The organism is Ochrobactrum sp. A-1, assembly GCF_022488005.1.
Lineage (GTDB): Bacteria > Pseudomonadota > Alphaproteobacteria > Rhizobiales > Rhizobiaceae > Brucella.
Genome location: NZ_JAKVQC010000004.1, coordinates 330,001 through 442,168 on the forward strand (window position 1 = coordinate 330,001; position 112,168 = coordinate 442,168).

Here is a 112,168-nt window from a genome sequence, read left to right on the forward strand (position 1 = left end):
TATGTGGATAGCCATCCCATGCGGTCCGCCACATCATTCGCAAGCGCACGCACCCGCGTGCCCATGTCCTCTATAATATCGGCGCGCGCCTCTGCAGCCATCATGGACAGGGCGATACCGGCAGCAGGATGGAACGGGCGATCGCAGATCGCAGCGCCGATACAGAACATGCCTTCTCGCAACTGGCCGTTATCCAGTGAATAGCCTCTTGCTTTCGCCTCAGTCATCTCCGCCTCCAGCACCTCGAGCGAAGGCGCACTCGCCGGTGTAATCAGGTCTGGCCATTCCGCTGGCAGGTGACGCGCCAATTCCTGTGGCGACATCGCCGCCAGCATGGCCTTACCGGTGGCCGTAAAGACGGCGGGAACCCGCATACCAATACGGAATGTGATTCCCAGCGGCGCTGTCGAGTTGCGGCAAGATAGATAGATGACATCCGGTCCTTCGAGATGCGAGAGCGTCAATGTATGGGCTCCAAGCCCATCCGCCTCCGCAACCGCCTCATGAAACGCATCGACAATGTCGCTGCCTGCCATGAATACATTGGCCCAGCGCACCGATTGCGACCCCATTGTGAAGCTTCCGTCGCTGTTGAGCTTTAAGAGCTTGAGATGCACCAGCGTCTGGCAAAGTCCGTGCACACTGCTTTTCGGCAAGCCGGTCCGGCGCGCAAGATCGGAAAGCTTGAGCCCGTCCACTGATCCCTTGCCGCTTTCCTGTGCGGATTTAGCAATCTGATCCAGAATTTGTGCCGCGCGCATAACCGCTGGCACCAGTTTCTGGGAACTCTCCTCGTCGCTCACCGTTTTCGTCATAGCTTTGCCATTCACCCGATAGACCGCCTGATTAACTGTTTGACTTTGGTTATCACGGACTGTTTAATTCAAAATACCGTAAGCTGTTCGATATACTGAACAAGCTTTCTCTGCAAGACTGGGATGGAACACCAATATGCTCGCTTTGAAAGACCCCTCGCTGCTCAAATCGCAATGCCTTGTTGACGGGCGCTGGATAGACGCTACGGATGGCACCAAGATCGACGTGACCAATCCGGCTGACGGTTCGGTCATCGGCACGGTTCCCTCCCTTTCTGTCGCGACCATCAAGGAAGCCATCGACGCCTCCGCAAAGGCTTTCCCGGCATGGGCCGCCAAGACTGCCAAGGAGCGCACGGCTACCTTACGCAAATGGTTCGATCTCATCGTTGCCAATGCTGATGATATTGCTCTTATCATGACGTCGGAACAGGGCAAACCGCTTGCCGAGGCACGCGGCGAAGTTCTCTATGCGGCATCGTTTATCGAATGGTTCGCTGAAGAAGCAAAGCGTGTTTATGGCGACACCATCCCTGCCCCGCAAGCCGGGCAGCGCCTGACTGTCATCCGCCAGCCTGTCGGCGTGACGGCAGCGATTACCCCATGGAACTTCCCAGCGGCGATGATTACTCGCAAAGCAGCACCTGCACTTGCCGCCGGCTGCACCATGATCGTGCGCCCTGCCGACCTCACGCCACTGACAGCCCTTGCGCTTGGTGTTCTCGCTGAAAAGGCTGGCATTCCGGCAGGCGTTCTGCAGATCGTCACCGGCAAGGCGCGTGAAATCGGCGCCGAGCTGACAAGCAATGAAACGGTGCGCAAACTCTCCTTCACCGGATCGACCGAAGTTGGCCGCCTGCTGATGGCGCAGTGCGCTCCGACCATCAAGCGCATTTCGCTGGAACTTGGCGGCAATGCGCCGTTCATCGTATTCGACGATGCCGATCTCGATGCCGCTGTCGACGGCGCCATGATTTCCAAATACCGCAATGCGGGGCAAACCTGTGTCTGCGCCAATCGCATCTATGTACAGCGTGGGATTTACGACAAGTTCGCCGAAAAACTCGCGGCCAAGGTCAAGGAACTGAAGGTCGGCAACGGTACGGAACCAGGTGTCGTCATCGGCCCGATGATCGAGCCGAAGGCCATCACCAAAGTCAAGGCACATATTGACGATGCCGTATCCAAGGGCGCGAAGCTCATCACCGGCGGCAAGGAACTGGGCGGCCTGTTCTTCGAACCCGGCGTGCTGACGGGCGTAACCCCCGACATGATCGTCGCCAGGGAAGAAACCTTCGGCCCATTGGCGCCGCTTTTTGCCTTTGATACGGAAGAAGAAGTCATCGCCATGGCCAATGACACGATCTTCGGTCTGGCTGCTTATTTCTATACGGAGAATTTCAGCCGTGCGATCCGTGTCAGCGAAGGACTGGAATACGGCATGGTCGGCCACAATACCGGGCTTATTTCCAACGAAGTCGCACCGTTTGGCGGCGTGAAGCAGTCGGGCCTCGGTCGTGAAGGCTCCAAATACGGCATCGAGGAATATCTCGAGACCAAATATATCTGCAGCGCCTACAAGCGTTAAAAACTGCTGTTTTTCATACCGTTCCCAAGCTGTCCGGTGCAAAGCAGTCTCAAAGAAGATGGCGCGCATTGTTCGCGCCATCTTTTTTATTTATAGACGGTGCAACCGGCTAGAGCGGTTCCGGTTAATACGGAATCATCGGAACCGCTCTAACTATTTGTTTTACCGCATTATCCTACGCAAAACCGCTTCGCACTTTTGCTGGAAATGCTCTAATATGGCTCTCGCCTAAGATAATCCGGAAAATATATGCTGCGCCGCCTTTACGACTGGACGATTTCGCTTGCCGCAAGAAAATCCGCCGAATGGTGGCTTGCCATCATCGCCTTTGTGGAAAGCTCGGTCTTTCTTGTCCCGGCCGATGTCCTGTTTCTGCCCATGGCGCTTGCACGCCCCGAACGCGCCTGGCGCTATGCCTTCATCGCGACGGTTTCGTCTGTCCTCGGCGGCATTGCGGGCTGGTATCTCGGCTATCACGCCTATGAACAGATCGCCAAACCGGTGCTCGAAATGTATGGCAAGCTGGACACGTTCGAGCAATTGCGCGGCACGACCAGCGCCGATGCAATACTATTGATGCTGATCACCTCCGGCCTCGCGCATCTGCCACCAATCAAGGTGGTGACAATCCTGTCAGGTGCGGCTGGCATCAATATCTGGCTCTTTATCGCGTCGGCTATCGTGGCGCGCGGTGCGCGCTTCTATTTTCTGGCCTGGCTGCTGCGCCGATATGGCGAACCGATCCGCGATTTCATCGAAAAGCGCCTGGGCCTGATCGCAAGTCTCGTGGCTGTGATCTTGATCGGGCTCTTCTTTGCTGTGAAATATCTTCATGCCTGAGCGGTTCGCCCAAACTCGGTCAAAATAAATTGCTTGGAGACAAGCCAATTTTTTCGCTTAGGTTTATCCATAGAGCCGTTTCAGGGAATCCCATATGTCGTTTGCACTCAATAATCCGGTCGGCAAAACACAGGCATGGACCGCAGGCATCATGACCATCGGCCTTGCCGCAACTGTCGGCACGGCACTGGGCTTCGAACATCTGGCTGGCTTCATGCCTTGCAAGCTCTGCCTCGAACAACGCACGCCTTATTATATAGGCGTTCCGGTTCTGGCTGCGGCATGGGTCTCCTACGGCCTGAAATGGCCTCCGATCCTGACACGCGGTCTTATCTTGATCGGTGCGCTCTTGATGACCTTCGGGCTGGCGCTTGCCATCTATCATACCGGCGTTGAACTGAAGTACTGGCCGGGGCCGATCGACTGCAGCGCCGCGACGATGAAGGTCACGCTGGATGCGGGCAATCTCCTGAGCGACCTCAATTCCACGCGTCCGCCCGCATGCGACAGCGCACCGGGCCACTTCCTCGGCTTGTCCTTTGCCGGATGGAACGTCGTCGCAAGCTTGCTCTTTGCAGCTATCGGCTACTACGGCGCTTTTGCGAAAAGTGGGAAATAAGAACGGAAAACTGTAGGGCTGATTCTTCTTTTATCGCATGTTGTTATCGCAAAACCGCTGCGCACTTTTGCGCAACATGCTTATGGCTCCAGTTCGACATCCCAATAGAGAAAATCGAGCCAGCTATCATGCAGATGGTTGGGTGGGAAAAGGCGACCGTTATTGTGCAGGTCCTGCACGGTCGGCATGGCCGGTTTCTGGCGCGGCCACATATGCGCGACGGCGGGCATCATGCCGCCCTTGCGAAGATTGCATGGTGAACAGGCGGCGACCACATTTTCCCACGTCGTCTCGCCGCCATGGCAACGCGGGGTAACGTGATCGAAGGTCAGGTCATGCGGCGAGCCGCAATACTGGCACTCAAAACGATCACGCAAAAAGACGTTGAAGCGCGTGAATGCGGGATAGCGCGGCGGCTTCACATAGTCCTTCAGGCAAATCACGCTCGGAACGCGCATGGAAAACGACGGCGATGAAACGATGTGATCGTATTCCGCCACGATGTTTACGCGTTCGAGAAACACCGCCTTGATCGCATCCTGCCAGGACCAGAGCGACAGGGGATAATAGCTGAGCGGGCGGTAATCAGCGTTCAGAACCAGCGCGGGCAAGCCACTGGTCGAGACGGTTCTGGGTGAGACGGCAACAGTCAAGGGCGCACCTCCTTCAGAGCAACTCCGAAAAAGGGCGAAATGGCTCTCCATGCGGAATTGCGCTTTCATCGAAGCGCCGCGCGTCCATTTGGGCGCAACAACGACGCTCCAACCTCATGAGGACGGGACTGCAATCAGCAGAAAATCAAGCGTCTGCGAATCGAAATTCCGTCATCAGCCGATGCAGATAATGTAAGCCCGACGTGACAGGATTGTGAAGCAGAAACGCATTTATGCGTCGGGAAACACGCAAGTTTTACAGCAGCATCTATAAAAGTGGGGCCGCTTCGCGTCCCTTGATCGCTGCATAATAAGCCCAGAACAATCGCGCCGCCACGCCGCGCCACGGCGCCCAGTCTTCCGCCAGCTTGCGAAGGGCAACTGCGTCGGGCCGGATCTCATGGGCGAAGGCGTGGCCAACAGCCGTCTGCAAGGCCACATCGCCAGCCGGAAACACATCTGGATGACCGGCGGCAAACAGAAGATAGACCTCCGCCGTCCACGGGCCGATGCCCTTGATCGCCGTCAGGGCTGCGATTGCTTCCTCGGCAGGCAGCTCGCAAAGCCCGTGCAGGTCGAGGCCACCTTCGGCAAGTGCTTGCGCAACTGCCAGAAGCGTTCTCTGCTTGGGACGCGAGAGACCGGCAAAACGCCAAGCCTCCTCTCCGCCCGCAATATAGGCTTCGGGCGTCAGTGGATCGATTGCCTGTTTCAGCCGCGCCCAGATTGCAGCGGCACTGGCGGTCGAAACCTGCTGCGCGACAATGATGGAAGCCAGACTTTCAAATCCGGGTTCGGACCTACGCAGCGGCACCGCATGGGAGCGGCTGCGAATATCGGCCAGCCGCATATCGGCGAGAACCAGAGCCTCCAGCCCCATCTCAATATCGCTCAATGTATCGATCCGCCGCATCGCACAGCCTTTCATTCTCTCGGTACACAACGTACCAATGGAATCAGATGACATTCAACTGACAACAAGCTACCATGACCGCACCCGTGTTCCGCTTTGCTCCCAGCCCCAATGGCCAGCTCCATCTCGGCCATGCCTATTCCGCGCTTTTGAACGCGGATATGGCCAAACAAAGCGGCGGCCGCTTCCTGCTGCGCATGGAAGATATCGACATGGCGCGCTGCACACCTGCACTGGAACAAGGCATCTACGACGATCTCCACTGGCTTGGCCTGACATGGGAAACCCCTGTGCGCCGCCAGTCGGAACATTTTGGCGAATATCGCAATGCCCTTACCAAACTTGCCGATAAGGGCCTCGTTTATCCGGCCTTCCTCAGCCGGGGTGAAGTTCGCGAGCGGATCGGCGAAGCTTTCGCCAAGGGCAAGGACTGGCCTTCCGACCCGGATGGAACACCGCTTTATCCGCAGGGCGAGCGCGATCTGACCGAAAAGGAACAAATGGAGCGTATCGCCTCGGGCATGTCCTATGCCTGGCGGCTCAATATGGACAAAGCACTGGAAGCCGCAGGCGAGCCGCTTTTCTGGAACGAAAGCGGCCAAGGCCCGGATGGCGAGGCCGGGCGCATCGCCGCCGACCCCGCCCGCTGGGGCGACGTGGTGATTGCACGCAAGGACACGCCGACCAGCTATCATCTTTCCGTGGTGGTGGACGATGCGTTGCAGGGCATTACCCATGTCGTGCGCGGGCATGATCTGTTTCACGCGACCTCCGTACACCGGCTGCTGCAGAGGCTTCTCGGCCTGCCCGAGCCGCTTTATCATCACCATGATCTGGTACTCGGCGATGACGGTCTGAAACTGTCGAAGAGCCGACAGGATACGGCACTTGCATCATTGCGTGAGCAGGGCTTTACGCTCCATGATATTCGAGCCAAACTGTCATTATAAAAGCTATTTTCGCCGCAGCGTCACAGATGATGTGCCCTCGCCCCGATTGACGAAAGCGCACCAAAGCGGTTCAAAGGCAGCATGACAGCTGGCACTGAAGAGTGCCGGCGGTGGATTTGTTTATTTTGAAGGAGGCATAGCCATGGTTTTTCAGAAAGCCGGTAATTACGTTGAGATTGAAGGCTTGCGCGTTGCCCCTGAACTGGTGGAGTTCCTGGCCACGGAGGCCGCGCCCGGCACCGGTGTGGAACCGGAAAAGTTCTGGAAGGGCTTTGCCGCCATCATCCGCGATCTCGCACCAAAGAATCGCGCCCTCCTCGCCAAGCGCGACGACCTTCAGGCCAAGATCGACGCCTGGTACAAGCAAAATCGCGATAAGGGCTATACGCAGGCCGATTACCAGCAGTTCCTGAAGGACATTGGCTATCTCCTGCCGGAAGGTGGAGAATTTTCGGTTTCGACCACCAATGTCGATCCGGAAATCACCCACATCGCAGGCCCACAGCTTGTCGTTCCGGTCATGAACGCGCGCTATGCGCTGAACGCTGCCAATGCGCGCTGGGGTTCGCTCTATGATGCGCTCTACGGCACCGATGCTATTTCTGATGCCGACGGCGCGGAAAAGGGCAAGGGCTACAATCCAAAGCGCGGCGAAAAGGTCATCGCCTGGGCGAAAAACTTCCTCGATGAAAGCGCGCCGCTTGCCACCGGCAACTGGGCCAATGTCGCCGGTCTCGCCGTCAAGAACGGCAAGCTTGAAATCAAGCTCACCGACGGTTCGGCAACGACGCTGAAGGATGAAAGCCAGTTCAAGGGCTACAATGGCGATGCCGCCGCCCCGACCAATGTGCTGCTGGCCAAGAACAACATGCATGTCGACATCGTCGTCAATGCGGACCATCCGATCGGCAAGACCGATCCGGCCCATATTGCCGATGTTGTTCTGGAATCCGCCGTCAGCACGATCCAGGATTGCGAAGATTCGATTGCTGCCGTCGATGCGGAAGACAAGGTTGCTGTCTATCGCAACTGGCTTGGCTTGATGAACGGCAAGCTGGAAGACACGTTCGAGAAGAACGGCAAGCAGACGACCCGCCGCCTCAACGGCGACCGCGCCTACAAGGCTGCCGACGGTTCCGATCTGACGCTCAAGGGCCGTTCCCTGATGCTGGTTCGCAACGTCGGCCACCTGATGACCAACCCGGCGATCATCGATGCCGAAGGCCATGAAGTGCCGGAAGGCATCATGGATGCAGCCTTCACCAGCCTGATTGCGCTGCACGATATCGGCCCGAATGGCCGTCACATGAATTCGCGCGAAGGCTCGGTCTATATCGTCAAGCCGAAGATGCACGGGCCGGAAGAAGTGGCATTTGCCAATGAAATCTTCACCCGCACCGAAGAACTGCTTGGCATGAAGCCGAACACGCTCAAAATCGGCATCATGGACGAGGAGCGCCGCACCACGGTTAACCTCAAGGAAGCGATCCGCGCGGCCAAGGAACGCGTCGTCTTCATCAATACCGGCTTCCTCGACCGCACCGGCGACGAAATCCATACCTCGATGGAAGCTGGCCCGATGATCCGCAAGGGTGACATGAAGCAGGCCGCATGGATCGGTGCTTATGAACAGTGGAATGTCGATATCGGTCTTGAATGCGGCCTTTCCGGCCATGCGCAGATCGGCAAGGGCATGTGGGCAATGCCGGACCTGATGGCAGCGATGCTGGAACAGAAGATCGCCCATCCGAAGGCCGGTGCGAACACCGCATGGGTGCCGTCGCCGACTGCTGCCACCCTGCACGCGACCCACTATCATCAGGTGGACGTTGCAGCCGTTCAGGAAAAGCTGAAGAGCCGTCCGCGCGCCAAGCTCGACGACATCCTGTCAGTGCCGGTCGCAACCCGTCCGAACTGGACGCCGGAAGACATCCAGCACGAAATCGACAACAACGCGCAAGGCATTCTCGGCTATGTCGTGCGCTGGGTCGATCAGGGCGTTGGCTGCTCGAAGGTTCCGGACATCAACAATGTCGGCCTGATGGAAGACCGCGCAACGCTGCGCATCTCCGCACAGCACATCGCCAACTGGCTCTATCACGGCGTCGTTTCGCAAGCACAGGTCATGGAAACCATGAAGCGCATGGCAGCCGTCGTCGACAAGCAGAACGAAGGCGATGCCCTCTATCGCCCGATGGCCGCTGACTTCGACAAGTCGATTGCCTTCCAGGCCGCCTGCGATCTGGTCTTCAAGGGCCGCGAACAGCCGAACGGCTACACCGAGCCGGTCCTGCATCGCCGTCGCCTCGAGTTGAAGGCCCAGGGTTGATTCTTTTCACTTGCAAGTAATAGAAAACGGCGGGAGAAATCCCGCCGTTTTCTTGTTCAATAAGGCTCTGAAATGACCCTTCTAATCCGCCACGCGACGGAAGCCGACCTCCCTGCCCTGCTCACCATCTATAATGATGCGGTAGAGAACACGCTCGCCATCTGGAATGAAACGCTTGTCGATCTGGAAAACCGTCGCGACTGGCTTAAGGCCCGCAATCGTGACGGCTTTCCGGTGCTGGTTGCCGAACGTGAAGGTCAGGTCGTTGGCTATGCGAGCTATGGCCCGTTCCGTCCGTTCGAGGGTTTCCGCCATTCATCCGAACTTTCGATCTATGTGGCAAGCGACGCACGCGGCGGCGGTATCGGACGTGCCCTCCTGACCGAGCTTGTGGACGAAGCGCGCGAGCGCAAGGTGCATGTGCTGATTGCCGGTATCGAAGCGGGCAATGCCGCATCCATCGCGCTGCATAAATCGCAGGGCTTTGAGGATTGCGGCACGCTGAAACAGGTTGGCCAGAAGTTCGGGCGCTGGCTCGATCTGACCTTCATGCAGAAGATACTCTGATTGAAAAAGAGCCGCTTTCGCGGCCCTTTTTATCAGTTCGGCTGTGGAACCGCATTCCCGGTCGAAAGCTCAGTCAGGCCGATCTCGCCTTCGACCTGATCGCTGCGGGCCATCAGGTAAAGACCAAGGCCACAGGTCAGAACGGCGATGAACACCAGATACCAGGCATGGGCCATCGGGTTGACGGCCAGAAACGACGTCACGATCACTGGCGTCAGACCACCAAAGACCGCATAGGAAACATTGTAGGAAAACGACAGGCCCGAGAAGCGTACCGGAGCCGGGAATGCGCGCACCATCACATAAGGCACCGCGCCAACCATACCGACCGAGAGCCCCATCACAGCATAAAGCGCGAACAGAACCGGCAGCGAAACCGCCGCATAGGTGTAGAAGACAAAGGTTGCGACGCCGAAGAAAATGCCCGCAACGGCGAAGAAGCGCCCGCTGCCGATGCGGTCCACGATAGCACCCGCCGTCACCGTTCCGAACATCAGGAACAGCGTGCCGAAGCTTGTGGCAGCAAGCGACTGCAAAGGCGTATAGCCATAGAGCTTCTGCAGGAAGGTTGCCGTCATCAGCGTGGTGACAACAATGCCTGCCGACAAGATCCAGGTCAGCAGCACGGAAATGACAACCCCATGCATGTGGTTGCGCAGAACGGTGCCAAGCGGCAGCTTGTCCTTCAACAGATGGCTGCTCTTCATCTCGGTGAAGATCGGCGTTTCCGCCAGCCAGCGGCGCAGATAAACAGCAAGCAGGCCGAAGATACCGCCGATGAAGAACGGAATACGCCATGCATAGGCGGACAGTTCTTCCGGCGTGAAAATCCAGTTGATGGCAGTGGCGATCAGCGAACCGATCATGATGCCAAGCGTCAGGCCCGAGCAGAGAAAACCACATGCCATGCCAACACGATTGGCAGGGACATGCTCGGCCACAAAGGTCCATGCGCCCGGCACTTCACCACCAATGGCGGCACCCTGCAACATGCGGAACACAATCAGCAGGATCGGCGCGCCGACGCCCAGCGTCGCATAGGTCGGCAGGCAGGCCATGGCCAGCGTTGAAATCGACATCAGAAACACCGAGAAGGCGAAGACGCGCTTGCGGCCGAATTTGTCGCCGAAATGCGCCAGCACGATGCCGCCCACAGGTCGCACCAGATAGCCGGCTGCGAAAATGCCGAAGGTCTGGATCAGCACCAGCCAGTCCGGCATGTCGGGTGGAAAGAACAAATGGCCGATCACACTGGCAAAAAACACGAAGATGATGAAATCATAGAACTCCAGCGCGCCGCCAAGGGCCGAAAGGCCGAGCGTGCGGAAATCCTGCCGGTTAAGCGGGCGCGGACTATTGCTTGCGTGGAGAATCGTCGATGCCATCGATTCGCTCTCTTCTGATCGGGTCGCTGATATGATGCCCTTATTTCAGGGCCGCGTTTTAATGCGCCAATTGTGCCTGCACTGCAAGACTTGACTTCCGGATGTCAAATCTTATTTTAGAATTATTCTAAACTTTGGATTCCCCAGATGCTAAGCCGATTCTTTCGCAACGACCGACGCCCTTTCGATTCGCTTTCCGAACAGGAAATTCTGGCGCTTGCCATATCCTCCGAAGAGGACGATGCCCGTATCTATCTCGCTTATGCCGATGGGCTGCGTGACGAGTTTCCGCAATCGGCGAAAATCTTCGAACAGATGGCAGCGGAAGAACATGGTCACCGCGATGCGCTAATCGAACGCCACAAAGCCCGCTTTGGCGACCGGATTCCGCTGATCCGCCGCGAACATGTCAGCGGCTATTACGATCGCAAGCCGGACTGGCTGGTGCGTCCGCTTGGCATCGACAAGGTGCGCGAAGCCGCATCGGAAATGGAGGAACAGGCCTATCGATTCTATATCGAGGCCGCCAAGCGCGTCAGCGATGCGGACACCCGCAAGCTGCTGGGCGACCTTGCCCAGCAGGAAAAGCAGCATGAAGCCAAGGCGGAGTCGCTGGAACTGGCGCTGACACCGGATGATGTACAGGATGAGGAGCGCGCCGCAGAGCGCAAGCAGTTCATCCTCACCTATGTCCAGCCGGGGCTTGCTGGCCTGATGGACGGCTCTGTCTCAACGCTCGCCCCGATCTTCGCCGCGGCCTTCGCGACACAGGACACGTGGCAGACTTTTCTGGTCGGCCTGTCCGCCTCCGTCGGCGCCGGCATCTCGATGGGCTTCACCGAAGCAATCCACGACGACGGCAAGCTGTCGGGTCGCGGCTCGCCGATCAAGCGCGGCCTGTCCTGCGGTATCATGACGACGCTGGGCGGCCTCGGCCATACCCTGCCCTACCTGATCAAGGATTTCTGGACCGCCACAAGCATCGCAGCAATTCTGGTCTTCTTCGAACTCTGGGCCATCGCCTTCATCCAGAACCGCTACATGGAAACGCCGTTCCTCCGCTCTGTGCTTCAAGTGGTCCTGGGCGGCAGCCTCGTGCTGGCGGCAGGCATATTGATCGGGAACGCCTAAACCGTCACGGCATCCTGCGGTCGGGAAATCGGTTCCTCGAAAGTCTCGATCGCAATGCGGCCTTGCCGGGAGACAGTGACAAAACTGTTTGCCGGCACCGCCATCCAGTTGGCGGCCTCGCCGTCCAGCGGCTCTGACACCACGCATATGCCGGACGATCCGCCCAGTGTCGCCGTATAAAGCGTCGGCGCGAAAGCGTCGGTCGCATAGCGGATGGCGTAAAGCTGGTTTCCATCGGAGAAGGCTGCAGTCAGCCGCAGAAATGGCGGCACGCCGCCGCGCACCGATTCCTCGACAACCGTTGCCACCATACGCTTCATGGCAAGCACAGGGTCACTGTCGAGACCGAATTCCAGCATCAGAAGAAAGATCAGTTCCGAATCGGTTGCGCCATGTTTCTGGCCATAGACATCATCGCTCAAATGGCTTTCCAGCCTGCGACGCAGCCGGTCGAAGTGACCGATCTGGCCGTTATGCATGAAGCTCCAGCGTCCAGAAACGAAGGGATGGCAGTTGGACCGGCTGGTCAGCCCTCCGGTCGAAGCCCGCACATGCGCAAGGAAAAGACGCGATTGAATTTGTCGCGCCAGACTACGGAGGTTCTGGTCGGACCATGCGGGCAGAATATCCCGATAAAGCCCCGGCTCATCACGATGGCCGTACCAGGCAACGCCGAATCCGTCGCCATTGGTACGCGTTTTGGCTTCATGCGCATCGTGGCTTTGCGCCACGAGCGAATGGCAGGGAGACGATATAATGTCTTCCAGATAGGTTTCAGGTCCGAGATAGGCGGCCCAACGACACATTTGCGATCCGGTGTTTACCGGCCCCGGTTATGCGTCCGCTCATAAAGCTGGCGAACGATTGTGCTCGCCGTCTTCTCGAACAAAAATGGCAAAATTGCATGGATCAGTGCTGCAAACGCCGCACAAAAAAGCTTGAACGAAAAACGTCCGGCAAAGGCCATATGTTCAAAATAGGTCTCGTCAACCGATTGAGGGTGCTCGGTGAAGAGGCGCGTGATGCGAGTGGTCATTGGAAATACTCCCGTCAATGAGTAAGTTGTTCCCGTTATACAGCGCATATCGCGCCTTTCTGGAAAATCATTCTAGCAAATGCATCTGAGATGAAATCTCAAAATATCCTTGATAATCACTATTTATTGGGACAATCATCCCATCATGAAACCGGTTCTCGACGAAATCGATCGAAAAATCTTGGATGAGCTGCAAATCGACGGAACCCTGTCCGTTGATTCTCTCTCCGAGCGGGTACACTTATCGCGCAATGCCTGCTGGCGGCGGGTCAAGCGCATGGAGGATGAGGGGATCATCAAGGCGCGCGTGGCCCTGGTCGATGCCGAGATGGCCGGTTGCGGCCTGTCCGTCTTCATTCTCGTTCGCACATCGAGCCACGACCCCGATTGGCTGGGCAAGTTTCGCGGTGCCATGGGGCGTTTTCCGGAAATCGTCGGGGTTTATCGCATGACCGGCGATCTGGACTATGTGCTGAAGGCGCGCGTTTCCGACGTCAAAGCCTATGACCGGCTTTATCAGCGGCTGATCGCCAGCGTTCCGCTGTCAGATGTTTCGGCTTCATTCGTCATGGAAGAGATCAAGGAAACGACTGCGGTTCCGCTGAAGGAATGACCGTGCAATCCTCCGCCAGACGTCTTAGTGCCGGGCCATTTCGCGACAGAGCGTGGCGCAACGCTCGCAAACCTCAACGCATTTTTCCATGCCACCAACCTCCCGACAGGATTGCGCACAAGCTTCACAAATCTTCGCGCAGGCACCGCAAGTTTCACGATGAAGGGGCGTGTCCAGTAACATGATGTGAGCCGCCGTCCGGCAAGTTTCCACGCAAGTCAGCATGATGCGAAAATGTTTCGGCTCGACATGCGCGCCACCTTCTTCCAGGCAGTGGCTGGAGGCCGTGTCGAGACAAACCCGATAGCAATCCAGGCAGGCATCGATACATTTATTCATTTCAGGGCTTGGCATTTTCAAATCCTCATTCTTGAAACACGAAAGTCCAACAGGTGAATGATTGATTTGTTCCATAAGGGCACTGGACCGGTTTTCATGCCAGACAGACTAATTGCCGGTGCAAATTGCATGACCCTGTGCCGTACTATCATTGCAAAACAGCAAATAGGCGGTACACCTTTCATTGGTTTTCACGTATGAGCGTCGCCAATTTAAAGCGCATCCTGAAAAGTGTGAAACGGCTTTCAGACAAGATGCGCGATGAACCAGTGTCTCGCAGGCCAACTGAATTCTTGCAGGAAAGGCTCCCTCATGACCGCAGTATCCTCTTCCGCGCCAACGCTCGGCATCATCCGCCTCGAACATGCGAAAGGCCTTGAACTCCCGGCCTATGAGACATCAGGTTCGGCTGGCATGGACCTGCGTGCGGCCGTTGCCGAAGACCGCCAGATCGTTCTCCTGCCGGGACGCCGCACGCTGGTGCCGACAGGACTGATCTTCGAAATTCCGGAAGGTTTCGAGGTACAGATTCGTCCGCGCTCGGGCCTTGCCTTCAAGAACGGCATCACCTGCCTCAACACGCCCGGCACCATCGATTCCGATTATCGCGGCGAGGTGAAGGTTCTTCTCATCAATCTCGGCGATGACGATTTCCGTATCGAGCGCGGCATGCGCATCGCGCAGGCTGTTTTCGCGCCGGTCGTCCAGCCGAAGATTGAAGAACGCGCCGAGGTGACCGATACGGCACGTGGCGCCGGTGGCTTCGGTTCGACCGGCACGGCATAAACGGACAAATCGCACGCAAAAGCCCGGCTGAGCCGGGCTTTTTTATTGCCTGTTTTTACTGCGTCAGCGCCGCGCGCTGACAAAGAACGCCGGTGACCTGAACATCAGCCTCACCCAGTTTGACACCGAGCAGGTCGAGAAGACCAAATAGTAAGCTGTCCAAAGGAGCCGAGAGCGGACCTAGCAAGCCGCCAAGTGCTTTAACGACGCCGGTAATGTTGAGGTTCAAACCCAGCAGGTCGACACTGGCGGTAATCTCAATGTTGTTGAGCAGTGCACTGGTCAACGATGTCAACAGTTTCGAGGAATGGACCGTCTGGATTTTCTTACTCGTTATATCGCTGGCACTGAAATTGACAATTCTCTGTTGATTGTCACCCAACGGAATTTCGGCTCTCGCATAGATGCTTGCCAGTTTAATCTTGATTAGCCCCAAAACGTCAAGGCCAAGTATATTAGCGATCTCCTTTCTGCTGACTGATGGTTTTTTACTGAAATCACCGAATCCCGTGTCCAGATTACCCAGATAAATTCCCACTATGCCGGTTCTCACTCCGATACCTACATTCGCGCTCTGCGGACCGGATGGGCAACTGATATTCACCAACTCACCTTCCGCGGAGGCTACATCAATGAAAATCGGAAGGTTCACGCTTGCCAGTGAATTCAGACCCAAGGCATTGTCACCCAATACACTGATGTTGAGCCGCAACCTTATTTGTGCCGTCCGCACGAGCGCCCCCGCCGCACCGACCCTGAAGAAGGGCGTTTTTTGTGCCGGTTCACCAATAGCGACGTCAACTGCAACATTGGCTACCACTAAATTGATCGGAACTTTGAGCGAAATCTGATGATCGCCACCCAGCACTATTGCAGCAGATATGACCTGTAGTGCATTGGCTGTGATGTTGTATCCAGCCCCCGATTGCAGCGAAACATCGGCGAGCGAACCGAGCCCAAGCAGCTTACCCAAGGGGAGCTTGGTCGACAAAGCGGCTGCATTCTTCCCCAACAGTTCCAGAGCAGCTTTTGCAGTCGGATTGTTCGTTATTACCTGAGCCATCACGTTCGCGACGTCTCCGACAGACACAGCGGTATCCAGTAACTGCTGATAAGTTCCTGCCTTCAGGTTCACCTTGGGCGATAAGGCAAGTTTGTCAAGAAAACCAAGCAAGTTAATATCAGTTGCCGCGATCGCATTGTAATCAACAAGCTTCAGATTGATATCTGTATTCAGAAGCCCGCCCAAAAGTCCGTTGAGCGCACTTTCCTTCGTGTTCAGGCTCAGCAATCGCGAACCGATCCAAAACGCGGCTTCCGCCTTCGTGGCCGCCATGCCGGTCGCGCCAAGTGCGGGGCGATTGATGAATGCCTGACCAAAATAGAGATTGCCCGGACGTGCCAGCCGGACGCGAACCGCATCGGGGCTGGCCCCGCCAGCCACGAAACGGTTCTCAACCGCACGATTCTTGTCGGGAAAGTAATTGCCCTTCTCCACCCATACGCGGGTCTTGTTATCGCTTGTTCCGTTCACGACGGACGGATCGTAAGCGCCTGTCATCAATACCGGATCAAGACCGTTTGCCCGCAATTGTCGCAACACCGCATCATTCGCCTGCGAAAGGGAAGCTGCACCCGCAACGGCGGCAAAATCAGCCATGCTTTGTAGCTGGCGCCGCTCCAAAAACAACGAACTCGTGTCCACGCAGAATGCCGCTACCGCCAGAAACAGTGGAGAAACCAGCGCCGCCATCGTCGCCAGATTGCCGCTCCGCGCACGCAGGAAACGCGATACCAAACCCCGCATATCGAATGCCCCCAACCCTTAGTCAGATTCCGCCAAGCCTTATTGTCGATGCCCTTGTAATGGTCGTGTCCGGCAGCGGCAGGCCCGTCATCAGGTTCCAGATCGGCAGGTTTTGCGCGTTGTAGCGGATCGTCACTGTGAACTGGTTCGGGTCCGACTGGGCATTGTCGACATTCACCTGCATCTTCGCCGGATCGATCAGCGAATATTTTGCCGCGTTCTTCTGAATGTAGGTTGTCGCCAACGTCAGCCGCTCCGGGGGATCGATACCCGCCAGCGCCGTCCGTGTGGCGTCAGCCGCAAGCTGCTGCACGGCATTCGCCACGCCCAGATAGAGACCGAAGGCGATCATGCCCATCAGGATCAGAAGAAAAACCGGCGCCAATATTGCAAATTCGACCGCTGCCGTGCCGCTTTTATTTCGTTTGAAAAATAACAATAAAGGTATTCTTCGAGGCAGGCCGCAAGACTTGCTCTTTGAAGATAAAAACCTCTTCCGCCCTATAATAAGGTAAGCCATTTGCCCTCCCGTCCAAGAGCATTGAAACCTTATTTCCATGCCAGTTCAAAACAACATGCATCATGCATGCGCCGACCATCCGCCTCTACGGATAGATCACGTCTAAATTTTCTTCTCTACTTTCAGATTGTAGATTCCCGATCTTATTTAATCAGGAGATAATTTAAGAACACTTAATTACCTCGATCAGTTTGTTTTCATTGGAAAATTCCGAAAGAATAACTGCAAGTTGTATATTGATACCAACTTGGTTCGCTTCATCGCATGTTTTCGGGCAATCACCGAGAGGAGCCCGGAAGCGTCCAGCCTTTGTGTCGCCGACAATTATTGCATGACAAATAATTAAGATGAAATCCTGAGCGGAGAAGCATAGATATCCGGTTAGCTATCCTTAGTGGGCAAGTATTGTCTCGCTTTGGTTGTATGCGACAGAGAATTTGCGGGACATATTGATAAATCTCCGGAGATCGGAGGTTCTGAAAGCTAGAGGGTTTAACGGTGCTTACAACTTCCGATTCTTCCAAAACCGGGCAGCGGACGGCACCTTCGCAGAAGCGCACGCGCAGCAAGGCGCGCCGCTGGTGGCTCTGGCTTGTCATTGCAGCGATCGTGGCCGGTGCGGGCTGGTATTTTTACGGATCAGGCCAGGCAGACGGCCAGAAGACGAGCTATCTCGCCGAGACAGTCACACGCGGCGATATCGAAAACGCCATTACCGCTGTCGGTACGCTTAGCGCTCTGCGCAGCATCAATGTCGGCGCGCAGGTTTCCGGCCAGCTTAAAAGCGTGAAGGTTGAAGTGGGCGATCAGGTGAAGCAGGGCCAGCTCATCGCCGAAATCGACCCGTCTCCCTTCGAGAAGAAGGTGGAAATCGCAAGCGCGCAGCTCGACAATCTCAAGGCACAGCTTTTGAGCAAGGAAGCCCAGCTGACGCTCAAAAAGGCCAATGCGGCACGCCAGCGCTCGCTTCTGGCCACGCGCGGCGTATCCCAATCCACCGTGGATCAGGCCGATGCCGATCTTGCCATGGCCGATGCGGATGTGAAGGCGCTCGGCGCGCAGATCCGCCAGCAGGAAGCTCAGCTTGCCAGCGACAAGGTCGATCTCGGCTACACCAAGATTTACAGCCCCATGGAAGGCACGGTCGTCGATCAGGCCGCCAAGGAAGGCGAAACGCTGAATGCCGTGCAAAGCGCACCGACCATCGTGACTGTGGCCGATCTCAAGGTCATGACTGTGGAAGCGCAGGTTTCGGAAGCCGACATCGGCAGGCTGAAACCTGGAATGCCGGTCTATTTCACCCTGCTCGGCCAGCCGGAGAAGCGCTTTACCGGCACGCTGCGCCAGATCAAGCCGACGCCTGCAACCGAGAACAATGTTGTGCTCTATTATGCGCTGTTCGACGTCCCGAACCCGACCGGCGAACTGATGATCAATATGAGCACGCAGGTTTATTTCATTCTCGATGAGGCGAAAGACGTATTGATCGTCCCCTCGTCGGCGCTGAATTACAAGCGCGAGGGTCCCCAGAACCAGAAAGGCAAGCCGCAGATTTCGGTCAAGGTCGTGAGCGACAATGGCTCGATCACCGAGCGCCAGGTTCAGATCGGCGTACGCAATCGCGTGCAAACCGAGATCAAGAGCGGCCTTGAGGAAGGCGACAAGGTTATCGTCACCAGCGCTTCCAGTGGAGCCGAAGCCGCTGCAGGCCAGCGTGGCCGCAGGCCCGGCATGCGCCTGTTCTGATGAGCTGCCTCATGACCGACACACCGCTCATCAGACTGGATGATATCCGCAAGACCTATCACAACGGCGACCTTGCCGTTGAGGTGCTGCACGGCATCACGCTCGATATTCAGGCCGGAGAGTTCGTCGCGATCATGGGCGCGTCCGGCTCCGGCAAATCGACGCTGATGAACATTCTGGGCTGCCTCGACAGTCCGAGCGGCGGACAATATCTGCTCGACGGCGAGGACGTATCGACACTGGATGCCGATGCGCTTGCAGCATTGCGCCGCCGAACCTTCGGCTTCGTTTTCCAGAGCTACAACCTCATCTCGACCTCGACCGCACAGGAAAACGTCGAGGTTCCCGCGATCTATGCAGGACTGCCCGCATCGGAGCGCCACGCACGCGCCGCCGAGCTGCTCAATTCGCTGAAGCTCGGCGACCGCCTCGACCATCGCCCGAACCAGCTTTCCGGCGGCCAGCAGCAGCGCGTTTCCATCGCCCGCGCGCTCATGAATGGCGGGCGCATCATCCTTGCCGACGAGCCGACCGGCGCACTCGACAGCCAGAGCGGCGAGGATGTGATGGACCTTTTGCGCTCCATGCACGCGCAGGGTCATACCGTCATCGTCATCACGCATGCCCGTGAAGTGGCCGAACGCGCTGATCGGCTGATCGAAATTCGCGACGGCCAGATACTCTCCGATACTGTGAAGCGCGCCATTCCCGATACACAGGCGCCTTTCCGGCTGCAGGAGAGCCTTGAAGGCAATTCCGCCCGCATTGCCGATGTTTCGGAGGCGGTGAAGATGGCGATGCGTGCCTTGCGGGCCAATATCTTCCGGACAATTCTTACGCTGCTCGGCATCATCATCGGCGTCAGTTCCGTGGTGACAATGCTCGCCATCGGCACCGGCGCGCAGAACTCGATTCTCGACCGCATAAATGCGATGGGCACCGATCTCATTCTGGTGCGCCCGTCCATGGCTGGTTTCCGGGGAACAGGCCAGATCGCAACGCTGATTCCCGAAGACGCCACCGCAATTCTGGAATTGCCGAACATCAAAACCGCTGTCCCCGAAGTCACCGGCACCGTGACGCTGCGCCGTGGCAATGTCGACTACCAGTCGCAGGCAAACGGGACCGTACCCGCCTTTTCCGAAGCCAAATCGTGGAAGGTTGCCACCGGCGACTTCATCAGCCAGAGCGATCTGGACAATTATGCGCCCGTCGCAGTGCTGGGCAAAACGGTCGTCAACACGCTGTTCCCCGATGGCAGCAATCCTATCGGGCAGTATATCCTGATCCAGAAGATTCCGTTTCAGGTGATCGGAACTCTTGAGCCGAAGGGCGCAGGTTTTGGCGGTTCGGATCAGGACGATGTGGTGGTCGTGCCGCTTTCGACCGGCAATCTGCGGCTGTTCGGCCAGAAATATGTGCGTACTATCACCGTGCAGGTGAAGGATTCCGACCTCATCAACACGACACAGGAACAGATTCAGGACCTGCTCGACCAGCGCCACAAGAAGCAGGACACGATGATAACCAACATGTCGTCCATCCGCGAGGACGCGACGGCGATGGGCAATACGATGACGCTGTTTCTGGGGTCCGTCGCTGCAATCTCGCTTCTGGTCGGCGGCATCGGCGTCATGAACATCATGCTGGTAAGCGTGACGGAGCGCACCCGCGAGATCGGCGTGCGCATGGCGACCGGCGCAAGGCGGCGCGATATCCTGCTGCAATTCATCACCGAAGCGCTGACCGTCTCGGCAATTGGCGGTGCATTTGGCGTCGTGATCGGACTGGGCGCTGCAGCCATCGCGGGCTGGGCCGGTCTTTCGGTCGGCTACAGCGTCGGGCCGGTCTTGCTGGCCTTCGCCTGCGCTTTCGCCACCGGCCTGATCTTCGGTTTCCTGCCTGCGCGCAAGGCTTCCCGCCTGTTGCCCGCCGTGGCACTGTCATCCGAATAGCAAACGCTGACGGGAGGCAGCACAGCGATGATTCCGTTCAAGAGAAGCCTGTTCGCTGCCGCGATTGTGCTTGCTGCGATGACGCAGCCGGGCCGCACCGAAACCTGCAACCGCGAAACCATTGAAGGTACAGACTATATCATCTGCGATGCAAAGGCGGATGGCACGGGCTTGCATCTGTTCTGGAAAAATGGCGGCGATGAGCCCTATCGCAATTTTTCAAAAGTAGCTGACGCTGCCGCAAGTCGCGGCAAGACACTGGTTTTCGCGCTCAATGCAGGCATGTATCAGCCTGATTTTTCGCCAATGGGCCTCTACGTCGAAGATGGCCGTGAGCTTCGCCCGGCAAGCAAGACGACGCCTGCTCATGGCTCCGGCCCCGTGCCGAACTTCTACAAAAAGCCGAACGGTATCTTCTATCTCGGCGACAAGGGCGCGGAAATCCTGCCAACCGACCGTTTTCTGAAACAAAAGATCAAGCCGCAACTGGCCACCCAGTCGGGGCCGATGCTGGTTATCCGCAACAGGATCAACCCGATTTTCATTGTCGCCTCAACCGACAAGACCCGGCGCAGCGGCGTCGGCATTTGCGATGGCGGCGCGATCCGATTCGCGATCAGCGAAGACGCGGTCAATTTCCACGATTTCGCAAAACTGTTTCGAGACCATCTCCAATGCCCCAATGCCCTGTTTCTCGACGGCGGCGGCGGCGCTGGCATTTACGTTCCAGCGCTGGAGCGGAACGATATATCCTGGCATGGAGGCTATGGCCCGATGTTCGGATTTGTGGAGTAATCGCTGACAATGAAAAGGCCGGTTTCGTGACCGGCCTCCTTTAAACTATACACTATTTAAACTTCATAGGCACCAAGACTGGGTTCCGGGGCTGAGCCAAAGCAGCGGGAGGTGCAGGCAAAGGGGAAGCGCGTTTTGTCGCCTCTAGCGCAAGCTGATCCAATTTTGGATTGCCCGATGATGCCGCCAGCTTCGCGGAAAGGATGTTTCCAGAAGGATCTACGACGATTTGAAGCTGCAAGGTGCCCTTGGCGTCCTTTCCCAATTGTCGCTTCAGGTAACGAGTCCGCCTCAACATGTGCGAGTAAAGTTTCGACTTCCACTTGTCGGAACTCACTCCCTGTACCGCAGCATTCTGTCCGCGCCGGCTTGCAGTCGTTTTTGCCCCGCTGTCAGCATCCATCTGCGGCGCAGCGGCCTGACGGGTTTCGGGTGCTTTCTCAGCCTTCTTGGGCTTTGGTTTCTCGACCTTCGGCTTTTCCGGCTTCGGCTTTTCAACCTTTTTCGGCTCCGGCTTGGGTTCAGGCTTTACTTCCGGCTTTTCGACCGGCAGCGGAACGGCCACTTCGGGCTTTTCTGCCTCGACCACATCCGGAATGACTTCTTCAGGCTCCTGAACAGCCTGTGGTTCCGGCTCAGGCTCGGGCGGCGTCACCTCTTCCGGTTCAGGTGGTGTCGGCTCTTCCTGTACCGGTTCCGGTTGTGGGGCCGGTTCCGGCTCAGCCTGTTCCTGCGGTGCTTCAGCCGTTTCCGGCTGGGCTTCTTCCGCAACCTGTTCTTCCATCGGCGCTTCCGGCTCCGGCGCAAGCTCCACCACCATGGCGGCAACCTGCGAGCCATCGGGCTGGTCTTCTTCCTGTGCCATGTGAATGGCGTAGGCACCGGCGGCATGAACTGTCAGAACAAGAATGCCCGCACCCAACCAGCGCCCTGCATCATGCCAGAAGGAATGATGCGGGGTGTCAGCCGAAGCCACCTTTACAGGAGGATGGTCGGGCGGAAGTGCATTCATTGCGCGGCTCCCTGCGCTGCGGGAGTTTGCGAAGCGGGTGCCGGTTGCGCAGGCGCACCGGCAGGTGCTGCTCCGCTCTGGTCGGCACCGATGGTTTCAAGACCGACCAGCGCGATCTTCAGATAACCGGCTTCACGCAGAAGATTCATCACGCGCATCAATTCGCCATAGCCGACATTCTTGTCGGCACGCAGGAAGATGCGCGCTTCCTTGTTTTTCTCCGACAGGCCGTCCAGCGCCACGCCAAGGCGCTCGCGGGCAACGGTATCGTTGCCGACACTGATGCTGAGATCATCCTTCAGTGTCACATAAAGCGGCTTGTCGGGGCGCGGTGCAGGCGCTGCTGTCGAGGCAGGCAGATCCACCTTCACATCCACAGTCGCCAGAGGGGCCGCCACCATGAAAATGATGAGCAGAACCAGCATAACGTCGATGAAAGGCGTCACATTGATCTCGTGGTTCAGCTCGAGATCGTCACCGCCGCCTTCGCGAACTTTACCAGCCATGGTGCCTACTCCGCTGCGTGCAGCGTGCCTTCACGCACACCGGATGTTCTGAAATCCAGATCGCGGCTGACGAGGCGCTCAACCCCCGCCGAAGCATCGGCCAGCAACGACCGGTAGCCGGTGATGGAACGGGCGAACACGTTGTAGATAACCACGGCGGGGATAGCGGCAACGAGACCGATGGCCGTCGCAAGCAGCGCTTCGGCAATACCCGGCGCCACGACAGCGAGGTTCGTCGTCTGCGCCTGGCTGATATTGATGAACGAATTCATGATGCCCCAGACCGTGCCGAACAGGCCGACAAACGGAGCAACCGAACCGATGGTCGCAAGAATGCCCGTGCCCTTGGAGAGACGGCGTCCGGCCTTGGCCTCGATACGCGACAGGCGCGAGGAAACACGCTCCTTGAGGCCCTCGCCACCGGCGCGGGCAAGTGCAGGACCCGAAAGGCGAACCTCATCTTCTGCGGCACGGACCAGAATTGCGCCCGGTCCCTTGGTACCGTCCAGCGAGCGGACAGCTTCGGCAAGCGTTGCCGAATGACCGATAACCTTCAATGCCTTGGTCGCCCGGCGGCGCGCACCGGCCAGTTCAAGCGTCTTGGCCACCCAGACCGTCCACGTAGCGAGCGAAGCCAGTGCCAGACCAATCATCACCGCCTTCACGACCCAATCCGCGGCCATGAACATGCCCCACGGCGACAGGTCGTGCGGCAGGATCAAACCGCTCTCGCTTTCGACCGGCGCTGCAGCAGGAGCAACGGTCTGGGACTGGATCAATTCAGACGAAGGTGCTTCAGCAGCAGGTGTGGTCGCGGCAGGCGCTGTATTGGCTGGTGCCGGGCTGGGAGGCGCCTCTGCAGCAGGAGCGGCCGGGGCATTCGTCGAGGGAGATACATCCTGGGGGCCGTTCTGGGCCAATGCAGACGCCGCACCCAGCAAGCCGATGCCCATCGCCGCAGCCATGAAGCCTTTTCGCCAGAAACCAGTCATTTTGATCGCCTTTTGATTGTTCAAATCCGCGCGCACATGACTAAACCTTCATGCAGGCCGTCGCGCCGCCTGTTGGGCCTCTTCTTAACTCCCAATAATATGATGACGCAAGTCATGTTTTCATTTCAAAGGCATTTTCGTCATGTAACCCAAGGATAGGCGAACATTTTTCAGCTCTCGCCTTTTTGCCAGTTGCACATTCGCGCCAAATCAGACCTGATAGGGTGAACCAGACGCCTGAGGGTTGGATTTGAAAGAAAATTCCGGGGGCGCGGGAGGAAATGCAGTTCCGGCCGAGCCGGATTCTGCCGGAACTCTGGAGGACATGCCAATGATGCTCAAGGATATACAGACGCTTGAACATGCGGCACGCACTGCAATGGCGGGAAATGACGATCCGCTGCCGGTACAGCAGCGTTCATTGAAGCCCACACATGTCGGACTGGCCTTCATTATGCTGGCCGGAGCGGCTTACCTGCTTCTGGCCTGAAGCAGAGATTTTCAACCCATAAGCGCGCTTGCCTCATTTTTGCCATGCGCAGAACATGGGTTTCACAATTTTGACGCTTGAATAACACAGATTTTGAGCGGAACTGAAACCGTTGCCCCTCGTTTTTTCTCCTGTTGACGGCGAGATTGCCCCTCGCCTTCGGTTTGCCTTAATTACCGACAGGAGTTTCCATGAAAAGACTTCTCGCCTCCACGGCTCTTGCCGCGCTGATCGCCCTCCCCGCTTTCGCGCAGGATGGTTCACCGGTTTTCTCCGACGAGAAACCGGAAAAGCCGGTCACCAGCGAGAACGGATATTTCGTGGCATCGCCCGGCCAGCTGCTGGTGTCGGGCTTTGTCGGACAGGCGGTCTATAACGGCCCTTCCAACGATGCCGCGAATATCGGCACGGTCAATGACATGATCCTCGGAGCCGATGGCAGCCCGCAGGCGGTTGTCATCGGGGTCGGCGGCTTTCTCGGTGTCGGAGAGAAGAATGTCGCAATCGGCTTCGACCATCTGTCATGGGTGGTTCGCGATGACGGCAAGCGCTGGCTGATCGTGGATGCGACCAAGGAACAGCTTGAAAAGGCACCGGCATTCGACCGCAGCGCAGCTTTCGAAGCGGATGGCGCGCCGCGCACAGATCCGCCCGCCGCCGAAAAGACGATAACCACGCAAAAGGCGGACAGGGTCATGCCCGATGGCATGAAGCCGGTTCCCTCCGAGGGACTAAGTGCGGACAAGCTGATCGGCGCAACGGTTTTCGGTGCGGATGAAACGAAGATCGGAACGGTGGGCGACGTCCTGATGACCGCCGACGGACAGACCGAGGCCTTCGTTGTCGATGTGGGCGGCTTCCTTGGCATCAATTCCAAGCCGGTGGCGGTTTCCATCGCCAATCTCGACGTCGCATCCGGCAAGGATGACAAGGTGAATGTCTTCACGCAATTCACCAAGGAACAGCTGCAGGCACAGCCCGCCTATTCGGATGCGGCCTATAAAAAGGACCCGGAAGGCACGATCCTTCACGGCGAAGCGGAGTGATACTCCACGATATTTGCGGAAGCACTATCGGCCATGCTTCCGCAGTTTCCTCTACTTACCCCAACATTTACCATGACTTGCAACAACCGGCTGATCTTGTTGCCGCTGATGGGTTTGCATGCAACCATTAGGCCAGCCGCACGTTATCTGGACAACCCATCCGAACGATAACCAGAGAGTAAACAGGAGAGCTGATATGGCGCGTGCATCCGCGAAAACGAGCAAGATCGAAGAAAAGATCGAGGAAGCGCTGACCGATGCCAGCACAGAAGACCTTCAGGCTCAGGTGGAGCAACTGAAGGAAGATATCGCTGCCATTGCGGCAACACTTGCCAATCTCGGTTCGCAGACAGTCCGCGACGCAAAACGCAGCGCGAAGGAAACCTACAAGAGCGCCTATGTTCAAGGCGAGGACGCCATCGACGATCTGCGCAACAAGGCGCAGGATGTTGAAGCCCAGCTGACGGCAACAGTGCGGGAACGCCCGATCGCCTCGCTCGCGACTGCACTTGGCATCGGCTATCTGCTGGCCCTGCTCTCCCGCCGCTGAGGCGCGCCATGCTAAAAGCTCTCATGCCCCTATTGTCTGCGATGGCAGGCGAGGAACTGAAATTCGTCGCGAGCCAAACGAAACGCGCGGCGATTTTTGGCGCGGCAATTGCCATTTTCGCGATCATCGCGATCACCTTCTTCTGTGTCGCAGCCTTTCTGGCACTGGCGCAGAACTATGGTGGGCCGCTAGCGGCTCTCATTCTCGCTGCATTGTCGCTGATCGTGGCGCTGCTCATTCTCGCAGTCCTGAAAATTCAGGCTGCATCCGAGGCCAAAAAGCGCAAGCAGAAAATCGACGCGGATAAATCGGCCATGGTGGCAACAGCGGCAATCGCAACCGTGCCTGCGATCCTAAAACGGCCGATACTGGCTGCCGCCCTGCCGCTTGCCGGTATCGCGCTCGTCTCGCTGCTTTCGGAGAAGAAGAAGCGTCCTCCGCAGAGCTGAATCACCTCACAGAAATCTGCGGACGCCGCCCCCTATCGGTCGGCGTCTTCTTTCCGACGACCGATAGGCTTATTTGCCAACCGGCATATCCCCTTCTTCAGCAAGCGACGACAGGCGAACAATCACCCTGGTTCCGATTCCATCGTCGGTTTTGCAGTAGACAGGCTTTTCACCGAACTGCATGCAAAGCTGCTCGATTACCAGCGTACCGAGGCCGTTCTTGTCCGCGGATTTCTGCTGCTCCTTGTCGAAGCCCACTCCATCGTCTTCCACAACCAGCACCGGAATAGCGTCTTCGCCCGGCTTCAGGCTGACCCGGATATGCCCTTCCGGGCGTCCCCTGAAGGCATGCTTGATCGCATTGGTGACAAGCTCGCCGAGAATAATGCCGATTGTCGTTACATCGCGCGCTTTCAGATCCAGCGGCGCGAAATCGGTCGTGAACTCGATCTTGCGGTCCTGCCCGATGGCGCTTCTGATATCGTTGATGACAGTACCAAGAAAATCGTCAACGCGGGCCGATTCCATATCCTCGCCCAGACGCAAGCGCCGGTGTGCCGTCGACACGGTCTGGACACGATCACGAGCGGCGGCAAGAGCTGCGCGGGCATCTTCGCTGCGCGTCTGCCGCATCTGGAGGCCAAGCAGGGATGAAACCGTCGCAAGCGAATTGCCAATACGATGATTGGTGTCCTGCAGCAGCAGCTCGACCCGCTCGCGCTCGCGCTCGGCAATGCGTCGCTCCTGCTCAAGCTCGGCGGTGCGCTCCCGCACACGCTGTTCCAGCAATTGCTTTTCGGAACGCAGCGCCGACTGCCCTTCGAACATGGAACGCGCATAACGCTGCACGCGGGTGAACAACAAAAGCGCAAGCATGGCGGCTGAAGCCAGCGCCACAATGGATGTCGCCGTCATCCAGTAGCGCATGCGGTTGATCCGCTTGTTGCGCTCAAGAAGCTGCTGTTCTTCCGCATCGATGAATTGCGTGACCGTGTTGGCAAGCTGGTCCATCAGCACCTTGCCCTCATCGCCGCGCACTTTCTCAACCGCCGCCGCAACATCGCCCGACTGGGCAAGATTGACCGTCTCGCGCACATCTTCCTGCTCGCGTTCGACCAGCGCACGTATCTGCTTGACCCGCGCGTCCTGAAGCGGGTTCTGATCCGTCAGGGCTTCGAGATCCGTCAGCGTCTTGTCCACACTCAGGATCGTATTTCGATAGAGATCGAGATAAGACTCATCCAGCGTCAGAAGATAACCGCGACGGCTCATCTCGATATTGCTGGCAAGACGGGCGACCTTGTCGACCTGCTGGCGCAAAGCGTAATTGCGGGAAATGTCGACGACCTGATGATTGACACCGGACGACAGGAACAGCGTCATGATCGCCGACAGCAACACGAGGCCGAGCGAGACGATAACCGCAACCGGCTTCGATGACGATTGAAGCAGTTTTTGCAACAAGGCTGATGGCAAGGACGCAACCCACAAACAAACGATCACTTTGCCGACAAGAAATATCAGCAGGTACTAACCTACAAGTGGTTCGATAAAATGCAATCGCTGTGGGCGAAAACAGGCGATGGTTTGAGATTTTAGCAACACCGCCCCCTTTCCATCGGAAAGAGGGCGAGAGCGGTCTTGCATTACGCAAAGCTTCTCAAGGTTGCGCGCGATGAATCAGCATCCGGGCCGTAATCGCTTTCACCTTCGATCTTGAGGATTTCCTGCAGGCGTGTACGGGCCCGGCTGACGCGGCTCTTGATCGTACCGACAGCACAGCCGCAGATTTCCGCCGCTTCCTCATAGGCAAAGCCCGAAGCACCGATCAGAATGATCGCTTCGCGCTGATCGTCGGGCAATTGCTCCAATGCTGCACGGAAATCCTGCAGATCGAGCGTGCCATATTGCGAAGGATGCACCGCGAGCTGCTCGCTGAACACACCATCCGTGTCCTGCACCTCGCGACCGCGCTTGCGCATCTGCGTGTAGAACTCGTTGCGCAGGATGGTGAAGAGCCAGGCCTTCATATTGGTCCCCATTTCAAAGGACTCCTGTTTGGCCCATGCTTTCATGATCGTATCTTGAACGAGATCGTCTGCCTTGTCGTGCTGGCCGATCAGCGACACCGCAAAGGCGCGCAAGCTCGGCAGCGATGACAGAAGCTCTCGCTTGAACTGTGCATTACTCTCAACCGACGGACCGGGTGCTGTGTTCACGCATACTCTCCTGTTCAGCCTGATCGAGTTTTTGGAGAAGATCGAGGAAGCGATCCGGGATCGTCTCGTCCTGTATCGAGGTGTACAGTGCCTTTAGTTTCAATCCGACTTCACAATTTGGTCCTAGTATATCCTTCTGAACGCGACGGGACGACCGAACCCCGGCTCCGTTCATGTGAAGGTTTTCTTTTTCTGCCATATCTTGATCGTTCCGGGCTGATTGCCCTACCCTATTAATCTAAGCCCCTGCTTGTCCGGAAAATGCACGGGTTACCAAAAAGTTCCCTAGTTTAATCCTTAATTTCGGAACTTTTTCAAAAGCGTCTCGTTATGTGTAGCATAATGCTGCGCTCAAAGCATGGGTGGGAGGCGTTCAAAGCCGTGTCCGCCAATGCGCATTTAATAAACGAAAGCGGCAGTTGAGGAGTTCCAATACCATGACGTTATCGACGCGTATCGCGCCGCATCTTCCCTATCTCCGTCGTTTTTCTCGTGCTCTTACCGGCTCCCAGGCCTCCGGCGACGCCTATGTTGCGGCCGCCCTTGAGGCCCTGATTGCCGATGTGAGCATTTTTCCGGATGCCTCGTCAGACCGGATCGGCCTCTATCGCCTTTTCTGCGATCTTTACAAGACGGCCTCCGTTCGCGTGCCGGAACCGGCGTCGGAATTTGCATGGGAACAGCAAGCGGCAAGGAATCTTTCGCATATCGCGCCACTGCCGAGACAGGCGTTCCTGCTTGTGGCGGTTGAAGGCTTTTCCGACAAGGAAGCCGCCGAAATTCTCGAACTGGACGACGCCGAGCTGAGCCGTGTTCTGTCGGCTGCATCGACCGAGATTTCGCGTCAGGTCGCAACGCGCATCATGATCATCGAGGACGAACCACTGATCGCGATGGATATTGAGCAGATGGTGGAAAGCCTTGGCCACGAAGTGGTTGGCATCGCACGCACCAAGGACGAAGCGCTGGCGCTCTACAAGCAGGAAAAGCCGCGCATGGTGCTGGCCGATATCCAGCTGGCCGACGGCAGCTCGGGCATTGATGCGGTGAATGAAATCCTGCAGAGCGACACGATTCCTGTCATTTTCATCACGGCTTTCCCGGAACGACTGCTGACCGGCGAACGCCCGGAACCGACCTTCCTTGTCACCAAGCCGTTCAACCCGGATATGGTGAAAGCGCTGATCAGCCAGGCTCTCTTCTTCGAAGAAGCCTCGCAAGTCGCAGCCTGAACCAAAGATCATAAACTCCCGAAAGGCAGATGCCTTTCGGGAGTTTGGTCGTTGGCTCTGCCCTGTCCCGAAGTAAAACCGCCTTACGTCTTGTCATGAGTATTTAGAGTTGTGAGTGCCTTAATTTTCCCGGAACCACGGAACCAATACGGCTTCGATGTCGTTTCTCCTTCACACAATAAAGAGGAGACCAGACATGCTTTATTATGCGCTCGTATTTCTTGTGGTGGCACTGGTAGCAGGTGCGCTCGGCTTCGGCGGCATCGCTGGTGCGTCAGCCGGTATAGCGCAGATTCTGTTCTTCGTATTCCTTGCACTGCTCGTCGTTTCGCTCATCGCTTCCGCGATCCGCAAGGCATAACAAACGTAAAATCAAAGGCTGTTTTTGACCTCCAGACACATCAGCCTATATTGCTTTTTAAGGAAAATGACCGTCGCATCGCACCATGCGGCGGTTTAGAGCATAATCCGACCGGAGCAAAACACGCTCTAACGGTTCCAGAATTAGGGCCAGTTCAAGGATCGCAAGAAGATCGCTCGACCGAGACCCGCCGACCAGTCGATGAAATGGACGCCATGGCACGCAAATTTCCGCTCAGCATTTCCGGAGTTTTTGCCGTTTTGCCAATGGACGATCCAAATATGTGTTTCGTCGCATTCTCCTACGCAAAACCGCTTCGCACGTTTGCCGGAAATGCTCTGAGTTCGGTTGCGGGATAATCGGGGCAAACATGACCGCTGGCACAAAGTTCACCCTGCAGGAAACCGAACCCGACGCAGCCCGTTTGCGCGCATTGCTGAGGGCGGTGCGCAACAGCAATGTCTGCGTGCTCTACCAGACGCCCGATCTTGTTTATTCCTGGGGAGAAAACATCCCGCTTTACTGGCAGGAAAAGTGGAAAGTCGGCGGAAGCGACTGCGATTTCATCTTCTCCGCAAGCCTGCACAAGCTCGACGGCGCCAAGCGCGCAGCGCTGGATACCGGCGAAGCGCAGAATGTGGAGATCGCCATCAATGATGGTGACAAGCTGCGCTGGATCGAATTCCATATCGATTGCGACCGCGACGATAGCGGCAATGTTCTGGGTCTCGTCACGACCGCCATCGAGATCAGCGAACTGAAGCGGCGCGAGCAGGTGTTGAAGACCTTGCTGCGCGAAGTCAGCCATCGCTCCAAGAACCTTCTGGCCATCGTGCAAAGCATTGCCAGCCAGACAGCGCGCTTCACCGACTCCATAGACGATTTCCTGCTGAAATTTCGCGGACGCATCCAGTCCCTATCCTATTCGCAGGATCTGGTTACCGATTCGAACTGGCGTGGCGCCCTGTTTCGCGATCTCGTGCATTCACAGGTGGAGAAATATATCGACGTCAGCGACGAACGCCTGAGTATCGAGGGCGATAATCCCTATCTTTTCCCCGGTGCCGCACTGCATGTCGGGCTTGCACTGCATGAACTGGTGGTCAATGCGACCTCCTTCGGCGGCCTTTCAATTCCCTATGGCCGGGTGAAAATTTCGGCGCAGGTTGTTCATGTCGCCAGCGGCGATGACAGGCTGGAATTTCGCTGGGAAGAAACCAATCCTGCAATGCCCGAGGTTTTCGAGCACGATCCGCGCTTCGGCAGCGCCGTGCTGCAACGGATCGTTCCCGCCTCCGTCAACGGTCACGCCGACTATCGCATCGACGGGACCGGTGCAATTTATTCCCTCATCATCCCCACAGAACAGTTCGACGCCTGACCAGGCGATAACGCCCCCGAAAGCTCCAAAAAAAGCCGCCATGGTCAGACCTGGGCCTGAACCACGGCGGCTTGCTCTGAATTTGCGGAACGCCAGCTGCATAACGTTTGACGGTCAGCGCGGCATTCTCGCCGCTCGCCTCGTGCGGGGAGGTTGAGGCGAACTCTGAAGGCCGTGTTGTGGGGGCGGGGTCACGACCTTCATGCGCGCTTAACGTTGCAGATCAAACTTGGTTCCGTCAGTTTCGAATTTTTTTGCAATAAAGTTCGAGTCGATGATGCACAATTTCGTAACCGAGCGAACGGGCGATCTCTTCCTGCAGTTTTTCGATCTTGTCGGAGCGGAATTCCACCACATCGCCGGAATCCATATCGATGATATGATCATGATGCGCACCACTTGCCTGTTCGAAGCGCGAAGGCCCTCCGGCAAAGGCGTGGCGGTGAATGGCACCACGTTCTTCGAGAAGCTTCATCGTGCGATAGACAGTCGAAAGCGATATACTGCTGTCAATCTCGACCGCACGGCGAAAAATCTCCAGCGCATCGGGATGGTCTTCCGTCTCGGTCAATATGTTCAGGATGATCCGGCGCGGCCGCGTGATGCGAACGCCTGCCTGACGCAGCTCCTGTTCATAATCGGGCTTCTTGTACGATTCTCTCATGCCCCGATTATGCACCGTCCCACTGCCAGTTGCAAATTTTTGCAACTAGACCCCTCTCGATCTCCCCAACCCATTATTGTGAATGCACTTTAGTGACTAAGATCCGCTCGCCGTTCGAAGTCGGCCCCGATAGCCCTGTCGTTGAGACTATACTGCCCCCTGCCCACCCGGACGAAAAGCGCATCGCCATCCGGTTGATTGTCGGTACAGTTTTCAGCAAGGAAAGAAAAGTATCTGGAGTAAGGCCAGCCGGGAGCGACACGACGCACATCTCTTGGCGAGAAAGGTTCGGCAAGAACACCTTTCACCCTGACAGCATTATGGATTTGAGGATAAATATTCGATCCAATTTTCCACATACATTAACCTTAGCACTTCTATGCGCAATCTTCATATCCCGCGAATACGGGATAGTTGCTACTTTTTGCCCGGTTAAAAGACGCTCAGATAGATGAGCGGAGACAGACAGAGAAAGAGGCCGATAAACGCAATTGAACTATTCCAGTAAAATAGCCCCCAAAGTCCGGAAACTATCGCCACAGGGGCAGTATAGATGCAGAATATGACAAAATATCCATCATTTCCGACCCCGAACAGGGTAATATAATAGAATATGGACGCCATCACCGCGCCAAACAGCAGTGATATGGCTGCAGAAACACACCAATCATGCTTGCGTTGTGATCGGCGCGCGCCCGCTTTATCCAAAGCCATGGTGAGCTACCGTCACTCGGCTGGAGCAAGCACGGTGAAGAGCGCGGCTCCATCACGATCCAGCTCTTCGACTGCCACCGGATAGGTGTCGCCTTCATGCGATTTGAGGCCGACCGCCGTTGCACTCATCGCCTCGGCGATCACATCCTTATTACCCCAGAACTTGCCGCGCTTTGTCAAATCCGCGCCGTCTGCAGGAATAGCCACGCTAAATTCCACCATACCTTTATCGATGCCGTCACAAATGAGGCTCGCCGATCCGGTCTTGATTGAAACGCTCATCGTTCCTCCGCGTCTGGTTGATCCTTTATCGGAGCCCACCTTAAAGCCCATCGGGAAAAGTGTAAAACAATGAGCCGAAATTGGTACTTTGCCTTGAACAGCACGCCCAATGGAGTAATCGCCTCGCCCCGTTTCGCCTACGGATTATGAAGCTTTGTTGGTATCTTGGAGGCGCAACAGAGGGCGCAACAATGGTTATGCCGATCGCGCGATATGTCAGACGCTCGCTCGCCTATGCAGCGACGAAGCTGAATTACAGACAATCGACCAACAGGATTGCATCCGATGCCCAAGAATATTGGGCCGATCAAACTTCCAACAATCACAAATCGAATTCCCACTGGAAGGGAAATGACGGACTTTCCGATGCCACATGGATGCAAATCGGGCTATTGCATCGGAAGCTCGTGCAAGATGCTGCAGCTTCTGTCGGCTTGAACGCGCAGGGTTCCAGGATGCTGGAATGGGGGTGCGGCGGCGGCGCGAATGCAGTTCAGCTGGCAGAACTGGCCAATGAATATCTTGGGATCGACGTATCTGCCGCATCCTTGAAGGAATGCGCGGCTCGCATGTCAGACGTCGGATACAAGCAGTTCATTCCGGTACTGATAGATGTAGACAAGCCGCAGAAGTCATTGGAGCAGATCAGACTGCCGGTCGACATCTATATTTGCACATATGTATTCGAACTTATACCGACACAGGAATACGGCGCTGACCTATTGAGGATAGCATTTCAGCATCTGCGCCCCGGCGGGCTGGCTGTTATCCAAATCAAATATTCCACGAATGAGCCGGAGACTCGTGGCCATAGGTGGGGATATCGGCGAAATCTGGCGAATATGACAACTTACTCCATCGACCAGTTCTGGTTACTCGCTGAAAGCGTCGGCTTCAAACCGGTTTCCGTTTCACTGAGACCCTACGATGCTCTCGTGAAAGACGGGAGATATGCCTATTTTGTTTTACAAAAACCGGAAGCGATTGCTGACCGAGAATAACCGGCCATATGTCGTATGAAGAGAAAGCCAAGCCATACTTGTTATTGGTACGCCCAAGGGGAATCGAACCCCTGTTTGCGCCGTGAGAGGGCGATAGATTTAGTGATTATCCGTCTGCACATGTCCGAGATTATCCAATAATTACAATGTGATAAATGTAATCGGTCCACCCTTGTCCATTGATGTGCAAGTGTATATATTTGACGAATATTGGACGGCTCGGAGTTGGATTGAATGGCAAGGACGCTAACCGAAGCGACGATAACGACGCGTAATGCACGATTAAAATTGCGCGAAGGGACACATTGGCGATCAATCGATCCCGATACGCATCTTGGTTATCGGAAGAACAAACGCGGCGGGCGGTGGCTGGTCAGATGGTACGTAGGGGATCAGCGATATCAGCAAACGACGCTGGCGACGGCAGACGATGAAATTGCAACAGGCAACCTATCATTTGACGAAGCAGTGAAGGCAGCAAGGTTGCACGTTGAAAATGCCCGAAAGGACGCATTGGCGGAAGCTGCCGGGCCGGTTCTTACGGTGCGTGCGGCGGTACAGCAATATATTGCGGCACGTGACGCGCGTGAAACTGCGCGCGCTGGCCGTATCGTCAAATCAGACGCACACCGGTTAGCAACACACGTCCTGCCGTCTGACAATGCGCCGAAGGGCCTAACCGACGACGACCGCTTAAAATGGGAAGCCGCGCAAACGGCGCTTAAAACGCTTGCGGACACACCCCTGCATAAACTGACAAAAGCAGACCTTGCAGGCTGGCGAACCTCACTAGCCGGTAAATCTGCGACACGTCGACGGCTCACTAACGATTTCAAAGCGGCTCTCAATGCGGTTGCTCCGGACGAATTGAAACCAATTATAGCGGCTGGTTTAGTGAAGCCGGATAGCGAGCCGTCCGAACCTGTCGCACGAGATAATCAGATTTTGACCGATAAACAGGTACGTCAACTGGTTCAAGCGGCCATTGCCACCGACGACGATCTAGGGCGCATGGTGGTACTGTTAGCCGCAACTGGCGCACGCTTTTCGCAGGTAATCCGTTTACGAGTTAGCGACGTACAGGTGGACCGGTCACGCATCATGATGCCTGCCAGCCACAAAGGGCGAGCGCAAGACTATGAGAAGCCGCCAATTCCGATCCCCGTAGGACAAGATGTTATCGACGCACTCCGGCCCGTTATGGAAGATCGCAGGCCGGGTGAACCGTTGCTGGAACGCTGGCGACACATTCAAACGGGACCGGCACAGTGGGAACGTGACAGGCGCGGACCTTGGACCGACGCAGCCGAATTAACCCGACCTTGGAAGGCGCTGGCAACATCGGCGGGCGTTGATGTTACGTCCTATAGCTTGCGGCATTCGTCTATCGTGCGCGGTTTGCGCAACGGCTTGCCTATCAGGTTGGTGGCAGCGATGCACGACACAAGCACCGCGATGATCGAACGTCATTATGGCAAGTGGATCGCGGACGGACTTGAAGAATTGGCAGCACGGGCAATCGTACCGATGGTGGCGGCATGACCAAGCATACACGCCCGCAGTTAGGACCGGCCAGAAACGATATTCCGATGCCCGAAAATAACAGGCCCGGAATTAAACCTTATGATTCTGACCGGCAATTGGTGGAATTGGCAATCAATGGAATAAATAACGGAAAATATAAAAGTATAAATAATGCTGCACATTTGATTGCAATTGATATTGCAAGCAGTGAAAATTATGAAGCAACAAAAAGAAGGTTAGTTAGGAAAATATCTGCAATTCTAAAATAATCTATTGCGTCCTATTTCCATCGTGTTGCGGCGGCTATCCCTAGTTCATACACACTTGAACACAAGGAGATACCGCTATGAATACAGAACCTCTTCCCGATGCGATAGCCTACAGCGTGACCGATGCAGCAAGCCGAGCCGGTGTAGGGCGCTCAACCCTCTACAATGCGATTTCAGCTGGCGAGTTACCAGCCCGCAAACTTGGCAAACGAACCCTTGTGCTGCGTTCGGACCTCGATAATTGGTCAAAGACGCTGCCGAATTGGGACGCATCGACAAAGACAGACTGTCCCGCAAATCGGACGGCGTAATGCCTCTAATTGCATTGATATTTGAATATTACTGAAAAACCGCACTTTTCCGGGCTTGTTTGCGCCCTATTGAGGCGTTGGCATTGATACACTTCAAAAAAATGCCCGCCACGGCAGAACCGGACGGGCAAGACAGTTGGATATCTAGGATATGACATACATCGCGCAGAGTTGCAATTATTTGCACATCTTGGACGCTACCGCTTTCGCAAGTGCGTTTGACGGCGTGCCTATCTTGGACGACCACAATCAGAGGGAATATTTTAAAGGCTGCGTTCTGATCGGTTCCGAAAACCGCATTATTGGCCCCACCGGCATTAGCTACAGACCAGAAGCTTTCAACGCTGCATTCGGCGGGAAACTCTTTATCAAAGATAACCATGGAAACACCACAAACCGCGCTTGGGACGCGGCAACGAACAATCCGCTATTCACGATCCCGAAGGTTGACGGGACGCGCTTCCAACCGGGAAGGCCAAGCAGGGAAATCACCTATGACGGCTTAGGGCGTAGCTACGTTAATACATATGTGCCTGCTAAAATTGAAACAATCCAAGGTGACGTAACACCATTCTTGCAGCATGTTGCGCTCATACTGCCAGTTCAGAATGACCAGAAACTACTAATCGAGTACTTGGCACATTGCGTAAAATATCCGGGGTATAAAATACCATGGGCACCACTAATTCAGTCGGTTGAAGGCGTCGGAAAGAATGCCTTTAAACAAGTAATGCGCTATACAATTTACAAACAATATTTTTACCAGCCAAAAGCCAAGCAATTAAATGATAGCGGCGCAAAATTTAATGGATGGATGGAAGGAAAACTTTTCTTTCTGGTTGATGAAATTAAAACCGACGAAAAGCGTGACCTTGTCGAAACCCTTAAACCGCTGATCAGCGAAGATGAATTAGAAATTGAGGGGAAAGGTGTAAATCAACGAATGGGAGATACACCCGGTAATTGGTTGTTTTTCTCAAACCATCGGGACGCAATCCCTATCCACCACAACGGACGACGTTGGGCAATATTCTACAGTGCGATCCAGACGGTCGCGGACCTACAAGCGCGTGGAATGAATGATCATTATTTTACAACACTCTATAATTGGTTGGGTGATAGTCAGAACGGCGGACACTTCTACGGTCTTAAAATGGTAGCCCATTATCTCTTGAACTATCCGATTGAACGCGGCGCATTGTCATCCAGAGCACCACAGACAAGCAGCACAGCCGAAGCGTTGCTGGAAAGCCGTGGATGGCTGGAAACGATGATAGCGGACGCCGTGGAAGGGGATTTACAAGGCTTTCGCAAGGGATGGATCAGCAGCGCGGCAGTCGCCCGCATTCTGATAAATAACCGCAAGTCGGCGACGCCTGCAACGATTGGCAAGGCCATTGAAGCACTCGGCTATCATAGGGTTGGACGCGCGGGACGCGGATGGACGCAGGATAACCCCAACTCCCCATCAACTCGCGCTTGGTTATGGAACGTCTTGCCCACGGCAAATGTTGTAAATTACGGAGCAGATCAGGGTTATCTCTGATCCGTCTTGTTCCGGAATCATTAGGACGGGAATTAGGACGCCGTTTTATATATGAAAATCAATATGTTATTTACGACCCGTCCTGATTGTCCGGCCCGTCCTGATTTTTCCTACTTCCCGCCCTATATATAGTAACTATTCTATCTCTCTCTTCTATTATGTAAATATTAGGACGATTAGGACGCCTCACAAGCAAGTGTCTGACTTTATTGGCTATTTCTACGTCCTAACTCCATCCAGAACAGGACGAAATCAGGACTATCAGGACGGACCCGATTGAAGCCGTCGCCGTATAAAGGCGTATATTTGTAAACAATTTCAATATGATAACTATTAGCGTCCAATATCCGTCCAATTAGCAGGCCGTCATTGTTTAATTTACACAGTTGCCACTTAATAAGATTAACTTAATTAACAATCAATTACAGCTTAACAAGATTAACATCTTTCAGTATTTCTCCATATGGAGAAAGTATATTTACAATACGATATTGACTATTTCTTTTAGATCGACTTATCATCATCGGCGATTGAACACTTTCACTAAGCAATCAATTTTTTCAAAACCAGCAGTAGGACGCACCCATGCTTGATCAAATTCAGAAATACCTTGATGTTGCCCTATATCCCGACCGCCTCACCGCAGCCCGTCCAGACGGTCGCAATGTAGCCATGCCGATCTATCCGCAATTGCAGAACAGCGAAAAATTTGGCGGCGTCACGAATGCATTCTACACATCGGCTGGCATATTTGTGAAAGCCGCAGCAAATCGTATGGAACGCCTGTCTGATATCGGTTGGAAAGAAATTGCCGTTAACGAACTAAAGCCGTTCATCAATGGTACCGCCGCTATTCTCAAAACCACGCGCAATCGCAACGAAGAATTGACCGCTATGGAGGCGGATTTCTTGCGCCGCGATGTTGATCCGGTCCGGGCGGCGGAAATTCGCGGCTATGTACGCAATATGAGATTGAACGATGTTATGCAGCTCGCACTGTCCAATGCGGACGTTGCGAGTGCGATCCTTGATGGTAGGGAATTGGTAGGTGTGCCGGATACCGCTATTCCGGCAATCAAGGAGGCGCTCATTCAAAACAATCTGATTGCCCGATATGCCGGAATGTATAAGTTGCAGCCCGATTTGAAAAATCTGTTGCAAAGCGGACCCGATATTAACGCCGCTCAAGTTGCCGGGAAACAGGCGCTCGCCAATTACAAATCTGCCAAGGATGAAGTTGAATTAGCGGAAAGCCTTGTCCATAGCGCGTTGAACTTCGCCGCTGTTGTCGCAGATGTAAGCAACGCTGATATTTTCGACCTGATTAAAGAGGCGGCGTAAATGGCCGCTATTCAACACCAATTTCCGTCAACGGTGAGGCTTCCGGCCTCACCAACCATTGATACAAATGAACTGCGAATTGCGCTAGGTCAGCCATCCGCAGCACTTGTTAGCCTGTGGCGCAAAGATCGAAATTTTCCAGTCGCGCTTCGTGACGGGAACGCTTGTTTCTGTGTCACCGCACAAGTTGAAAGCTGGTTGCATAACCAAGGGATCGAAGTGGAGCGCCTGCCATGACTACAGAAAACGTTATATCTATGGATGGTCGGGACGAACGCGGGCGATTTGCACCCGGAAAGACGTTTGGAAGGCCTAAAGGTAGCAAAAACAAGTCTTCCTTCAAAACGCTCGAAACATTGCGAACGTATGGACCGAAAGCACTAGAAAAACTTTGGCAAAAGCTTGATGAAGGCGACTGGCGTGCAATCGAGTTTACATTGAAAACTTTGCTTCCTTCAAGTCGTCTAATAGAATTGTATGGAATGGACGCCGACGACATTAGAACCGGTATTCAGGACGGCGATATTTCACCGCAAGAGGGAAAACAACTAACAGAAACTTTGGTTAAACTTGCCGAAATATCAGATATTGCTGAAATGAAAGCCAAAATTGAAGAACTGTCACGGTTAATCAATGAAAAAGGCTGAAATCAGAAACGCCATTGAACAGCTATATATTAAAATCCGTCCAATGTTGGGAATGGAAGCGCGACTACATTTGCTTAACGCTCAAGAATTGGAACGTTATTATCAGTGGAAACAAGAATACACTGATTGGTCCAAGAACTTCTCCAGTCAGGATGAAGAATATGAAGCATACCTAAATGGTGAAACTGGTCCTGCACTTCCATTTTACATAAAAGTGAAACTGTCAGGAAATATAATACATTTTCCGAAAAATATTTCACTCGAAAGTATACGGGAAACATATGATGATTGCCGATAATAAAGCGCTTTACTATAGAAAAAATCGAATTACTTTTTATATCAATGCATCCGACGCAACTATCGGATGCATTATGAACGGTAGAAAGCCGGATCACATACGGGCCGATATTGTTCGAAATCTACATGCCACACATAATAAAACATATTTCGATAGGGAAACAGAAACGTTGTATCTGGACGCATTGGCACTTATTGACCTTATGACATTAATTCTACATCGAATGCCAAATGCGACACTAAAGGCTCAACACAAGGCATTCAACAATCTGTTTAGCGGCGGCTATGCGGACGTTCTCACATCAACAACCCGCGCTGCGGCTCGCGCCGGGCGAGACTTGGATGCGCCGGGCGAAGAAAGCTACTTCAAAGGGTTGGCAATAGATGCCCATCCGATCGAATTTTCAGCGCTTCAACGTGGTGAGAACGCTTCCACTTTGATCGGGGATTGGTGAAAAAGCCGGGTTCCGGGGCAGCATCTAATTTGCTGCCCAGTGAGGAAATATCTATTTTATTAATAAGCCGGTTTTCTGCCAAAGGCTTGTTTCATTATTATATTTTATATCAATAGCATATCGGGATTTGACCATGCCGCCGAAACCATTGCGCGCCCGGAAGTGGCCGACAATTTGATATTTGCATTCACCTCTATCCACGATGGACGGATTTTCAAACTCTGCCGATGATGGATCGTTGAGCTGTTTCTTGACGAATTTTTCCGCCATGACCCTCGCCATGCTTTCGCCACCACCACAAACCGGACCGCCACACGCCGTTAGCGTGAATAGCGGAATTAGCATAAATATGCGTTTCATCTTCATTGCCCCCAATTCAAAGCAAACCGTTATAGGCTGGGTAATGAAGCCGTCAAGCGTATCATATAGTCCATCATTGTTCGGGAATGGTTATTTGACGGTTATTTGATACGTTTTCAACGCTACCGTCTAAATATTTGATTTTATTGAGATTTTTGGTACGCCCAAGGGGAATCGAACCCCTGTTTGCGCCGTGAGAGGGCGCCGTCCTAACCGCTAGACGATGGGCGCATAAGCCATGCCGCTGATATAATCGCCAAAAAGAAAAAGCGCAATCCTCGAAGGCAGAAACAATCAAGGCGGCCTGATTGCCGCCCTGATCAGATTCTATCCGTTCTACTCGACATTGCCGAGCTTGATGCGACCGATGATACGGGATTCGCGGTAATCATAGATGATGAGTTCCGTACCGCCATCCGGCAGCAGGGTTTCCAGCGAAAGTTCGTTGCCGGAAAGGCTTTGCGAGAGAAGACGGGTGCCCGGCGTCAGATTGATCTGCGATTCGATCAGCTTCGGCGGTTCCGGCTTTGCCGGAGCGGGCGCAGCCTGTCCGGGGATATCGGAACGGGCTTCTTCCGCTGGCGGGGTTTCCGGCGCACGATTGATCTTGTAGACAACGGCGACAAGCACAGCCATAAGACCGATCAGCATGACACCGATGGAGACGGCCAGAAGCCGGATCATTTTGCGGCGCACACGTTCCATGGCTGGATCAAGCTGGGGCTCGGTCTGTTCATCCGGGTAATAGCCCTGCTGATAGTCCTGATAGCCTGAATCCTGATGATTCTGGTATCTCGGATAGTGTGGATCCTGCATTCAACGACTCCGGTTCGAACTTCGCCATGTTATGGCGTGTGGCGCGTGATAGAGCATTTTGCAGCCAAATGGAAACATTTGACGCCGCATAAATGCGGTAAAACCAAGAGATAGAGCAGTTCTGGCGATTTCGTTACGACAGACCGGCTCTCATGAAGGAAAGACACGAGTGAAAGAGCTTACGACCGACTCCGATGCCACAGGCAAGCGTCTCGACCAGTGGCTGGCCGCAGCATTGGGGCCGGAACTCTCGCGCAGCCGCGTTCAGTCCCTGATTGCCGAAGGCCATGTGACCATCGACGGCGCGCCCGCCCGTGAAGCCAAGCAGAAACTGCGCGAAGGCATGACTATCGCCATCGTGCTGCCTGAGCCGGAGCCAGCCGAACCGATTGCTGAGAACATACCACTCGATATTCTTTACGAGGATGATGATCTCATCGTGATCAACAAGCCCGCCGGGCTCGTCGTTCACCCAGGCAACGGCAACTGGACGGGAACACTCGTCAATGCCCTTATATATCATTGTGGCGATAGCTTGTCGGGCATCGGCGGAATTCGCCGCCCCGGCATTGTTCATCGTCTCGACAAGGACACAAGCGGCGTCATGGTCGTGGCCAAGAATGACCGTTCGCACCGGCATTTGAGCGAACAATTTGCCGACCATGGCCGCACTGGCGATCTGGAACGCGCCTATCTTGCGCTCGTCTGGGGCATGACCGAACGCCCGCAGGGCTTCATCGATGCGCATCTTGGACGCTCGCATCGCGACCGCACCAAGCAGGCCGTGGTCAATGAAGAGCGCGAAGATGCCCGCCACGCCATCACCCATTATGTGACAGTGGAAAAATTCGGGCCCCGCGACGATGCCACCGCACTGGCCTCGCTCATCGAATGCCGTCTCGAGACAGGCCGTACCCACCAGATCCGCGTGCACATGGCGCATATCGGCCATCCGCTTGTCGGCGACATGGACTATGGCAGTGCCTACAAGACCAAGGCCAACAAGCTGCCGGAACCATTGAAAGAGGCCGTGCGCGGTTTCCACCGGCAGGCACTGCATGCCTGGCTGCTCGCCTTCACCCATCCAGCGACAGAAGAGCTGATGCGTTTTGAAGCGCCTGTGCCGGAAGATATGGAGCACCTTCTGGAAAATTTCCGGAAGCACTCTATATAATACTGGCAACCATCACGGTTCGCCGGAACAATGGGCGGTATATAAATAAGAAGCTGATCCGACATCAAAAAAGAGGGCGCGGTCGTAGCCGCTCCCTTGCCACAAAAAGCAATTCATTTCAGACGAGAGCGTATCCCGAAAAGTGGGAACCGGTTTTCGGAACAAGATGCGCATAGAATAACAAGGCAGGGTATTTCCTGTGCTTCAGGAAATGCAGACTTGGTCCAGCCATGCAACCTTTGGCCTTGAGCGGCGTTCACATTGTAGTGACAGATTGTTTCATACGTTAAAGGATCGTGTTTTCGCCAAAATCATGCCTATATATGAGGGCTCGCGAGAGGGAAGTGCAGGAGGCAGCCCCCGCGACAGGTTCGCCAAACGGGAACCTGAAATTATAAAGGAGGGTGCTCTATGGCCCAGATGAATCTCCCAAGCATCACGTCCGGTGACGGCGGTCTTACCCGTTACCTGGAAGAAATTCGTCGCTTTCCCATGCTTGAGCCGCAGGAAGAATACATGCTGGCCAAGCGCTATCACGAACATACCGACCCTAAGGCCGCCCACAAGCTGGTGACGAGCCATCTGCGTCTTGTGGCCAAGATTGCCATGGGTTATCGCGGCTATGGCCTGCCGATCGGTGAAGTGATCTCGGAAGGCAATGTCGGCCTCATGCAGGCCGTAAAGCGTTTCGAACCTGAACGCGGTTTCCGTCTTGCCACCTATGCGATGTGGTGGATCAAGGCCTCGATCCAGGAATATATCCTGCGCTCGTGGAGCCTTGTGAAGATGGGTACGACCGCCAATCAGAAGCGCCTGTTCTTCAATCTGCGCAAGATGAAGAGCAAGATTCAGGCGCTCGATGATGGCGATCTCAACCCGGATCAGGTCAAGCAGATAGCCACCAAGCTCAAGGTCAGTGAAGACGAAGTGGTTTCCATGAACCGCCGTCTGTCCGGTGATGCTTCGCTAAATGCGCCCCTGCGGGCTTCAGAAGGCGAATCCGGCGAATGGCAGGACTGGCTGGTCGATGACAGCAGCAGCCAGGAGCAGGTCCTGATCGAGCAGGACGAACTGGAAAACCGCCGCTCGATGCTTGAACAGGCGATGGATACGCTGAACGACCGTGAACGTCGCATTTTCGAGGCTCGCCGTCTTTCGGACGATCCGATGACGCTGGAAGACCTCTCCGGCGAGTTCGGCATCAGCCGTGAGCGTGTACGCCAGATTGAAGTGCGTGCCTTCGAAAAGGTGCAAGCGGCGGTGAAGGCCGCTGCCTACAAGCAGCAGAAGGCGCTGAACCCTATCGAGGAAGCGCACGCCTGAAACAGATAATCTGCTGATTCTTTTACTGCCGCAAAGTGGGGGACCATTTTGCGGCAGAACTATTTGAGCGTTACTGGTCCCCCTCACCTTTCGCAAGTTCAAACCCTTCATCTATCCAGCCTGTCAGCCCGCCCGCCATGATCTTGACGGGCCGGTCGAGATTGGCGAGCCGCAAGGCACCACGCGCCGCACCATTGCAATGCGGTCCCGCGCAATAGGTTACGAAAATAGTTTCCTGCGGCCATTCCGCCATCTTGGACCCGATGATCTTGCCATGGGGCAGATTGATCGCACCCGGAATATGCGCCTCTGCAAAAAGCGCCGGGCTGCGCACGTCAAGAAGCACGAAATCGGCTCCCCCGGACAAAGCATCGTGTACGTCCCAGCAATCCGTCTCGAATGTGAATTCGGCTGCAAAATGACCCCGCGCCAGCGCGCTTGACGCTGGCGGGATGGCAGTTACGGCTGATTTCTTGTCGGTCTTGGTCACGCTATCCATGGACGATCTCCTGTTGGTCTTCGAGAAGATTTTCCGCCATTTGCCAACAGGCTTGCAATTGGCATGATTGACAATATACGTAAAGATAATGACAAATCAGGCATCAGACCCCAAAGGCCCTCTTGTCGTAGCGCTTCTCTATGACCGGCTTTGCACTTTTGAATTCGGCATTGTCGCTGAAATCTTTGGCCTGCCCCGGCCGGAAATGGGAACGGGATGGTATCGCTTTGCCAGCTGCCCGATAGAGGACGGCCCGCTGCGTGCGCATGGCGGCTTTGTCATCACGCCCGATGGGAGCTCCGACCTCATCGATGAGGCTGACCTTATCATTGTTCCAGGTTGGAAAGGTGCAGAGGTTCCGGTGCCGGAAGCGATCAGCGAAAGGCTGCGTCGCGCGCATCGGCGCGGTGCTCGGCTTGCCTCTATCTGTTCGGGAGCCTTTGCGCTGGCTGCGACAGGACTGCTGGACGGCGGGACCGCCACAACGCACTGGCGCTATGCCGATGCGCTGCGGAAAAAATACCCCGCAATCGATGTCGATGATGCGTCGCTCTATCGCGAACATGATCGCGTCTTCACTTCGGCGGGAAGTGCCGCTGGAATAGACCTCCTGATAGAAATCGTCCGACAGGATTTCGGAGCTGCCGCCGCAAATTCCGTTGCCCGGCGGCTGGTCATGCCCGCTCACCGCACGGGTGGACAGGCACAGTTCCTCGAACGTCCGGTCACAAAGCGCGAAGGCACCGCGATCAGCCCGGTTCTGGACCGGATGCGCACCGATCTTGCCACAGGATGGACAGTCGAGCGCATGGCGGCTGAATGCCGGATGAGCCCACGCACATTCCTGCGACGCTTTAATGAGGCAACCGGCGCTACACCCGGCGACTGGCTCACCATGGAGCGTATCGCGGCTGCCAGGGAACTCCTCTCCCAGGGAGAGGCGAGCATTGACGATATTGCCGCCGCGGTCGGCTTTGGAAGCGCCCACACGCTTCGCCATCATTTCCGCCAGAAAATTGGTATTAGCCCTTCGGAATATCGCAGGCGGTTCCTCTCGGAAACCGTCACCCAACCGATATAAAACTGTCAAATCACTGTAATGGATTGGCTTTAGGGACGAGGGCGTGTTTCACCCAAGCTTCAAGGTCTCCCAATGAAAAAGCTCCTGCTCGCCGCAGCTATCGCGCTTACCGCTGCCACCGCCGCATCTGCTTCCGAATATGTCTCCTTCCTCGATTATCCGCAGAAGGAACAGGACGGGACGGAGTTCTTCACCGCCATCGAAATCCCTCAAGGCAGCTTCACCAAATACGAAATCGATGACAAGACCGGTCACATCGTCGTTGACCGCTACCAGTCCATGCCTGTCATCTATCCGGCCAATTACGGCTCGATCACCAGCACGCTTGCTGGCGACGGCGATCCACTGGATGCACTCATCTATACGCGTGAGCCGATTGTTCCGGGAGCGATCATCAAGGTTCGTCCCATCGGCGTCCTGAAGATGATTGATGGCGGCGATCAGGACGACAAGATCGTCGCTGTTCCGACCACGGATATCGATCCGACCTATGACAACATCAAGGAAATCACCGATCTGCCGAAGATCGAACAGCAGCGTCTCGAAGCTTTCTTCCGCGTCTACAAGCAATTGCCGGAAGGCCGCAAGGTCGTTGAACTGGGCGGTTTCGACAGCGCGGAAGCTGCACGAAACGAAATAGCCAAGGCCATCAAGGCTTTCGCCGAAAAGAAGTAACCAGCGCGACTTTGGTTCGCCTCAAAACAAAAAGGCCGCTCGAAGCGGCCTATTTATGTTTCGATATGTAAGACTAGTTCGTACCGAGCACGTCGTTGAATGCCTTCTCTCCCGGCACGCCCTTTTCAAGACTGATGAGAGCGCGGCGGCCATTGCGGTAGGAGATCGGAATATCGATCCACTGCAGGCGGCGCATCAGCGAAAGATTGGTATCCTGTGCGGTACGCGCATCGTTCAGCCAGACGATGAAGAAATTGTCGCCGATCTTCGAAGGCACAGCGATCAGCGGATTGCCCGCCGCCTGTTCCGTATCCTTGAAGGTGATGCGCTGCACGTTATCCACCACGCCGCCGGGGAAACCTTCCGGCACGGTGAAGACCAACTCGATCAGATGGCTCGCCGGAATGGACTGATCCGTATTCTTGCGGATCGTCATCTTCAGCTCGACCTTGCTGGTCGGCATCGTGACGGTCGCGCGGACCGCCGGTTCGGCAGGCTGGCCGTCTTCCGGGCTTTCTTCGATCGTGGACCAGACCACATTTCCGCGCTCGACCGAATCCGAACCGGCGCCGCCGCGTTCTTCATAAAGAAGCGCCTGCTGGCCCACGGCAACCGTCTGGTTCTGTCCGGGCTGCGCGCCGTTTTGCGTATTCGTTTCGGCAGGTGCAGGCGTGGAAGCGGCGGTCGACGTGCCCTCGCCGATACCGTTGGCACCGGCGGCAGGACCGCTATCGGTTTCGCTGCCGTCCGGCATCAGCCGTTGCGTCATTTTCGGCTCGCCTGCAGGCTGCTGCGGCTGCTCGGGCGTCTGCTCGCCGCCCGTCGTCGCCGTGTTGGTGTCGGCTGGCGGCGTCGTATCTTCGGGATGCGTTTCGGTATCGGAACCGGTCGCAGGCGCGTCGCTGCGTCCAAGACTCGATGCCAGTTCCTGAATTTTGTCCTTGTTGGCCCACACCGCATAACCCGCGCCGCCAAGCACCAGAACGGCGACCAGAGCTGCAATCAGCCCCTTATAGGAGCGCTTCTCCTTCTTGGAGGTGCGTTCAATATATTCGCTGCGGCGGGCCTGCGCCTTTTCCTTGGCACGGTCCAGTTTCCAGTCGTCGCTGCGCTCGGCTGCAAAGGCCGGTGCATCATCATCTTCGCTGGAGAAATTGTCGCGACGCTCATCGCGCGGTGCACTGGAGAATGCGGACTCGTCATCATCTTCATGAGACGGCGTGCGCTCTGCTGCGTCCTGATTCGCCTCCTGCAGGAAATCTTCCAGCGCATCCTCGACGGGCTCTTCCGGCGCGGCGGCTGGCGGCGCATAAAAAGCTTCAACCTCGGCAATGGCATCTTCGAGAATATTACGCTGGCGGACAGCCACAGCCTGCGAGGCATTCGCCGTAACAAGCTTTTGCTCGATCGTGGCGCGCGCTTTCGCGTAAACACGCTGGCGCAATTCGGGCGACTTGTCCGCCTGCGCATCGATCGTCTTTTTCAGTACCGCTACAAAATCCGCCATTCCGTCTTACCCGGTTTCCGCCCGTCCAGATGAACAATAAGCACAGGATGCAATAAATGTCCCAATAATCACAATAATCAAGGGAAAGCAAAGTCTGCGGCTACGATTTAGCGAAGACTTTCAAAATGATGCGGTAAAATAGTGGCAAAATTCACCCTGTCGCGAAGCTTTGTGTGGGCGATTGCGTTCTTTGTACAACGGTCGAAACAAAATCGGAGCAGCTTCCGGAAAAGCTGCTCCGAACATATCAGTCCGTGACTGCAAACAATTAGTCGTGGAACGGATCGGTGACGAGGATCGTGTCCTCGCGTTCCGGGCTGGTGGAGAGCATCGCCACCGGCGCGCCGATCAGTTCTTCGATGTGACGGACATATTTGACAGCCTGGGCTGGAAGATCGTTCCACGAACGCGCACCGGCGGTCGTTTCCGACCAGCCCGGCAAGGTTTCATAGATCGGCTTCACGCGTGCCTGCGCGCCCATGGAGGACGGCAGATAGTCAATGCGCTTGCCATCGAGTTCATAGGCAACGCAAATCTTGATTTCATCCAGACCGTCGAGAACGTCGAGCTTGGTCAGCGCAATACCGGTGATGCCGGAAGTACGAACCGTCTGACGCACGATCACGGCATCGAACCAGCCACAGCGACGCTTGCGACCCGTCACCACGCCGAATTCATGGCCCTTGGTGCCAAGGAATTCACCGATTTCATCGTCAAGCTCGGTCGGGAACGGACCTTCGCCAACGCGGGTCGTATAGGCCTTGGTGATGCCGAGCACATAGCCGATGGCCGTCGGACCGAGGCCCGAACCGGCAGCAGCCTGACCGGCAACCGTGTTGGAAGACGTCACGAACGGATAGGTGCCGTGATCGTTGTCGAGCAATGCGCCCTGCGCGCCTTCGAACAGGATGCGGTCGCCAGCCTTGCGGCGCTCGTCGAGAACGCGCCAGACCTGATCGATATAGGGCAGGATCTGATCGGCAACCGAGTTCAGTTCCTTCAAAATGGTCTCGACCGCAATTTCTTCCAGACCCATGCCGCGGCGCAGCAGATTGTGGTGCGCGAGCAGACGTTCGACCTTCGGCTGCAGCGTTTCCGGCTCGGTCAGGTCGATGACGCGGATGGCGCGACGGCCGACCTTGTCTTCGTAGGCCGGGCCAATACCGCGCTTGGTCGTGCCGATCTTGAGGCCCGAATTGGAGCCTTCGCGCATGGCATCGAGTTCACGATGAATGGAGAGGATAAGCGGCGCATTTTCGGCAATGCGCAGCACATCAGGATTGATATCGATGCCCTGCGCGCGCAACTTCTCGACTTCGGCAACAAAATGATGCGGATCGACAACGACACCATTGCCGATGACACTCAGCTTGCCGCGCACGAGGCCGGATGGCAGCAGCGAAAGCTTGTAGCTGACGCCGTCGATGACAAGCGTATGACCTGCGTTATGACCACCCTGGTAGCGCACGATGACATCGGCGCGTTCGGACAGCCAGTCAACGATCTTACCCTTGCCCTCATCGCCCCATTGCGATCCGACGACAACCACATTTGCCATTGAAGAAACTCCTTGGCTTCTATTTGAAAATCCAAGGATCAAAGCGGCCCGTTCATCGCCAGTTGAGGCTACAGGGTGCTGATCCCTCGTCTCTATACAGATTGAAACGGAATTGCGCGACTCTTTCGTGCAAGAAATTCGCGATTTTTGAACACGTCTTGAATGAAGGGCGCTTAGGGTCGGTAGAGATTCAGTCTCTGGGGAGGCGAAAATGGTGATCTTTGAGAACCGGCGCGCAGCGTACTATGAGTACGTGAGCACCGGAAGCGCAAAAGAGCGCCATTTGCAGACCGCCAGAGACTGAATATCGCCGAACCTAGCCGGCGCGGACCATATACAGTGCATCCTCCGAATAGCTCTTGAGCTTTTCCTCAAGTGCCGGAAGGTCGCGAACGACAAAACCCTTCTTCTCCCAGAAACCCTGCGAGCCACTGACGGCAACGAGAGACATGGTGACGAAACCGTCGCGTTCGGCCTGCAGGGCCATCAGTTCGACGACGCGCGTGGCAGCACCGCTGGAACGGGCTTCGGGTAAAAGCGCTATATCGTGGATATAATAGGTGTTGGTGTCGTCGGGAAGTTCGCCCAAAACGGCGTTGAGAGCCGGAACCGTATCAAGCTTCCATGGATGGCTGATGCCATAACCGAGGATTTCATTGTCACGGGCGAGCACGAAACAACCTGCCGGATAGAGTTTGAAGCGGTCCCGGAAGACCGCCTCATCTTCGAAGAAATCGAGATGGACAACATTAGCAACAGCAGTCACGCTCGCAATATCCTGCTCGTGCATGCGCCGCCATTCCGGCTGTACCATCTCTTCAACCATTTTCTCAAACTTCTCCGACGTTGAACTCAAGCGGTGTTGCCGCCTTGATTGCCTCTTGAGCCGTCAGTTCGTCAAGTGCTGCCTGTGGAATCTGTTCATCCACATAGAGCATGGCGATCGCATCGCCACCCGGATGGTCACGTCCGAGCGAGAAGTTCGCGATGTTGATATTGTGCTTGCCGCAGATCGTGCCAAGCAGGCCGATCATGCCCGGAACGTCCTTGTTGGTGACGTAAAGCATGTGCGGGCCGACCTCGGCATCGAGATTGATTCCCTTGATCTGGATGAAACGCGCCTTGCCATCCGAGAAGCAGGTTCCGGCAATGGAGCGCTCACGCAAGGTGGTCTTCACCGTCAGCTTGATATAGCCGTCGAAGATGCCGGACTTGTCGCGTTTGACTTCCGAAACGATGATGCCGCGCTCCTTCACCATGATCGGTGCGGAAACCATGTTGACGTCGGCGACCTGCGGACGGATGAGACCGGCCAGAGCCGCACTCAGCAATGCGCGCGTATTCATGGTTGCGGTGGAGCCGTCGAACAGCACTTCCACTTCCTGAATCGGCTCGTCCGTGACCTGACCGACGAAAGCGCCAAGCACATCGGCAAGCTTCACGAACGGCTTCAGACGCGGCGCTTCTTCCGCCGTGATCGAAGGCATGTTGATGGCGTTGGAAACGGCGCCCTTCACCAGATAGTCCGACATCTGCTCGGCCACCTGAAGTGCGACATTTTCCTGTGCTTCCGAGGTCGATGCGCCCAGATGCGGCGTGCAAACGACATTGGGCAGTGAGAAAAGTTCGTTTTCCGTCGCCGGTTCCGTTTCGTAGACGTCGATACCCGCACCGGCCACATGACCGGATTTCAGTGCCGCCACCAGATCCTTTTCCACGATCAAGCCGCCACGGGCGCAATTGACGATACGGACACCAGGTTTGGTCTTGGCCAGGTTTTCCGCATTGATGATGTTGCGGGTCTTGTCGGTCAAGGGCGTGTGAAGCGTGATGAAATCGGCGCGCGCCAGCAGCTCGTCCAGTTCGACCTTTTCGACGCCCAGTTCCTGCGCACGGGCTTCGGACAGGAATGGATCGAAGGCCACCACATGCATCTTCAGGCCAATGGCGCGCGTGGCGACAATCGAACCGATATTGCCGCAGCCGACGACGCCCAGCGTCTTGCCGGTGATTTCCACGCCCATGAAGCGGTTCTTTTCCCACTTGCCAGCGCGGGTGGAGGTGTCTGCTTCCGGCAATTGCCGCGCTACAGCGAACATCAGCGCAATGGCATGTTCGGCAGTGGTGATCGAATTGCCGAAAGGCGTGTTCATGACGATGATACCACGGCGCGAAGCCGCCGGAATATCGACATTGTCCACGCCGATACCGGCGCGACCGACGACCTTGAGCTTCTTGGCGGCTGCGATCAGCTTTTCCGTGACCTTGGTGGCCGAACGGATCGCCAGACCGTCATAATCGCCGATGACTTCGAGAAGCTTTTCCTTGTCCTTGCCGAGATCAGGCAGGTAATCGACTTCCACGCCGCGATCCTTGAAAATCTGGACGGCAGTGGGCGAAAGCTTATCGGATACGAGAACGCGAGGTGCCATAGAGGCCTCCTTCAAACATTTTCAGACCAAACATTTCCTGTAAACGCAGACCGATCTACTTCAGGAAATGCTATGAATAGAGCGCATCCCGAAAAGTGTGAAACGGTTTTCGGATAAGACGCGCGTGAAAACAATCACTTAGAGCGCCGATCTGACTTAATCAGATCGAAATGCGCTCTAAGGGGGATGCGGACCGTGGCCGCCCCAACGCGGACCACGGCGTCATGCACGAAATGCTCAGGCAGCCGCTTTCAGCGCAGCCTTCTGTGTTGCAAAAGCCCAATCCAGCCAATGCGTCAGCGCTTCCAGATCGGAAGCTTCCACCGTGGCACCAGCCCATATACGCAGACCCGAAGGTGCATCGCGATAGGCGCCGATATCATAGGCAACGCCTTCCTTGTCGAGCGCGGTGACGATGCCCTTGGCGAAAGCGGCCTGCTCATCGGCAGACAAGGCAGTCACTTCCGGATCGACAATCGTAAGGCAGACGGAAGTATTCGAACGCGTTTCCGGCTTCACGGCCAGATTGGCAATCCACGGCGTCTTTGCGACAAAACCGTCGAGAACCGCAAAATTCGCATCGGCGCGCGCAACCAGCGCATCGAGACCACCAAGCGATTTCGCCCATTTCAGCGCGTCGAGATAATCTTCCACGCAGAGCATGGACGGCGTATTGATGGTTTCGCCGACGAAGATGCCTTCGATCAGCTTGCCGCCCTTGGTCATGCGGAAAATCTTCGGCATCGGCCATGCAGGCTTGTAGCTTTCCAGACGCTCGACAGCACGTGGGCTGAGGATGAGGATGCCGTGTGCGCCCTCGCCGCCCAGAACCTTCTGCCAGGAGAAGGTGACGACATCGAGTTTCGGGAAGTCGAGACGCTGTGCGAAGGCGGCAGAGGTCGCATCGCAGAAGGTCAGACCCTTGCGGTCAGCCGGAATGAAATCACCATTCGGGACGCGCGCACCAGACGTGGTGCCGTTCCAGGTGAAAACGACATCGCGGTCGAAATCGACCTGGGAAAAATCGACAATCTCACCGTAAGGCGCTTCGAATGTGCGGACATCTTCGAGCTTGAGCTGCTTCACCACATCCGTGACCCAGCCCGAACCGAAGCTTTCCCATGCAACCATATCGACGCCACGCGCGCCGAGCATGGACCACAGCGCCATCTCGACAGCGCCGGTGTCGGAAGCCGGCACGATACCGATACGGTAGTCGGCAGGCACCTGCAGTACTTCGCGGGTAAGGTCGATGGCTTCTTTCAGCTTGGTCTTACCGATTTTCGCGCGGTGCGAACGGCCAAGCGCCGCATCGACCAGCGCATTCAGCGACCAGCCGGGACGTTTTGCACAGGGACCGGATGAAAAATTAGGATTAGCCGGGCGAACTGCCGGCTTCGCAATCGTCGTCATGTTGTTTCTATCCTCTCAGATAGCACGCGTCTCGTTGGGGAGACGTGGCCCACTTACTGGGATAGCCGAAAGTGCATTTTTCCTCAATACGGCTTTCGGGGAATATTTTCATCAAACCCGCCCGGATTACTCCAGGCGGGTAGAATTTCATTATCGCCTGACCGTTTGCGTCTCTGTCGGCTCGTCTTCCATGCGCGCATAATAGCTTGCAATCAGCGCGCCGGAGATATTGTGCCAGACACTGAAGACGGCGCTTGGCACAGCCGCCAGCGGCGAGAAATGCGCATTGGCGAGAGCAGCGCCCAATCCACTGTTCTGCATGCCGACCTCGATGCTGATCGCCTTGCGCTTTGCCAGCGAAAGCCCGGCAAACCGTGCCGCGAAATAGCCAAGCAACAAGCCGAAGCCATTGTGCAGGAACACGACCGCGAAGATCAGCAGGCCCGACTGCGCGATGGCAGCCTTGTTGACCGCGACCACGGCTGCAACAATGAGCACGATACCGATGACCGACACAAGCGGCAGCATGGGGACTGCTGCCTTGACGAGGCCCGGAACCAGTTTCTGCAGGACGAAGCCAAGCGCCAGAGGCACAAGGATCACCTTCACAATGCTGATGAACATGCTCATCGCATCAACGGGCAGATACTGGCTGGCGAAGAACCAGACCAGAAACGGCGTCACGAGCGGCGCCAGCAAGGTGGTGACACTTGTGCAGGCTACGCTCAGCGCTACGTCGCCCTTCGACAGATAGGTCATGACGTTGCTGGCGGTTCCACCGGGGCAGCAACCAACCAGAATGACGCCTGCGGCCACTTCCGGCGACATCGGAATGATGCGCGTCAGCAATACGGCGAGAAGCGGCATGATGATGAACTGAGCCAGCACACCGATGGCGACCTCGAAAGGTCTTTTGGCGACTTCGGCAAAATCCTTGCCGGAAATGGTCAGGCCCATCCCGAACATGATGATGCCAAGCAGAACCACGATCCATGGCGCAAAAACGCTGAATGTGGATGGGAGAACAAAACCCAGAATGGCAAAGACAATGACCCAGACAGCGAATGTCCGGCCTACGAAATCTGAAAATGCTGCAATTGCTTTCATTACCCTCCCCTTTTCAGGAAACGCGCTCGACGCATTCTTTCACCTGTAAGGATTCGGGCCGCATATGAAAACGAAAAATTCGATAGATCTAAAACAATAAACTGCAATGCGGGCCTTCAGGCCCGCCGCAATTATAGCAGGGCGCTAAGATGCTAACGCATCACGCCCTGAAAATGCTCAATTGCCGCACGGGCTTAACCAAGTCTCGATGAGACTTGGTATTACCAGGTGGTGAAGCGCACACCGGCACGCAATTGATGGGACTGAATGTCCTTGTCGCTGAGCGTGATACCTGCCGCACTTGCAATATCCGCGCCTTCGACGACCCCATAACGATAGCCGATATCGAGCTTGATGTTGGATGCCACGTCGATGCCCACACCCGCCATCAGCGCCCAGGCGAGACGATAATCATCGTCCGTCTTGTATTCGCCAGAGGCCGTATCGATGGAATAACGCACATTGGCGAAGCCAAGACCCGCACCGAGATAAGGTGTAAAGCCGTAGTAATTACCGAGATCGACATAGGCGTTAGCCATCATGTCCCAGCTACGAACATCGACGTCCAGGTCGTCGAAGCTCTGCTTCGAATAGCCGAGCGTCACGTCGCCGCGCAGATTATCCGTGAACTGATAGCCGATGCCGATGGAAGGCACGACATTCTTGTCCAGATCAAAACTTTGAGACCCGCTCCAGAAGGGGGTCTCTGCCTGAAGCTTAACCTTGGAGGAGATATTGTAGCCGATATCGCCGCGCAGATACCAGCCCGACCCGACCTCGACCGGCTGTTGCACCGGGGCGCCCGGCTCATAGCTGACCATATCGAGATCTGCCGCAAAAGACTGCGATACGACGCATAATCCGGCCAGCAAAGCAGCCGACGAACAGAAAGCACGCCATTGCATAGACATGATGAAATCCCCGCTTATGAATGTATCATCATGTATGAATTAACATGGTTAAGATCACATAAATATAGGGATATGTTTACTATGATTCTAAACAAATAAGGCCCGAATGACCGGGCCTATTTTGTCTTGGAAATTACTGTTTTACTTGTAAACCGGACCGTCTACGATGGTCGAAACCTGCTGCGGGGCATAGGCTGGACCTGCGCCCCCAAACATATAACGCAGGCCGACGCGTACATCGTGCACATTCATGCCATTGTCGCGGCCATCACCAAGCCACTGATTGCCCTCGAACATCTTGCCGCCATTGATGTGGCGGTAGCGATAGCCTGCATCGAGCTTGAGGTTCTGTGTGAGATCAACCGATGCACCGGCCATAAGCGCATAGGTGAAGCGCCAGCTGGCAGCGCCTTCCTGTGTGCCGCCGTAGCGAACATCGTCCAGATCATCCCACTTCACGCGGGTGCCACCAATACCGGCACCGATATAGGGCGTAAAGCCGGCAAAATTACCAAGATCGACATAGGCATTGGCCAGAATGGAAAGAGCCGAGAAATGACTGCGCTCGTCAGAAGCGCAATTGATATCGCCGTTACAGGCCGAGCCATAAGTATGACCATTGAACTTGGCGCGGGTCATGTAGTCGACTGTCAGATCGGTACGGAAATAATCCGTCACCTGATAGCCGACACCGCCGCCCACAAGAAACGAACCCTTTAGATCGCCGTAAAGCGTGTTGCTGCCGAAGGTCGGCGAACCACCACCGCAAGTCGCGCAATTATCGATGGTCGCGTAATCAGCGTCTTTGAACTTGGCCTTGGAATAACCAATATCGCCGCGCAGATACCAGCCGCCCACGGCAGGCGGAGCGACGACGACTTCCGGAACCTCCGGAACGGGCTCCAGAATGTCCGCTGCCAGAGCAACAGGTGCCGCAGCCATCAGGGCAACCGATGCCACCACACCGGCAAAAAGAGTTTTCGTAAGACTTTTCATATGTCTGCCCCATCGGAGAATCGCGCCGCCGAAAGCGACGATACGGATGTTTGAGGGGAGACTATTCGGCAAAAGTTAAATACAACTTAACCTTGTTTTTTTACCAAGTTCATTAACACTTGCTAATTTACAGCAAGCGATCTGACTGGCTCTTGATGCACATCGCGAAGGCCGAGCCCACCAGCAAGTGCGCTCCAAACGCAAAAGGCGCGGAACAAACCCGCGCCTTTGCTGAAATTGTTCGTGGAGTAATCAGGCGGCAGCGCTACCTTCGGACGAGATCACGTCGATGATGTCGTTGACGACCTTTTCCACCAGGCCACGATCATCACCTTCTGCCATGACACGGATAAGCGGTTCCGTGCCGGATGGGCGAATGACCAGCCGACCCTGAACGCCAAGACGCTCGGTTGCCTCGTCGATTGCGCTCTTAACCCGCTTGTTCTCCAGCGGCTTGCCACCCGCGGTGCGCACATTCTTTAAAAGCTGCGGTACCGGATCGAACTTGCGGCACACTTCACTGATCGGCCTACCCTGTTCCTGCGCAACCGCGAGGATTTGCAGCGCCGAGATCAGGCCGTCGCCCGTTGTCGCGAAGTCGGACAGAACAATATGACCGGACTGCTCACCGCCGACATTGAAACCATGTTCGCGCATATGCTCGACCACATAACGGTCGCCCACCTTGGTGCGGGCCAATGTCAGGTGACGGTCGGCAAGAAAACGTTCCAGTCCAAGATTGGACATGACGGTCGCCACAATGCCACCGCCTTCGAGACGGTCGGTTGCAGCCCAGCTTTCAGCAATAACGGCCATCAACTGGTCGCCATCGATGACAGTGCCATTTTCATCGACCAGCAAGACTCGGTCCGCATCGCCGTCGAGCGCGATGCCGACATCGGCGCGCACTTCGTGAACCTTCTTCATCAGGCCGATCGGGTGCGTCGAACCGCAATCCTCGTTGATGTTGATGCCGTTCGGCTCGTTGTTGATGGTGATGACTTCGGCGCCCAGCTCCCACAGAGCAGCAGGGGCTACCTTGTAGCCAGCGCCATTAGCGCAATCGACGACGACGCGCAGGCCGTTCAGGTCGATATTGCGCGGCAGCGTGCGCTTGGCAAACTCGATATAGCGGTAGATGTCGCCGTCAACGCGCTTGGCGCGACCGACATCGCCATGGCTGGCCAGATAAGGGGTCAGATCACCATCGATCATCGCTTCGATCTTGAGCTCGATCTCGTCGGAAAGCTTGTATCCGTCAGGACCGAAAAGCTTGATGCCATTGTCATAGAATGGATTATGCGATGCAGAGATCATGACGCCGATATCGGCGCGCAGCGAACGGCAAAGCATTGCGACGGCAGGCGTCGGGATCGGGCCGAGCAGGAACACATCCATACCGGCGGCAGTGAAACCGGCCACCAGCGCGTTTTCCAGCATATAGCCCGAACGGCGTGTATCCTTTCCGATAACCACGCGTGAGGCCTGCCCCTTGCGACGAAAGATATGACCAACCGCCATGCCGACTTTCATGGCAACTTCCGGTGTCATCGGAAAGCTGTTTGCCTGTCCGCGAATGCCATCGGTTCCAAAATATTTCCGTGTCATCTGTTTCGCCTTACGCTGAGCCATGAACCGCTCTCTATGTCTTCCAATATATGCCGCCTGAAATGACCCGCGAGCAATGGCTGCCGGTTGGCCGGATAGCAGATTTTCGCTGTTCTTAACGCGAAAACCCTCACAAATGCAATTTCGCCTTTGGCGGCAGGTTCGACCTTCCCACGTCCAAAGTCGTAATCCGACGCAATATGATGCGCCGAAATCCTTAACGAGGCTTTGCGGTAAGCCCACACAAAGCCAGATAGCAAGAAAGCCGGGACAAGCCCGGCTTTCTCTATTCGACTTAGAGCAGCTTATTGCGGCTGCGGTTCCATACCGGGTTCGCTGCCAGGCTCACTGCCTTTGCGCTTGCGCGGACTTCCGGCCTTCGGCACGCCCGAGCCGCGCGACGGCGTATCGTTGCCCTGATCACGAGATGGCTTGTTGCCCGCAATCAGTTCCTTGATCTCGTCGCCCGAGAGCGTTTCGTATTCGAGCAGACCTTCGGCGAGCGCGATCCAATCCTTCTTTTTCTTGGTCAGGATACGGGTTGCCTCGGCATAAGCCTCGTCGATCAGGCGACGCACTTCGGCATCGATGATCTGCGCGGTTTCTTCCGAAATATTCTGCGTGCGGGACACCGAATGGCCAAGGAAGACTTCTTCCTGATTGTCGCCATAAGCCACACGGCCAAGCTTGTCCGAATAGCCCCACTGCGTCACCATCGAACGGGCAAGCTTGGTGGCCTGCTGAATATCGGAGGAAGCACCGGAAGTGATGTTTTCCTTGCCGAATTTCAGCTCTTCAGCCACGCGACCGCCCATCATGATGGCAAGGCGCGACACCATCCACGTATAGGTCGCCGAATAACGGTCGCCTTCGGGAAGCTGCATCACCATGCCGAGCGCACGACCGCGCGGAATGATCGTCGCCTTGTGGACTGGATCAGCCTTCGGCACGTTGAGCGCAACAATAGCGTGGCCTGCCTCATGATAGGCCGTATTGGCCTTTTCTTCCTGTGTCATGGCGGAGCGGCGTTCCGCACCCATCATGATCTTGTCCTTGGCGTCCTCGAATTCCTGCATGGTCACCAGACGCTTGTTGCGGCGTGCGGCCATGAGGGCAGCTTCGTTGACGAGGTTGGCGAGATCGGCGCCGGAGAAGCCCGGCGTGCCGCGTGCGACAATCTTGAGATCGACATTGGGTGCAAGCGGCACATTGCGCACATGCACTTTGAGGATCTGTTCGCGACCGACGATATCCGGGTTCGGCACCACAACCTGACGGTCGAAACGACCCGGACGCAACAGTGCGGGGTCGAGAACGTCGGGACGGTTGGTCGCCGCGATCAGGATGATCGATTCGTTGGCTTCAAAGCCGTCCATCTCGACCAGAAGCTGGTTGAGCGTCTGTTCGCGTTCATCATTGCCGCCGCCGAGACCGGCGCCGCGATGACGACCGACAGCATCAATTTCATCGATGAAGATGATGCAAGGCGCATTCTTCTTGGCCTGTTCGAACATGTCGCGGACACGGCTTGCGCCAACGCCAACGAACATTTCAACAAAGTCCGAACCAGAAATGGTGAAGAACGGCACATTGGCTTCACCCGCAACCGAGCGCGCCAGAAGCGTCTTACCGGTGCCGGGAGGGCCCACGAGCAGAACGCCGCGCGGAATCTTGCCGCCCAGACGCTGGAACTTCTGCGGATCGCGCAGGAATTCGACGATTTCCTCAAGATCCTGCTTGGCTTCGTCCACACCGGCAACGTCCTGGAAAGTGACGCGGCCATGCGCTTCCGTCAGAAGCTTGGCCTTCGACTTGCCGAAGCCCATCGCACCGCGCGAACCACCCTGCATCTGGCGCATGAAGAAAATCCACACACCGAGGATCAGGATCATTGGCAGCCACGACAGGAGAATGCCGATCAGCGAGCTGGAACCGTCGGTTTCAGGGCGCGCTGTGATCGCGACATCCTTGCTTTCAAGGCGCGAAACAAGACCTGTATCGCCCGGCGAATAGGTCTGGAAAGTCGATCCATTGTCAGCAAAAGTACCGCTGATCCGCTGGCCGGTAATCGTGACCGATTTCACGCGACCGTTGGATACGTCATCAATAAATTGCGAATAGGAAACTTCACGGGAATTGGAGCGCTGACCTGGGCTTTGGAACAGGTTGAACAGCGCGATCAAAAGAAGAGCAATGATCGCCCAAAGGGCGAAGTTGCGATAGTTCGGATTCATATCGGGTCCAATCGATACCACGGCCATTCCGCGGGCACGGAACGATGTTTCGGTCTAACATAGGATCGAAGGATGGCCTTGCCAAGGCGCGTTCGACCCCGCATCCTCGATTCTTCGCACTCTGGTTTACAAAAATTAGGACATTTCCGCGCAGATGCGCCCAAGCCGGGCCTCAACGGCCATTGCAAGGCCGAAATCATGCCCCGGCAATACATGATCGAAGATCGCAAAATGCCGTTCGATATGAACACCTTGTGGAAATTCTCCATTCTGCAGAAACGGCAAGGCGATTAGCCTGCCATCGCTATAAAGAGCGGGAGAAACCAGCAAGGTCTCACGTTTTCGAGATTCGATTTCGATATTCTGCGACTTCAGGAAGTCAACAAGTTCCTGCCGTCCCGGCGCAGCCAGATCGAAACTCATTTTTCCTTCATTCGAAAAACGGAATCGCCCATCCCAGACAATTCGTTTATCCGGCTCCAGACGAAGTTTCGGCAGATTGCGTTTTTCGCGGCGGAACTGATGTGGGGAGCCATTCTCGCCACGCTCGATCAGGGCGCCGAACACCGTCAGGCGATGATTGTCATCATCTTCAGACAGGACCCGTTCGATGCGTGAGCGTTCGCTATCGCCCGGCAGGAAACGGCGTCCGCCGGCGATTGCTGCCAGCAATCCGGCGAAAAGCCGTCTCACATTGTCAGGAAGCACGGCGTAAAGCCGCGGGTCGACAAGCAAGGCACCGGTCGCATCAACGCGCAGGCTCGCCGGATCGTCCAGCGCAGCAATCAAGGCCGCATTGTCTCGCTCGCGCGCAGCTCCTGCTTCAGCAATCTGACCAAGAACTGCCTGCCTGTCAGCCTCCGCAGCGATGCCCAGACGAATTCGCGGCCGTTCATATTTCGTGTTGGCATTGCTGGGATCATCCACCCAGTTGATACCCCTGCCCTGCAACTCATCACGCAATGTCTGCCGGGAAACAGCGAGCAACGGACGGTCGAGTTCAACAGAGCCCTCCAGCCCCATGCCCTCCAGCCACGAGCGCGACGACATCGCTGCAAGCCCACGTGCCTCGGCATGAGCGCTGCGCTCCTTGCGCATCAGAAAGGTTTCAATCTGGTCGTCCTGCGTATGGCCGGTGACGATGAAGGCTCCGCCAGCATCCCGCGCCGCCTGCACCAGCAGTCGATAGCGCGCCGTGCGCGCAGCAGCCGCGAGCCCACTTGCCGGCTTGACGTCATCCCAGACGAGAATGCGGTGTTCAATCCCGTATTGCCGACAGAGCAGCCCGACATTCTCAGCTTCAGCCTTCGATTCGGCGCGCAGCCGATGGTCCACCGTCACGGCGATCAGCCGGGGTGGGCTCTGGAGCATTGCCATATAATCCCGAAGGAGGAAAAGCAGGCCAAGAGAATCGCTGCCGCCCGAAACGGCGGCTATGACGGTCCTTGCCTTCTCAAATCCGAATGGCTCGAATAATCTGGAAATATTGCTTGGGCTAAGCCCCACGAAATAACTCCGCAATCAGCACTTTGCGCGGCTGCGCTCATCGGCAACGCGCTTCAGAATGGCAGGCGCTGCCTTGGGGTAACGTTCCGGAATCTGCGCGAAGGTCGCACAGGCAACATCGCGATTGTCCATTTTTTCAAGCGTCATGCCGAGCTTGAACATATTTTCCGGCGCGCGCTTCGAATCGGGATAATCGCGTTGCGTATCGATGAAAATCGTCGCCGCTTCCGGATAACGGCCCTGACCGTAAAGCGATTCACCAAGCCAGAAGCGTGCTTCCGCCGTATTGGGGTCCGCCGGATAGCGCTTCACGTGTTCGCGAAAACCGGTTTCCGCTGCCTTGTAGTCGCCCGACATCAGATATTGATAGGACGCCTGATAGAGCGAATTGGGATTATCGTCGGTCGGAAGGGAAGCGACGGTATCACCTGCCGTTCCTCCGGCCGTAGTACCCGGTGCCGCACCTGGCTGTGCCGTTCTTGGTGTGGCATCGAGCGTTTCGCCGATTACATTGCCACTGGCATCGAACCGGATGGAGCCCAGCGATTGTGGCGGCTCGCCACGTGCCGGTCCGCCTTGTGCGGGCGTGTTCGAACTAATAGCCATGGAATCGGCGCCAGAAGACTGGCTGGCCGCAGTCTGCGAAGAAGCGTCATAGCCGCCGCTCTGTGGAGCGCTTCCGGAAACCCCGCCATCGAGGTTTCCGTTACTGCCCTGACTGGAACCGGCATCGGCGAGCGACGTGTCGCCGCCAGCCTGCTGAACATCCGTTTCGGCGCGCTTGCCGGTTTCCAGAAACTGAAAGCGGTTTTCGTTTGCTTCCTGCATCTTCTGCATCTGATCCTGCATTTCGAGGATCTGGAAGTTCATGGCTTCAGCACGCGCACTCAATGCATCCGCGATCCCGGCGGGATTGCCCATACCCTGTGCACAGAGATCGGCCCCAGGCGATGCTGCAGCGGGAGCGGACTGAGACGCGCCGCTGGAAGCAGGCGAGGCTACGCCGTTCTTCTTTTCCAGTTCTTCGAACCGGAATTCATTGTCTTCCTGCGTCTTTTGCAACTGGTTGTCGGTGAACGAAATCTGGGCGTCCACGTCCTCGACCTTGCCGGTCAGGTTGCGCACAAGTTCCTGCTGCAGGCCGGGGCTTTGATAGCCGCCACCCTGCCCGCCGCCGCTGCCATTATCACGCATGGCATCATCGAGAATTGCCGTCGAGCCGATGCTGACACGATTCTGTGCGCCGCCACGCCCCTTCTCCAATGCCTGAAAACGCGCTTCGTTGTCGCGCTGGATTTTCAGCATCTTGTCGCGAAGCTGCAAGATGCGCGCATAGGATTGGGCGTTTTGATGCGCCAGATTGCAGACCTGCTGCGAAAACTGATCCCCTCCGGGAGCACCTGCCTGTGCGAGCTGAATTCCCCCTTGCGAAGAAACAGATGCCGCCAGAACCGGAGCACTCGCCAAAAGCGGCAGCATGGCAATTGCCAGCGTCACTTTCCTCATTGGTTTCCTCATTCCCTTTTGCCCCTGCTAATTCATCCACCCAATTCGAAGCGAACTGGATGATCGAGTGCCGCGCCTGAACAGGCGCTGAACATGATTGCCGCATGACGAGAACCGTTCCGGCTGGAACATGACTCGTTGGAACCACTCTATCCATTTGTTTTTACGCATGTCTTTACCCCGAAACCGGTTCCCACTTTCGGGAGACATACTTCAGCTCCGCTTTTAGAGCATTTCCCGCAAAAGTGCGAAGCGGTTTTGCGCCGGAAATTGCGAAAAGCAAGGGCCTTTTGATGTTCACTATGACAAGTGCGACTTCGGCCAAAGTTTGTCGAAACGGCTAATCAAGCGGTCAAAAACGAAAAAAGCGGCCTGAAAGCCGCTTTTCCGTAACACTGTAAGGTGTTCGAAGATTAGCTGCCTGCACCGTTGAGAACGGTGACAGCGCGGCGGTTTTGCGACCAGCACGAGTCGGCATCGCAAACCGCGACCGGACGTTCATTACCGTAGGAAATGGTGCGCATACGGTTGGTCGGCACGCCACGCGAAGCGAGGAAGTCGCGGGTGGCGGCAGCGCGACGCTGGCCGAGAGCGAGGTTATATTCACGCGTACCGCGTTCGTCGGCATGGCCTTCGACCGTGATCGAATACTGCGGATAACGCTGCAGCCACTGGGCCTGCTTGGAAAGCGTCTGCTGTGCATCGGCGCGGATCAGCGAAGAATCGAGATCGAAGAAGATGCGGTCGCCGACATTAACCGTGAAGTCCTGCGAGGAACCCGGCGTTGCAGCGCCTGCACCGAGACCCAGATCACCGGCATTGTTCGGAAGGTTCTTCTTGGACGCACAACCGGCAACGGCGAGCGACATGAAAAGGGCAATAGCGATCGGGCTACGTGCAATCGACTGGATACGGCGCATGGGCCGGAGCTCCTTAAGATTTGATGTTCCTGCGTAACCATCCAATAATCATATTGAGGTTAAGACAGGCTCAAGAAGTATGGTTAATATTTTCTTGCGGCCAAGTGCAACCGGCGATTTCCGGCGGCATTTCTGGTTCTAGCCCTTGGGGGCAAAATACGGCAGAAACACGGCTTCCTGGCAATGATTGTGGCAATTTGAGCATTTCCAGCAAAAGTGCGAAGCGGTTTTGCGTGAGGATAATGCGACAAAACAAAGAGATAGAGTGATTCCCCGTTTCCGGTTCAACCGGAGCCGCTCTATCCATGAAAAAGGCGCGAAACCGGAGCTTCGCGCCTTCAACTTTGGTAACTTTTCGCAAAAGCCTATTCGAGCAGCGGTGACCAGGCCGGGTCAGACGCGAAGTTTGGCGTCTGAATCTGGCGCTCGTTGCGGCCGGTCAGATCAATGGTGAAGAGCTTCGGACCGCCTGCACCTGCCGCCTTGCGGAAGAACATCAGAACGCGACCGTTCGGAGCCCAGGTCGGACCTTCATTGTGGAAGCCCGAGGTCAGCAGACGTTCGCCCGAACCATCAGTCTTCATCACACCGATGGAAAACTGGCCCTGCGACTGCTTGGTGAAGGCGATGAGATCGCCGCGAGGAGACCAGACCGGCGTGGAGTAGCTGCCGTCACCTGCCGAGATACGGCGCGGATTGGAGCCATCGGCACCCATGACATAAAGCTGCGGACGTCCACCACGGTCGGAGGAGAAAACGATCTGCGATCCGTCCGGTGAATAGGACGCGCTCGTATCGATCGCCTGGCTGTTGGTCAGGCGCGTGGTCGAACGATTGCGCAAATCCATGGTATAGATATTGGCGCTGCCGTCGTCCTGAAGCAGACTCATCACGACCTTCTGGCCATCGGGCGAGAACCGCGGAGCAATGGTCATGCCGGGGAAGTTGCCGACGAGTTCACGCTGGCCGGTTTCGAGCTGCAGCAGATACACTTTCGGTGAGCCGCCTTCGAACGACATATAGGTGACTTCCTGACGGTTCGGCGAGAAACGCGGCGTCAGCGAAATCGCGCGACCGTCGGAAATGTAACGTACATTGGCGCCGTCCTGATCCATGATGGCCAGTCGCTTCACGCGCTTCTGTGCCGGGCCGGATTCGTCGACGAAAACAACGCGCGTATCGAAATAGCCCTTTTCACCGGTCAGGCGCTCATAAATGGCGTCAGCGATGATGTGGGCGACGCGGCGCCAGTTGTCCGGCGTGGTGAAGAACTGCTGGCCGATCATCTGCTGGCCACCGAACGTATCCCACAGGCGGAACTCGGCCTTGAGGCGGCCATCCGGCTGCTTGGTGATGCGGCCCGTAACGAGCGCCTGCGCATTGATGACCTTCCAGTCCTCGAAACGCGGAGCCGCGTCCGGATTGGAGATCTTCTCGATGAAGGCGCCCTTGTCGATAGGCGCGAAAAGACCCGACCGCTCAAGATCAGCCGCAATGACCGACGTGATATTCGGTCCGAGCTGGTCGGCCGAAAGGAAATCGGTGATGGCGATCGGCAGCGGCTCGATCACACCCTTGTTGATATTGATTTCCACGACGGCGCGCGCCGGCATGGTGCAGACAAGGCTTGCGGCAATCATACACGCGAAAGCCGAAAAGACCGTCCGGATCTTTGTATTGATGATGCCGATTTTCATGTCTTCTGGGACCTCTTTGTCCTTGCAGTGGTTGGCGACCAGTAATCCGGTCAGAACATTTCGCTCGGGTCGAAGTTGACGATCACTTCCGACCATGAATCATATTTGTCGACTGGCAGATTGTACGGCGCGCAGCGTGCGACAGCGCGCTTGGCGCTTTCGGCGGCTGCACGACCAACACCATCACCGCCGCCGCCCGATGTTACTTCAGGAACGCCCTGAATGGAGCCATCCTGATTCAGTTTCATCTTGACCGTCACGACCAGTCCGGGCGCGTCAGCCACACCGGCAGGCACGTTCCAGCACTTCGAAATCGCACCACGCAGCGCATCCATTTCGCTCTGGCTGAGCTTGGCGCCGCCCGTATTCTTCTTGCCGCCCAGCGATGCCTGATCGGTGGAACGCTTGGCACCGCCGCCTGCCGCCTTCTGCTTGTTCAGAAGGGCTGCAACCTCATCTGCAATCGCGTCTTTCTTCGATTGCGATGTTTGCGAAGCGCTCTGCGTCGGCTTCTTCTCTTCCGTCGGCTTGCGGTCCGGCGTCTTCGCGGTCTGCGCCTGCGGTGGCTTCGGCTTGGCTTCCGGCGCGGGAACCTTGTCTGGCAGCTTCGGCGCTTCCGCGTCGGGCGATTCAGCCTGCTTTTCGATGGCTTCCGCCACCGGATCGGGCTTCACTTCCTGCTTTTCTTCCGGCTTGGTCTGAACTTCCGTCGCAGGAACCGGCGTCGGCTTCGTCTCCGGCTTCTGTTCCGGTTTCGGATCAGGCTTCGGTTCCGGCTTCTTCACCGGTTCCGGTTGTGCCTTTGGCTCTTCAGCCGCCTCGATTGGCTTTGCCTTCGTGTCGGGCTTTGGGGGCGTCGTGGTGTCTACGTCCTGATCGCCGACATTCTGGGCGTCGGGAACGGTTTGCGGCTTGGTTGTCGGCACGGGAGCCGACTTTTCCTTCATGGGCGCTTTCTTGTCGCCCTGCTGGATTTGGGTAATCGACTCGATCGGTACGATATCGACAGGGAATGATTCCGAATCCTGCACGTCGAAAGCCTTCGGCGAGGAAAACGAAACCACTGCCAGCGCGACCGCAACGGCATGCAATGCAACAGAAGATGTCAGGCCAGCCTTCATGATGGCGTCAGCTATCCTGCTCCTGGAGGGTCACAAGGCCGATATTCTTGAAACCGGCGGCGGAAATGCGAGCCATGACTTTCATGACGGTGCCGTAATCGGCAGCCTTGTCACCGCGCACGAAAATGCGCTCTTCATAGCCTGTCTTGGCGATGGCCTGAAGTTTCGGAACCACTTCCTCAATCGGAATTTCAGTTTCCTGCAGGAAGATCTTGCCTTCGCTATTGACCGAAACGGTGATCGGCTGCGTGTCGGCGTTCATGGCCTTGGCCTGCGTGTCCGGCAGATCAATCGGCACGCCCACAGTCAGCAATGGTGCGGAGACCATGAAGATGATGAGGAGAACGAGCATCACGTCAACGAACGGCGTGACGTTGATTTCGCTCATCAATGCCTTCTTGCGGCCGCGCCTGCGGCGTCCGCCCGACTGCATTCCCTGATTTCCTACCGACATGCCCATTGCAAGATTCCCGAAGGCTGAAATTACACTCGATGCTTGAAGCCGCTTAATTACGCGGCGTCAGCTTCTCATCAATTTGGCGCGACAGTATGGCGGAAAATTCATCCGCAAAGCCTTCCAGTCGCCCACCGATCTTGCCCGCGTCTGCCGACAGCTTGTTATAGGCAATAACGGCAGGAATAGCGGCAAGAAGACCGATTGCCGTTGCCAGAAGCGCTTCGGCGATACCTGGCGCCACGACGGCAAGACTGGTGTTCTTGGAAGCGGCGATGGCCTGGAACGAAGTCATGATACCGACAACCGTGCCGAACAGACCGATAAAGGGGGCCGAGGAACCGATGGTCGCCAGAAAGCCCAGACGCGAGTCGAGCTTTTCACTTTCACGCGCCAGCGCGACGTCCATGGCCTTGTCGATACGCATCTGGAGGCCGATGGGCGAACGGGCGCCCTTCTCGAATGATTTCTTCCATTCACGCATCGCGGCCATGAATATGGATGCCATGCCGGTGGTACGGCGTTCCCCGAGATTGCGATAGAGTTCCTCCAGCGACTGGCCTGACCAGAACGTCTGCTCGAAGCGATCAATCGCGCGGCGCGCCCGTCCGTAAGCAATCGTTTTGTCTACGATGATAGCCCAGGTCCAGATCGAGGCGAACAGCAGGCCAAGCATAACCAGCTTGACGACCCAGTTCGCCTGCATGAACAGGCCCCAGAGGGTAACATCGGCGGCGGGGGCCGCTAACGCAACATTTTCCATCGATCTACCGTCCTCGAATCCAAACGCCCGGCCACATGACCGGGCGGTATCGCAAATCCGTTACTCAACGTCTGAAAACAGACGCTCCAAACCTGCGCAGCTTTTCATTTGAAGCCGTACCTGCCCGACGAGCGGCCGACACTTCGTTCCGCAACCGCCATTCCCGGATTTCAACTTTAAATCCATCACGCGCTTGTTACGGTTAATTTTGGTGAAAGGAAGGCGCTGCGCTTCATGCCTGCCTCTCCACCGATTCCGTCAGGGTGATTAATGGAATATTATGGTTAAAGATGCGTTAGCATTCGCCCAATTAGGCATATTTGCCGGTAGCGCATAGAGCAAGCCAGCGCAGAAAGTGCCTGGAGCTGTCTTGGGACTCAGTCCTTGCGGCTGTTGGTGAAGGCTTCCCGCCACTCGTCGGGAATGCGACGCGGATGGCCTGCCTTTGTTATCATCACGGCCTCTACCTTCGCCTCCGAAAGCAGACGTTCACCGCAGGTAATCTTCTGCGCCATGATGACCCGTGCGCCACGAATTTCGCTGACGCGGGTTTCAATCAGAATAAGGTCGTCCATCTTCGCGGGCGATTTGTAATCGATCTCCATGCGGCGAACGACCCAGACCATTTCCTCGCCAAGCGCGCCTTCGGCCAGTTCGATATGATGAACGTCCTGCAGGCGCAGGAAATCCGTGCGTCCGCGTTCGTAGAATTCGAGATAACGACCGTGATAGACGAAGCCGGAAAAATCCGTATCGGCATAATAGATGCGTGCATAGAGCAGATGCGCGCCGTCTTTCAGTTCGCCCGATACGGCAGCCTGCGCCAATTGTTCCTGTCGTTCCGTCATTCGTCTTCCATAAAGAGACCATATTGCGACTGCTGGATGATTTCAGCAGGCGCAGGCAATCCGAGATGCTGCCATGCGATGGCCGTCAAAACGCGACCGCGCGGCGTGCGCTGCAGGAAACCCTGCTGGATCAGATAGGGTTCGATAATGTCTTCAATTGCGTCACGCGGCTCGGACAGGCCGGCAGCGATGGTTTCGATCCCGACCGGACCACCGCCAAAATTGCGTGCGATAATGTTGAGGTAACGCCGGTCGAGCTGATCCAGCCCGCGATTATCCACTTCAAGACGTGACAGCGCCTCATCAGCGATCTTGCGATCGATGACATCCGCGCCTGCAACCAGCGCGAAATCGCGCACGCGGCGCAACAACCGCCCGGCGATACGTGGTGTGCCGCGCGAACGCCGGGCGACTTCCAGCGCACCATCCGGTGAAATACCCATCTGCATGATGCGCGCGCCTCGGCGCACGATATATTCCAGTTCCTCGACCGTGTAGAAATTGAGCCGTGTCGGAATGCCGAAACGATCCCGCAACGGCGTGGTCAAAAGCCCGAGACGGGTCGTGGCCGCAACGAGCGTGAACTTGGCGAGGTCGATCTTGACCGAACGGGCGGCAGGCCCCTCGCCGATGATGAGATCGAGCTGGAAATCCTCCATGGCCGGGTAGAGGATTTCTTCCACAGCCGGGCTGAGACGATGAATTTCATCGATGAAAAGAACGTCGCGCTCTTCCAGATTGGTCAAGAGAGCCGCAAGATCGCCCGCCTTGGCAATGACCGGGCCGGATGTGGAGCGGAAATTGACGCCCAGCTCCTTGGCCATGATCTGCGCCAGCGTTGTCTTGCCGAGCCCCGGAGGGCCAACGAACAGGACATGGTCAAGCGCCTCGCCACGCACTTTGGCGGCTTCAATGAAAACCTTGAGATTGGCGCGCGCTGCCGCCTGCCCGACAAAATCGTCAAGCGTCTGCGGGCGCAGCGTATTGTCTTCGTCTACGCGTTTATCGGCATCGATGAGAGGGTTGCGGTCGCTCATGCCTTCCTCCTCGCATGAACATATCGCTCAGGCAAGCAAATCACCGCGACAATTCCTTCAATCCAAGACGGATCAGCTTGGCCGAATCGGCGCCCTCGCCCGCTTCCTTCAGGGCGGCAGCGACGGCATTGGCGGCCTGATCACGCGAATAGCCTAGATTGGAAAGCGCAGACACCGCATCGGCAACAGGAGCAGGTGCTGCCCCCGCGCCAAGTTCCTGCTTGAGCCCGATCGTGCCGCTCGCATCACCGGCGAAGGCAGGCGCCTTGTTCTTGAGTTCGGTCACGATGCGCTCAGCGACTTTCTTGCCGACGCCCGGCGCGCGCGACACCATGGCGATGTCACGCAATGCAATCGCATTGGCGAGTTCGGACGGTGACAACGTGCCAAGCACTGCCAATGCCACCTTGGCGCCGACGCCCTGAACGTTCTGCAGCAGGCGGAACCATTCGCGCTCAAGCTGATTGGCAAACCCATAAAGGCGGATCATGTCTTCGCGGACATAGGTTTCGATGAACAGAATAGCCGCCTCGCCCGCACCACCGAGATTACCCAGCGTGCGTGCCGAACAAAACGCAACATAGCCGACGCCATGCACATCGATGACGACATGATCCTCGGCAATTTCATCGATCATGCCCTTAAGCTTGCCGATCATTCTGGTCCTACCCCGCTAAAAGCGCATCCCGAAAAGTGTGAAACGGTTTTCGGACAAGATGCGCGCGAAAAAACTACGTTAGAACGGGCAGCGACCTGATGGATCAGATCGCTGCCCGTTCTAACAGCGCCTGCATCCGGCGGGCGCTTACAATGCTCTGACGATGATGCGCATGACAAATGGCGATGGCCAGTGCATCGGCGGCATCGCTCGTATCGAACGATGCGCGCGGCATCAGCACTTTCACCATCATATGGATTTGCTGCTTTTCACCGTGCCCGACGCCGATTACAGCCTTCTTCACGGCATTCGGCGCATATTCGGCAACGGACAGTCCGGCCTGCGCCGGCGCCAGCAAAGCAATGCCGCGCGCCTGACCAAGCTTGAGCGTCGCCGTTGCGTCCTTGTTGACGAAGGTGTGTTCGACCGCCGCCTCATGCGGCATATATTCATGCAGGACTTTGGAAAGCCCTTCATGCAGCTGGCAGAGGCGCGATGCCAGATCCATCTCGGCATTCGAGGTTACGGTGCCCGAGCCGATGAAATGCAGTGAATTGCCAAGCGATTCGACAATGCCCCAGCCAGTACGGCGCAGGCCCGGATCAATACCAATGATGCGAATCGTTTCTTTCATAAGCGAACCCTATCCTCAGACGGATTCACTTGACAGCAGAAAAGTGAACAAAAGAGAAACATGGGCCACGAAGGGCACATATGATCAATTGTTATGAAGCGCCAAAAGCGGTCTTGAGCAAAACGATCTGTTCGGAAACCGGGTTGCCACGCGGAACGCCCTGAAGCGAAACCACTTCACCGTAAACTTCGCGATCCATGTGGCGCACACGCGCCTGAAGGCGCATGGAACGTTCAACCAGTTCCATGAATGCGGCGGGCAGTTCGGACCATCCCTGTGCAACTTCGCCCGCCGACGGTGTATCAAGACGCACCTTGGCCTTTTCGGCGGAAACCTGCTGGCGGGTCATCTCACCGCTGCGTGCCGCGCGCTGGAGCAACAGCCAGGACGCTATCTGCATCAGGCGCGTCGTCAGACGCATCGATTCGGCAGCATAGAGCGTCGCAGCCACACGGGAAAGATTGCGTGCGTCTTCACGGCCTTCGCCGTCGAGATAGCTCGCAGCTTCCTCGACCATATCCATGCCTTCGGCGTAGATCGGCTTGAACGAATCCGAGAAGACCATGCGCTCCGCGAGGCTGATCATATTGCTCGGCATCTGACCCTGTTCGCTAATCACTGCTCTGCCACCTTGCATGACCGCCGGTATCGGCGGCCCATTCCGTTGCCGTATACGTCCGGTGGGATTTGCCGGACGGATACGAATGAAACCATTGAACCGCTGTTCGACCATGGGGGAGGCTGAGACGGAACAGCTGCGCTAAACAAGTCCACGATAAACTGCACCTTCATGCACCGTCGCGCAAGTTTATGTTTAACATTCGGTTAACATTTTCAAAGGCTTTTGATCAAAGCCAGGAAACTAAGCACGCCCCCAAAAGTGGAAACCGGTTTTGGGACAAGGACATGCGTGAAAAAGATTAAAGCGGGCCGTTTGAATATGACAAAATACGACACGCTTTAGAACGGATTGAGCAGATATTCCGTTCCACGTCCCTGCATGTGGAGATTGGTTTTCCCTGTGCGTAGCAAAAAGCGCATAAAAAAAGAGCCGCAATGGCGGCTCTCAGGAGTTTAACAGGGAGGCGTCAAACAGAGTGGCTAAACCACTCGGTAAGAATCCAGCCGAACTGGATGTAAACCATTTAACATTCTTAAGATTAATGAATGGTTAATTTCTGCTCGGCGCTGTGGATAATCTCGCACAATCCGGCGCTGTTTACTCAAAGAAAAGCCGCCCGAAACGGGCGGCTGATCGGTGCTGATTGTTAATAGCGCTGCATCGCAGGCTTCGAGCTTGAGGCAACCTGCATCTTGACGGGCTCGGCAGCGGGAACAGCGGATTTTGCCGACGCGGCTGCGCCTTTTTTGCTCCAACCAATGGTTGGCAGCCATTCCAGATAATAGGCCAGCGCGAACTGCATGACGATGCCGGTTGCAATCAGCAGCGTGTCATAAGGCAGGCCGCCCGGGTTCACGAGCTTCATCACCTGTGCGACCATTGCCAGCAGCGTACCGGCAATAAAGACCGGTAACGAATGCTTGCCGAGAATCGCCAGCGGATTATCCGGCGCAGTCCGGGCAATGTTGTTCAGCGTCGGCACAACAGCAATGAGATAGGCAATCGCCAGCACATGCAGCAGGCGCGGGCCTGACAGGAAGGTCTTGTCGAAGCCGGTGACGACCATCGGCATGCCCATCGATGCGTCGATACCCCATAGCGGGATGCGGACCCATGCCAGCGCCAGCACGAGATAGCCGACAGCTAGGCCGATCAGCAGCGGATGCTTCGGCAGCTCACCACCGCGACGCACATGCATCACGCCCGCGATACCGATCGCAAACAGGAACTGCCACGACAGCGGGTTCAAGAACCAGACGCCTTCGGTCGGATAGTTGACCGGCGCAACGTGATAGAGGCCAGACAGGAACCAGACCGTGCCGGAAACACCGAGCATGAGCGGCAGGCTGATGCGCGCCAGCAGAAGCAGGAGCGGGGTCAGAACCAGCATCACGGCATACATCGACAGAATGTTGTTATAGCCAAGCTGGTGACCCATGGTGACGATGCCGAACAGCGCCTCGACCGGATGCTTGACCAGTGGTGCGATGTTGATCTGCGTCAACAGTTCCGAACGTTTCAGGAAGATGGCCGCAGCAGCGAAAATGGCGATGGTCGCCATGGTGGTCATGATGTGCGTGGTATAGAGCACACCGGCGCGGCGCCACATCTTCAGCGACAGGAGCAGGCGATTGCCGGGGGCAAATTTTGATCCATAAGCAAGCGCCACGGCCATGCCGGAAATGAGCACGAAAGCCTCAGCCGAATCGGAGAAGCCCAGATTCTTGTGCGTGAAATGCTCGTAGATCGTGCCAGGCACATGGTTGATGAAGATCGTTAGCAGCGCGAGCGCACGAAACACGTCAATGCGCGTATCACGCATTTTCGTTGGTTGTGCGGGCATCGCTTCTCTAGCGGTCGCAATATTCATTTACCAGCCTGCCTATCTTTGAAGGAAAGCGCTCGCACTTGGGATTGCGCGGCTTTCCAATCTTCTTCGTGTCATTCCGGATGGGTAACCGGAACAGTTTCACACGTTTTGCCGGGGCGTTCAGCGCCCGGTCTTGGTGTGGCATATATACCCGTTAATCCCGGCAGAACCGGGTTGGTTCCGATCAACTTTCGTTCCAGTGGATAACATTCTGCCAGCCCGGACAGGCGCAAACCGACGTGAGTTTCGCCAATGAATACTTGCCGAAGCGCGGTTGCGTCGCATAAATGCGATAAAACAAATAGATAGAGCGCAGCTTCTGTTTCCGATAAACAGAACGCCTCTATTGCCCGAATTCCATCACGTTTTTCCCGTTAGGCTTGGTTCATGAACACGCCCGCACACCAGACTGAAATCGAACGCTGCCGCATCGTGCTGGTTGCGCCTCCACTTGCCGACGGCGCGGCTCTCGCAAAGCTTTTGACGGCCGCACTATCGGGCGGTGACGTTGCAAGCGTCATTCTCGATACCGGCGATCTCGATGAGGCCACTTTTCAGGCCACGGCCGAAAAAGTCATCCCCATCATTCAGGAGAAAGGCGCTGCCGCGCTCATCCTCAACGATACACGCATCGCAGGTCGCGTCGGGGCTGATGGTATTCACATCGAAGGCAAGACTGCCGATCTGGCGGATGCAATCGAAAAGCATACACCGAAAATGATCGTCGGCACCGGCAATCTGCGTGACCGCCATGGCGCGATGGAGATCGGCGAATTGCAGCCCGACTATGTCTTCTTCGGAAAGATCGGCGCGGACAACAAGCCGGATGCCCATCCGCGTAACCTGTCGCTGGCTGAATGGTGGTCGCAGATGGTGGAAATCCCCAGCATCGCGCAAGCCGGAAGCACGCTGGAAAGCATCATCCCTGCAGCCGAAACCGGCGCGGATTTCGTTGCGCTCGGACGCGCCGTCTTCGACGCGGAAGACCCTGCAAAGGCTGTCGCGGAAGCCAACCGGCTTCTCGATGAGAACGCGCCACGTTTTGAAAACTGATTCCTTCATCAAGGTCTTGCCGATGCCCATGAAGAACAAATTTCTTCTCGCTGCCGTTCTGACATTCGCGCTGCCGGTCCTGCCTGCTCTGGCAGCAGGCGAGCCGGTGCACGGTCAGAAGGAGAGCCAGCAGGGTAATCACAAGGACAAGAAGGCGGACAAGCCAGCCAAGCCGGTGATGCTGCCGCAGCCGGCAACCACGGAACCGATGCCCCCCATCGATCCGAGCCGCTTCGGCGACAAACCGGCAGACGAGGCATTCGGCGCATTTCAACGCGGTCTTTATCTGACTGCTTTCAATCTGGCCAAGCCACAGGCTGAAAAGGGCGATCCGGCATCGCAGGCGCTCATTGCAGAGATTTATGCCCGCGGACTCGGCATCCCCGCCAACCAGAAACTGGCGGCAGAGTGGTATGAGAAAGCAGCCAATAACGGCGTTGTCGAAGCGCAATTCCGCTATGCTGCACTTCTGCTTCAGGGCACCTATGCCAAGAAAGATCCGGTCAAGGCCGAGGAACTGATGAAGAAAGCCGCCGATGGTGGCAATGCCATGGCGCAGTTCAACTATGGCCAGATGCTGATGGTAAAGACGCCGGGCAAGCCGGGCATCGACCTTGCCTTCCCCTGGTTCGAGAAGGCCGCCGAAGCCAAACTGGCCGACGCACAATATGCACTCAGCCAGATTTATGCCAACGGTACGCCTGCCATTCCGCGTGACGACAAGAAAGCGCGTGTCTATCTCCTGCTTGCAGCCGCGCAAGGTTACGATACCGCGCAGTTCGATCTCGGTCGCTGGCTGATTGAGGGGCGCGGCGGCGACCGCGACTACGAACAGGGTTTTGGCTGGATGCGTCTTGGTGCCCAGCGCGGCATGGTGATGGCGCAGGCCTGGCTTGCCCGTCTCTATCGCGACGGCATCGGCACCGAAGGCGATCTCGTCAAGGCTGCGGCCTGGTATATTGTTGCCCAGCGCGCCGGTTTTCGCTCGCCGGACCTCAACGACATGATGGACGGACTGGCGGACGACCAGATCAAACAGGCCATAGAAACCGCCAACAATCTGCGCGTTCGCTGATTTTTGGGCGAATTTTCTGGCACGTCCTGCTCTCTTTTCGTGCTCAGGCTTGCGCCAAGCGCCTTTTTATGGTCTTGAGACGCCGATTATCGTGGTTCGAGTATAAGGCAGGTGCGCAATCTCCGGAATAAACCGGACGGTTGCCTTTTCGTCGTCATGCGCCGGACCGCACATGGTTTCACATTTTCATTCCGGATCAAGCTCATGAAGATCAATGGTAACGAAATCCGCCCCGGCAATGTCATCGAACATGCTGGCGGCCTGTGGGTTGCGGTCAAGACCAACGCCGTCAAGCCTGGCAAGGGCGGTGCCTATAATCAGGTCGAACTGAAGAACCTCATCAACGGCACCAAGCTCAACGAACGTTTCCGTGCTGCTGAAACCGTGGAGCGCGTTCGTCTGGAACAGAAGGATTTCTCGTTCCTCTACGAACAGGGCGAAGCGCTGATCTTCATGGACACCGAATCCTACGAACAGCTTGAGCTGGCCAAGGATTTTGTTGGCGACCGCGCTGCTTTCCTGCAGGATGGTATGATGGTCACGGTCGAACTTTACGAAGAAAAGCCGATCGGCATCCGCCTGCCGGATCAGGTCACGCTCGCCATCACCGAAGCCGATCCGGTCGTCAAGGGCCAGACCGCTGCATCGTCCTACAAGCCGGCTGTGCTTGAAAACGGTATCCGCATTCTCGTACCGCCGTTCATTGCATCCGGTGAACGCGTGATCGTTGATACCAACGAACTGACCTACGTCAGCCGCGCTTAATACGAAAAACGAGATCTGCGGTGCCCCGTATCGGGCGCCGCATAATCCATGTCGCAAATTTAGCGACCGTTCTTTCTCAGATCGCTCAATTCCCCCGACTGTCCGCCAAACATGTTTCTGGCTGGATGATCGACCTTCTGTTTATGATTAACTGCATGATTCCCTTCAAAATCCACGCTTCGGGATCGTGCTTACAAGGACAATGAAATGGCCCGCTCAGCCCTTCTCAACGTTATGGTACAGGCCGCTATGAAGGCCGGCCGCAGCCTCGCTCGTGATTTTGGCGAAGTCCAGAATCTCCAGGTTTCTCTCAAGGGCCCAGGCGATTATGTCAGCCAGGCAGACCGTCGCGCCGAACAGATCGTCTATACGGAATTGAGCCGCGCCCGCCCGGATTACGGCTTCCTGATGGAAGAATCCGGCGAGGTTGAATCCAAGGACGGACAGCATCGCTGGCTGATCGATCCTCTCGACGGTACCACGAATTTCCTGCACGGCATTCCGGTTTTCGCAGTCTCCATCGCTCTCGAGCGTCAGGGACAGATCGTCGCCGGCGTCATCTACAATCCGGCTATGGACGAGCTTTACACCGCAGTACGCGGTGGTGGCGCATTCCTCAATGACCGTCGCCTGCGCGTCGCGTCGCGCAACAAGCTGGTTGATTCCGTCATAGGCACCGGTATTCCCCATCTGGGTCGCGGCCATCACGGCCATTATCTGGTCGAACTGCGCAATGTCATGGCTGAAACCGCAGGCATCCGTCGCATGGGCGCCGTTGCACTCGACCTCGCCTATGTTGCAGGCGGCCGTCTGGATGGCTTCTGGGAAGACGGCATGCATCCGTGGGATCTCGGCGCGGGCATGCTGATGATCCGCGAAGCCGGTGGTTTTGTCTCGGACAAGAATGGCGGGCAGGATATTTTCGGCACCAAAACCATTGTTGCGGGCAATGAAATCATTCAGAAAGCCTTGCTGAAGACGATCAACAAGCCGATCTGATTTAATTCCGGCATTACCTGCGTTTCCTTTCAGCGCGTCGTGTGAAAGCGGCGCGCTGAAGCATTTTTGCCTTCATTTTTTCGTATCCAGACGATTCCGCTTCACGAATTAATGAAGTAGGCTCCTGTTCAAACACGCGACCATGGAGCGCAGCGCATGAGCGATTTGAGAGTTTCCCGGGACCGTCTGGACGAGGGACGTGATTACGACCCCTACCGCCTTTCGAGCCCGCGCATCGTCATTCTCTCCATGGCGATCTTCCTTATTATCGTCGCCTTTCTGGCGGCGATCCTGATGCGACAGATTCACACTTTCTTCATCACCAATCCTGGTCTCAACGGGCTTATTCTCGGCGTTCTGCTGGTCGGCATTCTGCTCGCCTTCGGGCAGGTGTTGCGGCTTTTGCCTGAAATTCGCTGGGTTAATTCATTCCGCGACGGTGACCGCGAAGGCACCACGCGCCCACCCGTGCTGCTGGCACCGATGCGTGCTCTGATCGGCCGCCGCCAGTCGATGGCGCTGTCGACCTCATCCATGCGGTCGATCCTCGATTCCATCGCGACGCGCCTTGATGAAAGCCGCGATATATCGCGCTATCTGATCGGCCTTCTGGTCTTTCTCGGTCTTCTCGGCACTTTCTGGGGCCTTCTGGAAACAGTCGGGTCCATAGGACGCACCATCCAGACACTCGACCCCAATTCCGGCAGCACTGGCGACGTTCTCGATGCATTGAAAGCCGGGCTTCAGGCTCCACTGTCTGGTATGGGTACAGCCTTCTCGTCTTCTCTGTTCGGCCTCTCCGGCTCGCTCATTCTCGGCTTCCTTGATCTTCAGGCGGGCCGCGCGCAAAACCGCTTCTATACAGAACTGGAAAACTGGCTTTCCTCGGTCACCGATCTCGGTTCCGATATCGCAGCCGATCAAAACGGCGGCACGGAAGAAATCCGCGTTCTGGCCGACAGGCTACAGAACCTCCATGGTGGGGACGCTTCGACACAGCGCACCACGGCAGCGCTGGCCAATCTTGCGGAAGGCATACAGGGCCTCGTCAAGAACATGCGCAGCGAACAGCAGATCATGCGCGACTGGGTGGAAAAGCAGGCCGACGAGCAGAAGGCCATCCGCCAGACGCTTGACCGCCTCACCAAGGCCATCGGCGAGCGTTCGCACGATCGCAAATCCGACCGCTCGGACAAGGCGGAGTAGGCCGCCATGTCCCTCGCCCGCAACCGCCGCTCCCAAAGGCATGTCGATTACTGGCCGGGCTTCGTCGATGCACTGACGACGTTGCTGCTCGCAATCATGTTCCTGCTCACCGTTTTCGTGCTGGCGCAATTCCTACTAAGCCGCGAGGTCAACAACAAGGACAGCGTGCTTGCACGCCTCAACAGCCAGATACAGGAATTGACGCAGCTTCTGTCGCTGGAGCGCAGCAATTCGCAGGACATGCAGGACACCATCGCCAATCTGCAGGCTTCGCTGTCCAGCGCGGAAAATGAGCGTTCGCGTCTGCAAAGCCTTTTGAACGAAGGCAGCGGCGCGGGTGCAGCGGCTGAAAAGCGCGCTGGTGAACTGTCCGAAAGCCTTGATGCCGAAAAGCAGGTCAGCGCCCGCGCGCTCAGTCAAGTGGAACTGCTGAACCAGCAGATTTCGGCTCTTCGCCGCCAGATCGCAGCGCTTGAAGATGCGCTCAATGCTTCCGAAAGCCGCGACCGCGAATCGAACGCCAAGATTGCCGATCTCGGCCGCCGCCTGAATGTCGCGCTGGCGCAGCGCGTGCAGGAGTTGAACCGCTACCGTTCCGACTTCTTCGGGCGTCTGCGTGAAATCCTATCAGACAAGGAAAACATTCGCATAGTCGGTGACCGTTTCGTCTTCCAGTCGGAAGTTCTTTTCCCGACGGGTTCGGCGGATATCAATCCGGCCGGTCAGGACGAGATGAAGAAACTTGCCGATGCGGTAAACCAGCTCAATCAGGAAATCCCGGATGACATCAACTGGGTGCTGCGCGTTGACGGCCACACAGACAATGTACCTCTAGCCGGCACCGGACGTTTCCGCGACAATTGGGAGCTTTCATCGGCCCGCGCAACCGCCGTGGTCAAATTCCTGATCGCCAACGGCGTTCCGGCCAACCGGCTCGTCGCGGCTGGCTTCGGCGAATATCAGCCGCTCGACGCCGCCGACACACCCGATGCCCGGTCCAAGAACCGGCGCATCGAGCTGAAGCTGACCGAACGTTAAGAAGAAATGACGGGAGGGCAAAGCCCTCCCATTTCACTTCGCAACGAATGCTCCAGCACCTGCCTCGAATTGCAGCTTGGCGAGACGGGCATAGATACCGCCCTTTTCGACAAGGCTTTGATGTGTGCCTTCTTCGACAATATGACCATGGTCGAGCACGAGAATGCGGTCGGCCTTGAGCACAGTTGCAAGCCGGTGCGCAACGACAAGCGTCGTGCGATCAGCCATCAGGCTGTCCAGAGCTTTCTGCACCAGCATTTCGCTTTCGGCATCAAGCGCTGACGTCGCTTCATCAAGGAGAAGAATGGGCGCAGCACGTAAGATTGCCCGCGCAATGGCAATACGCTGGCGCTGACCGCCTGAAAGCGTCACACCGCGTTCACCCACTTCGGTATCATAGCCCTTGTCGAGCGCCATGATGAAATCATGCGCAAGAGCCGCCTTTGCCGCCGCCACAATCTCCTCGTCGCTCGCTCCGGGGCGACCGAAGGCGATATTCTCGCGTATGCTGGTGGCGAAAATCGCTACGTCCTGCGGCACGGTTGCAATACGCGCGCGAACGGCTTGCGGGTCGGCATCAGGCAAGGCCACGCCGTCAATCCGAATCTTGCCCGACTGCGGATCATAATAGCGCATGACAAGCGCGAAGATCGTGCTCTTGCCGGCACCCGAGGGGCCGACAATCGCAACGGTTTCGCCGGGTTTCACGGTGAAGCTGATGCCGTTGAGCGACGGCGCATCTGGCCGTGTCGGATAGGAGAAATGCACGGAATCGAACACGATCTCGCCGCGCGGCGGCACAGGCATGGCAACGGGCTTCAAGGGGGCTGCGATGCCGGGCTGTTCGTCCAGAATTTCGACAAGGCGCTCCGTTGCCCCTGCAGCCTGCGCCAGTTCCCCACCCACTTCCGACAAGGCACCGAAGGAACTGCCTGCAAACACTGCGTAAAGCACGAACTGTCCAAGCGTACCGGCTGTCATCGTGCCAGCCAGCACATCACGCGAACCGAACCAAAGCACCGCAACAATGCTGGAGAAGATCAGGAAAATTGCAAAGGCCGTCAGGATTGCGCGGGCCTGAATGGAGGAACGCGCTGCCTGGAAGGCTTTTTCCACTGCGCTGCCAAAACGCCCGACCACCATGTTCTCGTTGGTGAAGGCCTGCAGCGTACGCATCGCGCCAATCTGTTCGCTGGCATAGGCATTGGCCTTCGCCAGCATGTCCTGCGTCATACGGGAGCGGCGACGCACCGAGCGTCCGAAGGCAATGAGGGGTAAAACGATGATCGGAATGGCGGCAATGACCAGCGCAGAAAGCTTCGGGCTGGTCACGACCATCATCGCCAATGCGCCGACACCCAGAATCATGTTGCGCAGCGCGACAGAGGCTGTAGCGCCCACCACGGACTTGATCTGCGTTGTGTCGGATGACAGACGCGAAACGATTTCACCGGACTGCGACCGGTCGAAGAATTCCGGCGAGAGCGCCGTCACATGCGAGAATACCGCATTGCGCAGATCGGCAACCACCCGCTCTCCGAGCGAAATCACGAAGAAATAGCGCAGGCCCGACGCCAGCGCGAGAATGAGCGCCAGCAACACGAGCATGCCGAAGTAATTATTGACGAAGATCGCATTCGAGCCCGTAAAGCCATGGTCGATCATGCGACGCAGCGCAACAGGCACTGCAAGGGTCGTTACAGCGGCCAGCACCAACGAAAAGAGCGCCCCTGCAACCAGGACCTTATAGGGTGCCAGAAACGGCATCATCCTCTGCAGCGGCTTCAGCGAGCGGCGTTTGCGACTTTCTTCTGCAGTCAATTCGTGATTCATATCAATTTCAGTATCCCGGTCGGCCATTCTTGTGTTTGCGCCCTTGTTATTGCCGTGCGCCTGATGTATAGGCTCGCCAACCCTTTTGGAAGCCGTTGCCTGTAGGTAATGGGTCTTCATATCTGCCATTGGGCGAAAGTGCCGCAGTTTCGATAGTCAAGGCTGCGCTTTTCACCCCAGACTTTCAGGATTGAGAAGATGAAAGCCAATATCCATCCCGACTACCACACCATCAAGGTCGTGATGACCGATGGCACCGAATACATGACCCGCTCGACCTGGGGCAAGGAAGGCGATACGATGAACCTCGATATCGACCCGACCACCCATCCGGCCTGGACGGGCGGTTCGCAGACCCTGCTTGATCGCGGCGGTCGCGTTACCAAGTTCAAGAACCGTTTCGGCAATCTCGGCATCTAATCCGATATTGCATCTAGTTGAAAAACCCCGCCTCGGCGGGGTTTTTTATTGCCCGAATGTCTCATTCATCGGAGCATTTCCAGCAAAAGTGCGAAGCGGTTTTGCGTCGGATAATGCGTAAAACAAAGAGATAGAGCGGTTCCACGATTCCGTTTTAACTGGAACCGCTCTAGACACAAAAAATCCCGGACAAAGCCGGGATTTTTCGAGATTATCTCAGAGTGCCCAATCAGGCGCTCAGCTTTTCCATGACTTCGTCGCTGACTTCGAAATTCGTGTAGACGTTCTGCACGTCGTCATCGTCTTCGAGCACGTTGAGAAGCTTGAGAACCGAACGCGCCTTTTCCTCGTCCAGCTCGGTATTGGTCTGCGGCTTCCAGATCGTCTTGATCGATTCGGCTTCACCGAGCGCAGCTTCCAGAGCCTTGGACACTTCGCCGATATCTTCGAACGCGCAGATGATGACGTGTTCTTCTTCACCGGACTGCACATCGTCAGCGCCAGCTTCGATGGCTGCTTCCATAACCTTGTCGGCGTCGCCGACTTCAGGCTTGTAGATGATTTCGCCGACGCGGTCGAACATGAAGGACACCGAGCCGGTTTCGCCCAGTGCACCGCCCGATTTCGTGAAGGCTGCGCGCACATTCGATGCAGTACGGTTGCGATTATCCGTCAGCGCTTCCACGATGACCGATACGCCGCCGGGGCCACGGCCCTCGTAGCGCACTTCATCATAATTCTCGCCGTCATTACCGGCAGCCTTCTTGATGGCACGCTCGATATTGTCCTTCGGCATGGACTGCGCCTTGGCGTTCTGGATCGCCAGACGCAGGCGCGGGTTCATTGTCGGGTCAGGCAGACCCTGCTTGGCAGCGACGGTGATTTCGCGTCCGAGCTTGGAAAACATTTTCGACCGCACCGCATCCTGACGGCCCTTGCGGTGCATGATATTCTTAAACTGTGAATGGCCGGCCATGGCACCCCTGTTCTGTTTAAAATGCTGTGCACGGAGAAAGCGTCACGCATGAAACAGAGATCAAGCAGAGAAGGGCCGCAGGTTGGGCCACAGTGCTTTCCGTGCAGAATGGCGGCGTTATAAGGAATTCAGGCCCATTCGTCCAGCAAAAGCGCCGTCCCCCTCGAATCTCTGTCAATAAAAGCAATATTGCTCGACCCGCCAGGCAAAGCAGATTATCTATAAATTCATGATTCAGCCCGCCCAGAACACCCCCAGCGAAACCATTGCAGCCCGTATCAGCCGCATTCTTGCCGACCGCATCATTGCGGGCGAGATAGAACCCGGCATGAAACTGCGACAGGATCACATTGCCGAAGAATTCGAGACCAGCCATGTGCCGGTGCGCGAAGCATTCCGGCGGCTGGAGGCTCAAGGGCTTGCCGTTTCCGAGCCACGGCGCGGCGTCCGGGTTGCATCGTTCGACATCGGCGAGATCAGGGAAGTGGCAGAGATGCGGGCCGCTTTGGAAGTCCTGGCGCTGCGCCATGCAGCCCCGCACATCACACAGGCAACGCTCGACGCCGCCGAACAGGCCACACTGGAAGGCGACAAGTCACGCGATGTCAGAAGCTGGGAAGATGCCAATCGCCGCTTCCATCGGCTCATCCTCGAACCATGCAAGATGCCGCGTCTGCTTGCAGCCATCGACGATCTCCACGCTGCCAGCGCCCGGTTTCTCTTCGCCACCTGGCGGTCGGAATGGGAAACCCGCACCGACCACGACCATCGCGCCATATTGCAGGCGCTACGCCAGAACGATGTCGAGAGCGCAGTGACCATCCTCGCCCGTCATGTACAATGGATCGGACACCGTCCGGTCAAGACCGCATCGGGCAAGACGCGCGATTCGTTCGCGATTGTTGGTTGATCAGGCGCTTGCACAGATAAGCACCTCATTTCTATCGTCGCCACTCTGGTCACTCGTGCAGATTTTCAGCTGCGCGACAGGGTCTCTGCGCGCGACTCCCACAGCTACGCACCGTTCTGTTTGCACCGCCTCTTGCGTTTATCGTCAGGAGCCTTAAGAAGATATAGATCGAATCTCAATTTTATCTATAATTTGAGGAAACCATGACGACCTTAACCCAGACGTACCCATCCTTCAGCCCGCTCAATCTGGAATCCCGCTCCCCTGCGATGCGCCTTGCAGCCGTTGCGCTTGGCACGCTGGTTCTCGCCATCTCGTCGCAGATCGAAGTTCCGATGATTCCGGTTCCGATTACGCTGCAGACCCTGATCGTCCCTCTGATCGGCGCACTCTATGGCTGGCGTCTTGGCATGGCCACGGTTCTGGCCTGGCTCGGCGAAGCCATGCTCGGCCTTCCGGTTCTGGCTGGCGGTGCTGGCGGTCTTGCGCATTTCGCAGGCCCCACCGCAGGCTATCTCGTTTCCTTCCCGATCGTCGCCGCGATGACCGGCTATCTGGCCGAACGCGGCTGGAACGGTAACCGCGTCGGCCTCGCCTTCGTTTCGTTCCTTGCCGCTAATGTAGTCTGCCTTGCGCTTGGCGCAGTCTGGCTGTCCAGCATCATCGGCGTTGAAAAGGCAATTGCCTTCGGCGTAACGCCGTTCCTTATCGGTGCCCTCATCAAGTCGGCTCTTGGCGCTGCGATCCTCAAGGCCATCGCCCGCGACGGCAAGGCCTGATCAAACAGGTGACAATACGCCTGCGCGGCCATCACCTCCTTTGCATGCTGACTTATGTCGGCAAAGGCTACAGCCCGGCTTTCGTCGAAAACTACGACAGGATTGCCGGGCGGCTGAGCGAAGGGGAAGATATCCTTCTCGTCGATGGCCCGGACGACATTTGCGCGCCCCTGCTCTGCGGGGGCGATTGCCATTGTTACGAAGCGAGTGTTCGCGAGCGCGACCGGCTGGCATTGGAGGCCGTAGGCGACCTGATCGGCCAGACGCTTTCCACGCAGAACCCTTTCGGGCTCAACGCAGAGCGGCTTGACGTAATGCGTCGTGCTTTTGCAGAAGGCATATTACGCACAGCCTGCAAGCGTTGCGAATGGTCAGACCTCTGCACGAGAATTGCCACAACAGACCAGTTTCACGGCGTTAAAATAACAAGGCCATCCGTCTCAGGATGAGACGGATGGCCTTGTTGCGTATAGCTTTTTGTTACTGATTCTTGCGCTTTCGCCGCGCCAGCATATTGAGCGCTTCGACCAGCGCCGAAAAGCCCATCGCAGCGTAGATGTAGCCCTTCGGGACGTGGAAGCCGAAACCATCGGCAATCAGCGTCATGCCTATCATCAGCAGGAACCCCAGCGCCAGCATGACGATGGTCGGGTTCGCCGCAATGAACCGCGACAGCGGATCAGCCGCAAGCAGCATGACGGTGACGGCTGCGACCACGGCAATGACCATAATGGCGATCTCGTCGGTCATGCCAACGGCAGTGATGATCGAATCGACCGAGAAGACCAGATCGAGAATCAGAATCTGAACGATGGCGGCGCCCATGGTAAGTTGAGCTACTTTGCCGCCGATATTTTCCTTGCCATCCTCGGGATCGACCGTGTGGTGGATTTCCTTGGTCGCCTTCCAGACAAGAAACAGACCACCGGCAATCAGGATGATGTCACGCCAGGAGAAGCCGTGGCCGAACGCCTCGAAAATCGGGTCCTTGAGCTGTACGATGATCGAGATGGTGAAAAGAAGCGCCAGACGCAGAATGAGCGCCGCACCGATACCGATACGGCGTGCGCGAGCCTGCTGCGAAGCGGGCAGCTTGTTGGTCAGGATAGAGATGAAGATCAGATTGTCGATACCGAGGACGACTTCCATCGTCACCAGCGTAACCAGCGCGGCCCAGCCGGCAGGGGTCGAAAGAAATCCCAGATACTCGGCAAAAAAATCCATTGAGTTGCGTCCCCTTGCGAAAAAACTCGTTGCAAGGAGATAGGAACGCGAAAAGCCCGTTCAACCGGCAGAAAGCTGCCAGTTCAAAATAGCCACTCGATTGTAGATAACATCATACTTCGAGCTAAAATAAGACGTTATCGCCAGAATGCCGGAATGGTTTCTTCCAGATGCGCACCGATGCGCAAGGGGGCGGCCTTTTCTGCAAGCCCCGTGCGATCCGAAATCTCTATGCCCACGCCGCAGACGGTGGCCGGGCCATTCGCCGCCTCGAAACGCCCTTTCGGCACTTTCGACAGGAAACGATTGAGCGGCTCTTCCTTGTCCATGCCAAGCGAGGAATCGTAATCACCGCACATGCCGGCATCGGACATATAGGCCGTACCATTCCGCAAAATCTGGCAATCGGCGGTCGGGACATGCGTGTGCGTTCCGACAACAGCGCTGGCGCGACCGTCGACAAAATGACCGAAACACTGCTTTTCGCTCGTCGCCTCAGCATGGAAATCGAAGAAGACCGCATCGGCCTGCTCGCCAAGCGGACAGGCTTCCAGAATTTTCTCGGCCGCGATAAACGGATCATCAAGATCGGGATGCATGAACACTCGGCCCATGACGTTCGATACCAGAACCCGGGCGCCGTTTTTGGCGATGTAAAGCCCCTCGCCTTTTCCGGCTGTGCCTTTCGGGAAGTTTGCGGGGCGCAGAAAACGGTCTTCGCGCCTGGAGAAATCCAGTGCTTCGCGCTGATCCCAGACGTGATTGCCGGTCGTCACGACGTCGGCGCCAGCACGAATGGTATCGTGGAAAATCTCTTCCGTAATGCCAAAACCGCCCGCGGCGTTTTCGCCGTTGACGATTACGAAGTCCAGCTTCAGATCGGAAATCAGCCCCGGCAGTTTTTCATATACCGCGGTGCGGCCCGACCGGCCCACCATATCACCAAGAAAAAGCAATCTCATGAGAATGCCTTATAAACCTGCGCCAAGCGAACGCAAGCCGCTCTCGGTCAGGATCTGGTCGAGCGCAATATCGTGCGGCTCATCGGGCACACGCTCAACTTCCTGACAGTCGAAAGCCATGCCGATCAGAAGTGGCTGCAATCCGCGTTCCGTGAAACGCGCCAGCGCGCGGTCGTAGTGTCCGGCACCATAGCCAAGCCGATGCCCGCGCCGGTCAAAGCCTGCGAGCGGCATCAGCATGATCGCCGGATCAACCACCGGCGCATCTTCTCCCGGTCCCATCGTGCCGAAGCCCGTCTGACGCAATCTGGCATCGGGCAGATACTCACGAAAGGCAATCGTTTCCTTATCCAGAACGACGGGGAGGCAAAGCCGCGCGCCTTTGGCGCGAAATACCGACAACAGCGGGCGCGGGTCCATTTCAGAACGGATCGGCCAGTAGCCGGCGATCAGCGTACCTTTGGCCACATCGATTGCCGCCTCGCCCTTGTTTGCGGCCGCAAGGGAAGCTTCGTAGTGAAAGCGCGGATCAAGAGCATCGCGGACCGCCAGAACCTTGCGTCGAAGCTCCTGCTTTTCCAGTCCGGGGCTACGCTCCGTTGCTGTCATTCCAAGCCACTCCCTGATGCCACGTTGCATCGTGTAGTGGAACCGCATTAAGCCGCTCCGTCAAGTGATCCGGTCGCCCCTGCGTGCGATCTTCTCCGAACGGTCGCGAATGACCTTCAAAACGACGCCGTGGAAGTCATTCAGGAACAGCTTGCCCCACAAATCACAGTAGAAATCGATCGGCGTTGCGATCCGATAATGGGCCGTCAGTGTGAGCCGCGTATGACCATTCGCCACCGGTTCAAGGCGATAATCACCCTGCGCAAGCTTCAGATAGCTGCTGTCGACCTTGATATGCGCTTCGACCTCAGGCGGTATGGAGCCGGGACCGAAGCGGAAATCCCACGCCAGAAGCCGGTTCTCTTCCCATTGCGTGACAATTTCCTGAAAATTCACGCCATGCGTCCATTGCAAGTCGCGTACCGCGCCGATGCCGGTACCGTTCAGCCTTGCATCCGTCGGCTGCGGCACGCCAAGAATGCCATGGCTGAATGTCCACGACAGCTCGTCTGGACGCACATTGCGGATTTCAACCGTCTGCTGCCAGACAACTTCCGGCGGCGCCGCAATCTCGATCACCGTGGTCACAGCGCCATCGTGCGGTGTGTAGGACATCTGAAGTTCGGCTGGCAGAACGACGAGCGGCAGCGCGATCACCAGCGTCGTCGAGCGACGGGAGCGAAACTGTCGGATGATCCACAAGGTCACAGCCGAACCCAGCGCCGAGAACGCCATGAAGAACGGAGCGGCCATGGCCACGCAAATTCCGGCCTCATGGAAAAGCACCATGCTGATAACGACAAGCCCACCAATAATGGCCCATCCCATACGGACATGGCGCCACAATCCCTTTTCCGCCCACGGATCGGAGAGGCTGGAGGCAAGGCTGGCAACAGCCATCGGTAACAGCATCAGGCCTGCAATGACCGGCATTGCATCCACATAATGACGCGACCAGATCATGACATAAAGCAGAAGACCGTAGACGAAAGCGACGGGTACTGCGACGGTCAGTCTTTCCGATGAATCGGGTGATACTGTTTCAGGAGATTTCATCAAGATGCGCGAATTGTTGGACGTCGCGCCTGTTTACGAACAAATTGTCCGTTAGATCAAGCTCATAGCTGACCTGCGGTAAATTGAGAAAAGAAAGCGGCGACCACGACGACCGATGGTAGTGATTGATCCCGGGAACCTACAAAGTAGGTGGGCGCCATATGCGAAAGCCCGCAAGCCTTCACAGGGACAGCTCCCTTAGAGATCAATAAGGCCCCGGGGATGCTGTTACACCTGTCGGGAAGCGCAGTTCGCCAAGAGCCAATATAGTACCTGCTTAACGGGAACGCCAGTGGCTTGCATCGGCCTAACCGGAAAACTTTTCAAAAGGATTTGACGATCCGCAACCAGGGATCAATGGCCCCTACCCGCGCTATTTCTTGGGAAAGATGCTGAAAAAATGGGAAGTCCATGATACCGCTGGAAAGCAATTGCGCTCCGCTTGCGCGAGCATCTTTGGGAGACATGCCAAAACGGCTTTTGAAGGCTGCAGCAAATTGCGTCGGATCCTGAAAACCGCATCGATAAGCGATCTCTTTCGTATAAAGAGTCCGATGGCGTTCTTCCGACAACATGCGAAACGCGCGGTCAAGTCGCTTGTCGCGAATAATCTTCGCGACGCCACCATCATTTTCGAATGCACGATAGAGGTGGGAGCGAGACACATGAAAATTTTTGATAATCAGAGAAACCCCAAGAAGAGGATCGTGAAGATTATTGTCGATGAATGACAGAATACGTTTTCGCATCGGCAAATTGACGGGCAGCTGCTCGATGAATTTGCCCTTCAGACCCGTAATCCCAGCGGCGATCAATGTCAGCATCACACGTTGAGCAGCAACCGCATCATCTGGCCCCAATTCTGGCACAACCGCATTGAGCTCCTGAATGTAATTAAAGGCTAGGCGGGTCATGGGTTCCGCACCAGGCAAGACGAGCCCGTGCAGACTTCTACCGCCCGTAACCTCCTCCAGATCACATCGGCGTACGAATACCGTCGTTCTGGCGCCTTTAAAAGCGCGACTGACAAGGGTTTTCGCGAGATCAATAACGAGAATATCACCAGGGCTTGCCGTCACGTCTGTCCCGCCAAAGTCGCCCTGCAGATGTCCGCCGGTCATCAGTTGTACCATGTAAAAATCCAGCCCACCTTGGGCGATGATCTTCGGGGTCCGGACATAATTTTGCGTATTGAACGTAGTTGTGCCGATTGTAATCAAACCGCTGGTACGCAAGCTGGCTACACCAGAAAGCTCATAATTGCGTTCTGCAGGGTCAATAACGATTTCATACAATGGCTTCATGGCAGCCCGTAGAAAATCATTGCGAAACCTGCTCTCAACCATGTCAGTCGAGAAGAATGCGGTATCCGTCCCACTGTATCGCTTCAAGATATTTCCCACACCCGACTAAAAGAAGCTGAACCAGCGGCTATAATAGTCGCTATTAGCTTGCGAGCAACCGATTGGTTCTCACATAAAAAAATGCTCAAAAGCAAAAAAACTATTTGAGTATTTTCTCCAGCGCGATTCTGAAAAAAATCGAAGCTTTTTATTGCCGATTATGATCTATCGATTTGTTTTTAATAACACTCTTGCTCTGAAAAGTTCTTCACTACCCAAGGGAACGGCCTTAGGGGTGAACCTGTTAATTTGATGAAAATTGCATCTGAAGCAAGAATATCGAATAGGAGAGCCGTGAAGAACGGGACAGCTTCTACAGGTCTTCCTCCTGGCAAGCAGTTCGATGCGGCAAATCGCCAAAGAGTAGCCTCGACATCTCGGCGTCTGTAAGAGCCTGTTCCAAAAAGGGTTGAGCGATTACAGTAGGTTATGATCCAATCGGATTGCTTACATTCGATGGAGATCACAATGGCCTGGACAGTAACCGCTCGCCGCCACTATGTACGTCGCAATTCGCGCTATGCAACTGATTTAACGGATGCGGAATGGTCAGTGATCGAACCGCTGATGCCTTCGCCCAGATACCTTGGTCGCCCTCGCAAAACGGATCTGCGTGAGGTGGTAAACGCGCTTCTTTATATCGCATCATCTGGCGGTGCGTGGCGGCTTCTGCCAACCGATTTCCCACCATTCTCGACGGTACAGAAATACTTCTACCGCTGGCGCGATGAAGGCTTGCTGCGTACCATCAACAACACGCTTGTGATGCTGGCGCGTGAGCAGGCTGACAGGCAGCCCAGTCCAACGGCTGGCGTCATCGACAGCCAGTCAGTTAGAACCACGGAAAGTGGCGGAATACGGGGCTTTGACGCGGGAAAGAAGATTAGCGGACGTAAGCGTCACATTGTCGTTGATACCCTTGGCTTGATGGTTGGTCTGGTGATCCATTCTGCGGGTATTCAGGATCGCGATGGCGCACCGGACGTCTTGAAAACCATACTCAAACGATGGCCGTGGCTGCGACATATCTTTGCTGACGGCGGATATGCAGGCCCCAAGCTCAGAGGCAGGCTGGAAAAGGTCGGAAAGTTTACACTGGAAATCGTCAAGCGCTCCGATCAGGCCAACGGTTTCGAAGCCCTGCCACGCCGATGGGTGGTCGAGCGAACATTTGCATGGCTGGGAAGGTGTCGCAGACTGGCCAAAGACTTCGAGAAAACTATCGCTTCTTCCGAAGCGTGGATATACATCGCAAATATCCGCTTCCTCACACGGCGTATCGCAAGAGCCTGATATCATTACATTCATTATGATTCAGGCTCTAAGACCTATTCCATCCAGTCGGCTGATCTGTCGAAACGACGCAAAAATGCGGAGAGTTGACTAGCTGTTTCGCGGCGCAATGCGCGATGCCACTTGCTCGATGCGCGAGGCTACATCCGAAAGCATGCCGGTCAGGGCAGCGTCGTTGCTGTCGGCGCGACCAAGCGCTTCATCACGTGCGCGGCGCAGTGTTTCGACCTCGCTCTCCAGACCGTTGATGCGCTTCTGCATCTCAGCCATCTCGTCCATAACCATGATCCCGGCCATGACCGTCAGGCGCAGATCGCCGATTTCTCCGAAGGAGGTTTTGAGATGCGTGACATACTGATCGAAACGGTCGGCAAGCCCGGACAGGTGTTCTTCCTGCCCTTCGTCGCAGGCCATGCGGTAGGCTTTGCCATCGATGGTGACGGTTACAGTCGCTATGGTAGCCTCCTATCGGTCCAGAACAGCGCGGATTGTCTCCATCGCTGTCACAAGACGCCGCGAAACTTCGCGATTTGCGGCTTCCAGCCGCTCGGCGCGCGCTTCCGACTGATCGAGTTCCTGAGCGAGACGGCTGCGATCCGCATTCATACGCTGCACCTCCTCCTCGGCCTCGGCGAAGTCGCCTTCCTTGTCCAGCCGCAGATCGACCGCTTGTTCAAGCGAATTGAGTGCCTTTTCCAGCCGTTCCAAGACTTGCCTGAGGGTCGTTTCGGGTGCCATCCATATCCTTTCCAATGCCAATTCGCAGACTAACTCTGGACATCGAATCGCGCCTGCGGGACGGGCATCTTTGAAAAGATTGTAATAATCGCCCGCCAGATAAGCAACAAATGAGGGGCTTATGTGAACGTTCATGCACCGTTATCGGTGCAAAAACGGCTTTTCGGTGATTGTTCTACAGCTTTCCACACAACTCAATCGATTAGTCGCGGACAGTTTATTGCCCAAAAGTCATCGGTTTATTGACTCCTCATACGCAGGTGCTATGTGTCCCGATGCCTTCTGGAGCATGATCCCGAGACGCATGAAGCCGTTTTGGATACGGATCGTGCTCAGGCAAAAGGCATCGCCGCAACCCCGTTAACCCCTCCCAAGGAAAGACGGCTGAAACCATGACCAATTCCGACAAACAAAACCAGATGGCCAACGCAATCCGCTTCCTCTCCATGGATGCGGTCGAGAAAGCCAATTCGGGCCATCCCGGCCTGCCGATGGGTGCAGCCGATATAGCGACGACGCTTTATACCCGTTTCCTCTCGCACGACCCGCAGAACCCGCACTGGCCGGATCGCGACCGTTTCGTGCTCTCCGCAGGCCACGGCTCGATGCTGCTCTATTCGCTGCTCTATCTTTCGGGCTACGAAGACATCACCATCGACGAGATCAAGAATTTCCGCCAGCTCGGATCGCGCACCGCCGGTCACCCGGAATACGGCCACGCAGCCGGCATCGAAACGACGACCGGCCCGCTCGGCCAGGGCATTGCCAATGCCGTCGGCATGGCGCTCTCCGAACGCATCCTGAACGCCCAGTTCGGCGACAGCCTCGTCAACCATTACACCTATGTGATTGCCGGTGACGGCTGCCTCATGGAAGGCATCAGCCAGGAAGCCATTGCGCTTGCCGGTCATCTGAAGCTGAACAAGCTGATCGTGTTCTGGGACGACAACAACATCTCGATCGACGGCCCCGTCACGCTTTCCGACAATACTGACCAGCCTGCCCGTTTCGCCGCTTCCGGCTGGAACACGATGGCTGTCGATGGTCATGACCAGGATGCGATTGCCAAGGCTATCGAACTGGCCAAGGTTTCCGAAAAGCCTACCCTGATCGCCTGCAAGACGACCATAGGCTTCGGTGCGCCGAACAAAGCTGGCACCAACAAGGTACATGGTTCGCCGCTGGGTGCCGAAGAAATTGCCGCAACCCGCAAAGCGCTCGGCTGGAATTCCGAACCTTTCGTCGTTCCGGCAGAAGTACTGGACGGCTGGCGCGTTGCCGGTCTCAATGCCGCCAAGAAGCGTCAGGAATGGGAAAAGCGCTTTGCCGCCGCCGACCCGGACACCCGCGCTGAATTCGAGCGCCGGATGCGTGGCGACCTGCCTTCCAACTTCGATGCGACCATCATCGAATACAAGAAGAAGCTTTCCGCCGACAAACCGAAGGTCGCAACCCGCAAGTCTTCGGAAATGGCTCTGGAAGTCATCAACGGTGTCGTGCCGGAAACCATCGGCGGCTCCGCCGACCTCACCGGTTCGAACAACACCAAGACGAGCCAGACCAAGGCCATAACGCCGGAAGACTACGGCCAGCGTTACGTCCATTACGGTATCCGTGAACACGGCATGGCAGCAGCCATGAACGGCATGACGCTGCATGGCGGCCTGATCCCTTATGGCGGCACCTTCCTGACCTTCTCGGATTATTGCCGTCCGGCCATGCGTCTTTCCTCGCTGATGGGCATCCGCGTCGTTTACGTGATGACGCACGACTCCATCGGTCTTGGTGAAGATGGCCCGACCCACCAGCCGGTCGAACAGCTTGCCGCCTTGCGCGCCATTCCGAACCACAATGTGTTCCGCCCTGCCGACGCTGTCGAGGCGGCTGAATGCTGGCAGATTGCCCTGCAATCGAAGAAAACGCCGTCGACGATGGCTCTGACCCGCCAGAACCTGCCGACCGTCCGCACCGAGCATCGCGACGAAAACCTTTCGGCTTTCGGCGCCTATGAACTTGCTGCGGCAAGCAAGGATGCCAAAGTGACGATCTTCGCGACCGGCTCGGAAGTGGAAATCGCACTCAAGGCCCGCGACCTGCTGGAAGGCAAAGGCATTGCCACGCGTGTCGTTTCCGTTCCTTGCTTCGAGCTTTTCGAACAGCAGAGCGACGCCTACCAGACGGCGACCATCGGCGACGCGCCGGTCAAGGTTGCCATTGAAGCGGCAATCTCGCTCGGCTGGGAACGCTTCATCGGCGAAAACGGCATATTCATCGGCATGAAGGGCTTCGGCGCTTCGGGCGAGATCAACGATCTCTACAAGCATTTCGGCATCACGGCAGAACATGCCGCCGAAGCTGCGGAGAAGAAGCTCAACGCCGCATGATTTTAAGAACGCCGGCGTCGCAAAAACGCCGGCGTTTGAGTTTCCATTCCGGTTCGGTCGGACGAATCCTGTTCGATTTGTCCGTTCCGGCGGAGTTTTGAAGCACTGCATGTGCAGTACCCTATCGGGAGATTAAGAGAAAATGGCAGTTCGCGTCGCAATTAACGGTTTTGGCCGCATCGGCCGCAACATCCTTCGTGCCATCGTCGAGTCGGGGCGCACCGATATTCAGGTCGTCGCCATCAACGATCTCGGCCCGGTCGAAACCAATGCACATCTTCTGCGTTATGACAGCGTTCATGGCCGTTTCCCCAAGGAAGTAAAGGTTGCCGGCGACACCATCGACGTCGGCTATGGCCCGATCAAGGTTCATGCCGTCCGCAACCCGGCTGAACTGCCGTGGAAGGAAGAAGGCGTCGATATCGCTCTGGAATGCACCGGTATCTTCACCTCGCGCGACAAGGCGGCACTTCACCTTGAAGCTGGTGCAAAGCGCGTCATCGTTTCGGCTCCTGCCGATGGCGCCGACCTCACTGTCGTCTATGGCGTCAACCACGACAAGCTGACCAAGGACCATCTGGTCATCTCCAACGCTTCGTGCACCACCAACTGCCTTGCACCGGTGGCTCAGGTTCTCAACGATGCTATCGGCATCGAAAAGGGCTTCATGACCACGATTCACTCCTATACGGGTGACCAGCCGACCTTGGACACTATGCATAAGGATCTCTACCGCGCACGCGCAGCGGCTCTTTCCATGATCCCGACCTCGACGGGCGCAGCCAAGGCTGTTGGTCTCGTTCTGCCGGAACTGAAGGGCAAGCTGGACGGCGTTGCCATCCGCGTTCCGACCCCGAACGTCTCGGTCGTTGACCTGACCTTCATCGCCAAGCGCGAAACGACTGTCGATGAAGTCAACAACGCGATCCGCGCAGCCGCCAATGGCCGCCTCAAGGGCATCCTCGGCTACACGGACGAGCCGCTTGTCTCGCACGACTTCAACCACGATCCGCATTCCTCGGTCTTCCACATGGATCAGACCAAGGTCATGGACGGCACCATGGTTCGCATCCTGTCGTGGTATGACAACGAGTGGGGCTTCTCCAGCCGTATGGGCGATACCGCTGTCGCCTTCGGCAAGCTGATTTAAGCTTCTGATCATGTTTCGAGCCCTCCTCCCCACCGTTGCGCGCTGGCGTCCGCTGGAAGGAGAAGGGCTCGAACATCTCAGTATCGGCCCCACCGGCCGCACGATCCGTGCCGAAAGCGTGGTGATTGGCGACCGCGGAGGCAACCCCTATGGCGTGCGCTACAGCATCGACTGCAACAGCGCCTGGCATGTCCTTCATTTCCTGATCGAAACCACAGCCGGAAATCGTCTGGAGCTTGTTTCCGACGGCGACGGTCGCTGGAGCACGATGGCAGGCGATGCATTGCCCGAGTTCGATGGCTGCATCGATATTGATCTGGCAGGAACGCCCTTCACCAACACGCTGCCCATCCGCCGCCTTGGCCTCACACCGGAAAGCGGCACCATTCAGCTCGACATGCTTTACGTACCGTTCGATAATTTCCGTCCCTTGCGCGACCAGCAGCGCTATACCTGTATCGAGGAAGGGAGGCGCTACCGCTACGAAGCGGCGGACCGTTCCTTCACCGCCGAATTGCCCGTCGACGAGGACGGGATTGTTACCGACTATCCAACCCTTTTCCGGCGCCTGCCTGTTTGAGCGATCCTTGCTCCACCGGCACCCGAAAGACAGTTCTGGGAGAAAGACCATGAGTTTCCGCACTCTCGACGATGCCGACGTCAAGTCCAAGCGCGTACTGGTCCGCGTTGACCTCAACGTGCCGATGGCAAATGGCGAAGTCACTGACCTGACCCGCATCGAGCGCATCGTGCCGACCATTGCCGAACTGTCGAAGAAGGGTGCAAAGGTCATCCTGCTCGCCCATTTCGGTCGTCCAAAAGGCGTTGCTTCGGATGAAAACTCTCTGAAGCATGTCGTAAAGCCGCTTTCGAAGGTGCTGGGTCACGGCGTTCATTTTGCTGAAGACTGCATCGGCGACAAGGCAAAGGCTGCCGTCGATGCGCTGAAGGACGGCGATGTCCTGCTTCTGGAAAACACCCGTTTCCACAAGGGCGAGGAAAAGAACGATCCGGAATTCGTCGCGGCTCTGGCCGCCAATGGCGATCTTTATGTGAACGACGCTTTTTCCGCCGCTCACCGCGCCCATGCCTCGACCGAAGGTCTGGCTCATGTCCTGCCCGCTTATGCAGGTCGCGCCATGCAGGCCGAACTTGAAGCGCTCGAAAAGGGTCTCGGCGATCCGGCTCGCCCGGTAGTGGCCATCGTCGGCGGTGCCAAGGTTTCGACCAAGCTCGACCTTCTGTCGAACCTGATCGAAAAGGTCGATGCGCTCGTCATCGGCGGCGGCATGGCCAACACGTTCCTGGCAGCGCAGGGACACGATGTCGGCAAATCGCTCTGCGAACATGAGCTGGCCCATACCGCTCGCGAAATCATGGCCAAAGCAGAAACCACGAAATGCGCAATCATCCTGCCAGTCGATGCCGTGGTTGGCTGGCACTTCGCAGCCGATACGCCGAACAAGACCTATGGAGTCGATTCGGTTCCAAGTGACGGCATGATTCTCGATGCCGGAGCACTTTCGACCGATCTGATCGCTTCGGCCATTGATGACGCAGCTACGCTTGTCTGGAACGGTCCGCTTGGTGCGTTCGAACTGCGTCCATTCGATGCTGCTACGGTCAAGACCGCAAAGCATGTCGCCGCCCGCACCAAGGCGGGCAAGCTGGTTTCGGTCGGCGGCGGTGGTGATACCGTCGCGGCCCTCAATCATGCTGGCGTGGCCGACGACTTCACTTACATCTCGACCGCAGGCGGCGCTTTCCTCGAATGGATGGAAGGCAAGCCGCTCCCGGGCGTCGATGTGCTGAAGAAGTAATGCGATAAATCATGTTCACATAAGCCCGGTTGATACCGGGCTTATTTTTTGGGCGTCAGCTTCAGGAGGCGTCCCGGATTGTCATCCTCGATCAGCCAGATGGCCCCGTCGGGGCCGACAGCAACATCGCGGATACGGTTTTCCATTTCAAAACGCTCGGCTTCGTCCGCCTTGCCGTCCTTATCGATCACGACACGCACCAGCGACATGACCGAAAGCCCTCCGATCAAAGCCGAACCGCGCCATTCGGAGAACATGTCTCCCTCGTAAAAGGCAAGCCCGGCGGGAGCGATAACCGGCGTCCAGTACACCAATGGCGGTTCGAATTCGGGGCGTGTACTATGGCGCGGGATCGGCCTGCCGCTATAATTGTCGCCATTGGAAACGACGGGCCAGCCATAATTGAGACCGGGCTTGATGAGGTTGAACTCGTCGCCGCCGCGCGGCCCCATCTCGTGCTCCCACAGTTTTCCGTCGGGATCGAAGGCCAGCCCATACGGATTGCGATGGCCGGTCGACCACGTCAACGCCCGCACACCTTCCACATCCGCGTGTGGGTTATCCTTGGGCACGGAACCATCCAGATTCATGCGCAAAATTTTGCCCATTGGAGCCGCATCATCCTGCGCGGTTGCAGGCAACATACGGTCACCGACCGAAAAGAACAGATGCTTGCCGTCCGGCGCAAATGCAACAATGCCGCCCGGCTGTCCACCGCGCGCTGCCGCATCCTGTTTCCAGATCGTGGTCTTGTCCTTCAGCGCTGCCTTGCCGTCACCTTCTTCCAGCACAGCACGTGCCAGAACAACACTGCTGCCATTCTTCGCCGGTTCGTTATAGGAAAAATAGACTGCCTTGTTTTTTTCGAAATCCGGTGCAGGCGCAATATCAAGAAGACCGTTCTGGCCACTGAATGCCACTTCCGGCACACCACCAACGGCGGTCTTGTCGCCCGATTGCGTGACGATGAAAATCTTTCCACCCTTCTCCGTCAATAAAAGTCTGCCATCGGGCAGAAAGGCGATAGCCCATGGCGTATCGAATTCGGCGACCGGGGTTGCTGTAAACGGCGCATTAGCTTTGGCCTGCCTGCCGCCGGCATTGATGCTCCCGGCCGAAACATCCAGCACCGGCAGGGCAACCATCGATGCGGCCAGAACAAGCGGCAGGCTCAAAAGGGCTCGTCGCATATCTCCTCCTCAAATCTGGACAACCGAGAACAAGCCCGGTCTTCTCAGCGGTTTCTTACATGGGGTTTGAGACGCGGATATCAAAACGGGTTTCGGCAAAAACTGCGATAGCCAATCCGACGGTCTAAACCGTTTGAATAATATTTCAAACGTTTCAATGACTTGCGCTCGCCACAGTTTTAACCAACACTCCCTCATCGCCTTGATAGAAGGAGCATTGCATATGACTGAACGTCTTGAAGATATTGCGATTGCACTGGTGGCGGCAGGAAAAGGTATTCTCGCCGCCGACGAAAGCTCGAGCACCATCAAGAAGCGCTTTGACTCGATCCATCTCACCTCGACGGAAGACACCCGCCGCGACTATCGTGAAATGCTGTTCCGTTCGGACGACGCGATGAAGAACTATATTTCGGGTGTCATTCTCTATGACGAAACCATAAGGCAGAAGGCGAAGGACGGTACACCGCTTGTTGAAATCATCCGCAAGGCAGGAGCCATTCCCGGCATCAAGGTCGATGCGGGCGCAAAGCCGCTAGCAGGCTTCGAAGGTGAAACCATCACAGAGGGGCTGGACGGTCTGCGGGAACGGCTTGCCGAATATTACGGCCTTGGTGCGCGTTTCGCCAAATGGCGCGCGGTGATTTCCATTTCGGACGGCCTGCCCACATGGGGCGCGGTGAAACAGAATGCCCAGACCCTCGCCCGCTACGCTGCCCTCTGCCAGGAGGCGAACATAGTCCCTATCGTGGAGCCGGAAGTGTTGATGGACGGCCAGCCGGGCAATCACACCATCGACCGTTGTTACGAAGTGACGGAATGGGTTCTGAAAACCGTCTTTACCGAACTCTACGATGCCCGCGTCAGGCTCGAAGGCATGATCCTGAAGCCAAACATGGTCATTGACGGCAAAAAGGCACGCAAAGCTTCTGTCGAGGAAGTGGCGGAGAAAACTGTACGCTGCTTCCGCAATACGGTCCCGGCAGCGGTGCCCGGCATCGCCTTCCTTTCGGGAGGCCAGACCGGCGAGGAAGCGACAGCCCATCTTTCCGCGATGAATGCAGGCTTCGACATGCCGTGGAAAATGACTTTCTCCTATGGCCGTGCCCTGCAGGCGGCAGCGCTGGAAGCCTGGGGCGGCAAGGATGAAAATATCGCTGCCGGTCAGCGCGCTTTCGCACATCGGGCAAAGATGAACGGTCTGGCTGCAACCGGCGGCTGGAAAAAAGATCTCGAAAAAGCAGCCTGACTTGCCTTGAAAAACAAGAGTCCGGCCATTTCAGCCGGGCTTTTCGTCAGCCTTCGTGCAGGTGAAACCCTACCGCTAGTGCCATGATCAATATGGCAATGGCTGCGATCTTCCAGAAATCGCCGCGCCGCTTCAGGCCGGGCAGGCCAAGCGGTTTGATGATGTGCAGTCCCATCAGAAGAACAAGCAGCACAGGCAGGATTTTTGTCACAAATCACCTCTCTGCCTCCTTGTGGCGCAGACGGGCCATCGCTGCAAGACGCCTGGATCAGACAAAGCCGTTTACGCGGTCGTTTTTGGCGAAGCTTGATCTTCATCTTAAGTTTCATGGACGGGTCGCCGTCCAACGGCGTAAACTGCATGTGGAGGTGACAAAAGCGCATGGAGGAGATGGACCGGAACGGGTCGATCTTGTGCTTTCGTCAGCAGACTAATCACGACGCGACAACCACCCATCAGGGTGGACATTGCGCGTGCTTCTGGGAGGAAGAGCATGACTTCGAAATATGCCGAAACCTATGCCGCATGGCAGACCGATCCTGAACGCTTCTGGGCAGAAGCGGCGCAGGCAATCGACTGGTTCACGCCATGGGACCAGGTTTTTGCGGGCGACGAAGGTGTCTATGGACGCTGGTTCAAGGGTGCTGAGTGCAACACCTGTTACAATGCGCTCGACCGCCATGTCGCCAACGGGCGTGGTGAACAGGTGGCGCTCATCTATGAAAGCCCTGTCACCGGTAAGGTGCGCAAATTCACTTATCGCGAACTGCTGGAAGAAGTGGAAGCGCTCTCCGCCGTCATGCTCGACAATGGCGTGTCGAAAGGCGACCGCGTTCTCATCTATATGCCGATGGTTCCCGAAGCGGCTGTCGCCATGCTGGCATCGGCCCGTATCGGTGCCGTCCATTCCGTTGTCTTCGGCGGATTTGCCGCCAATGAGCTCGCAACCCGTATCGATGACGCCAAGCCTGTGATGATTATCGCTGGTTCCTGCGGTATCGAGCCTGCCCGCATCGTGCCTTATCAGGCCATGCTCGATAAGGCGATTTCACTTGCGCATCACAAAGTCGATCATTGCATCATATTGCAACGCGAGCAGCATCGGCACGAACCGGTGGCAGGACGTGACATCGATTATCGCGAGACCGTCGATGCCGCGCGCGGCCGTCATGTCCCCTGCACGCCTGTTGATGCCACCGATCCACTTTACGTGCTCTACACATCCGGCACGACTGGCGAGCCGAAGGGCGTCGTGCGCGACAATGGCGGACACATGGTGGCGCTTGCCTGGTCCATGAAGAATGTCTTTGGCGTAGAGCCTGGACAGGTATGGTGGGCCGCATCCGATGTCGGCTGGGTCGTTGGCCATTCCTACATCGTTTACGCACCACTGATCCATGGTGCGACGACGATCCTGTTCGAAGGCAAGCCCATCGGCACGCCGGATGCGGGTACTTACTGGCGCATCATCGCCGAACACGGCGTCGAGGTGATGTTCACCGCACCGACCGCGCTACGTGCCATCAAAAAGGAAGATGCCGACGGACATTTCGTGCGGCGTCACGACCTTTCAAAGTTCCGCGCCCTTTATCTTGCTGGCGAACGCGCCGACCCCGATACGATCCATTGGGCCGAGAACCTGCTGGGTTGCCCGGTGATTGATCACTGGTGGCAGACGGAAAGCGGATGGCCGATGGTTGCCAATCCGCTCGGGCTTGGTCTTCTGGAAACCAAATACGGTTCGCCCGCTGTCTGTCTTCCGGGTTACGATATCCGCGTACTGGACGATGAAGGCCACGAACTTGAGCGCGGCCAGCTCGGGAATGTTCTTATCAAGCTGCCCCTGCCGCCCGGTTGCCTGCCAACGCTCTGGAATGCCGATGAACGGTTCCGCAAGGCCTATCTGAACGAGTTCCCCGGTTATTATAAAACTGCCGATGCAGGCTATATGGATGAGGACGGCTATCTCTACATCATGAGCCGCACCGACGACATCATCAATGTCGCTGGCCATCGCCTGTCAACGGGTGCAATGGAGGAGGTGCTTTCCAGCCATCCCGACGTTGCCGAGTGTGCTGTGCTTGGCATTTCCGACCCGATGAAAGGCCAGGTGCCCTGCGGGTTCCTCGTGCTGAAATCCAATATCGACCGCGATCCGCAAGAGGTCGAGAAGGAATGCGTCAGCATGGTGCGTGACGTCATCGGGCCGGTTGCAGCCTTCCGGCTGGCACTGACCGTCAAGCGCCTGCCCAAGACACGATCCGGCAAAATTCTGCGCTCAACCATCCAGAAGATCGCAGACGGAGAAGAATGGAAAATGCCGGCTACAATCGATGATCCGGCTATTCTGGAAGAAATCAGCATCGTACTGCGCGAGCGCCACACCGGCCTCGCCTTCGCCTGATCCTGACGCTATTGACCGGCGGTTTCCGCCGGTCCACTCTCCATGAAAATTGGAGATCGATCATGCAGTTAGAAGGCAAGGTGGCAATCGTCACCGGCGCTGCCCGCGGTATTGGCTATGCCATAGCAAAGCGCTTCCTGATGGATGGCGCAAGCGTAGTCCTATCCGACATCGACAACGCCGCCGCCATGCGCGCAGCCAAGGATCTGGAGCAATTCGGCCCGGTTCGCCATATGGCGGCGGATGTGGGCGACAAACTCGATGTCCACAATCTCCTGACCTTCACCATCACCAATCTGGGCGAGATCGACATCCTCGTCAACAATGCCGGTATCGTCCATCAGGCGGATTTCCTCGACCTGAAAGAAGAGGATTTCGACCGCGTCATGCGCGTCAATCTCAAAGGTGCTTTTCTGTGCGGGCAGGCAGTCGCCAGACGTATGGTCGAGAGGGTCGAATCGGGTGGCGATCCAGGCACCATCATCAATATATCGTCAATCGACGCGATCTTCGGTTTGCCGGAACAGCTCGCCTATTCCGTTTCCAAAGGCGGGTTGAACCAACTGACACGCACCATGGCAGTAGCACTCGCGCGTTGGGAGATTCGGGTCAATGCGATCGGCCCCGGCTCCATCGAAACCGACATGCTTTCTGCCGTTAACACCGATGCCGATGCCCGCAACAAAATTCTTTCCAGAACGCCGCTCGGTCGTATCGGCCAAACCTCTGAAATTGCTTCAATCGCGTCGTTTCTGGCATCGCGGGACGCGAGCTATGTAACAGGCCAGACCATCTATGCGGATGGCGGGCGCTTGCCCCTCGGCTATACGGCGGTGCCACGCTACAAAGCGTGACGTTGCGATCCCGTTATATTAGGAAGATAATAAAACAGGACTTCGCTCCTGACAGAAAGCTGTCAGGAGGGGTGTGCGATACTGCGTATCCAAGGATGAGGGAGATTTCACCATGGCACTCGCAATCGCACCATTGATCGCAGTTTTGAAGGAATATAGGCGCAGATATGACGAACGCCGTCGTTTCATTCGCACCGAACGGGTGATCGGCCGACTGCCGAACGATTTGCGCAAGGATTTGGGCTGGCCGGATCGCTATCTGGAGCAGCGCAACACCAAATACTGCAACGGAGAATAAAACGGAATGCGCCGTGCAGACCGCCTTTTCCAGATTGTTCAGCACCTGCGTGGTGGCAGGCTTGTCACCGCGCGCCAGCTTGCGGAACGGCTGGAAGTCTCCGAACGTACGATCTATCGTGACATTTCCGATCTGCAGTCGACGGGCGTTCCCATCGATGGCGAAGCCGGTGTCGGCTATATTCTGCGGCAGGGTTTCGAACTCCCGCCACTCATGTTCACGCGTGATGAAATCGTCGCTCTTGTCGCCGGAGCGCGTCTCATTCGCGCCTGGGGCGGCGTTTCCATGGCGCGTGGCGCGGAAGAGGCTCTGGTCAAGATCGAAGCCGTCCTGCCCAAGGAAGAGCGCGCCCGCATCACCAGCACTCAAATTCATGCCCCTACGGCCCGTATCAGCATGGATGAGCGCCGCATCATCGACGCGGTGGAACGTGCTGTCGATCAGGGCAACGTGCTCAATATTCGCTATCGGGATCTGGAAGCGCGCGAAAGCGAGCGTGATATTCGTCCACTGGGACTGTGGTTTTGGGGCAAGGTCTGGACGGTCATCGGCTGGTGCGAATTGCGCAACGCGTTCCGCACGTTTCGCACCGACCGTATCGTCGAAGCCAGCGACGCTGGTCGCCTCTTCCGGGCTGAACGCGGCAAGACGCTCTCCGATTTCTACCGCCTCATGGAATTGAGCGAATACAACGCCTTTAAAGACTGACTGCTCCGGCATTACTCCCAAGGCGGCCGCTTGAGCCGGTCCGGCAAGCTGTTCACACAGGCATGTCGGGCCGGTTTTCTTTTTCAGCCATGATGGCGACTAGCAGACTTATGACGTGTTGCAACCCTCGATCTTCCTGACGTCGCCTGTGCCAGGCGATGTGCAAGGGAAAACCCGCAATAGGGATCGGAGGCGTGAAAGCGACGAGCGCAGACATATCCTCGGGCATACAGCGCGATGGCAGCATGGCGATCATATCGGTACTGGCTAGCAATTCGGGCACCATGCCGAAGTTAGGCACAACCACACCCACCCGACGTTTCAATCCTCGCTGTACCAGAACGCTATCGACGGGGCTGCTGTTATCGCCGCGTCCCGAAACAAGAACATGCGGATAGTCGAGCCAGCTTTCTAGCGAAAATGCCTTTGCTGCCGGATGGTCTTGCCGCATGGCGATAATGTAATCTTCCTCCAGTAGCAGTTTGCACTGAAGCTCGTCGTCGGCTTCAGGAAAGACGGAAAGAGCAAGATCGCTTTCTCCTGTCACCAGCGCCTCGCGCGCTGCGACCGCGCCCTGCCAGGGCTGGACGATGATGTTGATCCCCGGCGCGGTATGTGCAAGCGCCTTCAACAGAGGCCTTATGACGAAGATGGCCGGATAATCAGCCATGCAGATGCGTATCGTCTGCTGCAACGACGCAAGGGGGACTTCGGGCGGATCAACGAGATCGAGCACCCCTGCCAGCAAAGTTTTCAAAGGAGCCCGCAATGCTTCCGCTTTCGGTGTGCGTCGCATCGTCCCGCGCCCACGTTCCAGAAGCTGGTCGTTGAACAACACACGGCAGCGCTGCAAAGCATTCGATACAGCGGGCTGCGTCAAATTCAGCCGGTCTGCAGCCCGGCTCACATGGGCTTCGTCCAGAAGAGCATCAAGTATGACCAGAAGATTCAGATCAAGGGACCTTAAATTCATAAGATCAATAATATACTATAATGATAATAAATTGGAATAATTTCATCATTTGCCACATCGTCCTCTCAAGCTGAAGGAGACAACGATGTCCAAGACCCTGATTTTACTTTTTCATCCCAATCTGGCCCGTTCTCAAGCCAATGCAGCACTTGCTGCAGCGGTTGCAAAATTGCCCGGCGTGGAGATCATCGATATGCAGACCGTTTATCCGCAGGGGATCGACTTCTTCAAGGATGGCGAGCACGAGGCACATCGTCTTTTGTCTGCGGATCGCATCGTCCTGCAATTTCCGGTTCAATGGTATTCCACGCCCCCGCTTCTGAAGGCATGGCAGGACGCTATCCTGACGCGCATGTTTTACGTTGCTTATGAGCAGGAGGGCCGTAAGCTCGAAGGCACACCGCTCATGATTGCCGCAACCGCAGGAAATGTTCCCGAAGCCTACCGTGAAGGCGGGCGCAACATGTTTCCGATGATTGATCTGTTCGCGCCGCTGCGAGCAACAGCAAACCGTTGCAGGCTAAACTGGACGGACCCGTTTGTGCTCTATGCCGCCGACAAGCTTTCAACCGAAGCACTTGAGGATGCAGCCAGCCGCTATATGAACTTCTTGAGCGACTGGATAAACGCGACATCCGTTATTGGAAGCGAGGCTATAGCTTGATCCAACAAAAAACCCGGCTGATGAAGCCGGGCTTTTTGATATTTCGGTAAGGCGATTTCTCGTCCCGACTATTCGTCTTCGTCTTCGTCCGGAGTCGAACTCTTGAGCGAAGAGAGCTTGGCGAAAACCTTGTCCGCATCGAGTTCTTCTTCTGCGGGCTGCTCGTCACGATAGTCGAAATTCTCGGTCGCAGAAGCTGGCAGCAAGGTGCTATCCGATTCCGGTGTTGCCGGACGGTTGCGGGAGGCGCGTTCGACTTCGATGTCGAGATCGATCTGCGAGCAGAGGCCGAGTGTAACCGGGTCCATCGCCGTCAGATTTGCCGAGTTCCAGTGCGTGCGATTGCGAATCTGCTCGATGGTCGACTTGGTCGTACCGATCAGGCGGGAAATCTGCGCATCCTTCAGTTCAGGATGATTGCGCACCAGCCAGAGAATCGCATTCGGGCGATCCTGACGCTTGGAAAGCGGCGTGTAACGCGGGCCCTTGCGCTTGGCTTCCGGAACACGAACCTTCGGCTCGGAAAGCTTCAGGCGATAATACGGGTCCTTTTCACCCTTCGCGATCTCTTCGCGCGAAATCTGACCCGTAATGACCGGGTCCAGACCCTTGATGCCCTGAGAGGCTTCACCGTCGGCAATAGCCTTCACTTCCAGCGGGTGCAGCTTGCAGAAAGCGGCAATCTGGTCAAAAGACAGAGCCGTATTATCGACAAGCCAAACGGCCGTTGCCTTCGGCATAAGAAGCTGGGTGGCCATTAGATATAATCCTTCTGTTCGTCCGCTCCGGTGGCGCGGGACGTGGGCAAAACCACAATTTCCGGGAAATCACGGCCTATATATCGTTTTTTTGTCACCAGAGCAAGAATGGCTCTGAACCTTAAATGTCTGCAGACAAGCATGGCGACTTTTGGCCCGGATACTAAGCAATATCGAGTACGATCTTGCCAATATGTCTTCCCTCCTCCATGCGCTCATGCGCGCGCCAGGCATCTTTCAGCGAAAAGATCATGTCCATTACCGGGGCGACGCGGCGCTGCGCCAGAAGCGGCCAGACCTTCGCCTCCAACTCCCGCGCAATGCCAGCCTTGAAGTCAACCGGTCGCGGACGCAGCGTAGAACCGGTATGGGTCAGACGCTTGGTCATCAATATTGCGAAATTGGCCGTGGCCTTCGCACCGTTGAGAAAAGCGATCTGCACGATGCGACCATCTTCCGCTGCAGCTTTGTAATTGCGGTCGACATAATCGCCACCCACCATATCGAGAATCACATTGGCGCCTTTGCCCTTGGTCACTTCCTTGACGACCTCGACAAAATCCTCTTGCCCGTAATTGATGGCGTGATCTGCTCCGAGTTTGAGGCAGGCTTCGCATTTTTCCTTCGAGCCCGCAGTTGCAATGACGGTCGCGCCGAATGCCTTTGCAAGCTGGATAGCTGTCGTGCCAATACCGGACGAGCCGCCGTGAACCAGAAAAACCTCCCCCTTCTTCAGCCCGCCGCGCTCGAACACATTGTGCCAGACAGTGAAAAAAGTTTCCGGGATCGCTGCCGCTTCAATGTAGCCATAGCCGGAAGGCAAGGGCAGCGCGTTGGTCTCATGCACGACGGCATATTCGGCATAGCCGCCACCGGCCAGCAGTGCGACCACCTGATCGCCGGTCTTGAACTGTTTGACGCCGCTGCCGACGACAACAATGTCACCGGCAATCTCCAGACCCGGAATATCCGACGCGCCGGGCGGTGGCGCATATTGACCCTGCCGCTGCAAGACATCTGGCCGGTTGACCCCGGCGGCGCGTACCCGCACCAGAATTTCACCTTCCTTGGGTTCAGGCACCGAGCGTTGAACAGGTCGAAGCATATGGGCTCCGCCCGGTTCAGAAATTTCGATAGCGGTCATCTGGGAAGGCAAGTCGGCCATCATATTCACAACTCCATTCAGATTTCTGGCCCTACGCATCGTCGCAGAAATGCCGCATGGCGGATGCAAGACGTCACGTTAGGGAAATCGTCATCGATTTTCTCAAATATATATGCGACGATTCAAGGTGTTAAATCTTTTCTGAGCCATCATTGACCACGGAGGACGGCTATGAGCGGTTTCGATGAGGATGTAGTAAAGCCCCGCAATAGCGTGGCGCTAAGCGACGAGGAGCTATCGCTGCTTTCGGTTATCGAGATCGACCAGCGTATAGCCTTGCTGCAATCCGAAATAGAGCGATTGAAGACAGAACGCCTCAAGAAGGGCGATAGCCGCGCTGCGGCAGAAGCATTGTTTCGCTAGTGGATTGAATTTGACGTTTGATACCCGTCCGATATTATCCCGTTTCAAACGTCAAATTCGAAAAATCCACTAGATTCATAAAGTTACTAGTGGTCTGCTTCCGACATTTGCTCGGCGCTCATATCCGAGGGATGCAAATGTCGGAAGCAGACCACTAGAAGTGAGATCGTCAACGGAAATGGATACCGGAGCAAAACAGCCGGAACCATTTCCGAGGGAGACCTTTCCGAACAAAAACATTGATCGCAATGATCGCTCATCAGCCTCAGCACTGACAATTCGGCTTCAGACTTCGGGAATAGAATTTTGCGCATTTACATTCAGGTTCTGGCCCTTCTCTGCGGTACAGCCTTCCTTCTCATCGCTTCGGGACTTCACGGTCTTCTATTGCCGCTGCGCGGCGGTGTGGAAGGCTTCTCAGTGGCATCGCTCGGCATGCTCGGCACCACCTGGGCGGGCGGTTTCGTTGCGGGCTGTCTGTTTGCGCCGCGCCTTGTGCGCCGCGTCGGCCATGTGCGGGCATTCGGCTGTTTTGCCGCATCGGCAGCGATCATCGCCCTTCTGTCCGGCATCTTCGTGGATGCAACAATCTGGGTGATCTTGCGCGCTTTCACCGGCTTTTCCATGGCTGGCGCCTTCATGGTCATTGAAAGTTGGCTGAATGAGCGTGCAACCAACGAATCACGCGGCAAGATTTTCGGCATGTATATGATGGTCAATTACGGGGCCACCATGTCCGGCCAGATGCTGGTGGCAGCAGGAGACGTGCGCTCCGATCATCTGTTCATGATAAGCGGTGTCTTCTTCTGCCTGGCTCTCATTCCAACGGCAATCTCCACAGCCGTCAGCCCCAAGCCGCTGACCGAAGTGCAGCTTGATCTCAAGGCGCTCTATAACAACTCACCTGCAGCTTTCGTAGGTTGTATCCTGATCGGCATTGCCAATGGCGCCTGGGGCACGCTTGGAGCTGTCTTCGGCGCGAAATCCGGCATTTCGACCACCGAAATCGCCTTGATGGTCAGTGTCACTATCGCAGCCGGAGCCTTGATGCAGATTCCAATCGGACGCATTTCCGATCTGGTTGACCGACGGTTCGTGCTGGCAAGCGTTGCGGCGCTGGCGGCACTGGTTGGCCTCATTGCCTTTCTCGTCGCTCCGTCCAGCGGCCCCGTCATCATTACGATGACCGGCTGTTATGGCGCGCTCGCCTATGCGCTCTATCCCGTTGCGGTTGCCCACGCCAACGATCATGCAACGTCGGAAAGCTTTGTGAAAGTATCGAGCGGACTTCTGTTGCTTTACGGCTTCGGCACCATGCTCGGACCGCTGCTGGCGGCTGCGGCCATGGATATTTTCTGGCCGTCCGGCCTCTTCGCCATCACCATGCTCGCGCATATTTCCATCACCGGCTATGCACTGTTCCGCTCACGCAAGCGCGCGTCCGTTCCGAAAGAAGAAAAGGATCAGTTCAAGAGCATGCCGTCGGAACGTGGCGCAACACCGGAAGCGCTGAACCTTGATCCAAGAGCTGAGACGGAAGGTTGACGGACGCTGAAAATGGCTCCGATAAATGAAGTCGATTAAATAGTTGAATCAATATGTTCGGCGGCTGTGGCACAGCCGCCAATACTGAATTTCGGCATCTTCGCTTTGGAATGCAAACTGCATTCACGACAAAGAAACTCCAACTCGTCAGAGCCGTTCGGTCTCCAATGTCGATGGTTTAAGACGCCTTATCGAACCGCGATCTAAGCGCGGCTTCCCTGTTAGTGACGTGTTACCTGGGATCTCAGTTTTTCGATCTGGTCCTTAAGCATAAGCTTCTTGCGCTTGAGAGATGCAACGTGCAGGTCGTCCATTGCCGGTGACGCTATAGCTTCGGAAATTTCCTGCTCCAGAGCGCCGTGCTTCTTTTCGAGCGTGGCAAGATGGGACTCGATAGCCATCATCAGATCTCCTTTGGTTGATTTCCCTGATTTACGGAACAGCGCGGACCTCGTTTGCCCGTTTGTCCGCTATCCCGCCATTCAACCTGCATGAACGTCCGGCACACCTCCTGTATTCCGGGCCAAACACGCAGTCCCGGCTGCCAAGGATGCGGTATTGTTGTCGCCTTCGACAGCCGCCATCCATGACAGAACCATGACAGTTTGGCATGAGTTTGGTGCAAAGTCGATTTTGTCGTGGTAGCATTTTCCTGAGGCGAAAAATATGATAAGGGCTTCGCCGGAAACGGGCTGATGCCGCACCTTTTTATGGTTCGGTGCGGCCCGTAAAATTATTCAACAGAACGGGGCACCGCATGTCCGATCAGGAACAGGCCGAAATCAGATTGGCCGTCGCACGACTGAAACAGGAACACGCGGATTTCGATGCTGCCATAAACGCCATGATAGCCGTTGGCTGCGACCAATTGCGCGTCCAGCGCATGAAGAAGAAAAAACTCGCAATCAAGGACAAGCTGCAGGAGATGGAAGATCGGGTAATCCCCGACATCATCGCCTGAATGTCCATAATGATCCATGACAGAGCCGGGGTTCGCCCGGCTTTATCATTTTTAATATCACCCTAAACATGCACGAAAGAAGCGGAGCAGGAAGATCAATGAGCGTTACTGCCGATGTCGCCGTCATCATGGGAAGCCAGTCCGACTGGGAAACCATGCGCCATGCTGCAGACACACTGGAAGCACTCGGCATTTCCTTCGATGCCCGGATTGTTTCCGCGCATCGCACGCCTGATCGCCTCGTTGCCTTTGCCAAAGGCGCCAAGGCAGAAGGGTTCAAGGTCGTTATCGCGGGTGCGGGCGGCGCAGCTCACCTGCCGGGCATGGCCGCAGCGATGACGCCACTGCCTGTCTTCGGCGTTCCGGTTCAGTCCAAGGCGCTCTCGGGTCAGGATTCGCTCCTCTCCATCGTACAGATGCCAGCCGGCATTCCCGTCGGCACACTCGCCATCGGTCGCGCCGGTGCGGTCAACGCCGCTCTTCTCGCCGCAGCCGTCCTGGCGCTTTACGACGAGGCGCTTGCAGCCCGCCTTGATGAGTGGCGCAGAGCGCAAACCGAAAGCGTGGCCGAACATCCTTCGAACGAGGCTTGACATGGAAAATCCTGGACTAAAGCCCGGTGCAACCATCGGCATTATTGGCGGTGGCCAGCTCGGCAGAATGCTCGCCATGGCCGCAGCACGTCTCGGCTTTGAAACCGTGATCCTGGAGCCGCAGGCCGATTGTCCTGCAGCACAAGTTGCTAATCGCCAGATCATTGCTTCCTATGACGACCCAAAAGCGCTTGCCGAACTTGCAGCAGCGTCCGATGTCATTACCTACGAATTCGAGAACGTGCCAGTCAGCGCCGCCGACAAGCTCGCCGAAACCGCTCTGGTCTTTCCTCCCCCGGCAGCGCTCGAAGTCTCACAGGATCGCTTTACGGAAAAGCAGTTTCTCAACTCCAGTGACATCGAAACGGCACCCTGGCGTCTTGTGGACGATGAAGAAACCCTGATTGCAGCTCTGGGTGCCCTTGGCGAGCGTGGCATCCTCAAGACGCGACGTCTTGGTTATGACGGCAAGGGACAGGTCCGCCTGACGTCACTTGATGAGGCTGATGCTCATAAGGCACTTCTCGCGATCAATCGTGCCCCGGCCATCCTCGAAGGCTTCATAGATTTCGAGCGCGAAGTCTCGGTGATCGCAGCACGTGACCGTTCAGGCAATGTCGCAATCTTTGATATTGCCGAAAACGTTCACAAGGACGGGATCCTCGCGACTTCAACCGTACCGGCTACCATTTCCGAAAGCACAGCTGAAGCCGCCCGCAAAGCGGCCACAAAGCTTCTGAATGC

At 56.3% G+C, this 112,168-nt stretch carries 118 protein-coding genes, 1 tRNA gene and 1 other RNA gene (2 of these 120 running past the window's edge); 58 read left to right on the forward strand and 62 right to left on the reverse strand.

The annotated features are described in order from the left end of the window. Window positions 1-815 carry the 5' portion of an IclR family transcriptional regulator gene (locus MKS82_RS11135; RefSeq protein WP_109989183.1) on the reverse strand. Its footprint begins 1 nt before the window's first position, so 815 of the gene's 816 nt are visible here — the first part of the coding sequence; the start codon lies at window positions 813-815; only part of the stop codon is in view: it crosses the left edge, with 2 bases visible at window positions 1-2. A gap of 136 nt (window positions 816-951) precedes the next feature. On the opposite strand from MKS82_RS11135, the gene MKS82_RS11140 reads away from it, so the two are divergent. From MKS82_RS11140 to MKS82_RS11150, 3 genes are all read left to right on the forward strand, one after another. After that, window positions 952-2,403 (forward strand): NAD-dependent succinate-semialdehyde dehydrogenase, encoded by a 1,452-nt coding sequence (locus MKS82_RS11140; protein ID WP_109989182.1) that lies wholly within the window; start codon window positions 952-954, stop codon window positions 2,401-2,403. A 249-nt stretch (window positions 2,404-2,652) separates the two neighbouring features. Beyond that, entirely contained in the window at window positions 2,653-3,243 is a 591-nt protein-coding gene (locus MKS82_RS11145; RefSeq protein ID WP_109989181.1) for a YqaA family protein, read from the forward strand. Between the two features lie 94 nt (window positions 3,244-3,337). Continuing rightward, entirely contained in the window at window positions 3,338-3,862 is a 525-nt protein-coding gene (locus MKS82_RS11150; protein WP_109989180.1) for a disulfide bond formation protein B, read from the forward strand. Between the two features lie 80 nt (window positions 3,863-3,942). On the opposite strand, the gene MKS82_RS11155 is transcribed toward MKS82_RS11150, so the two are convergent. Both MKS82_RS11155 and MKS82_RS11160 read right to left on the reverse strand, forming a co-directional pair. After that, a complete protein-coding gene (locus MKS82_RS11155) occupies window positions 3,943-4,515 on the reverse strand; it encodes an HNH endonuclease (protein WP_010661320.1) in 573 nt (190 codons plus the stop codon). 268 nt (window positions 4,516-4,783) lie between these two features. Beyond that, the gene (locus MKS82_RS11160) at window positions 4,784-5,428 is read right to left on the reverse strand and encodes a DNA-3-methyladenine glycosylase family protein (RefSeq protein ID WP_109989179.1); all 645 of its coding nucleotides are present in this window, start codon (window positions 5,426-5,428) and stop codon (window positions 4,784-4,786) included. A 74-nt stretch (window positions 5,429-5,502) separates the two neighbouring features. Here MKS82_RS11160 and gluQRS point away from each other — a divergent pair, with 74 nt between their 5' ends. The 3 genes from gluQRS to MKS82_RS11175 all read left to right on the forward strand — a co-directional run bounded on the left by gluQRS (window position 5,503) and on the right by MKS82_RS11175 (window position 9,274). Beyond that, a complete protein-coding gene (gluQRS, locus tag MKS82_RS11165; RefSeq protein WP_109989178.1) occupies window positions 5,503-6,378 on the forward strand; it encodes a tRNA glutamyl-Q(34) synthetase GluQRS in 876 nt (291 codons plus the stop codon). Window positions 6,379-6,520: 142 nt separating this feature from the next. Continuing rightward, entirely contained in the window at window positions 6,521-8,707 is a 2,187-nt protein-coding gene (locus MKS82_RS11170; RefSeq protein ID WP_109989177.1) for a malate synthase G, read from the forward strand. A gap of 72 nt (window positions 8,708-8,779) precedes the next feature. Continuing rightward, window positions 8,780-9,274: a GNAT family N-acetyltransferase gene (locus tag MKS82_RS11175; protein WP_109989176.1), complete on the forward strand. Its 495-nt coding sequence runs from the start codon at window positions 8,780-8,782 to the stop codon at window positions 9,272-9,274. 32 nt (window positions 9,275-9,306) lie between these two features. On the opposite strand, the gene MKS82_RS11180 is transcribed toward MKS82_RS11175, so the two are convergent. Then, window positions 9,307-10,659: an MFS transporter gene (locus MKS82_RS11180; RefSeq protein ID WP_240578865.1), complete on the reverse strand. Its 1,353-nt coding sequence runs from the start codon at window positions 10,657-10,659 to the stop codon at window positions 9,307-9,309. Window positions 10,660-10,806: 147 nt separating this feature from the next. Between MKS82_RS11180 and mbfA the strand changes: the two genes are divergently transcribed. Beyond that, complete coding sequence (gene mbfA / locus MKS82_RS11185) at window positions 10,807-11,790, forward strand: iron exporter MbfA (protein WP_109989174.1); 984 nt, start codon at window positions 10,807-10,809, stop codon at window positions 11,788-11,790. Here the strand turns inward: mbfA and MKS82_RS11190 are convergent. Both MKS82_RS11190 and MKS82_RS11195 read right to left on the reverse strand, forming a co-directional pair. After that, the gene (locus tag MKS82_RS11190) at window positions 11,787-12,596 is read right to left on the reverse strand and encodes a class II glutamine amidotransferase (protein WP_061348069.1); all 810 of its coding nucleotides are present in this window, start codon (window positions 12,594-12,596) and stop codon (window positions 11,787-11,789) included. The two genes, mbfA and MKS82_RS11190, sit on opposite strands and share 4 nt — an antisense overlap. Window positions 12,597-12,610: 14 nt before the next feature. After that, window positions 12,611-12,826: a DUF6356 family protein gene (locus MKS82_RS11195; RefSeq protein WP_006473246.1), complete on the reverse strand. Its 216-nt coding sequence runs from the start codon at window positions 12,824-12,826 to the stop codon at window positions 12,611-12,613. Between the two features lie 145 nt (window positions 12,827-12,971). Here MKS82_RS11195 and MKS82_RS11200 point away from each other — a divergent pair, with 145 nt between their 5' ends. Beyond that, window positions 12,972-13,439, forward strand: a complete 468-nt coding sequence (locus MKS82_RS11200; protein ID WP_109989173.1) for an Lrp/AsnC family transcriptional regulator — start codon at window positions 12,972-12,974, stop codon at window positions 13,437-13,439. 651 nt (window positions 13,440-14,090) lie between these two features. Then, the gene (gene dut / locus MKS82_RS11210) at window positions 14,091-14,564 is read left to right on the forward strand and encodes a dUTP diphosphatase (RefSeq protein ID WP_109989172.1); all 474 of its coding nucleotides are present in this window, start codon (window positions 14,091-14,093) and stop codon (window positions 14,562-14,564) included. 55 nt (window positions 14,565-14,619) lie between these two features. Here dut and MKS82_RS11215 read toward each other — a convergent pair whose 3' ends face one another. Next, the gene (locus tag MKS82_RS11215; RefSeq protein ID WP_109989171.1) at window positions 14,620-16,371 is read right to left on the reverse strand and encodes a TadG family pilus assembly protein; all 1,752 of its coding nucleotides are present in this window, start codon (window positions 16,369-16,371) and stop codon (window positions 14,620-14,622) included. A 22-nt stretch (window positions 16,372-16,393) separates the two neighbouring features. Continuing rightward, on the reverse strand, window positions 16,394-16,810 hold the full coding sequence (locus tag MKS82_RS11220; RefSeq protein ID WP_109989170.1) for a TadE/TadG family type IV pilus assembly protein: 417 nt from the start codon (window positions 16,808-16,810) through the stop codon (window positions 16,394-16,396). 579 nt (window positions 16,811-17,389) lie between these two features. On the opposite strand from MKS82_RS11220, the gene MKS82_RS11225 reads away from it, so the two are divergent. The 3 genes from MKS82_RS11225 to MKS82_RS11235 are packed head-to-tail and all read left to right on the forward strand — an operon-like array spanning window position 17,390 to window position 21,387. Beyond that, entirely contained in the window at window positions 17,390-18,637 is a 1,248-nt protein-coding gene (locus tag MKS82_RS11225) for an efflux RND transporter periplasmic adaptor subunit (RefSeq protein WP_109989169.1), read from the forward strand. A gap of 11 nt (window positions 18,638-18,648) precedes the next feature. Next, the gene (locus MKS82_RS11230; protein WP_109989168.1) at window positions 18,649-20,592 is read left to right on the forward strand and encodes a MacB family efflux pump subunit; all 1,944 of its coding nucleotides are present in this window, start codon (window positions 18,649-18,651) and stop codon (window positions 20,590-20,592) included. 27 nt (window positions 20,593-20,619) lie between these two features. Then, the gene (locus MKS82_RS11235; protein WP_109989167.1) at window positions 20,620-21,387 is read left to right on the forward strand and encodes a phosphodiester glycosidase family protein; all 768 of its coding nucleotides are present in this window, start codon (window positions 20,620-20,622) and stop codon (window positions 21,385-21,387) included. Window positions 21,388-21,439: 52 nt separating this feature from the next. Here MKS82_RS11235 and MKS82_RS11240 read toward each other — a convergent pair whose 3' ends face one another. The 3 genes from MKS82_RS11240 to exbB are packed head-to-tail and all read right to left on the reverse strand — an operon-like array spanning window position 21,440 to window position 23,933. Beyond that, window positions 21,440-22,399: an energy transducer TonB gene (locus tag MKS82_RS11240; RefSeq protein ID WP_240578866.1), complete on the reverse strand. Its 960-nt coding sequence runs from the start codon at window positions 22,397-22,399 to the stop codon at window positions 21,440-21,442. Further along, on the reverse strand, window positions 22,396-22,905 hold the full coding sequence (exbD, locus tag MKS82_RS11245) for a TonB system transport protein ExbD (RefSeq protein ID WP_109989165.1): 510 nt from the start codon (window positions 22,903-22,905) through the stop codon (window positions 22,396-22,398). Before exbD ends, MKS82_RS11240 begins: the two co-directional genes overlap by 4 nt. A gap of 5 nt (window positions 22,906-22,910) precedes the next feature. Beyond that, on the reverse strand, window positions 22,911-23,933 hold the full coding sequence (exbB, locus tag MKS82_RS11250; RefSeq protein ID WP_109989164.1) for a tonB-system energizer ExbB: 1,023 nt from the start codon (window positions 23,931-23,933) through the stop codon (window positions 22,911-22,913). Window positions 23,934-24,228: 295 nt separating this feature from the next. On the opposite strand from exbB, the gene MKS82_RS11255 reads away from it, so the two are divergent. The 4 genes from MKS82_RS11255 to MKS82_RS11270 all read left to right on the forward strand — a co-directional run bounded on the left by MKS82_RS11255 (window position 24,229) and on the right by MKS82_RS11270 (window position 26,432). Next, window positions 24,229-24,387 (forward strand): hypothetical protein, encoded by a 159-nt coding sequence (locus MKS82_RS11255; protein WP_167522198.1) that lies wholly within the window; start codon window positions 24,229-24,231, stop codon window positions 24,385-24,387. Window positions 24,388-24,578: 191 nt separating this feature from the next. Next, a complete protein-coding gene (locus MKS82_RS11260) occupies window positions 24,579-25,433 on the forward strand; it encodes a PRC-barrel domain-containing protein (RefSeq protein WP_109989162.1) in 855 nt (284 codons plus the stop codon). A 196-nt stretch (window positions 25,434-25,629) separates the two neighbouring features. Beyond that, entirely contained in the window at window positions 25,630-25,983 is a 354-nt protein-coding gene (locus tag MKS82_RS11265) for a DUF883 family protein (RefSeq protein ID WP_109989161.1), read from the forward strand. 8 nt (window positions 25,984-25,991) lie between these two features. Further along, a complete protein-coding gene (locus MKS82_RS11270) occupies window positions 25,992-26,432 on the forward strand; it encodes a phage holin family protein (protein WP_109989160.1) in 441 nt (146 codons plus the stop codon). 69 nt (window positions 26,433-26,501) lie between these two features. On the opposite strand, the gene MKS82_RS11275 is transcribed toward MKS82_RS11270, so the two are convergent. From MKS82_RS11275 to MKS82_RS11285, 3 genes are all read right to left on the reverse strand, one after another. Beyond that, on the reverse strand, window positions 26,502-27,908 hold the full coding sequence (locus MKS82_RS11275; protein ID WP_109989189.1) for a sensor histidine kinase: 1,407 nt from the start codon (window positions 27,906-27,908) through the stop codon (window positions 26,502-26,504). 170 nt (window positions 27,909-28,078) lie between these two features. Continuing rightward, on the reverse strand, window positions 28,079-28,651 hold the full coding sequence (locus tag MKS82_RS11280; protein ID WP_006467673.1) for an RNA polymerase sigma factor: 573 nt from the start codon (window positions 28,649-28,651) through the stop codon (window positions 28,079-28,081). After that, window positions 28,623-28,850, reverse strand: coding sequence for a NepR family anti-sigma factor (locus tag MKS82_RS11285; protein WP_012091358.1), 228 nt, complete (start codon window positions 28,848-28,850; stop codon window positions 28,623-28,625). Before MKS82_RS11285 ends, MKS82_RS11280 begins: the two co-directional genes overlap by 29 nt. Window positions 28,851-29,088: 238 nt before the next feature. Between MKS82_RS11285 and MKS82_RS11290 the strand changes: the two genes are divergently transcribed. From MKS82_RS11290 to MKS82_RS11300, 3 genes are all read left to right on the forward strand, one after another. Next, on the forward strand, window positions 29,089-29,883 hold the full coding sequence (locus MKS82_RS11290; RefSeq protein WP_176037966.1) for a response regulator: 795 nt from the start codon (window positions 29,089-29,091) through the stop codon (window positions 29,881-29,883). Window positions 29,884-30,079: 196 nt separating this feature from the next. Next, the gene (locus MKS82_RS11295; RefSeq protein ID WP_007876538.1) at window positions 30,080-30,244 is read left to right on the forward strand and encodes a DUF1328 domain-containing protein; all 165 of its coding nucleotides are present in this window, start codon (window positions 30,080-30,082) and stop codon (window positions 30,242-30,244) included. A 370-nt stretch (window positions 30,245-30,614) separates the two neighbouring features. Further along, window positions 30,615-31,625, forward strand: coding sequence for a sensor histidine kinase (locus tag MKS82_RS11300; protein ID WP_109989158.1), 1,011 nt, complete (start codon window positions 30,615-30,617; stop codon window positions 31,623-31,625). A gap of 238 nt (window positions 31,626-31,863) precedes the next feature. On the opposite strand, the gene MKS82_RS11305 is transcribed toward MKS82_RS11300, so the two are convergent. The 4 genes from MKS82_RS11305 to MKS82_RS11320 form a co-directional block, all read right to left on the reverse strand. After that, entirely contained in the window at window positions 31,864-32,289 is a 426-nt protein-coding gene (locus MKS82_RS11305; RefSeq protein ID WP_061348088.1) for a transcriptional repressor, read from the reverse strand. Window positions 32,290-32,378: 89 nt separating this feature from the next. After that, window positions 32,379-32,648: a hypothetical protein gene (locus MKS82_RS11310; protein ID WP_109989157.1), complete on the reverse strand. Its 270-nt coding sequence runs from the start codon at window positions 32,646-32,648 to the stop codon at window positions 32,379-32,381. 73 nt (window positions 32,649-32,721) lie between these two features. Then, window positions 32,722-33,003, reverse strand: coding sequence for a hypothetical protein (locus tag MKS82_RS11315; RefSeq protein ID WP_240578867.1), 282 nt, complete (start codon window positions 33,001-33,003; stop codon window positions 32,722-32,724). Window positions 33,004-33,015: 12 nt separating this feature from the next. After that, window positions 33,016-33,285: a hypothetical protein gene (locus tag MKS82_RS11320; RefSeq protein WP_109989155.1), complete on the reverse strand. Its 270-nt coding sequence runs from the start codon at window positions 33,283-33,285 to the stop codon at window positions 33,016-33,018. Between the two features lie 191 nt (window positions 33,286-33,476). On the opposite strand from MKS82_RS11320, the gene MKS82_RS11325 reads away from it, so the two are divergent. The 9 genes from MKS82_RS11325 to MKS82_RS11365 all read left to right on the forward strand — a co-directional run bounded on the left by MKS82_RS11325 (window position 33,477) and on the right by MKS82_RS11365 (window position 40,676). Next, window positions 33,477-34,286: a class I SAM-dependent methyltransferase gene (locus MKS82_RS11325; protein WP_240578868.1), complete on the forward strand. Its 810-nt coding sequence runs from the start codon at window positions 33,477-33,479 to the stop codon at window positions 34,284-34,286. A gap of 234 nt (window positions 34,287-34,520) precedes the next feature. Beyond that, entirely contained in the window at window positions 34,521-35,828 is a 1,308-nt protein-coding gene (locus tag MKS82_RS11330) for a tyrosine-type recombinase/integrase (RefSeq protein WP_240578869.1), read from the forward strand. Continuing rightward, entirely contained in the window at window positions 35,825-36,079 is a 255-nt protein-coding gene (locus MKS82_RS11335; protein WP_240578870.1) for a hypothetical protein, read from the forward strand. Before MKS82_RS11330 ends, MKS82_RS11335 begins: the two co-directional genes overlap by 4 nt. A 77-nt stretch (window positions 36,080-36,156) precedes the next feature. Further along, complete coding sequence (locus MKS82_RS11340; protein WP_240578871.1) at window positions 36,157-36,390, forward strand: helix-turn-helix domain-containing protein; 234 nt, start codon at window positions 36,157-36,159, stop codon at window positions 36,388-36,390. Between the two features lie 151 nt (window positions 36,391-36,541). Next, the gene (locus MKS82_RS11345) at window positions 36,542-37,936 is read left to right on the forward strand and encodes a primase-helicase family protein (RefSeq protein ID WP_240578872.1); all 1,395 of its coding nucleotides are present in this window, start codon (window positions 36,542-36,544) and stop codon (window positions 37,934-37,936) included. A gap of 690 nt (window positions 37,937-38,626) precedes the next feature. Beyond that, a complete protein-coding gene (locus MKS82_RS11350; protein ID WP_240578873.1) occupies window positions 38,627-39,277 on the forward strand; it encodes a hypothetical protein in 651 nt (216 codons plus the stop codon). A gap of 233 nt (window positions 39,278-39,510) precedes the next feature. Continuing rightward, window positions 39,511-39,924: a hypothetical protein gene (locus MKS82_RS11355; protein ID WP_240578874.1), complete on the forward strand. Its 414-nt coding sequence runs from the start codon at window positions 39,511-39,513 to the stop codon at window positions 39,922-39,924. Next, complete coding sequence (locus MKS82_RS11360) at window positions 39,911-40,222, forward strand: hypothetical protein (RefSeq protein WP_240578875.1); 312 nt, start codon at window positions 39,911-39,913, stop codon at window positions 40,220-40,222. The genes MKS82_RS11355 and MKS82_RS11360 overlap by 14 nt, the downstream gene beginning before the upstream one ends. After that, complete coding sequence (locus MKS82_RS11365; protein ID WP_240578876.1) at window positions 40,206-40,676, forward strand: hypothetical protein; 471 nt, start codon at window positions 40,206-40,208, stop codon at window positions 40,674-40,676. Before MKS82_RS11360 ends, MKS82_RS11365 begins: the two co-directional genes overlap by 17 nt. Before the next feature lie 51 nt (window positions 40,677-40,727). Here MKS82_RS11365 and MKS82_RS11370 read toward each other — a convergent pair whose 3' ends face one another. The 3 genes from MKS82_RS11370 to MKS82_RS11380 form a co-directional block, all read right to left on the reverse strand. Continuing rightward, on the reverse strand, window positions 40,728-41,036 hold the full coding sequence (locus tag MKS82_RS11370; RefSeq protein ID WP_240578877.1) for a hypothetical protein: 309 nt from the start codon (window positions 41,034-41,036) through the stop codon (window positions 40,728-40,730). 156 nt (window positions 41,037-41,192) lie between these two features. After that, window positions 41,193-41,267: transfer RNA gene (locus MKS82_RS11375), tRNA-Glu, on the reverse strand. Window positions 41,268-41,372: 105 nt separating this feature from the next. Continuing rightward, the gene (locus MKS82_RS11380; protein ID WP_109989153.1) at window positions 41,373-41,852 is read right to left on the reverse strand and encodes a hypothetical protein; all 480 of its coding nucleotides are present in this window, start codon (window positions 41,850-41,852) and stop codon (window positions 41,373-41,375) included. A 169-nt stretch (window positions 41,853-42,021) separates the two neighbouring features. Between MKS82_RS11380 and MKS82_RS11385 the strand changes: the two genes are divergently transcribed. Together MKS82_RS11385 and rpoH are read left to right on the forward strand one after the other, a co-directional pair. Beyond that, on the forward strand, window positions 42,022-43,026 hold the full coding sequence (locus tag MKS82_RS11385) for an RluA family pseudouridine synthase (protein WP_109989152.1): 1,005 nt from the start codon (window positions 42,022-42,024) through the stop codon (window positions 43,024-43,026). Between the two features lie 411 nt (window positions 43,027-43,437). Further along, window positions 43,438-44,349, forward strand: coding sequence for an RNA polymerase sigma factor RpoH (gene rpoH / locus MKS82_RS11390; protein WP_109989151.1), 912 nt, complete (start codon window positions 43,438-43,440; stop codon window positions 44,347-44,349). 70 nt (window positions 44,350-44,419) lie between these two features. On the opposite strand, the gene MKS82_RS11395 is transcribed toward rpoH, so the two are convergent. Continuing rightward, on the reverse strand, window positions 44,420-44,848 hold the full coding sequence (locus MKS82_RS11395) for a rhodanese-like domain-containing protein (RefSeq protein WP_109989150.1): 429 nt from the start codon (window positions 44,846-44,848) through the stop codon (window positions 44,420-44,422). A gap of 88 nt (window positions 44,849-44,936) precedes the next feature. Here MKS82_RS11395 and ftrA point away from each other — a divergent pair, with 88 nt between their 5' ends. Both ftrA and MKS82_RS11405 read left to right on the forward strand, forming a co-directional pair. Then, the gene (ftrA, locus tag MKS82_RS11400) at window positions 44,937-45,929 is read left to right on the forward strand and encodes a transcriptional regulator FtrA (protein WP_109989149.1); all 993 of its coding nucleotides are present in this window, start codon (window positions 44,937-44,939) and stop codon (window positions 45,927-45,929) included. 72 nt (window positions 45,930-46,001) lie between these two features. Beyond that, the gene (locus MKS82_RS11405) at window positions 46,002-46,604 is read left to right on the forward strand and encodes an inorganic diphosphatase (RefSeq protein ID WP_109989148.1); all 603 of its coding nucleotides are present in this window, start codon (window positions 46,002-46,004) and stop codon (window positions 46,602-46,604) included. 73 nt (window positions 46,605-46,677) lie between these two features. Here MKS82_RS11405 and MKS82_RS11410 read toward each other — a convergent pair whose 3' ends face one another. From MKS82_RS11410 to MKS82_RS11525, 24 genes are all read right to left on the reverse strand, one after another. Beyond that, entirely contained in the window at window positions 46,678-48,111 is a 1,434-nt protein-coding gene (locus tag MKS82_RS11410) for a transcriptional regulator (RefSeq protein WP_109989147.1), read from the reverse strand. A 268-nt stretch (window positions 48,112-48,379) separates the two neighbouring features. Beyond that, window positions 48,380-49,669: an adenylosuccinate synthase gene (locus tag MKS82_RS11415; protein ID WP_109989146.1), complete on the reverse strand. Its 1,290-nt coding sequence runs from the start codon at window positions 49,667-49,669 to the stop codon at window positions 48,380-48,382. 316 nt (window positions 49,670-49,985) lie between these two features. Continuing rightward, window positions 49,986-50,495 carry a GNAT family N-acetyltransferase gene (locus tag MKS82_RS11420; RefSeq protein WP_109989145.1) on the reverse strand — a complete coding sequence of 170 codons (510 nt, stop codon included), beginning with the start codon at window positions 50,493-50,495 and terminating at the stop codon, window positions 49,986-49,988. A 4-nt stretch (window positions 50,496-50,499) separates the two neighbouring features. Further along, the gene (gene serA, locus MKS82_RS11425; RefSeq protein ID WP_109989144.1) at window positions 50,500-52,101 is read right to left on the reverse strand and encodes a phosphoglycerate dehydrogenase; all 1,602 of its coding nucleotides are present in this window, start codon (window positions 52,099-52,101) and stop codon (window positions 50,500-50,502) included. Between the two features lie 237 nt (window positions 52,102-52,338). Beyond that, on the reverse strand, window positions 52,339-53,514 hold the full coding sequence (locus tag MKS82_RS11430) for a phosphoserine transaminase (RefSeq protein ID WP_109989143.1): 1,176 nt from the start codon (window positions 53,512-53,514) through the stop codon (window positions 52,339-52,341). A 150-nt stretch (window positions 53,515-53,664) separates the two neighbouring features. Then, the gene (locus MKS82_RS11435; RefSeq protein WP_109989142.1) at window positions 53,665-54,621 is read right to left on the reverse strand and encodes a bile acid:sodium symporter family protein; all 957 of its coding nucleotides are present in this window, start codon (window positions 54,619-54,621) and stop codon (window positions 53,665-53,667) included. 221 nt (window positions 54,622-54,842) lie between these two features. Continuing rightward, window positions 54,843-55,532, reverse strand: coding sequence for an outer membrane protein (locus tag MKS82_RS11440; RefSeq protein ID WP_109989141.1), 690 nt, complete (start codon window positions 55,530-55,532; stop codon window positions 54,843-54,845). A 141-nt stretch (window positions 55,533-55,673) separates the two neighbouring features. Then, on the reverse strand, window positions 55,674-56,528 hold the full coding sequence (locus MKS82_RS11445) for an outer membrane protein (protein WP_176037975.1): 855 nt from the start codon (window positions 56,526-56,528) through the stop codon (window positions 55,674-55,676). Window positions 56,529-56,780: 252 nt separating this feature from the next. After that, window positions 56,781-58,136, reverse strand: a complete 1,356-nt coding sequence (gene glmM / locus MKS82_RS11450; protein WP_109989188.1) for a phosphoglucosamine mutase — start codon at window positions 58,134-58,136, stop codon at window positions 56,781-56,783. 305 nt (window positions 58,137-58,441) lie between these two features. Next, window positions 58,442-60,370: an ATP-dependent zinc metalloprotease FtsH gene (ftsH, locus tag MKS82_RS11455; RefSeq protein ID WP_109989139.1), complete on the reverse strand. Its 1,929-nt coding sequence runs from the start codon at window positions 60,368-60,370 to the stop codon at window positions 58,442-58,444. A 135-nt stretch (window positions 60,371-60,505) separates the two neighbouring features. Continuing rightward, entirely contained in the window at window positions 60,506-61,876 is a 1,371-nt protein-coding gene (gene tilS / locus MKS82_RS11460) for a tRNA lysidine(34) synthetase TilS (RefSeq protein WP_109989138.1), read from the reverse strand. Window positions 61,877-61,891: 15 nt separating this feature from the next. Then, a complete protein-coding gene (gene ybgF / locus MKS82_RS11465) occupies window positions 61,892-63,394 on the reverse strand; it encodes a tol-pal system protein YbgF (protein WP_109989137.1) in 1,503 nt (500 codons plus the stop codon). Between the two features lie 401 nt (window positions 63,395-63,795). Next, window positions 63,796-64,302, reverse strand: coding sequence for a peptidoglycan-associated lipoprotein Pal (gene pal / locus MKS82_RS11470; protein WP_010661371.1), 507 nt, complete (start codon window positions 64,300-64,302; stop codon window positions 63,796-63,798). A gap of 70 nt (window positions 64,303-64,372) precedes the next feature. Continuing rightward, the gene (locus MKS82_RS11475) at window positions 64,373-64,663 is read right to left on the reverse strand and encodes a hypothetical protein (protein ID WP_240578878.1); all 291 of its coding nucleotides are present in this window, start codon (window positions 64,661-64,663) and stop codon (window positions 64,373-64,375) included. Between the two features lie 4 nt (window positions 64,664-64,667). Continuing rightward, entirely contained in the window at window positions 64,668-65,999 is a 1,332-nt protein-coding gene (tolB, locus tag MKS82_RS11480; protein WP_010661373.1) for a Tol-Pal system beta propeller repeat protein TolB, read from the reverse strand. 50 nt (window positions 66,000-66,049) lie between these two features. Next, on the reverse strand, window positions 66,050-67,120 hold the full coding sequence (locus MKS82_RS11485; protein ID WP_109989136.1) for a hypothetical protein: 1,071 nt from the start codon (window positions 67,118-67,120) through the stop codon (window positions 66,050-66,052). Window positions 67,121-67,127: 7 nt separating this feature from the next. Further along, complete coding sequence (gene tolR, locus MKS82_RS11490) at window positions 67,128-67,580, reverse strand: protein TolR (protein WP_109989135.1); 453 nt, start codon at window positions 67,578-67,580, stop codon at window positions 67,128-67,130. A 46-nt stretch (window positions 67,581-67,626) separates the two neighbouring features. Beyond that, the gene (tolQ, locus tag MKS82_RS11495) at window positions 67,627-68,337 is read right to left on the reverse strand and encodes a protein TolQ (protein ID WP_109989134.1); all 711 of its coding nucleotides are present in this window, start codon (window positions 68,335-68,337) and stop codon (window positions 67,627-67,629) included. Window positions 68,338-68,714: 377 nt separating this feature from the next. Further along, entirely contained in the window at window positions 68,715-69,185 is a 471-nt protein-coding gene (locus MKS82_RS11500) for a YbgC/FadM family acyl-CoA thioesterase (RefSeq protein WP_109989133.1), read from the reverse strand. Beyond that, the gene (gene ruvB / locus MKS82_RS11505; protein ID WP_109989132.1) at window positions 69,182-70,222 is read right to left on the reverse strand and encodes a Holliday junction branch migration DNA helicase RuvB; all 1,041 of its coding nucleotides are present in this window, start codon (window positions 70,220-70,222) and stop codon (window positions 69,182-69,184) included. The genes MKS82_RS11500 and ruvB overlap by 4 nt, the downstream gene beginning before the upstream one ends. A 40-nt stretch (window positions 70,223-70,262) precedes the next feature. Further along, window positions 70,263-70,880, reverse strand: a complete 618-nt coding sequence (ruvA, locus tag MKS82_RS11510) for a Holliday junction branch migration protein RuvA (RefSeq protein ID WP_109989131.1) — start codon at window positions 70,878-70,880, stop codon at window positions 70,263-70,265. Between the two features lie 103 nt (window positions 70,881-70,983). Beyond that, complete coding sequence (gene ruvC, locus MKS82_RS11515; RefSeq protein WP_109989130.1) at window positions 70,984-71,514, reverse strand: crossover junction endodeoxyribonuclease RuvC; 531 nt, start codon at window positions 71,512-71,514, stop codon at window positions 70,984-70,986. Window positions 71,515-71,605: 91 nt separating this feature from the next. Continuing rightward, entirely contained in the window at window positions 71,606-72,112 is a 507-nt protein-coding gene (gene rcdA / locus MKS82_RS11520; protein WP_240579027.1) for a protease adaptor protein RcdA, read from the reverse strand. A gap of 670 nt (window positions 72,113-72,782) precedes the next feature. Further along, complete coding sequence (locus tag MKS82_RS11525; protein ID WP_181394324.1) at window positions 72,783-73,979, reverse strand: OpgC family protein; 1,197 nt, start codon at window positions 73,977-73,979, stop codon at window positions 72,783-72,785. A 414-nt stretch (window positions 73,980-74,393) separates the two neighbouring features. Between MKS82_RS11525 and MKS82_RS11530 the strand changes: the two genes are divergently transcribed. The 6 genes from MKS82_RS11530 to MKS82_RS11555 all read left to right on the forward strand — a co-directional run bounded on the left by MKS82_RS11530 (window position 74,394) and on the right by MKS82_RS11555 (window position 80,142). Next, window positions 74,394-75,059, forward strand: a complete 666-nt coding sequence (locus MKS82_RS11530) for a thiamine phosphate synthase (RefSeq protein ID WP_109989128.1) — start codon at window positions 74,394-74,396, stop codon at window positions 75,057-75,059. A 28-nt stretch (window positions 75,060-75,087) separates the two neighbouring features. After that, window positions 75,088-76,134 (forward strand): tetratricopeptide repeat protein, encoded by a 1,047-nt coding sequence (locus MKS82_RS11535; protein WP_109989185.1) that lies wholly within the window; start codon window positions 75,088-75,090, stop codon window positions 76,132-76,134. 204 nt (window positions 76,135-76,338) lie between these two features. Further along, entirely contained in the window at window positions 76,339-76,899 is a 561-nt protein-coding gene (gene efp / locus MKS82_RS11540) for an elongation factor P (RefSeq protein ID WP_010661385.1), read from the forward strand. Window positions 76,900-77,106: 207 nt separating this feature from the next. Continuing rightward, complete coding sequence (locus tag MKS82_RS11545; protein ID WP_109989127.1) at window positions 77,107-77,898, forward strand: inositol monophosphatase family protein; 792 nt, start codon at window positions 77,107-77,109, stop codon at window positions 77,896-77,898. Window positions 77,899-78,054: 156 nt separating this feature from the next. Next, window positions 78,055-79,104 (forward strand): MotA/TolQ/ExbB proton channel family protein, encoded by a 1,050-nt coding sequence (locus MKS82_RS11550; protein ID WP_109989126.1) that lies wholly within the window; start codon window positions 78,055-78,057, stop codon window positions 79,102-79,104. A gap of 6 nt (window positions 79,105-79,110) precedes the next feature. Then, window positions 79,111-80,142 carry a peptidoglycan -binding protein gene (locus tag MKS82_RS11555; protein ID WP_109989125.1) on the forward strand — a complete coding sequence of 344 codons (1,032 nt, stop codon included), beginning with the start codon at window positions 79,111-79,113 and terminating at the stop codon, window positions 80,140-80,142. 33 nt (window positions 80,143-80,175) lie between these two features. On the opposite strand, the gene MKS82_RS11560 is transcribed toward MKS82_RS11555, so the two are convergent. Next, the gene (locus tag MKS82_RS11560; RefSeq protein ID WP_181394323.1) at window positions 80,176-82,104 is read right to left on the reverse strand and encodes an ABC transporter transmembrane domain-containing protein; all 1,929 of its coding nucleotides are present in this window, start codon (window positions 82,102-82,104) and stop codon (window positions 80,176-80,178) included. Between the two features lie 69 nt (window positions 82,105-82,173). Between MKS82_RS11560 and rpmE the strand changes: the two genes are divergently transcribed. Next, on the forward strand, window positions 82,174-82,395 hold the full coding sequence (gene rpmE, locus MKS82_RS11565) for a 50S ribosomal protein L31 (RefSeq protein ID WP_002964804.1): 222 nt from the start codon (window positions 82,174-82,176) through the stop codon (window positions 82,393-82,395). Window positions 82,396-82,624: 229 nt separating this feature from the next. On the opposite strand, the gene MKS82_RS11570 is transcribed toward rpmE, so the two are convergent. Further along, complete coding sequence (locus MKS82_RS11570; protein ID WP_109989124.1) at window positions 82,625-83,371, reverse strand: YebC/PmpR family DNA-binding transcriptional regulator; 747 nt, start codon at window positions 83,369-83,371, stop codon at window positions 82,625-82,627. A 229-nt stretch (window positions 83,372-83,600) separates the two neighbouring features. On the opposite strand from MKS82_RS11570, the gene MKS82_RS11575 reads away from it, so the two are divergent. The 3 genes from MKS82_RS11575 to MKS82_RS11585 all read left to right on the forward strand — a co-directional run bounded on the left by MKS82_RS11575 (window position 83,601) and on the right by MKS82_RS11585 (window position 85,509). Then, complete coding sequence (locus MKS82_RS11575) at window positions 83,601-84,281, forward strand: GntR family transcriptional regulator (protein WP_061348025.1); 681 nt, start codon at window positions 83,601-83,603, stop codon at window positions 84,279-84,281. Between the two features lie 203 nt (window positions 84,282-84,484). Then, on the forward strand, window positions 84,485-85,060 hold the full coding sequence (locus tag MKS82_RS11580; protein WP_109989123.1) for a biotin transporter BioY: 576 nt from the start codon (window positions 84,485-84,487) through the stop codon (window positions 85,058-85,060). Window positions 85,061-85,068: 8 nt separating this feature from the next. Then, the gene (locus MKS82_RS11585) at window positions 85,069-85,509 is read left to right on the forward strand and encodes a DUF1284 domain-containing protein (protein ID WP_240578879.1); all 441 of its coding nucleotides are present in this window, start codon (window positions 85,069-85,071) and stop codon (window positions 85,507-85,509) included. A gap of 31 nt (window positions 85,510-85,540) precedes the next feature. Here the strand turns inward: MKS82_RS11585 and MKS82_RS11590 are convergent, their stop codons facing one another. The 6 genes from MKS82_RS11590 to MKS82_RS11615 form a co-directional block, all read right to left on the reverse strand. After that, entirely contained in the window at window positions 85,541-86,284 is a 744-nt protein-coding gene (locus MKS82_RS11590; RefSeq protein WP_109989121.1) for a TerC family protein, read from the reverse strand. 137 nt (window positions 86,285-86,421) lie between these two features. After that, window positions 86,422-87,246: a TIGR00282 family metallophosphoesterase gene (locus MKS82_RS11595; protein ID WP_109989120.1), complete on the reverse strand. Its 825-nt coding sequence runs from the start codon at window positions 87,244-87,246 to the stop codon at window positions 86,422-86,424. A 9-nt stretch (window positions 87,247-87,255) separates the two neighbouring features. After that, window positions 87,256-87,855 (reverse strand): 5-formyltetrahydrofolate cyclo-ligase, encoded by a 600-nt coding sequence (locus MKS82_RS11600; protein WP_109989119.1) that lies wholly within the window; start codon window positions 87,853-87,855, stop codon window positions 87,256-87,258. Window positions 87,856-87,915: 60 nt separating this feature from the next. Further along, window positions 87,916-88,911 (reverse strand): SRPBCC family protein, encoded by a 996-nt coding sequence (locus tag MKS82_RS11605; protein WP_109989118.1) that lies wholly within the window; start codon window positions 88,909-88,911, stop codon window positions 87,916-87,918. 97 nt (window positions 88,912-89,008) lie between these two features. After that, window positions 89,009-89,167, reverse strand: a non-coding RNA gene (gene ssrS / locus MKS82_RS11610) — 6S RNA. Window positions 89,168-89,234: 67 nt separating this feature from the next. Continuing rightward, window positions 89,235-90,257: a helix-turn-helix domain-containing protein gene (locus MKS82_RS11615; RefSeq protein ID WP_109989117.1), complete on the reverse strand. Its 1,023-nt coding sequence runs from the start codon at window positions 90,255-90,257 to the stop codon at window positions 89,235-89,237. A 525-nt stretch (window positions 90,258-90,782) separates the two neighbouring features. Here MKS82_RS11615 and MKS82_RS11620 point away from each other — a divergent pair. Next, the gene (locus MKS82_RS11620) at window positions 90,783-91,607 is read left to right on the forward strand and encodes an IS5 family transposase (RefSeq protein ID WP_240578521.1); all 825 of its coding nucleotides are present in this window, start codon (window positions 90,783-90,785) and stop codon (window positions 91,605-91,607) included. 90 nt (window positions 91,608-91,697) lie between these two features. On the opposite strand, the gene MKS82_RS11625 is transcribed toward MKS82_RS11620, so the two are convergent. Together MKS82_RS11625 and MKS82_RS11630 are read right to left on the reverse strand one after the other, a co-directional pair. Further along, window positions 91,698-92,063 (reverse strand): cell division protein ZapA, encoded by a 366-nt coding sequence (locus MKS82_RS11625; RefSeq protein ID WP_029376275.1) that lies wholly within the window; start codon window positions 92,061-92,063, stop codon window positions 91,698-91,700. Window positions 92,064-92,072: 9 nt separating this feature from the next. Continuing rightward, complete coding sequence (locus MKS82_RS11630) at window positions 92,073-92,345, reverse strand: DUF4164 domain-containing protein (RefSeq protein WP_109988982.1); 273 nt, start codon at window positions 92,343-92,345, stop codon at window positions 92,073-92,075. A 392-nt stretch (window positions 92,346-92,737) separates the two neighbouring features. On the opposite strand from MKS82_RS11630, the gene tkt reads away from it, so the two are divergent. The 4 genes from tkt to MKS82_RS11650 all read left to right on the forward strand — a co-directional run bounded on the left by tkt (window position 92,738) and on the right by MKS82_RS11650 (window position 97,699). Next, a complete protein-coding gene (tkt, locus tag MKS82_RS11635; protein WP_109988983.1) occupies window positions 92,738-94,729 on the forward strand; it encodes a transketolase in 1,992 nt (663 codons plus the stop codon). Window positions 94,730-94,871: 142 nt separating this feature from the next. Further along, window positions 94,872-95,879: a type I glyceraldehyde-3-phosphate dehydrogenase gene (gene gap / locus MKS82_RS11640; protein ID WP_109988984.1), complete on the forward strand. Its 1,008-nt coding sequence runs from the start codon at window positions 94,872-94,874 to the stop codon at window positions 95,877-95,879. Between the two features lie 10 nt (window positions 95,880-95,889). Beyond that, window positions 95,890-96,459, forward strand: coding sequence for a putative glycolipid-binding domain-containing protein (locus MKS82_RS11645; protein WP_109988985.1), 570 nt, complete (start codon window positions 95,890-95,892; stop codon window positions 96,457-96,459). Between the two features lie 49 nt (window positions 96,460-96,508). Next, window positions 96,509-97,699, forward strand: a complete 1,191-nt coding sequence (locus tag MKS82_RS11650; protein ID WP_240578880.1) for a phosphoglycerate kinase — start codon at window positions 96,509-96,511, stop codon at window positions 97,697-97,699. Between the two features lie 41 nt (window positions 97,700-97,740). Here MKS82_RS11650 and MKS82_RS11655 read toward each other — a convergent pair whose 3' ends face one another. Then, the gene (locus tag MKS82_RS11655) at window positions 97,741-98,889 is read right to left on the reverse strand and encodes a PQQ-dependent sugar dehydrogenase (RefSeq protein WP_109988987.1); all 1,149 of its coding nucleotides are present in this window, start codon (window positions 98,887-98,889) and stop codon (window positions 97,741-97,743) included. Window positions 98,890-99,112: 223 nt separating this feature from the next. Here MKS82_RS11655 and MKS82_RS11660 point away from each other — a divergent pair, with 223 nt between their 5' ends. Then, window positions 99,113-100,138 (forward strand): class I fructose-bisphosphate aldolase, encoded by a 1,026-nt coding sequence (locus tag MKS82_RS11660; protein WP_109988988.1) that lies wholly within the window; start codon window positions 99,113-99,115, stop codon window positions 100,136-100,138. 46 nt (window positions 100,139-100,184) lie between these two features. Here MKS82_RS11660 and MKS82_RS11665 read toward each other — a convergent pair whose 3' ends face one another. After that, a complete protein-coding gene (locus MKS82_RS11665; RefSeq protein WP_181394320.1) occupies window positions 100,185-100,349 on the reverse strand; it encodes a hypothetical protein in 165 nt (54 codons plus the stop codon). A 282-nt stretch (window positions 100,350-100,631) separates the two neighbouring features. Here MKS82_RS11665 and MKS82_RS11670 point away from each other — a divergent pair, with 282 nt between their 5' ends. The 4 genes from MKS82_RS11670 to MKS82_RS11685 all read left to right on the forward strand — a co-directional run bounded on the left by MKS82_RS11670 (window position 100,632) and on the right by MKS82_RS11685 (window position 104,402). Further along, window positions 100,632-102,542, forward strand: coding sequence for a propionyl-CoA synthetase (locus tag MKS82_RS11670; protein ID WP_109988989.1), 1,911 nt, complete (start codon window positions 100,632-100,634; stop codon window positions 102,540-102,542). 62 nt (window positions 102,543-102,604) lie between these two features. Further along, entirely contained in the window at window positions 102,605-103,396 is a 792-nt protein-coding gene (locus MKS82_RS11675; RefSeq protein WP_109988990.1) for an SDR family NAD(P)-dependent oxidoreductase, read from the forward strand. A gap of 112 nt (window positions 103,397-103,508) precedes the next feature. Then, window positions 103,509-103,694 (forward strand): hypothetical protein, encoded by a 186-nt coding sequence (locus tag MKS82_RS11680; RefSeq protein ID WP_104753833.1) that lies wholly within the window; start codon window positions 103,509-103,511, stop codon window positions 103,692-103,694. Window positions 103,695-103,700: 6 nt separating this feature from the next. Beyond that, on the forward strand, window positions 103,701-104,402 hold the full coding sequence (locus tag MKS82_RS11685) for a helix-turn-helix transcriptional regulator (protein ID WP_105542684.1): 702 nt from the start codon (window positions 103,701-103,703) through the stop codon (window positions 104,400-104,402). Between the two features lie 52 nt (window positions 104,403-104,454). Here MKS82_RS11685 and MKS82_RS11690 read toward each other — a convergent pair whose 3' ends face one another. Beyond that, window positions 104,455-105,375 (reverse strand): LysR family transcriptional regulator, encoded by a 921-nt coding sequence (locus tag MKS82_RS11690; RefSeq protein ID WP_109988991.1) that lies wholly within the window; start codon window positions 105,373-105,375, stop codon window positions 104,455-104,457. A gap of 85 nt (window positions 105,376-105,460) precedes the next feature. Between MKS82_RS11690 and MKS82_RS11695 the strand changes: the two genes are divergently transcribed. After that, window positions 105,461-106,039, forward strand: coding sequence for an NAD(P)H-dependent oxidoreductase (locus MKS82_RS11695; RefSeq protein ID WP_109988992.1), 579 nt, complete (start codon window positions 105,461-105,463; stop codon window positions 106,037-106,039). Between the two features lie 68 nt (window positions 106,040-106,107). Here the strand turns inward: MKS82_RS11695 and MKS82_RS11700 are convergent, their stop codons facing one another. Together MKS82_RS11700 and MKS82_RS11705 are read right to left on the reverse strand one after the other, a co-directional pair. After that, window positions 106,108-106,797: a DUF1013 domain-containing protein gene (locus tag MKS82_RS11700; protein ID WP_109988993.1), complete on the reverse strand. Its 690-nt coding sequence runs from the start codon at window positions 106,795-106,797 to the stop codon at window positions 106,108-106,110. 163 nt (window positions 106,798-106,960) lie between these two features. Next, a complete protein-coding gene (locus tag MKS82_RS11705; protein ID WP_109988994.1) occupies window positions 106,961-107,965 on the reverse strand; it encodes an NAD(P)H-quinone oxidoreductase in 1,005 nt (334 codons plus the stop codon). A gap of 168 nt (window positions 107,966-108,133) precedes the next feature. Here MKS82_RS11705 and MKS82_RS11710 point away from each other — a divergent pair, with 168 nt between their 5' ends. After that, window positions 108,134-108,325, forward strand: a complete 192-nt coding sequence (locus tag MKS82_RS11710; RefSeq protein WP_109988995.1) for a DUF1192 domain-containing protein — start codon at window positions 108,134-108,136, stop codon at window positions 108,323-108,325. Window positions 108,326-108,631: 306 nt separating this feature from the next. Continuing rightward, window positions 108,632-109,870: an MFS transporter gene (locus MKS82_RS11715; RefSeq protein ID WP_109988996.1), complete on the forward strand. Its 1,239-nt coding sequence runs from the start codon at window positions 108,632-108,634 to the stop codon at window positions 109,868-109,870. A gap of 221 nt (window positions 109,871-110,091) precedes the next feature. Here the strand turns inward: MKS82_RS11715 and MKS82_RS11720 are convergent, their stop codons facing one another. Then, the gene (locus tag MKS82_RS11720; protein ID WP_012091308.1) at window positions 110,092-110,274 is read right to left on the reverse strand and encodes a YdcH family protein; all 183 of its coding nucleotides are present in this window, start codon (window positions 110,272-110,274) and stop codon (window positions 110,092-110,094) included. Window positions 110,275-110,627: 353 nt separating this feature from the next. Between MKS82_RS11720 and MKS82_RS11725 the strand changes: the two genes are divergently transcribed. The 3 genes from MKS82_RS11725 to MKS82_RS11735 all read left to right on the forward strand — a co-directional run. Continuing rightward, on the forward strand, window positions 110,628-110,831 hold the full coding sequence (locus MKS82_RS11725; RefSeq protein WP_006471281.1) for a YdcH family protein: 204 nt from the start codon (window positions 110,628-110,630) through the stop codon (window positions 110,829-110,831). 98 nt (window positions 110,832-110,929) lie between these two features. Then, window positions 110,930-111,424 carry a 5-(carboxyamino)imidazole ribonucleotide mutase gene (purE, locus tag MKS82_RS11730; protein ID WP_109988997.1) on the forward strand — a complete coding sequence of 165 codons (495 nt, stop codon included), beginning with the start codon at window positions 110,930-110,932 and terminating at the stop codon, window positions 111,422-111,424. Between the two features lies 1 nt (window position 111,425). Continuing rightward, on the forward strand, window positions 111,426-112,168 hold the 5' portion of the coding sequence (locus tag MKS82_RS11735; protein ID WP_109988998.1) for a 5-(carboxyamino)imidazole ribonucleotide synthase. It continues 346 nt past the right edge of the window; 743 of the gene's 1,089 nt are visible here — the first part of the coding sequence; its start codon is at window positions 111,426-111,428; its stop codon lies beyond the right edge, outside the window.

What these genes read in the sequence shown, in the direction of transcription:
- MKS82_RS11140 (WP_109989182.1), top strand. Translation starts at nt 952, where the DNA reads ATGCTCGCTTTGAAAGACCCCTCGCTGCTCAAATCGCAATGCCTTGTT.
- MKS82_RS11145 (WP_109989181.1), top strand. Translation starts at nt 2,653, where the DNA reads ATGCTGCGCCGCCTTTACGACTGGACGATTTCGCTTGCCGCAAGAAAA.
- MKS82_RS11150 (WP_109989180.1), top strand. Translation starts at nt 3,338, where the DNA reads ATGTCGTTTGCACTCAATAATCCGGTCGGCAAAACACAGGCATGGACC.
- MKS82_RS11160 (WP_109989179.1), bottom strand. Translation starts at nt 5,428, where the DNA reads ATGCGGCGGATCGATACATTGAGCGATATTGAGATGGGGCTGGAGGCT.
- gluQRS (WP_109989178.1), top strand. Translation starts at nt 5,503, where the DNA reads ATGACCGCACCCGTGTTCCGCTTTGCTCCCAGCCCCAATGGCCAGCTC.
- MKS82_RS11170 (WP_109989177.1), top strand. Translation starts at nt 6,521, where the DNA reads ATGGTTTTTCAGAAAGCCGGTAATTACGTTGAGATTGAAGGCTTGCGC.
- MKS82_RS11175 (WP_109989176.1), top strand. Translation starts at nt 8,780, where the DNA reads ATGACCCTTCTAATCCGCCACGCGACGGAAGCCGACCTCCCTGCCCTG.
- MKS82_RS11180 (WP_240578865.1), bottom strand. Translation starts at nt 10,659, where the DNA reads ATGGCATCGACGATTCTCCACGCAAGCAATAGTCCGCGCCCGCTTAAC.
- mbfA (WP_109989174.1), top strand. Translation starts at nt 10,807, where the DNA reads ATGCTAAGCCGATTCTTTCGCAACGACCGACGCCCTTTCGATTCGCTT.
- MKS82_RS11190 (WP_061348069.1), bottom strand. Translation starts at nt 12,596, where the DNA reads ATGTGTCGTTGGGCCGCCTATCTCGGACCTGAAACCTATCTGGAAGAC.
- MKS82_RS11195 (WP_006473246.1), bottom strand. Translation starts at nt 12,826, where the DNA reads ATGACCACTCGCATCACGCGCCTCTTCACCGAGCACCCTCAATCGGTT.
- MKS82_RS11200 (WP_109989173.1), top strand. Translation starts at nt 12,972, where the DNA reads ATGAAACCGGTTCTCGACGAAATCGATCGAAAAATCTTGGATGAGCTG.
- dut (WP_109989172.1), top strand. Translation starts at nt 14,091, where the DNA reads ATGACCGCAGTATCCTCTTCCGCGCCAACGCTCGGCATCATCCGCCTC.
- MKS82_RS11215 (WP_109989171.1), bottom strand. Translation starts at nt 16,371, where the DNA reads ATGCGGGGTTTGGTATCGCGTTTCCTGCGTGCGCGGAGCGGCAATCTG.
- MKS82_RS11230 (WP_109989168.1), top strand. Translation starts at nt 18,649, where the DNA reads ATGACCGACACACCGCTCATCAGACTGGATGATATCCGCAAGACCTAT.
- MKS82_RS11235 (WP_109989167.1), top strand. Translation starts at nt 20,620, where the DNA reads ATGATTCCGTTCAAGAGAAGCCTGTTCGCTGCCGCGATTGTGCTTGCT.
- MKS82_RS11240 (WP_240578866.1), bottom strand. Translation starts at nt 22,399, where the DNA reads ATGAATGCACTTCCGCCCGACCATCCTCCTGTAAAGGTGGCTTCGGCT.
- exbD (WP_109989165.1), bottom strand. Translation starts at nt 22,905, where the DNA reads ATGGCTGGTAAAGTTCGCGAAGGCGGCGGTGACGATCTCGAGCTGAAC.
- MKS82_RS11255 (WP_167522198.1), top strand. Translation starts at nt 24,229, where the DNA reads ATGATGCTCAAGGATATACAGACGCTTGAACATGCGGCACGCACTGCA.
- MKS82_RS11260 (WP_109989162.1), top strand. Translation starts at nt 24,579, where the DNA reads ATGAAAAGACTTCTCGCCTCCACGGCTCTTGCCGCGCTGATCGCCCTC.
- MKS82_RS11265 (WP_109989161.1), top strand. Translation starts at nt 25,630, where the DNA reads ATGGCGCGTGCATCCGCGAAAACGAGCAAGATCGAAGAAAAGATCGAG.
- MKS82_RS11270 (WP_109989160.1), top strand. Translation starts at nt 25,992, where the DNA reads ATGCTAAAAGCTCTCATGCCCCTATTGTCTGCGATGGCAGGCGAGGAA.
- MKS82_RS11285 (WP_012091358.1), bottom strand. Translation starts at nt 28,850, where the DNA reads ATGGCAGAAAAAGAAAACCTTCACATGAACGGAGCCGGGGTTCGGTCG.
- MKS82_RS11290 (WP_176037966.1), top strand. Translation starts at nt 29,089, where the DNA reads ATGACGTTATCGACGCGTATCGCGCCGCATCTTCCCTATCTCCGTCGT.
- MKS82_RS11295 (WP_007876538.1), top strand. Translation starts at nt 30,080, where the DNA reads ATGCTTTATTATGCGCTCGTATTTCTTGTGGTGGCACTGGTAGCAGGT.
- MKS82_RS11300 (WP_109989158.1), top strand. Translation starts at nt 30,615, where the DNA reads ATGACCGCTGGCACAAAGTTCACCCTGCAGGAAACCGAACCCGACGCA.
- MKS82_RS11305 (WP_061348088.1), bottom strand. Translation starts at nt 32,289, where the DNA reads ATGAGAGAATCGTACAAGAAGCCCGATTATGAACAGGAGCTGCGTCAG.
- MKS82_RS11310 (WP_109989157.1), bottom strand. Translation starts at nt 32,648, where the DNA reads ATGTGGAAAATTGGATCGAATATTTATCCTCAAATCCATAATGCTGTC.
- MKS82_RS11315 (WP_240578867.1), bottom strand. Translation starts at nt 33,003, where the DNA reads ATGGCTTTGGATAAAGCGGGCGCGCGCCGATCACAACGCAAGCATGAT.
- MKS82_RS11320 (WP_109989155.1), bottom strand. Translation starts at nt 33,285, where the DNA reads ATGAGCGTTTCAATCAAGACCGGATCGGCGAGCCTCATTTGTGACGGC.
- MKS82_RS11325 (WP_240578868.1), top strand. Translation starts at nt 33,477, where the DNA reads ATGGTTATGCCGATCGCGCGATATGTCAGACGCTCGCTCGCCTATGCA.
- MKS82_RS11330 (WP_240578869.1), top strand. Translation starts at nt 34,521, where the DNA reads ATGGCAAGGACGCTAACCGAAGCGACGATAACGACGCGTAATGCACGA.
- MKS82_RS11335 (WP_240578870.1), top strand. Translation starts at nt 35,825, where the DNA reads ATGACCAAGCATACACGCCCGCAGTTAGGACCGGCCAGAAACGATATT.
- MKS82_RS11340 (WP_240578871.1), top strand. Translation starts at nt 36,157, where the DNA reads ATGAATACAGAACCTCTTCCCGATGCGATAGCCTACAGCGTGACCGAT.
- MKS82_RS11345 (WP_240578872.1), top strand. Translation starts at nt 36,542, where the DNA reads ATGACATACATCGCGCAGAGTTGCAATTATTTGCACATCTTGGACGCT.
- MKS82_RS11355 (WP_240578874.1), top strand. Translation starts at nt 39,511, where the DNA reads ATGACTACAGAAAACGTTATATCTATGGATGGTCGGGACGAACGCGGG.
- MKS82_RS11360 (WP_240578875.1), top strand. Translation starts at nt 39,911, where the DNA reads ATGAAAAAGGCTGAAATCAGAAACGCCATTGAACAGCTATATATTAAA.
- MKS82_RS11365 (WP_240578876.1), top strand. Translation starts at nt 40,206, where the DNA reads ATGATGATTGCCGATAATAAAGCGCTTTACTATAGAAAAAATCGAATT.
- MKS82_RS11370 (WP_240578877.1), bottom strand. Translation starts at nt 41,036, where the DNA reads ATGAAACGCATATTTATGCTAATTCCGCTATTCACGCTAACGGCGTGT.
- MKS82_RS11380 (WP_109989153.1), bottom strand. Translation starts at nt 41,852, where the DNA reads ATGCAGGATCCACACTATCCGAGATACCAGAATCATCAGGATTCAGGC.
- rpoH (WP_109989151.1), top strand. Translation starts at nt 43,438, where the DNA reads ATGGCCCAGATGAATCTCCCAAGCATCACGTCCGGTGACGGCGGTCTT.
- MKS82_RS11395 (WP_109989150.1), bottom strand. Translation starts at nt 44,848, where the DNA reads ATGGATAGCGTGACCAAGACCGACAAGAAATCAGCCGTAACTGCCATC.
- ftrA (WP_109989149.1), top strand. Translation starts at nt 44,937, where the DNA reads ATGACAAATCAGGCATCAGACCCCAAAGGCCCTCTTGTCGTAGCGCTT.
- MKS82_RS11405 (WP_109989148.1), top strand. Translation starts at nt 46,002, where the DNA reads ATGAAAAAGCTCCTGCTCGCCGCAGCTATCGCGCTTACCGCTGCCACC.
- MKS82_RS11410 (WP_109989147.1), bottom strand. Translation starts at nt 48,111, where the DNA reads ATGGCGGATTTTGTAGCGGTACTGAAAAAGACGATCGATGCGCAGGCG.
- MKS82_RS11415 (WP_109989146.1), bottom strand. Translation starts at nt 49,669, where the DNA reads ATGGCAAATGTGGTTGTCGTCGGATCGCAATGGGGCGATGAGGGCAAG.
- MKS82_RS11420 (WP_109989145.1), bottom strand. Translation starts at nt 50,495, where the DNA reads ATGGTTGAAGAGATGGTACAGCCGGAATGGCGGCGCATGCACGAGCAG.
- serA (WP_109989144.1), bottom strand. Translation starts at nt 52,101, where the DNA reads ATGGCACCTCGCGTTCTCGTATCCGATAAGCTTTCGCCCACTGCCGTC.
- MKS82_RS11430 (WP_109989143.1), bottom strand. Translation starts at nt 53,514, where the DNA reads ATGACGACGATTGCGAAGCCGGCAGTTCGCCCGGCTAATCCTAATTTT.
- MKS82_RS11435 (WP_109989142.1), bottom strand. Translation starts at nt 54,621, where the DNA reads ATGAAAGCAATTGCAGCATTTTCAGATTTCGTAGGCCGGACATTCGCT.
- MKS82_RS11440 (WP_109989141.1), bottom strand. Translation starts at nt 55,532, where the DNA reads ATGTCTATGCAATGGCGTGCTTTCTGTTCGTCGGCTGCTTTGCTGGCC.
- MKS82_RS11445 (WP_176037975.1), bottom strand. Translation starts at nt 56,528, where the DNA reads ATGAAAAGTCTTACGAAAACTCTTTTTGCCGGTGTGGTGGCATCGGTT.
- glmM (WP_109989188.1), bottom strand. Translation starts at nt 58,136, where the DNA reads ATGACACGGAAATATTTTGGAACCGATGGCATTCGCGGACAGGCAAAC.
- ftsH (WP_109989139.1), bottom strand. Translation starts at nt 60,370, where the DNA reads ATGAATCCGAACTATCGCAACTTCGCCCTTTGGGCGATCATTGCTCTT.
- ybgF (WP_109989137.1), bottom strand. Translation starts at nt 63,394, where the DNA reads ATGAGGAAACCAATGAGGAAAGTGACGCTGGCAATTGCCATGCTGCCG.
- pal (WP_010661371.1), bottom strand. Translation starts at nt 64,302, where the DNA reads ATGCGCCGTATCCAGTCGATTGCACGTAGCCCGATCGCTATTGCCCTT.
- tolB (WP_010661373.1), bottom strand. Translation starts at nt 65,999, where the DNA reads ATGAAAATCGGCATCATCAATACAAAGATCCGGACGGTCTTTTCGGCT.
- MKS82_RS11485 (WP_109989136.1), bottom strand. Translation starts at nt 67,120, where the DNA reads ATGAAGGCTGGCCTGACATCTTCTGTTGCATTGCATGCCGTTGCGGTC.
- tolR (WP_109989135.1), bottom strand. Translation starts at nt 67,580, where the DNA reads ATGGGCATGTCGGTAGGAAATCAGGGAATGCAGTCGGGCGGACGCCGC.
- tolQ (WP_109989134.1), bottom strand. Translation starts at nt 68,337, where the DNA reads ATGGAAAATGTTGCGTTAGCGGCCCCCGCCGCCGATGTTACCCTCTGG.
- MKS82_RS11500 (WP_109989133.1), bottom strand. Translation starts at nt 69,185, where the DNA reads ATGACGGAACGACAGGAACAATTGGCGCAGGCTGCCGTATCGGGCGAA.
- ruvB (WP_109989132.1), bottom strand. Translation starts at nt 70,222, where the DNA reads ATGAGCGACCGCAACCCTCTCATCGATGCCGATAAACGCGTAGACGAA.
- ruvA (WP_109989131.1), bottom strand. Translation starts at nt 70,880, where the DNA reads ATGATCGGCAAGCTTAAGGGCATGATCGATGAAATTGCCGAGGATCAT.
- ruvC (WP_109989130.1), bottom strand. Translation starts at nt 71,514, where the DNA reads ATGAAAGAAACGATTCGCATCATTGGTATTGATCCGGGCCTGCGCCGT.
- rcdA (WP_240579027.1), bottom strand. Translation starts at nt 72,112, where the DNA reads ATGCCGAGCAATATGATCAGCCTCGCGGAGCGCATGGTCTTCTCGGAT.
- MKS82_RS11525 (WP_181394324.1), bottom strand. Translation starts at nt 73,979, where the DNA reads ATGCCCGCACAACCAACGAAAATGCGTGATACGCGCATTGACGTGTTT.
- MKS82_RS11530 (WP_109989128.1), top strand. Translation starts at nt 74,394, where the DNA reads ATGAACACGCCCGCACACCAGACTGAAATCGAACGCTGCCGCATCGTG.
- MKS82_RS11535 (WP_109989185.1), top strand. Translation starts at nt 75,088, where the DNA reads ATGAAGAACAAATTTCTTCTCGCTGCCGTTCTGACATTCGCGCTGCCG.
- efp (WP_010661385.1), top strand. Translation starts at nt 76,339, where the DNA reads ATGAAGATCAATGGTAACGAAATCCGCCCCGGCAATGTCATCGAACAT.
- MKS82_RS11545 (WP_109989127.1), top strand. Translation starts at nt 77,107, where the DNA reads ATGGCCCGCTCAGCCCTTCTCAACGTTATGGTACAGGCCGCTATGAAG.
- MKS82_RS11550 (WP_109989126.1), top strand. Translation starts at nt 78,055, where the DNA reads ATGAGCGATTTGAGAGTTTCCCGGGACCGTCTGGACGAGGGACGTGAT.
- MKS82_RS11555 (WP_109989125.1), top strand. Translation starts at nt 79,111, where the DNA reads ATGTCCCTCGCCCGCAACCGCCGCTCCCAAAGGCATGTCGATTACTGG.
- MKS82_RS11560 (WP_181394323.1), bottom strand. Translation starts at nt 82,104, where the DNA reads ATGGCAGATATGAAGACCCATTACCTACAGGCAACGGCTTCCAAAAGG.
- rpmE (WP_002964804.1), top strand. Translation starts at nt 82,174, where the DNA reads ATGAAAGCCAATATCCATCCCGACTACCACACCATCAAGGTCGTGATG.
- MKS82_RS11570 (WP_109989124.1), bottom strand. Translation starts at nt 83,371, where the DNA reads ATGGCCGGCCATTCACAGTTTAAGAATATCATGCACCGCAAGGGCCGT.
- MKS82_RS11575 (WP_061348025.1), top strand. Translation starts at nt 83,601, where the DNA reads ATGATTCAGCCCGCCCAGAACACCCCCAGCGAAACCATTGCAGCCCGT.
- MKS82_RS11580 (WP_109989123.1), top strand. Translation starts at nt 84,485, where the DNA reads ATGACGACCTTAACCCAGACGTACCCATCCTTCAGCCCGCTCAATCTG.
- MKS82_RS11590 (WP_109989121.1), bottom strand. Translation starts at nt 86,284, where the DNA reads ATGGATTTTTTTGCCGAGTATCTGGGATTTCTTTCGACCCCTGCCGGC.
- MKS82_RS11595 (WP_109989120.1), bottom strand. Translation starts at nt 87,246, where the DNA reads ATGAGATTGCTTTTTCTTGGTGATATGGTGGGCCGGTCGGGCCGCACC.
- MKS82_RS11600 (WP_109989119.1), bottom strand. Translation starts at nt 87,855, where the DNA reads ATGACAGCAACGGAGCGTAGCCCCGGACTGGAAAAGCAGGAGCTTCGA.
- MKS82_RS11605 (WP_109989118.1), bottom strand. Translation starts at nt 88,911, where the DNA reads ATGAAATCTCCTGAAACAGTATCACCCGATTCATCGGAAAGACTGACC.
- MKS82_RS11615 (WP_109989117.1), bottom strand. Translation starts at nt 90,257, where the DNA reads ATGGTTGAGAGCAGGTTTCGCAATGATTTTCTACGGGCTGCCATGAAG.
- MKS82_RS11620 (WP_240578521.1), top strand. Translation starts at nt 90,783, where the DNA reads ATGGCCTGGACAGTAACCGCTCGCCGCCACTATGTACGTCGCAATTCG.
- MKS82_RS11630 (WP_109988982.1), bottom strand. Translation starts at nt 92,345, where the DNA reads ATGGCACCCGAAACGACCCTCAGGCAAGTCTTGGAACGGCTGGAAAAG.
- tkt (WP_109988983.1), top strand. Translation starts at nt 92,738, where the DNA reads ATGACCAATTCCGACAAACAAAACCAGATGGCCAACGCAATCCGCTTC.
- gap (WP_109988984.1), top strand. Translation starts at nt 94,872, where the DNA reads ATGGCAGTTCGCGTCGCAATTAACGGTTTTGGCCGCATCGGCCGCAAC.
- MKS82_RS11645 (WP_109988985.1), top strand. Translation starts at nt 95,890, where the DNA reads ATGTTTCGAGCCCTCCTCCCCACCGTTGCGCGCTGGCGTCCGCTGGAA.
- MKS82_RS11650 (WP_240578880.1), top strand. Translation starts at nt 96,509, where the DNA reads ATGAGTTTCCGCACTCTCGACGATGCCGACGTCAAGTCCAAGCGCGTA.
- MKS82_RS11655 (WP_109988987.1), bottom strand. Translation starts at nt 98,889, where the DNA reads ATGCGACGAGCCCTTTTGAGCCTGCCGCTTGTTCTGGCCGCATCGATG.
- MKS82_RS11660 (WP_109988988.1), top strand. Translation starts at nt 99,113, where the DNA reads ATGACTGAACGTCTTGAAGATATTGCGATTGCACTGGTGGCGGCAGGA.
- MKS82_RS11670 (WP_109988989.1), top strand. Translation starts at nt 100,632, where the DNA reads ATGACTTCGAAATATGCCGAAACCTATGCCGCATGGCAGACCGATCCT.
- MKS82_RS11675 (WP_109988990.1), top strand. Translation starts at nt 102,605, where the DNA reads ATGCAGTTAGAAGGCAAGGTGGCAATCGTCACCGGCGCTGCCCGCGGT.
- MKS82_RS11680 (WP_104753833.1), top strand. Translation starts at nt 103,509, where the DNA reads ATGGCACTCGCAATCGCACCATTGATCGCAGTTTTGAAGGAATATAGG.
- MKS82_RS11685 (WP_105542684.1), top strand. Translation starts at nt 103,701, where the DNA reads ATGCGCCGTGCAGACCGCCTTTTCCAGATTGTTCAGCACCTGCGTGGT.
- MKS82_RS11690 (WP_109988991.1), bottom strand. Translation starts at nt 105,375, where the DNA reads ATGAATTTAAGGTCCCTTGATCTGAATCTTCTGGTCATACTTGATGCT.
- MKS82_RS11695 (WP_109988992.1), top strand. Translation starts at nt 105,461, where the DNA reads ATGTCCAAGACCCTGATTTTACTTTTTCATCCCAATCTGGCCCGTTCT.
- MKS82_RS11700 (WP_109988993.1), bottom strand. Translation starts at nt 106,797, where the DNA reads ATGGCCACCCAGCTTCTTATGCCGAAGGCAACGGCCGTTTGGCTTGTC.
- MKS82_RS11705 (WP_109988994.1), bottom strand. Translation starts at nt 107,965, where the DNA reads ATGATGGCCGACTTGCCTTCCCAGATGACCGCTATCGAAATTTCTGAA.
- MKS82_RS11710 (WP_109988995.1), top strand. Translation starts at nt 108,134, where the DNA reads ATGAGCGGTTTCGATGAGGATGTAGTAAAGCCCCGCAATAGCGTGGCG.
- MKS82_RS11720 (WP_012091308.1), bottom strand. Translation starts at nt 110,274, where the DNA reads ATGATGGCTATCGAGTCCCATCTTGCCACGCTCGAAAAGAAGCACGGC.
- MKS82_RS11725 (WP_006471281.1), top strand. Translation starts at nt 110,628, where the DNA reads ATGTCCGATCAGGAACAGGCCGAAATCAGATTGGCCGTCGCACGACTG.
- purE (WP_109988997.1), top strand. Translation starts at nt 110,930, where the DNA reads ATGAGCGTTACTGCCGATGTCGCCGTCATCATGGGAAGCCAGTCCGAC.